This window comes from Aestuarium zhoushanense, assembly GCF_056431045.1.
In genome coordinates this window covers 1-114,923 of record NZ_JBWKMA010000001.1, presented here as the reverse complement: position 1 = coordinate 114,923, position 114,923 = coordinate 1, and the positions used below count along the sequence as shown (strand labels likewise).

111 protein-coding genes, 1 pseudogene and 1 riboswitch (1 of these 113 running past the window's edge) are annotated in these 114,923 nt (G+C 55.0%); of the genes and pseudogenes, 54 read left to right on the top strand and 58 right to left on the bottom strand.

What is annotated here, in order from left to right; genetic code table 11:
* From repB to AC07ED_RS00535, 6 genes are all read left to right on the top strand, one after another.
* Positions 1-133 carry the 3' end of a plasmid partitioning protein RepB gene (repB, locus tag AC07ED_RS00560; RefSeq protein WP_105236626.1) on the top strand. Its footprint begins 764 nt before the window's first position, so the window shows 133 of its 897 coding nt (coding positions 765-897); the start codon falls outside the window, past its left edge; it ends in the stop codon at positions 131-133.
* A 186-nt stretch (positions 134-319) separates the two neighbouring features.
* On the top strand, positions 320-1,441 hold the full coding sequence (repC, locus tag AC07ED_RS00555) for a plasmid replication protein RepC (protein WP_105236625.1): 1,122 nt from the start codon (positions 320-322) through the stop codon (positions 1,439-1,441).
* Positions 1,442-1,496: 55 nt separating this feature from the next.
* The gene (locus AC07ED_RS00550; protein WP_105236624.1) at positions 1,497-2,195 is read left to right on the top strand and encodes an energy-coupling factor ABC transporter ATP-binding protein; all 699 of its coding nucleotides are present in this window, start codon (positions 1,497-1,499) and stop codon (positions 2,193-2,195) included.
* Positions 2,176-2,790, top strand: a complete 615-nt coding sequence (locus tag AC07ED_RS00545; protein ID WP_105236623.1) for an energy-coupling factor transporter transmembrane component T family protein — start codon at positions 2,176-2,178, stop codon at positions 2,788-2,790. Before AC07ED_RS00550 ends, AC07ED_RS00545 begins: the two co-directional genes overlap by 20 nt.
* Before the next feature lie 30 nt (positions 2,791-2,820).
* Positions 2,821-3,372 (top strand): biotin transporter BioY, encoded by a 552-nt coding sequence (locus AC07ED_RS00540; RefSeq protein WP_105236622.1) that lies wholly within the window; start codon positions 2,821-2,823, stop codon positions 3,370-3,372.
* Positions 3,372-4,043 carry a nitroreductase gene (locus tag AC07ED_RS00535; protein ID WP_105236621.1) on the top strand — a complete coding sequence of 224 codons (672 nt, stop codon included), beginning with the start codon at positions 3,372-3,374 and terminating at the stop codon, positions 4,041-4,043. Before AC07ED_RS00540 ends, AC07ED_RS00535 begins: the two co-directional genes overlap by 1 nt.
* A gap of 41 nt (positions 4,044-4,084) precedes the next feature.
* Here AC07ED_RS00535 and AC07ED_RS00530 read toward each other — a convergent pair whose 3' ends face one another.
* Together AC07ED_RS00530 and AC07ED_RS00525 are read right to left on the bottom strand one after the other, a co-directional pair.
* Positions 4,085-5,158, bottom strand: a complete 1,074-nt coding sequence (locus AC07ED_RS00530; protein WP_105236620.1) for a thiolase family protein — start codon at positions 5,156-5,158, stop codon at positions 4,085-4,087.
* The gene (locus AC07ED_RS00525) at positions 5,155-6,333 is read right to left on the bottom strand and encodes an AMP-binding protein (protein ID WP_105236619.1); all 1,179 of its coding nucleotides are present in this window, start codon (positions 6,331-6,333) and stop codon (positions 5,155-5,157) included. Before AC07ED_RS00525 ends, AC07ED_RS00530 begins: the two co-directional genes overlap by 4 nt.
* 106 nt (positions 6,334-6,439) lie before the next feature.
* Between AC07ED_RS00525 and AC07ED_RS00520 the strand changes: the two genes are divergently transcribed.
* The 9 genes from AC07ED_RS00520 (at position 6,440) to AC07ED_RS00480 (ending at position 16,761) form a co-directional block, all read left to right on the top strand.
* The gene (locus AC07ED_RS00520; protein ID WP_105236618.1) at positions 6,440-6,985 is read left to right on the top strand and encodes a glutathione peroxidase; all 546 of its coding nucleotides are present in this window, start codon (positions 6,440-6,442) and stop codon (positions 6,983-6,985) included.
* A gap of 90 nt (positions 6,986-7,075) precedes the next feature.
* Positions 7,076-7,813, top strand: coding sequence for a SapC family protein (locus AC07ED_RS00515; protein WP_105236617.1), 738 nt, complete (start codon positions 7,076-7,078; stop codon positions 7,811-7,813).
* A 136-nt stretch (positions 7,814-7,949) separates the two neighbouring features.
* Positions 7,950-9,038 (top strand): polysaccharide biosynthesis/export family protein, encoded by a 1,089-nt coding sequence (locus AC07ED_RS00510; protein WP_105236616.1) that lies wholly within the window; start codon positions 7,950-7,952, stop codon positions 9,036-9,038.
* Positions 9,038-9,469, top strand: coding sequence for an arsenate reductase/protein-tyrosine-phosphatase family protein (locus tag AC07ED_RS00505; RefSeq protein WP_105236615.1), 432 nt, complete (start codon positions 9,038-9,040; stop codon positions 9,467-9,469). Before AC07ED_RS00510 ends, AC07ED_RS00505 begins: the two co-directional genes overlap by 1 nt.
* An 18-nt stretch (positions 9,470-9,487) precedes the next feature.
* Complete coding sequence (locus AC07ED_RS00500; protein ID WP_105236614.1) at positions 9,488-11,668, top strand: polysaccharide biosynthesis tyrosine autokinase; 2,181 nt, start codon at positions 9,488-9,490, stop codon at positions 11,666-11,668.
* Between the two features lie 240 nt (positions 11,669-11,908).
* Positions 11,909-12,832 carry a sulfurtransferase gene (locus AC07ED_RS00495; RefSeq protein WP_105236613.1) on the top strand — a complete coding sequence of 308 codons (924 nt, stop codon included), beginning with the start codon at positions 11,909-11,911 and terminating at the stop codon, positions 12,830-12,832.
* 1 nt (position 12,833) lies between these two features.
* A complete protein-coding gene (locus AC07ED_RS00490; RefSeq protein WP_105236612.1) occupies positions 12,834-13,964 on the top strand; it encodes a YeeE/YedE family protein in 1,131 nt (376 codons plus the stop codon).
* Positions 13,961-14,125 (top strand): hypothetical protein, encoded by a 165-nt coding sequence (locus AC07ED_RS00485; protein ID WP_167668788.1) that lies wholly within the window; start codon positions 13,961-13,963, stop codon positions 14,123-14,125. The genes AC07ED_RS00490 and AC07ED_RS00485 overlap by 4 nt, the downstream gene beginning before the upstream one ends.
* 296 nt (positions 14,126-14,421) lie before the next feature.
* Entirely contained in the window at positions 14,422-16,761 is a 2,340-nt protein-coding gene (locus AC07ED_RS00480; RefSeq protein WP_158664601.1) for an ATP-binding protein, read from the top strand.
* Here the strand turns inward: AC07ED_RS00480 and AC07ED_RS00475 are convergent, their stop codons facing one another.
* Entirely contained in the window at positions 16,762-17,301 is a 540-nt protein-coding gene (locus AC07ED_RS00475; RefSeq protein ID WP_158664600.1) for a helix-turn-helix domain-containing protein, read from the bottom strand.
* A gap of 190 nt (positions 17,302-17,491) precedes the next feature.
* On the opposite strand from AC07ED_RS00475, the gene AC07ED_RS00470 reads away from it, so the two are divergent.
* A complete protein-coding gene (locus AC07ED_RS00470) occupies positions 17,492-18,154 on the top strand; it encodes a hypothetical protein (protein WP_105236609.1) in 663 nt (220 codons plus the stop codon).
* A gap of 61 nt (positions 18,155-18,215) precedes the next feature.
* Complete coding sequence (locus tag AC07ED_RS00465; RefSeq protein ID WP_105236608.1) at positions 18,216-19,178, top strand: class 1 fructose-bisphosphatase; 963 nt, start codon at positions 18,216-18,218, stop codon at positions 19,176-19,178.
* On the opposite strand, the gene nusG is transcribed toward AC07ED_RS00465, so the two are convergent.
* On the bottom strand, positions 19,147-19,659 hold the full coding sequence (nusG, locus tag AC07ED_RS00460) for a transcription termination/antitermination protein NusG (RefSeq protein ID WP_105236607.1): 513 nt from the start codon (positions 19,657-19,659) through the stop codon (positions 19,147-19,149). The genes AC07ED_RS00465 and nusG overlap by 32 nt on opposite strands.
* Positions 19,660-19,947: 288 nt before the next feature.
* On the opposite strand from nusG, the gene AC07ED_RS00455 reads away from it, so the two are divergent.
* Complete coding sequence (locus AC07ED_RS00455) at positions 19,948-21,201, top strand: MraY family glycosyltransferase (RefSeq protein ID WP_105236606.1); 1,254 nt, start codon at positions 19,948-19,950, stop codon at positions 21,199-21,201.
* A gap of 110 nt (positions 21,202-21,311) precedes the next feature.
* Here AC07ED_RS00455 and AC07ED_RS00450 read toward each other — a convergent pair whose 3' ends face one another.
* Positions 21,312-22,649, bottom strand: coding sequence for a 3-deoxy-D-manno-octulosonic acid transferase (locus AC07ED_RS00450; RefSeq protein ID WP_105236605.1), 1,338 nt, complete (start codon positions 22,647-22,649; stop codon positions 21,312-21,314).
* 85 nt (positions 22,650-22,734) lie between these two features.
* Between AC07ED_RS00450 and kdsB the strand changes: the two genes are divergently transcribed.
* From kdsB to AC07ED_RS00435, 3 genes are all read left to right on the top strand, one after another.
* Positions 22,735-23,496: a 3-deoxy-manno-octulosonate cytidylyltransferase gene (kdsB, locus tag AC07ED_RS00445; RefSeq protein ID WP_105236604.1), complete on the top strand. Its 762-nt coding sequence runs from the start codon at positions 22,735-22,737 to the stop codon at positions 23,494-23,496.
* Positions 23,496-24,131 carry an HAD family hydrolase gene (locus AC07ED_RS00440; protein ID WP_105236603.1) on the top strand — a complete coding sequence of 212 codons (636 nt, stop codon included), beginning with the start codon at positions 23,496-23,498 and terminating at the stop codon, positions 24,129-24,131. The genes kdsB and AC07ED_RS00440 overlap by 1 nt, the downstream gene beginning before the upstream one ends.
* Positions 24,132-24,245: 114 nt before the next feature.
* Positions 24,246-26,219 carry an acyltransferase family protein gene (locus AC07ED_RS00435; protein WP_105236602.1) on the top strand — a complete coding sequence of 658 codons (1,974 nt, stop codon included), beginning with the start codon at positions 24,246-24,248 and terminating at the stop codon, positions 26,217-26,219.
* An 87-nt stretch (positions 26,220-26,306) separates the two neighbouring features.
* On the opposite strand, the gene AC07ED_RS00430 is transcribed toward AC07ED_RS00435, so the two are convergent.
* A complete protein-coding gene (locus AC07ED_RS00430; protein WP_158664599.1) occupies positions 26,307-27,095 on the bottom strand; it encodes a hypothetical protein in 789 nt (262 codons plus the stop codon).
* The gene (locus AC07ED_RS00425) at positions 27,086-27,472 is read right to left on the bottom strand and encodes a hypothetical protein (RefSeq protein ID WP_478241639.1); all 387 of its coding nucleotides are present in this window, start codon (positions 27,470-27,472) and stop codon (positions 27,086-27,088) included. The genes AC07ED_RS00430 and AC07ED_RS00425 overlap by 10 nt, the downstream gene beginning before the upstream one ends.
* Before the next feature lie 713 nt (positions 27,473-28,185).
* Between AC07ED_RS00425 and AC07ED_RS00420 the strand changes: the two genes are divergently transcribed.
* The 4 genes from AC07ED_RS00420 (at position 28,186) to AC07ED_RS00405 (ending at position 31,817) form a co-directional block, all read left to right on the top strand.
* Entirely contained in the window at positions 28,186-29,157 is a 972-nt protein-coding gene (locus AC07ED_RS00420) for a UDP-glucuronic acid decarboxylase family protein (protein ID WP_105236600.1), read from the top strand.
* A 141-nt stretch (positions 29,158-29,298) separates the two neighbouring features.
* Positions 29,299-30,180, top strand: a complete 882-nt coding sequence (locus AC07ED_RS00415; protein ID WP_158664597.1) for a hypothetical protein — start codon at positions 29,299-29,301, stop codon at positions 30,178-30,180.
* 24 nt (positions 30,181-30,204) lie between these two features.
* On the top strand, positions 30,205-31,044 hold the full coding sequence (locus AC07ED_RS00410) for a glycosyltransferase family A protein (RefSeq protein ID WP_105236598.1): 840 nt from the start codon (positions 30,205-30,207) through the stop codon (positions 31,042-31,044).
* Positions 31,045-31,238: 194 nt separating this feature from the next.
* Positions 31,239-31,817 carry a hypothetical protein gene (locus tag AC07ED_RS00405; protein WP_105236597.1) on the top strand — a complete coding sequence of 193 codons (579 nt, stop codon included), beginning with the start codon at positions 31,239-31,241 and terminating at the stop codon, positions 31,815-31,817.
* Here AC07ED_RS00405 and AC07ED_RS00400 read toward each other — a convergent pair.
* The 26 genes from AC07ED_RS00400 to AC07ED_RS00275 form a co-directional block, all read right to left on the bottom strand.
* Positions 31,786-32,601 (bottom strand): helix-turn-helix transcriptional regulator, encoded by an 816-nt coding sequence (locus AC07ED_RS00400; protein ID WP_158664596.1) that lies wholly within the window; start codon positions 32,599-32,601, stop codon positions 31,786-31,788. The genes AC07ED_RS00405 and AC07ED_RS00400 overlap by 32 nt on opposite strands.
* Positions 32,602-32,829: 228 nt before the next feature.
* Positions 32,830-33,396 (bottom strand): hypothetical protein, encoded by a 567-nt coding sequence (locus tag AC07ED_RS00395; RefSeq protein WP_105236595.1) that lies wholly within the window; start codon positions 33,394-33,396, stop codon positions 32,830-32,832.
* Between the two features lie 51 nt (positions 33,397-33,447).
* A riboswitch (SAM-I-IV-variant riboswitch) is annotated at positions 33,448-33,548 on the bottom strand.
* A 240-nt stretch (positions 33,549-33,788) separates the two neighbouring features.
* Positions 33,789-34,688, bottom strand: a complete 900-nt coding sequence (rfbA, locus tag AC07ED_RS00390) for a glucose-1-phosphate thymidylyltransferase RfbA (protein WP_105236594.1) — start codon at positions 34,686-34,688, stop codon at positions 33,789-33,791.
* Positions 34,685-35,554 carry a dTDP-4-dehydrorhamnose reductase gene (gene rfbD / locus AC07ED_RS00385; RefSeq protein ID WP_105236593.1) on the bottom strand — a complete coding sequence of 290 codons (870 nt, stop codon included), beginning with the start codon at positions 35,552-35,554 and terminating at the stop codon, positions 34,685-34,687. The genes rfbA and rfbD overlap by 4 nt, the downstream gene beginning before the upstream one ends.
* Entirely contained in the window at positions 35,551-36,603 is a 1,053-nt protein-coding gene (gene rfbB / locus AC07ED_RS00380) for a dTDP-glucose 4,6-dehydratase (RefSeq protein WP_105236592.1), read from the bottom strand. The genes rfbD and rfbB overlap by 4 nt, the downstream gene beginning before the upstream one ends.
* Before the next feature lie 3 nt (positions 36,604-36,606).
* On the bottom strand, positions 36,607-37,167 hold the full coding sequence (gene rfbC / locus AC07ED_RS00375) for a dTDP-4-dehydrorhamnose 3,5-epimerase (protein WP_105236591.1): 561 nt from the start codon (positions 37,165-37,167) through the stop codon (positions 36,607-36,609).
* Positions 37,168-37,185: 18 nt separating this feature from the next.
* A complete protein-coding gene (locus AC07ED_RS00370) occupies positions 37,186-38,631 on the bottom strand; it encodes a mannose-1-phosphate guanylyltransferase/mannose-6-phosphate isomerase (protein ID WP_105236590.1) in 1,446 nt (481 codons plus the stop codon).
* Between the two features lie 9 nt (positions 38,632-38,640).
* On the bottom strand, positions 38,641-39,600 hold the full coding sequence (gene fcl, locus AC07ED_RS00365) for a GDP-L-fucose synthase (protein WP_105236589.1): 960 nt from the start codon (positions 39,598-39,600) through the stop codon (positions 38,641-38,643).
* A 4-nt stretch (positions 39,601-39,604) separates the two neighbouring features.
* Positions 39,605-40,726: a GDP-mannose 4,6-dehydratase gene (gene gmd, locus AC07ED_RS00360; protein ID WP_105236588.1), complete on the bottom strand. Its 1,122-nt coding sequence runs from the start codon at positions 40,724-40,726 to the stop codon at positions 39,605-39,607.
* Positions 40,727-40,824: 98 nt separating this feature from the next.
* Positions 40,825-41,655 (bottom strand): glycosyltransferase, encoded by an 831-nt coding sequence (locus tag AC07ED_RS00355; protein WP_105236587.1) that lies wholly within the window; start codon positions 41,653-41,655, stop codon positions 40,825-40,827.
* A 1-nt stretch (position 41,656) separates the two neighbouring features.
* Entirely contained in the window at positions 41,657-42,526 is an 870-nt protein-coding gene (locus tag AC07ED_RS00350) for an alpha-1,2-fucosyltransferase (RefSeq protein WP_105236586.1), read from the bottom strand.
* A complete protein-coding gene (locus AC07ED_RS00345; protein ID WP_105236585.1) occupies positions 42,513-43,406 on the bottom strand; it encodes a glycosyltransferase family 2 protein in 894 nt (297 codons plus the stop codon). Before AC07ED_RS00345 ends, AC07ED_RS00350 begins: the two co-directional genes overlap by 14 nt.
* Positions 43,407-43,463: 57 nt before the next feature.
* Positions 43,464-44,774 carry a hypothetical protein gene (locus AC07ED_RS00340; protein WP_158664595.1) on the bottom strand — a complete coding sequence of 437 codons (1,311 nt, stop codon included), beginning with the start codon at positions 44,772-44,774 and terminating at the stop codon, positions 43,464-43,466.
* A 592-nt stretch (positions 44,775-45,366) separates the two neighbouring features.
* Positions 45,367-45,534: a hypothetical protein gene (locus AC07ED_RS00335; protein ID WP_158664594.1), complete on the bottom strand. Its 168-nt coding sequence runs from the start codon at positions 45,532-45,534 to the stop codon at positions 45,367-45,369.
* 123 nt (positions 45,535-45,657) lie between these two features.
* A complete protein-coding gene (locus tag AC07ED_RS00330; protein ID WP_158664593.1) occupies positions 45,658-46,851 on the bottom strand; it encodes a capsular polysaccharide synthesis protein in 1,194 nt (397 codons plus the stop codon).
* 419 nt (positions 46,852-47,270) lie between these two features.
* On the bottom strand, positions 47,271-48,086 hold the full coding sequence (locus AC07ED_RS00325) for a glycosyltransferase (protein WP_158664592.1): 816 nt from the start codon (positions 48,084-48,086) through the stop codon (positions 47,271-47,273).
* On the bottom strand, positions 48,073-49,032 hold the full coding sequence (locus AC07ED_RS00320; protein ID WP_158664591.1) for a hypothetical protein: 960 nt from the start codon (positions 49,030-49,032) through the stop codon (positions 48,073-48,075). The genes AC07ED_RS00325 and AC07ED_RS00320 overlap by 14 nt, the downstream gene beginning before the upstream one ends.
* A gap of 206 nt (positions 49,033-49,238) precedes the next feature.
* Positions 49,239-50,498, bottom strand: coding sequence for a lipopolysaccharide biosynthesis protein (locus tag AC07ED_RS00315; protein ID WP_105236580.1), 1,260 nt, complete (start codon positions 50,496-50,498; stop codon positions 49,239-49,241).
* A gap of 636 nt (positions 50,499-51,134) precedes the next feature.
* Positions 51,135-51,842, bottom strand: a complete 708-nt coding sequence (locus AC07ED_RS00310) for an acylneuraminate cytidylyltransferase family protein (RefSeq protein WP_105236579.1) — start codon at positions 51,840-51,842, stop codon at positions 51,135-51,137.
* On the bottom strand, positions 51,839-52,891 hold the full coding sequence (locus AC07ED_RS00305) for a nucleotidyltransferase family protein (protein WP_158664589.1): 1,053 nt from the start codon (positions 52,889-52,891) through the stop codon (positions 51,839-51,841). Before AC07ED_RS00305 ends, AC07ED_RS00310 begins: the two co-directional genes overlap by 4 nt.
* Before the next feature lie 29 nt (positions 52,892-52,920).
* On the bottom strand, positions 52,921-53,571 hold the full coding sequence (locus tag AC07ED_RS00300) for an acetyltransferase (RefSeq protein ID WP_158664588.1): 651 nt from the start codon (positions 53,569-53,571) through the stop codon (positions 52,921-52,923).
* Positions 53,568-54,644 carry an N-acetylneuraminate synthase gene (neuB, locus tag AC07ED_RS00295; protein ID WP_105236576.1) on the bottom strand — a complete coding sequence of 359 codons (1,077 nt, stop codon included), beginning with the start codon at positions 54,642-54,644 and terminating at the stop codon, positions 53,568-53,570. Before neuB ends, AC07ED_RS00300 begins: the two co-directional genes overlap by 4 nt.
* Complete coding sequence (gene neuC, locus AC07ED_RS00290) at positions 54,637-55,782, bottom strand: UDP-N-acetylglucosamine 2-epimerase (RefSeq protein WP_105236575.1); 1,146 nt, start codon at positions 55,780-55,782, stop codon at positions 54,637-54,639. Before neuC ends, neuB begins: the two co-directional genes overlap by 8 nt.
* Positions 55,779-56,960, bottom strand: a complete 1,182-nt coding sequence (locus AC07ED_RS00285; protein WP_105236574.1) for a LegC family aminotransferase — start codon at positions 56,958-56,960, stop codon at positions 55,779-55,781. Before AC07ED_RS00285 ends, neuC begins: the two co-directional genes overlap by 4 nt.
* A gap of 39 nt (positions 56,961-56,999) precedes the next feature.
* Positions 57,000-58,004: an NAD-dependent 4,6-dehydratase LegB gene (locus AC07ED_RS00280; protein WP_105236573.1), complete on the bottom strand. Its 1,005-nt coding sequence runs from the start codon at positions 58,002-58,004 to the stop codon at positions 57,000-57,002.
* Between the two features lie 107 nt (positions 58,005-58,111).
* Complete coding sequence (locus AC07ED_RS00275) at positions 58,112-58,459, bottom strand: MarR family EPS-associated transcriptional regulator (RefSeq protein WP_478241695.1); 348 nt, start codon at positions 58,457-58,459, stop codon at positions 58,112-58,114.
* Positions 58,460-58,671: 212 nt separating this feature from the next.
* Between AC07ED_RS00275 and AC07ED_RS00270 the strand changes: the two genes are divergently transcribed.
* From AC07ED_RS00270 to AC07ED_RS00260, 3 genes are all read left to right on the top strand, one after another.
* Positions 58,672-59,145 carry an NAD-dependent epimerase/dehydratase family protein gene (locus tag AC07ED_RS00270; RefSeq protein ID WP_245918237.1) on the top strand — a complete coding sequence of 158 codons (474 nt, stop codon included), beginning with the start codon at positions 58,672-58,674 and terminating at the stop codon, positions 59,143-59,145.
* 253 nt (positions 59,146-59,398) lie between these two features.
* Entirely contained in the window at positions 59,399-60,355 is a 957-nt protein-coding gene (locus tag AC07ED_RS00265) for a UTP--glucose-1-phosphate uridylyltransferase (RefSeq protein ID WP_245918234.1), read from the top strand.
* Positions 60,356-60,493: 138 nt separating this feature from the next.
* Positions 60,494-61,489 carry an NAD-dependent epimerase/dehydratase family protein gene (locus tag AC07ED_RS00260; RefSeq protein WP_105236760.1) on the top strand — a complete coding sequence of 332 codons (996 nt, stop codon included), beginning with the start codon at positions 60,494-60,496 and terminating at the stop codon, positions 61,487-61,489.
* Positions 61,490-61,687: 198 nt separating this feature from the next.
* Here the strand turns inward: AC07ED_RS00260 and AC07ED_RS00255 are convergent, their stop codons facing one another.
* Complete coding sequence (locus AC07ED_RS00255) at positions 61,688-62,593, bottom strand: tyrosine-type recombinase/integrase (protein WP_105236571.1); 906 nt, start codon at positions 62,591-62,593, stop codon at positions 61,688-61,690.
* Positions 62,594-62,613: 20 nt separating this feature from the next.
* Here AC07ED_RS00255 and AC07ED_RS00250 point away from each other — a divergent pair, with 20 nt between their 5' ends.
* The 4 genes from AC07ED_RS00250 (at position 62,614) to AC07ED_RS00235 (ending at position 65,729) form a co-directional block, all read left to right on the top strand.
* A complete protein-coding gene (locus AC07ED_RS00250) occupies positions 62,614-62,859 on the top strand; it encodes a helix-turn-helix domain-containing protein (RefSeq protein WP_158664587.1) in 246 nt (81 codons plus the stop codon).
* A 79-nt stretch (positions 62,860-62,938) separates the two neighbouring features.
* Entirely contained in the window at positions 62,939-63,502 is a 564-nt protein-coding gene (locus tag AC07ED_RS00245) for a hypothetical protein (RefSeq protein WP_105236570.1), read from the top strand.
* A 143-nt stretch (positions 63,503-63,645) separates the two neighbouring features.
* Positions 63,646-64,404 carry a hypothetical protein gene (locus tag AC07ED_RS00240; protein ID WP_158664586.1) on the top strand — a complete coding sequence of 253 codons (759 nt, stop codon included), beginning with the start codon at positions 63,646-63,648 and terminating at the stop codon, positions 64,402-64,404.
* A gap of 203 nt (positions 64,405-64,607) precedes the next feature.
* On the top strand, positions 64,608-65,729 hold the full coding sequence (locus AC07ED_RS00235; RefSeq protein WP_105236568.1) for an aminotransferase class V-fold PLP-dependent enzyme: 1,122 nt from the start codon (positions 64,608-64,610) through the stop codon (positions 65,727-65,729).
* 3 nt (positions 65,730-65,732) lie between these two features.
* Here AC07ED_RS00235 and AC07ED_RS00230 read toward each other — a convergent pair whose 3' ends face one another.
* Complete coding sequence (locus AC07ED_RS00230) at positions 65,733-66,365, bottom strand: DsbA family oxidoreductase (protein WP_478241630.1); 633 nt, start codon at positions 66,363-66,365, stop codon at positions 65,733-65,735.
* A 25-nt stretch (positions 66,366-66,390) separates the two neighbouring features.
* Positions 66,391-67,236, bottom strand: coding sequence for a fumarylacetoacetate hydrolase family protein (locus AC07ED_RS00225; RefSeq protein ID WP_105236566.1), 846 nt, complete (start codon positions 67,234-67,236; stop codon positions 66,391-66,393).
* Positions 67,237-67,341: 105 nt separating this feature from the next.
* Between AC07ED_RS00225 and AC07ED_RS00220 the strand changes: the two genes are divergently transcribed.
* Positions 67,342-68,340 carry a LysR family transcriptional regulator gene (locus AC07ED_RS00220; protein ID WP_105236565.1) on the top strand — a complete coding sequence of 333 codons (999 nt, stop codon included), beginning with the start codon at positions 67,342-67,344 and terminating at the stop codon, positions 68,338-68,340.
* Between the two features lie 28 nt (positions 68,341-68,368).
* Here AC07ED_RS00220 and AC07ED_RS00215 read toward each other — a convergent pair whose 3' ends face one another.
* The 6 genes from AC07ED_RS00215 to AC07ED_RS00190 form a co-directional block, all read right to left on the bottom strand.
* Positions 68,369-69,625 carry a TRAP transporter large permease gene (locus AC07ED_RS00215; RefSeq protein WP_105236564.1) on the bottom strand — a complete coding sequence of 419 codons (1,257 nt, stop codon included), beginning with the start codon at positions 69,623-69,625 and terminating at the stop codon, positions 68,369-68,371.
* A gap of 11 nt (positions 69,626-69,636) precedes the next feature.
* Positions 69,637-70,140 carry a TRAP transporter small permease subunit gene (locus AC07ED_RS00210; protein WP_158664585.1) on the bottom strand — a complete coding sequence of 168 codons (504 nt, stop codon included), beginning with the start codon at positions 70,138-70,140 and terminating at the stop codon, positions 69,637-69,639.
* Between the two features lie 56 nt (positions 70,141-70,196).
* Positions 70,197-71,168 carry a TRAP transporter substrate-binding protein gene (locus AC07ED_RS00205; RefSeq protein WP_105236562.1) on the bottom strand — a complete coding sequence of 324 codons (972 nt, stop codon included), beginning with the start codon at positions 71,166-71,168 and terminating at the stop codon, positions 70,197-70,199.
* Positions 71,169-71,300: 132 nt separating this feature from the next.
* A complete protein-coding gene (locus tag AC07ED_RS00200; RefSeq protein WP_105236561.1) occupies positions 71,301-72,056 on the bottom strand; it encodes an SDR family NAD(P)-dependent oxidoreductase in 756 nt (251 codons plus the stop codon).
* Positions 72,057-72,083: 27 nt separating this feature from the next.
* Positions 72,084-73,112, bottom strand: a complete 1,029-nt coding sequence (locus AC07ED_RS00195; RefSeq protein WP_105236560.1) for a transketolase family protein — start codon at positions 73,110-73,112, stop codon at positions 72,084-72,086.
* Complete coding sequence (locus AC07ED_RS00190; RefSeq protein ID WP_105236559.1) at positions 73,109-73,960, bottom strand: transketolase; 852 nt, start codon at positions 73,958-73,960, stop codon at positions 73,109-73,111. Before AC07ED_RS00190 ends, AC07ED_RS00195 begins: the two co-directional genes overlap by 4 nt.
* Before the next feature lie 220 nt (positions 73,961-74,180).
* On the opposite strand from AC07ED_RS00190, the gene AC07ED_RS00185 reads away from it, so the two are divergent.
* The 3 genes from AC07ED_RS00185 (at position 74,181) to AC07ED_RS00175 (ending at position 77,149) form a co-directional block, all read left to right on the top strand.
* On the top strand, positions 74,181-74,999 hold the full coding sequence (locus tag AC07ED_RS00185; protein ID WP_105236759.1) for a sugar phosphate isomerase/epimerase family protein: 819 nt from the start codon (positions 74,181-74,183) through the stop codon (positions 74,997-74,999).
* Position 75,000: 1 nt separating this feature from the next.
* A complete protein-coding gene (gene dhaL / locus AC07ED_RS00180) occupies positions 75,001-76,740 on the top strand; it encodes a dihydroxyacetone kinase subunit DhaL (protein ID WP_105236558.1) in 1,740 nt (579 codons plus the stop codon).
* A 187-nt stretch (positions 76,741-76,927) separates the two neighbouring features.
* Complete coding sequence (locus AC07ED_RS00175) at positions 76,928-77,149, top strand: hypothetical protein (RefSeq protein WP_105236557.1); 222 nt, start codon at positions 76,928-76,930, stop codon at positions 77,147-77,149.
* Positions 77,150-77,263: 114 nt separating this feature from the next.
* Here the strand turns inward: AC07ED_RS00175 and AC07ED_RS00170 are convergent, their stop codons facing one another.
* Genes AC07ED_RS00170 through AC07ED_RS00160 form a run of 3 tightly spaced genes read right to left on the bottom strand, consistent with a single transcriptional unit; the run spans position 77,264 to position 79,255 of the window.
* A complete protein-coding gene (locus tag AC07ED_RS00170; RefSeq protein ID WP_105236556.1) occupies positions 77,264-77,713 on the bottom strand; it encodes an RpiB/LacA/LacB family sugar-phosphate isomerase in 450 nt (149 codons plus the stop codon).
* Positions 77,714-77,728: 15 nt separating this feature from the next.
* Complete coding sequence (locus AC07ED_RS00165) at positions 77,729-78,490, bottom strand: triose-phosphate isomerase (protein ID WP_105236555.1); 762 nt, start codon at positions 78,488-78,490, stop codon at positions 77,729-77,731.
* Positions 78,491-78,493: 3 nt separating this feature from the next.
* Positions 78,494-79,255, bottom strand: a complete 762-nt coding sequence (locus tag AC07ED_RS00160) for a DeoR/GlpR family DNA-binding transcription regulator (protein ID WP_105236554.1) — start codon at positions 79,253-79,255, stop codon at positions 78,494-78,496.
* Positions 79,256-79,427: 172 nt separating this feature from the next.
* Between AC07ED_RS00160 and tkt the strand changes: the two genes are divergently transcribed.
* Both tkt and fsa read left to right on the top strand, forming a co-directional pair.
* On the top strand, positions 79,428-81,449 hold the full coding sequence (tkt, locus tag AC07ED_RS00155) for a transketolase (RefSeq protein WP_105236553.1): 2,022 nt from the start codon (positions 79,428-79,430) through the stop codon (positions 81,447-81,449).
* Between the two features lie 14 nt (positions 81,450-81,463).
* A complete protein-coding gene (gene fsa / locus AC07ED_RS00150; RefSeq protein WP_105236552.1) occupies positions 81,464-82,117 on the top strand; it encodes a fructose-6-phosphate aldolase in 654 nt (217 codons plus the stop codon).
* 64 nt (positions 82,118-82,181) lie between these two features.
* Here fsa and AC07ED_RS00145 read toward each other — a convergent pair whose 3' ends face one another.
* The 5 genes from AC07ED_RS00145 to AC07ED_RS00125 all read right to left on the bottom strand — a co-directional run bounded on the left by AC07ED_RS00145 (position 82,182) and on the right by AC07ED_RS00125 (position 88,421).
* Positions 82,182-83,135, bottom strand: coding sequence for a sugar-binding transcriptional regulator (locus AC07ED_RS00145; protein ID WP_105236551.1), 954 nt, complete (start codon positions 83,133-83,135; stop codon positions 82,182-82,184).
* Between the two features lie 21 nt (positions 83,136-83,156).
* Positions 83,157-84,293: an iron-containing alcohol dehydrogenase gene (locus AC07ED_RS00140; RefSeq protein WP_105236550.1), complete on the bottom strand. Its 1,137-nt coding sequence runs from the start codon at positions 84,291-84,293 to the stop codon at positions 83,157-83,159.
* Positions 84,294-84,389: 96 nt separating this feature from the next.
* Positions 84,390-85,322, bottom strand: a complete 933-nt coding sequence (locus AC07ED_RS00135; RefSeq protein WP_105236549.1) for a sugar phosphate isomerase/epimerase family protein — start codon at positions 85,320-85,322, stop codon at positions 84,390-84,392.
* Positions 85,323-86,834 (bottom strand): glycerol-3-phosphate dehydrogenase, encoded by a 1,512-nt coding sequence (locus AC07ED_RS00130; RefSeq protein WP_105236548.1) that lies wholly within the window; start codon positions 86,832-86,834, stop codon positions 85,323-85,325. It lies immediately after the preceding gene.
* A 30-nt stretch (positions 86,835-86,864) separates the two neighbouring features.
* Positions 86,865-88,421, bottom strand: a complete 1,557-nt coding sequence (locus AC07ED_RS00125; protein ID WP_105236547.1) for an FGGY-family carbohydrate kinase — start codon at positions 88,419-88,421, stop codon at positions 86,865-86,867.
* Between the two features lie 469 nt (positions 88,422-88,890).
* On the opposite strand from AC07ED_RS00125, the gene AC07ED_RS00120 reads away from it, so the two are divergent.
* From AC07ED_RS00120 to AC07ED_RS00105, 4 genes are all read left to right on the top strand, one after another.
* Positions 88,891-89,544 carry a DUF2291 domain-containing protein gene (locus AC07ED_RS00120; RefSeq protein ID WP_245918230.1) on the top strand — a complete coding sequence of 218 codons (654 nt, stop codon included), beginning with the start codon at positions 88,891-88,893 and terminating at the stop codon, positions 89,542-89,544.
* The gene (locus tag AC07ED_RS00115; RefSeq protein WP_105236545.1) at positions 89,544-91,097 is read left to right on the top strand and encodes a sugar ABC transporter ATP-binding protein; all 1,554 of its coding nucleotides are present in this window, start codon (positions 89,544-89,546) and stop codon (positions 91,095-91,097) included. Before AC07ED_RS00120 ends, AC07ED_RS00115 begins: the two co-directional genes overlap by 1 nt.
* Positions 91,098-91,119: 22 nt before the next feature.
* The gene (locus AC07ED_RS00110; RefSeq protein WP_105236544.1) at positions 91,120-92,166 is read left to right on the top strand and encodes an ABC transporter permease; all 1,047 of its coding nucleotides are present in this window, start codon (positions 91,120-91,122) and stop codon (positions 92,164-92,166) included.
* A 96-nt stretch (positions 92,167-92,262) separates the two neighbouring features.
* The gene (locus AC07ED_RS00105; protein WP_105236543.1) at positions 92,263-93,210 is read left to right on the top strand and encodes a D-ribose ABC transporter substrate-binding protein; all 948 of its coding nucleotides are present in this window, start codon (positions 92,263-92,265) and stop codon (positions 93,208-93,210) included.
* A 71-nt stretch (positions 93,211-93,281) separates the two neighbouring features.
* Here AC07ED_RS00105 and cysN read toward each other — a convergent pair whose 3' ends face one another.
* Both cysN and cysD read right to left on the bottom strand, forming a co-directional pair.
* Positions 93,282-95,186 (bottom strand): sulfate adenylyltransferase subunit CysN, encoded by a 1,905-nt coding sequence (gene cysN, locus AC07ED_RS00100; RefSeq protein WP_105236542.1) that lies wholly within the window; start codon positions 95,184-95,186, stop codon positions 93,282-93,284.
* Between the two features lie 53 nt (positions 95,187-95,239).
* A complete protein-coding gene (gene cysD / locus AC07ED_RS00095; RefSeq protein ID WP_105236541.1) occupies positions 95,240-96,145 on the bottom strand; it encodes a sulfate adenylyltransferase subunit CysD in 906 nt (301 codons plus the stop codon).
* 86 nt (positions 96,146-96,231) lie between these two features.
* Here cysD and AC07ED_RS00090 point away from each other — a divergent pair, with 86 nt between their 5' ends.
* Complete coding sequence (locus tag AC07ED_RS00090; RefSeq protein ID WP_105236540.1) at positions 96,232-97,218, top strand: helix-turn-helix transcriptional regulator; 987 nt, start codon at positions 96,232-96,234, stop codon at positions 97,216-97,218.
* Here the strand turns inward: AC07ED_RS00090 and AC07ED_RS00085 are convergent, their stop codons facing one another.
* The 4 genes from AC07ED_RS00085 to AC07ED_RS00070 are packed head-to-tail and all read right to left on the bottom strand — an operon-like array spanning position 97,219 to position 99,554.
* Positions 97,219-98,124 carry an AEC family transporter gene (locus AC07ED_RS00085; protein ID WP_105236539.1) on the bottom strand — a complete coding sequence of 302 codons (906 nt, stop codon included), beginning with the start codon at positions 98,122-98,124 and terminating at the stop codon, positions 97,219-97,221. It abuts the gene before it with no gap.
* A 37-nt stretch (positions 98,125-98,161) separates the two neighbouring features.
* On the bottom strand, positions 98,162-98,551 hold the full coding sequence (locus AC07ED_RS00080; RefSeq protein ID WP_105236538.1) for a carboxymuconolactone decarboxylase family protein: 390 nt from the start codon (positions 98,549-98,551) through the stop codon (positions 98,162-98,164).
* Between the two features lie 18 nt (positions 98,552-98,569).
* Positions 98,570-98,863, bottom strand: coding sequence for a DUF1330 domain-containing protein (locus AC07ED_RS00075; RefSeq protein WP_105236537.1), 294 nt, complete (start codon positions 98,861-98,863; stop codon positions 98,570-98,572).
* The gene (locus AC07ED_RS00070) at positions 98,856-99,554 is read right to left on the bottom strand and encodes a GntR family transcriptional regulator (RefSeq protein ID WP_105236536.1); all 699 of its coding nucleotides are present in this window, start codon (positions 99,552-99,554) and stop codon (positions 98,856-98,858) included. Before AC07ED_RS00070 ends, AC07ED_RS00075 begins: the two co-directional genes overlap by 8 nt.
* A gap of 104 nt (positions 99,555-99,658) precedes the next feature.
* On the opposite strand from AC07ED_RS00070, the gene AC07ED_RS00065 reads away from it, so the two are divergent.
* From AC07ED_RS00065 to AC07ED_RS00045, 5 genes are read left to right on the top strand one after another with little or no spacing between them, the layout of a single operon-like run.
* Positions 99,659-100,261, top strand: a complete 603-nt coding sequence (locus AC07ED_RS00065) for an amino acid synthesis family protein (RefSeq protein ID WP_105236535.1) — start codon at positions 99,659-99,661, stop codon at positions 100,259-100,261.
* The gene (locus tag AC07ED_RS00060) at positions 100,233-101,045 is read left to right on the top strand and encodes an alpha/beta fold hydrolase (RefSeq protein WP_478241623.1); all 813 of its coding nucleotides are present in this window, start codon (positions 100,233-100,235) and stop codon (positions 101,043-101,045) included. Before AC07ED_RS00065 ends, AC07ED_RS00060 begins: the two co-directional genes overlap by 29 nt.
* A complete protein-coding gene (locus tag AC07ED_RS00055) occupies positions 101,042-101,962 on the top strand; it encodes a flavin reductase family protein (protein WP_105236757.1) in 921 nt (306 codons plus the stop codon). The genes AC07ED_RS00060 and AC07ED_RS00055 overlap by 4 nt, the downstream gene beginning before the upstream one ends.
* 1 nt (position 101,963) lies before the next feature.
* Positions 101,964-103,001 carry an LLM class flavin-dependent oxidoreductase gene (locus AC07ED_RS00050; protein WP_105236756.1) on the top strand — a complete coding sequence of 346 codons (1,038 nt, stop codon included), beginning with the start codon at positions 101,964-101,966 and terminating at the stop codon, positions 102,999-103,001.
* A 10-nt stretch (positions 103,002-103,011) separates the two neighbouring features.
* Positions 103,012-104,478 (top strand): aldehyde dehydrogenase, encoded by a 1,467-nt coding sequence (locus tag AC07ED_RS00045; protein WP_105236755.1) that lies wholly within the window; start codon positions 103,012-103,014, stop codon positions 104,476-104,478.
* 150 nt (positions 104,479-104,628) lie between these two features.
* On the opposite strand, the gene AC07ED_RS00040 is transcribed toward AC07ED_RS00045, so the two are convergent.
* Complete coding sequence (locus AC07ED_RS00040; protein WP_105236754.1) at positions 104,629-105,009, bottom strand: FCD domain-containing protein; 381 nt, start codon at positions 105,007-105,009, stop codon at positions 104,629-104,631.
* Between the two features lie 331 nt (positions 105,010-105,340).
* Positions 105,341-106,543, bottom strand: a complete 1,203-nt coding sequence (locus AC07ED_RS00035) for a Fic family protein (RefSeq protein WP_105236753.1) — start codon at positions 106,541-106,543, stop codon at positions 105,341-105,343.
* A gap of 148 nt (positions 106,544-106,691) precedes the next feature.
* Here AC07ED_RS00035 and AC07ED_RS00030 point away from each other — a divergent pair.
* From AC07ED_RS00030 to AC07ED_RS00005, 6 genes and pseudogenes are all read left to right on the top strand, one after another.
* Positions 106,692-107,135 (top strand): annotated as a pseudogene (locus AC07ED_RS00030) (hypothetical protein).
* A gap of 867 nt (positions 107,136-108,002) precedes the next feature.
* Positions 108,003-108,254, top strand: a complete 252-nt coding sequence (locus AC07ED_RS00025; RefSeq protein WP_105236752.1) for a helix-turn-helix domain-containing protein — start codon at positions 108,003-108,005, stop codon at positions 108,252-108,254.
* 38 nt (positions 108,255-108,292) lie between these two features.
* On the top strand, positions 108,293-109,555 hold the full coding sequence (locus tag AC07ED_RS00020; RefSeq protein ID WP_158664611.1) for a HipA N-terminal domain-containing protein: 1,263 nt from the start codon (positions 108,293-108,295) through the stop codon (positions 109,553-109,555).
* A gap of 961 nt (positions 109,556-110,516) precedes the next feature.
* Positions 110,517-110,954, top strand: a complete 438-nt coding sequence (locus AC07ED_RS00015) for a hypothetical protein (RefSeq protein ID WP_105236750.1) — start codon at positions 110,517-110,519, stop codon at positions 110,952-110,954.
* A 103-nt stretch (positions 110,955-111,057) separates the two neighbouring features.
* Entirely contained in the window at positions 111,058-113,025 is a 1,968-nt protein-coding gene (locus AC07ED_RS00010; protein ID WP_105236749.1) for an AAA family ATPase, read from the top strand.
* Positions 113,026-113,386: 361 nt separating this feature from the next.
* On the top strand, positions 113,387-114,772 hold the full coding sequence (locus AC07ED_RS00005; RefSeq protein WP_158664610.1) for a plasmid recombination protein: 1,386 nt from the start codon (positions 113,387-113,389) through the stop codon (positions 114,770-114,772).
* The last annotated feature ends 151 nt before the right edge of the window (positions 114,773-114,923 follow it).

The window sequence follows — 114,923 nt, the reverse complement described above, 5'->3', positions numbered from 1 at the left end:
CGGTGCCGAGATCGCACAGGTTGCCCGCAAACCGAATAAAACAGTGCTCACCCTGCCCAAAGACGGCTTTGACGAATGGTTGGTGGCGCATCTGGAAGAAATTCACCGCGACTGGAAACAGTCGAACGGCTGAATAATAGAGCAGTAACAACAACTTAGGAGGCACGACCCAGCAAAACCCAAAGAAAAAGGCCCCCCAAAGCTGATACCTCAGAGAGCCCTATTCGTGTTTTAGCACTTCCGAATATCAGGCTAAAGTTGACAGCTGTCAACAGGCGTCGAATCTGGCGGGCAAAAAAGTTTTGCTCCGTGATGAACTATGGACATTTACGCAACGACGCCTTTTGGGCGGCGACCGGTAACGGCTGGTTTGATCGAACGCGCCGCCCTTCGCCAACAGGCCCCTGCCCTCCCGACCGCGAACAAATGGGAGCTTTTCCGCGAACTCTGCACCGCACGCAAAGAATTCGGTCTCTCAGACCGCGATCTCACGGTCCTGAACGCGCTGTTAACCTTTCATCGCGGCGAAGACCTCGCTGCCTCCGAGCAATTAATCGTGTTTCCATCCAACGAAACACTCTCATCCCGCGCTCACGGCATGCCAGAAAGCACGCTACGCCGTCACATCGCCGCTCTGGTCGAGGCTGGCATCATTCTGCGCAACGACAGCCCAAATGGAAAACGCTACGCCGTCAAAAGTAGAACCGGCGTTCTACGGGCCTATGGCTTTGATCTACGGCCACTTTTGGTGCGCGCCGACGAAATCATCGAAGCCGCAACAAAGATCCGCGAAGAGGACGCGCAAAAAAAAGAACTGCGCGATACAGTCGTGATCCTAAAGCGCGATGCCGACAAACTCATCAGTTTTGGCATGGAAGATCACGCTGACGATCGCTGGACCAAACCTCGCGAAGCGCTGATCGAACTCGGCAAAATGCTCCGCCGTAAACTGGACATTTCGACACTAACATCGCTCAAAACGCGGCTTAACGCGCTTGTGGAAAACCTCCATCACTTGCTAGGAATGACTGTTGGTAAATCATCAGAAATGAGCGGCACCGACAGCCAAAATGAGCGGCACCAATCTAATTCAAATAACACTCCTATTGAATCTGAACAAAGCACCGTTCCGCTTCCGATGGTTCTAACCGCTTGTCCTGATGTCACCGACTTCGCCAATCGACCTCTCCGCAGTTGGCACGATTTCATCTCTGCAATGTCGGTCATTAAAGCCATGATGGGGATCTCAGCTGAAACGTGGGACCATGCCATGAAAATCATGGGGCCGAAAAACACCTCTGTTGTCTGTGCTGGCATCCTTCAGCGCATGGGAGAGATCAAATCGCCTGGTGGTTACCTTCGTCGCCTCACCCAAAAGGCCGAACAAGGAGGGTTTTCACCAATGCCGATGATGATTGCTCTGTCTCGTCGACAAAGTTGACAGCTGTCAACTCTCACCCCTTTACATCGTTCTTCAGCTATGACCCCCTAAACCCATGATCCAGATACAGTCCCTTTCCTACCAATACGGCGACAAAACCGTGCTCGACACGATCACCCTCGAATTGACCGAGGCGCGGCTGGGTATTGTCGGTCGGAATGGCTCTGGAAAATCAACACTGGCGCGGGCGATTTCGGGTCTAATACGTCCAGAACAGGGTCGAATTTTGATCAACGGCGTCGACGTGCTGAATGATCGAAAATCCGCGCTCTCTGCGGTGGGCATTTTGTTCCAGAATCCTGATCATCAGATCATTTTTCCGACCGTCGAAGAAGAAATTTCCTTCGGATTACGCCAGCTCGGGCACTCCAAAGCTGATGCATCGACGAAAACCGCTGAAACTCTCGCCAATTTTGGCAAATCGGACTGGGCCAAGCGACCCGTTTCGACCCTAAGTCAGGGGCAACGCCACCTTGTATGCCTCATGTCCGTCCTCGCAATGGCGCCTTCGGTGATCATTCTAGACGAACCGTTCAGCGGGTTGGACATTCCCACGACGCGCGCACTGCAAAAGAGACTAAATCAGCTAGATCAGACTCTGATTCACATTACGCATGACCCTGCGGTGATAGCGGATTATGACCGCGTTCTCTGGATCGAAGGTGGAAAAATCATCGCAGATGGTGCGCCAGAGACCGTTTTGCCCGAATATCTGCGGGTGATGGAGGCGGATGATGCTGGCGCTCACCTCTAACATCCACACTCCACTCCATGATTGGCGGGCTGGGGTCAAACTCGGGCTGCTTTCCATCGCAATTGTGACCCTATTCCTGCTGAAATCGCCCATTTTGCTCGCAGGTGCTGCGGGACTTACCGCCCTGCTCTATCGGTCGTTTGGAGCGAAATTCGCGGCCCAAGGGCTCCGGATGCTGAAACCACTGCGGTTTTTCCTCGGATTTATCCTGATGTGGCAGGTCATTTTGGGTGATGCGGCCACGGGTTTCGCGATTGTCTTGCGGTTGGCAACTGCAGTGAGTTTGGCCAATTTAGTGACGCTTTCGACCCGTCTGGACGATCTGATCGACCTCGTGATCTGGCTCGCCTCCCCTGCCCGCTTCATCGGACTGTCACCCAAGCCTCTTGCGCTCTCAATTGCCCTCGTAGTGCGGTTCGTGCCTGTTCTTCTGGAACGGGCCAACCATATGGCGGACGCCTTTCGTGCTCGGTCCACGAAACGGCCCACGTTTTATATCATTCTGCCCCTGATCATCAGCGTTCTCGAAGATGCGGATCATGTGGCGCTCGCGCTGCGTGCACGCGGTGGGCTGGATGGAGCGTTTAATCCCTGATATGTCGTCCCGCAAATGAGGAGACATATTATGCAAACCAAAGAGAATGACCTTGTAATGATCGCGCTTTTCGCGGCGCTCGTTGCAGTTTTGGGCCTTTTGCCCGCGATTCCGATGCCGTGGGGCATTCCTGTGACCGCGCAGAGCCTCGGTGTGATGCTTGCGGGCGCTGTTTTGGGGGCCAAGCGCGGTGGCCTGTCGATGCTGTTGTTTATTGGCCTCGTGGCCTTGGGTCTGCCGCTTTTGGCGGGGGGACGCGGTGGTTTGGGCGTTTTCGTATCGCCGACCGCTGGTTTTGTCGTTGGTTTCCCCGTCGCGGCCTTTGTAACGGGTCTTGTGATGCAGAACCTGCGCATTGATGCGATGATTGCATCTGGCATCGCGTCGCTGATCGGCGGGATTGTCGTGCTTTATGTCATGGGTATTGGCGGGTTCTGGATGCTGACGGACAAAGGTCTGATGGCCTCGATCACTATCATGGCGACCTATATCCCTGGCGATCTGGTCAAGGTCGTACTGACTGCCATCGTGGTTGGCGCCTTGGTTAAGGCACGTCCGCAGAGCCTTCTGTCGCGTCAGTAATGGAAACGCGGCGGGCCATAGCGGATCGTCGATCGGTTCGCGCCTTCACGGATCAACCCGTGGATCGCGCTGAATTAGAGACGATTTTGACCTTGGCCCGCTGTGCGCCTTCGGGTGCAAACCTTCAGCCCGGTCGGTTCCATGTCCTGACCGGAGCACCGCTGAAATCCCTATCCGATGCCCTGCTCAATGGGATTGCAGAGGATCGGCCTCAGGTCAGCGAATACAGCTACTTCCCCCGTCCCATGCCCGCCGATCTAAAAGCCCGTCAGAGGGCGGCTGGCTTTGCGCTCTACGATGCTTTGGGCATTGAAAAACGCGACCTTGAGGCGCGGAAGGCTCAGTTTCAGCACAACTACCGTTTCTTTGGTGCGCCTGTGGGCATGATCATCACGATCCATCGCGAGATGGGTGCGGGGTGTTTTATGGACCTTGGGATGGCGATCCAGTCGATGTTGCTCGCCGTGCATGATGCGGGGTTAGCGGCCTGTGGGATCGGAGCGATGGCGAATTACGGAGATCTGATCCATGACCATATGGGGCTAGATGCCGATGAAATGGTCGTGGCTGGCGTGGCGATTGGCTATGCGGCGGACCATCCTGTGAACGATTTCAGGACAGAGCGGGACGCGCTGGATGTCTTTGCGACCTTCCGTGGGTTTGAAAGTTGACAGCTGTCAACTTTGCCAGCCGATCCCAAAGTTGACAGCTGTCAACTTTTTCCAAAACCCTGCACTTTGATCGCTGAACCGATGCCGCCCGCCGCTGCAATTGCGGCCAGTCCCGTGCGGTTTGTCCCCGCAAGGTCGTGATACAGGCGCACCATCAGGATCGCGCCAGAGGCCCCAATCGGATGCCCGCGGGCCAAGGCGCCGCCCTTGAGGTTCACAGTGCGCGGATCGATCCCTGTGCCTTCCACGCAGGCGATGGCTTGTGCGGCGTAGGCCTCCATCATTTCGACCTGATCGACGGGGGCGTCCGCGACCGCTTTGATCGCGGCAATCGGGGCGAGCGCGGGGTTCATCGGGTCGCCGCCAACGCAGGCGTAGTCAGTCAGTAGAAGCGCATTGCGGTCGGGCAAAACGTCCTCCGCCACGACGAGGCAGAACGCGGCAGCATCGGCAGAGACGGCGGTGTTGACAGCTGTCAACTCTCCGGTGACCACGGGGGCGCGGGCGACCAACCGAGGGGCGAGGCGGCGGGTGAACGGGTCGTCCAATTCGTCGCCTAAGGGCACGATTTCAAACCGCAGTGCCGTGCGGGCAGAGAGCGCCTTTTCATGGCTATCAATGGCCCAAGCGTCCTGCCGTTCACGCGGAACGTTCAGCGCATTCGCGGCCTCGGCTAGGTCAGGGTCGCGGTCGGGCCACGGGGTGAACGGAGGGCGGTCGTAGGCCACGGGACCGCCGGGCGTTTGCGCCATGCGGATAGGGCGTTGGGAATGGGACTCTGCGCCGCCTGCCAGAACGACCTTGGCCTGACCAGAGCGCACCAACGCCATCGCAATCCCAATCGCATCGAGGCCGCCGGCACATTGCCGATCAATCGATAGACCTGCGACGCGGTCGGGTAGTCCAGCGGCGAGTGCGGCGACACGTGCAGGATTGCCGCCGCCACCAATGGCATTCGATAGGATGACTTCGTCCACGTCCTCGGGGCGTAAACTAGCGTCCGCGAGGCAGGCCAGCATTACAGGTGCGGCTAGGTCGTGCAGCGCGTATCCCGACAAAGCGCCGCCCTTGGGCGCGACGATGGTGCGGCGGGCGGCGATGATGCGGGGGGTCATGCGAGGTTCCTCAGCAAGGCGGCCAGCGCGGTGAGGTTCGGTTTGCCAGAGGGCAGAGCGGGCCAGTCCGACAGACGGTAGGCGCGGCGGATCTGGATGCCATTGGCACGGGCGGCGGTCTGTAGGTCCTCGGGCGTGATCATCCCGTGATAGAGCGCGACGGGAACCGCCCCGCGCATGTCGTCCAGCATCGGCAAAACAGCGACCCCATGCACGCCGTCGATTTGGGATAGGGAGGCCTCTGCGGCTTCGGGGTGGTAGTTGCGATCCGCGACGGTGAACATGCGATCCGCGCGACCTGTGAGGAAGAGGTAGCCGTCGCGCATCTCTCCCATCTCGCCAACGGTGACCCAGCCTTTGCGAGTTTGAGTGGTGGTGCTAGAGCCCTCGACGTAGTGGTCAAAGAGGTAGGGCGAGCGCACCCAAACGAGGCCGTCGCGAATGTCGATCTCAACACCGGGGTAGGGCGCGCCAACAGAGCCCTCTGGCGTGGTCGCATCGGACAGGGTGATAAAGCTCGTCTCAGCCGCGCCATAGAATTCACACAGCCGCGCGTTCGGTGCCATTTCTGCGACGCGGGCTTTGGTCGCTGCATCTAGATGGCCGCCACCGACGAGGATCAGCCGCAATGCGGGCAGGGGGCGGAGGAGGGCGCTGCGCAACTGTGTGGGGGTCGCATAGAGGATCGTCGTCTGCTCCATCGCGGCGGTCTGACGGTCGGGGCGCAGGTCGCCGAGGACGTCGACGGTGATGCCTTGCCACAGACCTTCGCATAGCGCGTAGAGCGCGAGCGACTGATCCAAGCTGCCGAGGATCGCAGAACGGTCGTCAGGGGTGATGCCAAAGAGGTCACGGTTCACGGCGAAACTGCTCACCCAACTGGCGTAGCTACGGCGGATCCGTTTCGGTGCGCCCGTCGAACCAGAGGTGAGCGTGTGTATATACTCTGGCTCGTCATCGGCGTCGAACGGGCGGGGCGAAATGCAGAAGCTCTGACCGCTGTATAGCGCCTCCAAGAGGCGGGGTAGGGTGGTCGTCAGAGGGTTCGGCGCGATCACAGCGACAGGGCCACCCGTGGCGCGGGCCACATAGGGGCGCGGCACCTCTACCCCGTTGCAGAGCAATCGGGCAGTCGGTGATGGCGCGAGGCGCAGGGGGGCGGTGGCGACGGACATGTCCAATCCATAGCGCAACCCTCTCTATCGGACCAGAGTTGCCGACGCCGCTGGCTGCGCTACATTCACCCCCATCTTAGGTTGCACACCTCAATCGGAGGACACTATGACCCTGACGCGCCGTTCCATTCTGGGCACCCTCTGCGCTACTGCTGCGCTGCCGTCTTTTGCGGCGGGGGATAGCCCTCTTCCACGGGTAAGCTTTGTAAATGCGGATGGTGGGATGCACGACAGTGCCGATTGGGCGGGGCATCCTGTGCTGGTGATAAACTCGGCCAGCCGTTGCGGGTTCACGCCGCAGTATGACGCGATGCAGGCGGTTTATGATGCCTATGCGGATCGTGGTCTGATCGTCCTCGCCGTGCCGTCCGATGATTTCCGTCAAGAGCTGTCGTCGATTGATGAGGTCAAAGAGTTCTGCGAGCTGAACTTTAACCTGACCCTACCGATGACCGACATCACCCACGTCAAAGGGCCAGAGGCGCATCCGTTCTATCAATGGCTCGCCACGGATCATGGCTTTGTCCCGCAGTGGAATTTTAACAAGGTGCTGATTGGTGCCGATGGTCGGGTCAAAGGGACATGGGGCAGCACCACGAAACCTGATAACCGACAAATCCTCGATTTGATCGAAGCGGAACTGTCCACCTGATTTTCGGCTTTAGGCTTCTGTCGTTTCAGTTAAAACTATGCGCAACGCGGGCCACTGGGGCCTGTAACGTATTTTGAACTGAGGACGATTATGGCGACCGACACCCCCAAAGCAGAGACCGCAGCACCGCAGCTGCCCATGTTCTACAAATCGCTCGCGCTGCTGAACAAAGCGGCCCACGGCGACCTTCGTTTGCGCCCTGCAAAATCGATGAGCTTTGCGGCGAAAGCGAACTCCATCGTTCTGGCGGGTTCTGAATTTGCTTCGGCCAGCCACGACTACCCGATCGTGTTCAGCGGCAAGGGCGCAGAGCCGACCGCCTTTGCGGTGACAGGTCGTAAAACGGGCGAGAACATGTTTGTGTCGAAAGACGGCGCGTGGAAGAAGGGCGCGTATGTTCCCGCCTACGTCCGCCGCTATCCCTTTATGCTGGTGAAGTCGCCAGACGGCACCACCTACAACATGGCGATTGATCCCGAGTCCGAGATGATCCATGCGAAAATCGGCGATCCGCTGTTTGATGGCGATCAGCCGTCCAAGGCGACCGAGCGGATGCTGGAGCTGAGCAAATCCTTCATCATGGACATGGAGCGGACCGCGACCATCATCCGCCAGTTGGAGACGCTGGACCTCCTCGAAGAGCGTCAGGTTGAAGTGACCCTCGCCAACGGAACCAAGTCCCGCATCGGTGGTTTCCGCGTTGTAAACGAGTCGAAACTGTCTGCGCTGTCCGACGGTGATTTCCTCGCCATGCGCAAGACTGGCGCGCTGCCCGTGGTCTATATGCACCTCGTTTCGCAGCAACGGTGGGCGGCAATTCGCGGATAAGTGCTAAAGTGATACGGTAAAGGAGCGCAGAAGCTGTATTTCTGTGCCCCTTTGTCTAGCCATTGTTGCATTAGTGGTGCATATACCGACCATATTCTAATATTCGTTTCTGCTGCGCTAAAAATACTGGGGTGACATGACTAAGGCTCTAACTCTGACGCGGATTTTTGCGGGTGCTGCTCTATTGTCGCTGCTGAGCGCCTGTTTCCCTGGTGATAGTCAGTTGCCCGTGACGGGCGACAAATTGGATGAGGCCGTGGCAGAGGTTCTGCCGAACGCGCGTGTGGTCCAACTCGACGATCAAAACGTCCTGCAATTCACCGCTGAAGCTGCCAACGTCCCGCAGAGCGCGTCTGTCCCCGGTCGGTCGTCGTGGGTCTATCGTGTTGGGACTGGCGACGTTCTAAAGATCATCGTCTGGGGCGTCTCCGAACTGAACGACCCGTCACAATACATCGAAGGTGCGCCAGCACCGGGCACAGTGGTTCAGGCCGATGGAACGGTGTTCTTCCCCTATATTGGCACCGTGGATGTGTCGGGCAAAACTGTTCCGCAAATCCGTGAAGCCCTGACCGAAGGGTTGAGCGAGTATTTCCCTGACCCTCAGGTCGAAGTGCGCGTGATCGAATTTAACTCTCAGTCCGCTGTGGTCGCGGGTGCGGTCGAGAATCCGGCGCGCTACCCGCTGCGCACAAATCCGACGCGTCTTCTGGACCTCGTGGCGCAAGCGCGGCTTGACCCTGCGCGGGCGGATACGGAACGGGTGATCCTGCGTCGTGGCGGTCAGACCTATCCGATCAACCTCGATGCGTTTGTGAAATACGGTCGCGAAGCGTCGAACCCGCTGGTTCTGGATGGCGACACCGTGTTTGTGCCAGATCGCAAACCTCTCGAAGCGTTTGTTCTGGGTGAGATCAAAGCGGCGTCTTCGGTTGATATTTCGGATCGTGACGTGAGCCTGACCCAGATCCTGAGCGAAGCAGGCGGGTTGAATATCCGTGACGCTGATGCACGCGGTATCTTTGTGTTCCGCCGTGATAGTGACGGTTTGACCGTGTTCCAGTTGGATGTCTCGAACCCGAGCGCCTATCTGATCGGCACCCGTTTCGCGATGAAGGCGCAGGACGTTGTCTTTGTCACCACCGACCCAGTGTCGCGTTGGAACCGTGTGATCTCTGACCTGTTGCCGAGCGTGGGTCTCTATCAAACTGCGAGCGACATCTGATGTTTAAGTCGGTTCTGGTCGTTTGCACGGGGAACATATGCCGTTCGCCAGTTGGGGAACGGGCGCTCGCGGCGCTGTGCCCGCACTTAACCGTCACCTCTGCTGGGATCGGTGCGTTGGTCGGCAAGGGTGTCGATAAGGATGCAGCGGCCGTTGCGACCGCGCATAACGTCAACGTCGAGGGTCATGCGGCCCGTCAGATCACTGCCGAAATTCTTGCGGCGCATGATCTGGTTTTGGTGATGGGTCCAGAACACCGCCAATACATCCGCGAGAATTTCCCGCAGGCGAGTGGCAAAACGATGATGTTCGACAAATGGGAGCGCGATGCAGGCATCGAAGACCCCTACCGTCAGAGCGTTGAATTTCATGAATTGGTATTTGCCGAGATCGATAAATCGGCTCGGTCTTGGGCCAAACGGCTCGGGTAAAGTATTGGAGGCCGTTACGTGGCTAACGAAAAAGATTTTGACGACGAAATTGACCTAGCCGAACTGTTTCACGTGCTTTGGGCGCGGAAGCTGTTCATTGCGGCATTTGCCATTGGTTTCGCTGTTGTCGGGTTTCTCTACGCGAAATCCCAGACGCCGATTTTCCAATCGACGGCTCTCGTTCAGCTCGAAGAACGGTCGAGCGGTGGTGATCTGCCTGTCGAACTGCAGGCGCTGATGGGCAGCAGCTCGGGCGGTCGTGCGGCGACCGAGATCGAGATCCTGAAATCCCGTAGCGTGGCGAGTGACGCGGTGAATGCCTTGGGTCTGCATATCGATGCGGCCCCGCGTGAACTGCCGTATCTGGGAAATATCTTCCGCCACCTTGGTGTGCCTCATTTCGGCACCTCGTGGCTCAAAGCTTATTCGTGGCAGTCTGAGACGATCGAGGTCGGCGTGCTGCGTGTGCGGTCCCAGTGGATCGGCGAGGACATCGTTGTCATCAAAACGGGGGAGACTTCGTTTGACGTGGAACTGCCCGATGGATCGGTGATCTCGGGCGAGGTCGGCACGCCTGTTGAGGGTGGCGAAGAGTTTGCCTTGCGGGTTGATGCGCTGACCGGACCTGTGGGTCGCGAATACATCGTGTCGAGCCGTGATCCGGTGCTGATTGCGACTGGGTTGGCCAGTAGTTTGAGCGTGGCCGAAGTTGGCCGCCAATCGTCGATCCTTCGCCTGACCTATCGCCATCCTGATCGCGCGATGGCGTCGGACGTGTTGGATGCTGTGATGGCGGCCTATGTGCGTCAGAACATTCAGCGTGGTGCGGCCTCGGCCGAGAAGAGCCTCGAGTTCATTGAGGATCGTTTGCCCGACGCAGAGGCGCAGGTTCAGGCGGCGCAATTGGCGTTAAATTCGTATCAGAGGTCGGTGTCGTCCGTCGATTTGACCTTTGAAACGCAGCAAGTTCTATCCAGCGCGGCTGAGATTGAGGCGCAGTTGAATGAACTTCAGATGCAACAGGCGGAATTGGCGCTCGATGTCACGCCGAACCATCCGAGCTATAAGCGTCTCGAAGAAAATCGTGTGATCCTTGAGGAACGTTTGGCTGCCATTCGTGAGGAAACCCAAGGGTTGCCCGAGCAACAGTTGGAAGTGTTCAACCTCAATCGCGATCTGCAGGTGGCACAGGAAATCTACCAATCCCTGTTGCAGCGTCGTCAGGAATTGCAGGTCGTTCGTGCGTCGACCATCGGCAATATTCGCGTAATCGACAGCGCATTGACGGGACGGTTTGCAGTTGAACCACGGACTAAAGTGATTGTCATGCTCGCGGCGGTTTTGGGCCTGATCACTGGCGTTGCTGCGATCCTTGTTCCGCGTATGTTGCGGCGGACGGTGGATGGGGTTGAGGACCTCGAAAAGCTGGGCCTTTCGGTCTTTGCCTCTGTTGGATTCTCGAAGCTGGCAGACCAATCGTCGAACAAGAACAAAACCATGTCCATTCTGGCAATTGATCGCCCCACTGACCTCGCGGTCGAGGCATTGCGGTCGCTGCGGACCTCGCTGCACTTTGGGATGATTGATGCAAAGTCGCAGTCGCTGGCGATTACATCGCCGTCGCCCGGTGTTGGTAAGTCGTTTACTTCTGTGAACCTCGCCGCTGTGATGGCGCAGTCGGGGCAGCGGGTTGTCGTGATCGATGCCGACTTGCGGCGTGGGGTTCTGCGCAAGTATTTCGACTGTCCGCGCGATGCGAATGGTCTGTCGGACGTTCTGGCGCATGATGTAAAGCTAGAGGACGCGGTGCGAAAGGGACCGATTGAGAACCTGTTCTACGTCACCTCGGGTCACTATCCGCCGAACCCGTCGGAATTGCTGATGCGGGCCGAGTTTGAGCAAGTGATCAAGCAACTGTCGGAACAGTTTGATTTCGTAATTGTCGATGCTCCGCCGATTTTGGCTGTGACAGACCCTGTTATCCTGTCGAAATACGTTGGCGCGACGATGATTGCGGCGCGTCACAAAGAAACGGCTGTGCCCGAGCTTGAGGCGGCGATCCGTATCTTTGAATCGAGTGGTGGTAAGTTCACCGGTGCGATCCTTAACGGCTACAAGGCGGACTCGTCGGGCAAGGGTGGGTATTACTACTACTACAACAAACGCTATGCCTATGATGACAAAGGCAGCAAAGACTGATCGGATGAATGGCGGGTTTTGACCCGCCATTTTTCTTTGGGCCGTGTAAATTAAGATCAGAGTTTTGAGTCGTCTGGCGCTGCTAGGCGGCTTTTTCTGTTTTTGGGATGGGTTTTGGATTTTCGTATTCTTGCCTGCGTGTCGTGAGAATTTTGTTCTGGAATTAGGTGGAGTGCGACACTTGAAAGAGAAAATAATTCCAACTACCTGCGGTTTCGAACAAGACTTAAAGGTGTCGAAATGAAATTCCTTGCTCCTGCTTTTGTAGCCGCTCTTGGCTTTGCCTCTGCTGTTGAAGCGAACACGTATGGGCCTCTCGTGACGCCTGCTGAACTGGCGGCGTCGATTGATGATGTGCAACCAATCCTAATTGATATTCGTAACGATGGTTATGCCGAGGCCCACGTCGATGGTGCGCTTTGGGCGCCGTATCGTATGTTCCGTGGCCCTGAAGAAAATCCAGGTGCGCTGGTTGATGTGACTGCGCTCGAGGGGAACCTAGAACAGTTGGGTCTGGAGTATGACCTGCCGATCGTCATCATCACTGAAGGCAAAACAGACACTGATTTTGGTGCTGCGGCGCGGGTCTATTGGACGCTGAAGTCCACTGGCTTTACCGATTTGTCGATCCTGAACGGTGGTCAGGCCGCATGGGCGGCGGCGGGTCTGCCGATCAACGCGACAGTCGAGTCGTCGATCCCGTCGGAATTGGATCTGACCTTTAGCCACGAGTGGCTGGCGGAAACCTCGGATGTTGAGGCTGTGACCACAGGTGCGGCGCAGGCGATCCTCGTCGATGCGCGTCCCGAAGATTTCTATCTGGGCCGCAAGGGTCATGACGCGGCGGACCGTCCGGGCACGCTGCCGGGTGCGATTAACTACGTTTACACATCGTTCTTTGATGACGGTGCTGCGGCGATCCGTGGAGCGTCGAATGTGGATGAGTTGAAGGTGGCCTTGGGTGTCGAAGAGGGCAAAGACATTGTGTCCTTCTGCAACACGGGTCACTGGGCGGCGACGAACTGGTTTGCACTTTCGGAACTGGCTGAGCTAGAGAACGTGAAACTCTACGCAGGGTCGATGGTGGAATATTCCAATGCGGGTCTTCCGATGGAAAACACTCCGGGCCTGTTCCGTAACCTATTGAACCAGATTGGTTTCTAAGATGTCTGAACACGTGATTGCGGGGGCTTTGGCCCCCCGTCCGATCCTAAAGCGCGGTGGCCTGATTGTGGCTGCCGTGTTCGTCGTTTTGGCCGTGGCTGCGCTGGCGGGGGCTCGATATGGGCTGATGCTGGCGGTCGGCTTGGGCTTTGGCCTCGCCCTCGAAGGGTTGCGGTTCGGATTTGCGGGGCCGTGGCGTGCGATGATCCTGCGGCGTGAACCGTCGGGATTGTGGGCGCAGTTGCTGGCGATTGGGATCGTCACCGTCTTTGCCCTGCCGTTGATTGCGAACCACGGTGGTGAACTGAACGGCGCGCAGGCCCCGATTGGCTTTGCGATGATCGCCGGGGCCTTTGTGTTCGGCGTTGCAATGCAGGTCGTTTTGGGCTGCGGATCGGGGACATTGGTTAACGCCGGGTCTGGGAACCCCGTGTCGTTGGTCGCGCTGCCATTCTTTGCCATCGGGAGCTTTGCGGGCGCATATCACCTGTTCTGGTGGACGGGTTTGGGGGCGCTGCCGATCATGAACTTTGAAGGGTGGAGCGGTGTTCTCATCACGCTCGGCCTGTTGTTTTCGGTCGCGATGGTGGCATGGAAATTCGCAACGCCACAGACCCGCGTTTTGCCGCGTCGATTGGTGATTGCGGCGGTCGTGATCGCGGCATTGGCGCTGGCGAACCTGTTGATCGCTGGCCAGCCGTGGGGCGTGGTTTACGGTCTTGGCCTCTGGGTGGCGAAGGGCGCAGTGGCGGCGGGCGTGGACCTGTCGGGCTCTGCGTTTTGGGCGGCACCTGCGACGGCAGAACGTGTCACCAGTTCTGTGCTGACCGACTACACGTCGTTGACGGATATCGGCATCATCCTTGGCGCGTTCTTTGTCGCGAGCTGGAGGGTAGGGGGACTGTCCGCGAAACTGCCATCCTTGCCCGCGCGGGCGTGGGTCGGGACAATCGTGGCGGGGTTCCTGCTAGGGTATTCGTCGCGTTTGGCCTTTGGTTGCAATGTGGGCGCGTTCTTTTCAGGGATTTCGACAGGGAGCCTGCACGGTTGGGTGTGGTTCGGCGCTGCCTTTGTCGGGTCGATTTATGGGATCAAACTGCGTCCCATTCTGGGATTGGAGGCACGGTCATGACCAGACGTTTCACAGCAGGTATCGCCGTTCTGGCCGTCGCTGGTTTGATTGGCTGGGATCTAAAGGCCAGCCCGCCGAATCCTTATGCTGCACCTCCGATCCTCGCCATTGGGTCGGGGTTATCAGCGGCTGGCGGGTTCTGTGGGGCGCTACCAAACTAGGCCGACGGCCTATCACCTTGAACATTCGTGGTTTGTTTGTCGGGCGGGCGCGGGATCGGGTTGATTTCTGCGCCCGTCAGCATAGGCTTGGTTCCTAAGCTGGGGCGTAAATCAACGGGGTGGTCGGAATACTTAATAACTTGCGCATCAATGTTGGTGGCGGGCCGCTGGCGTCGGAGCCGTTGCACGATGGATTTGCGGTATCACGGCTATACCGTATGCGTCGGTTTGCGCGCAGAAAACCCCTTGGGTTTTTGCTGTATTTCCTGCCGGTTATCCTGTTGTGGACATATCCGATGTCCTATGGAGCCGCGATTTTCGGTCATAATGCCTTTGCAGTTCAATACTCCCCGTCGATCTCGTTCTATGTGCTCGCCCTTGGTGTTCTGATCTATCCAACCAGACTGATCTGGGTGCCTGCGCTGGTGTTTCTATTCGCCCTTTGCGCGCCGTTCCTCCTACCCTTTGTCGATATGTCGGTTTGGCACGAATTGCTGCTGCGTGCGCCGCAAGTGGTCATTGCTTTCTTTGTGGTGAACCTGATTGCGGCGTTGATCGTTGGGGTGGTCGCGAGAGAGACGATCGGGTTATTCCGAAGCAGGCTCTTACCTTACACGGCGGATCTTCTTCTCGCGCTTCTGGCGCAGGTCGTTTATTTGATTGTGAACCTGATCATGATCGCGATTTTCGTGAACGTGATGAAGTCGTTGCCCGCGGATATTCAGGGTTTGGTTGGTTACGACGAACACTACTTTGATCTTGCACTGAAACGTGTGCTGCGCGGATGTGCGGTGATTTTGGTGTTTTTGCTGCTGTTTCTGCATCGCCCGCAGAAGCTAGAGCTGCTCTACCTGCTGCCTTCAATCTTTGTGTTCTCGACGCTTGGCGTTATTCACGCGTCTGGCTTTGGGCAAAGTAACCAGATGGAAGCTGGCTTTGTGATTATGGCTTTGGCGCTCCTTATGCCGCAGTCTATCGCACCGCTGAGCCTTGTGGTTGGGGTCGGATTTTACGCTGTGCTGACGGGCACATTCCTAACCGATCTGGTGCCCGAGACCGCTCATGAAAATGCGATGGATTACTACGGCACGGTCCTATTGAACTTGGGGACCTACATTCTGGCGCTTCGCGGCTATATGGAACGTCGGTTGCAATTGGCGCGGGACAGTATTGAACGGCTCGACGCGGCGCGGGATTTCGCGGGCGTTGGGATTTTTCAGGTCAATCAGAACCTCGGCATGGTGCAGCTTGACCCGACGAGCATGCGGGTATTGGGCGTCGATACTGTATATACGCCGGTGCGGGACATCTATGCTCGGTTCGCGCCCGAGTCCCGTCAGCGGATGGCTGAGATGGGGATCGTTGAGCCGGGGCAAACGTATAAGCATGTTCTTCGGGTCATTCGCGGACCTGGTGACGAATGCATGATCCGCATCTTTATCTGGGCGCAATATGCGGAAAGCGGGGCAAAACTGGCCTACGGGTTGGTGCTGGATATTACCGACGAACAAGCGACAGAGTCCGCGTTGCGTCATGCGTTGACCGACCTTGAGGCGCGGGATGAAAAGCAGCGGCGGATGTTCTCGATCATCTCGCATGAAATCCGCACACCAGCATCGGTCATGGCGATGTTGATCGAGGATTTGGAGCCGTCCGAGACTGAAGCGATGAAGCCGAAACTGGCAGAGGCCTCGCACCAATTATTGGGCGTGCTCAGCGATATGCGGCAGGCGGTGAATCCCGAAGAGAACCTCGCTGTGGTGAAATCGCCCTATGTGCCTGCGGAATTGGCAGAGACGGTGCGCAATACCTATCAAGCGCAGGCCAAGAAAAACCACATGAACATCAAGCTCAAGCTCGGCGCGGGGGCGGATGTTTGGCGGATCGGGGATCAGTTGCGGACAAAGCAGTTGGTTGGAAACCTTGTGCGCAATGCCTTGCTGCATTCGCGGGGCCGGACGGTCGAGATTATCTTTGAGGCGCAGCCTGAGGACGACGGGCAAATGTGGTCCGTTTGGACTGTGCGCGACGATGGGATCGGGATTCCGCCCGATGAAGTCGATCGTCTGTTTGAACCTTTCGAGAGGGGCGGCAAAGATCCACGTAATCAGGCGGATGGCAGCGGGCTTGGTCTATATATTGCGAAGACGGCGGTGGAGCTGCTGGGCGGGTCGATCACATATATCGAACGGGCGCGAGGGGCGTGTTACCAGATCAGACTGCCTGAGGACCTCGCCACTGATCTGGTGATAGAGGAACCGTCGGATCACGAAGCGATTGAACTGTCGATGCTGCATGTGCTGTTGGTCGAAGATAACCCACTCGTCGCTGAGGTGACGCAATCACGGTTGGCCAAGATTTTCGCTGACGTGACCTTGGCGCGGAATGGTGAGGACGCGCTGAGGATGGCGCGGGAAAATCAACCCGACCTTCTGATAACGGACCTGTTCATGCCTAAGATGGAGGGCGACCAGTTGATCCGCGCCCTGAAAGAGTTGGACCATGATTACGTGATGATTGGCCTGACGGCGGCGGCTGTGGGCAATGATATGGAGCGGTTCAGGGACGCGGGCGCCGATCTGGTGATGTCCAAGCCGCTGGACAGTGACGCGCTGATTGCGTTTCTGGCTGGGTGATTAGCTGGTCGCGGTTGGTGCCGATTGCATGCCAACATCCATGAATTCATCCAAGAATAGCGACATGAGCTCCACGCGCGACGTGACGCCTGCCTTGCGAAAGACGTTGTGCGAGTGAACCTTGACCGTGCCGACGGTGCAATTGCGCAGTTCGGCGATGTCTTTGGATGCCAGCCCGCGCATAAGCAAAAGCGCGATGTCCGACTCGGACGGGGTGAGGGACCATTCGTTGAATTGCGCGTGAACGTGGCTGTCGAAATCGTTGCGAAGGGAATGGAGCGTTTCGCGCTGGCGGGCGTTCTTTGTCTTTAGCTCGGTGATGTAGACCGACAAGAGAACCATGCCGAATCCAAGTACGGTGACGGCGAGAATCTCGAAAATGAGGTGTGAGAGGTCACCGAATTGATAGCCGCGGCCTTCGCTGAGGTGTTCGCTCAGGTCAACGATGACATCCTGAGCGAAGAAAAGTCCTGAAATCCCCATGCCCCAAAAGATGATGGTCGCGAAGGTCGCATTTTCGAATTTGGTGGTGGAATACATTGGATCGCCCTTTTTTATATGATCTAGACTTAGGGCTAATCCTACTAAAATTGCCATAAACCATCGGTATAGAGGCAAAAAACGGCTCAAAATACACCTTTGGCATATTTGGGGGTGGGGATGCGGCGGTCATAACGGTCCCATCGAAGGCGCAGTAGACAACGTTGCGTCGAACACTTGGAGACTAGACATGAAAACACTTTCGTTTGCCGCCATCGCGCTCGCACTTTCGGTTACTGCAGCTTCTGCTCAGGACTTTGTTCAAGCGCAGATCGACAGCCTGTTTGCGCAGGGCTACACACATTTTTCGGTTCGCCGCGGCGTTCTGAACTCTTCGGTTGAGGCCTATTCGCCGACTGGTCTGGAAACGACTGTCGTCCTCGATAACTCGACCGGCGAAGTTGTGAGCCAGCGCGTTGAGACCAATGATGCAGCAGTTGTTGCGGGCACGATCCAAGAGATCGAACAGAAGCACCTTGGCGAAGTTCGTGGTTCGGACGACCTTCTGGTTGAAGTTACGACCGCAACTGGCGACGTGATTTTGGTCGAAGCTGGTGAACTTCGCAGCGCGCCAAAAGCTGGTAGCGACGATGTATATACGACCGTAACTACAGCTGCCGGCGAGACGGTTTACGTCGAAGCAGATGATCACGGTTCGAACGATGACAACGATCATGTAGGCGGGTCAGACGATCACTCTGTCGGTTATGACGACGACAGCAACGATGATGATCATGGGTCCGATCATGACTCGAATGACGACAATGACGATGACCACGGCTCCGATCATGACGATGATCACGGTGATGATGATCATGACGATGATCACGGTTCGGACCACGACGACGACTGATCGTCGCTTGTGACCAAAGCTGCAGGGCGGTACATCTGCCCTGCATTCGAAAGGTCCCGTCATGCAGAGCTTGCGTCATTTCCTAACGGCAACGGACACTGATCCGTCGCTCGTTTTCCTGATCGAAGATATAGCAGCGAGCTGTGCCCGTATTGCCAGTCATGTGCGTGACATGGCGTTTGAGGGAAACCTTGGGCAAACGGATGAGACGAACGTTCAGGGCGAGGCACAAAAGCCGCTCGACATCGTGGCGAATGATATCTTCCTTGAGACGTGTAACGGTGGCCACGTGGCCGCGTTGGTTTCTGAGGAGATGGACGAGGTTCAGTGGCTCAAGGAACCGAAGGCGGGGGATTACATCCTCTACTTTGATCCGCTGGACGGGTCGTCCAATTTGGACGTGAACATGACCGTCGGGTCGATCTTTTCGGTCATGCAGGTGCAGGCGGACGGCGATCGGACGGTTTTGCGTAAGGGGCGGGATCAGATCGTGGCGGGTTATGCGATCTACGGTCCGTCGACGATGCTGGTGCTGACGATGGGGCAGGGGGTCCACGGGTTCTCTGCGCGGCACGGGACGGGTGATTTCCGTTTGACCCACGGCGATATTCGTGTGGCCGAAGAAACGGCTGAGTTCGCGGTGAACATGTCGCGGATGCGGTTCTGGGATGCGCCTGTGCGGGAGTATGTTGAACAGTGCCTCGCCGGCAAAGACGGTCCGCGCGGCAAGGATTTCAACATGCGCTGGATTGCCTCCCTCGTGGCCGAGGTTCATCGCATCCTGATGCGGGGCGGCGTGTTCATGTATCCCGTCGATGCAAAGCTGCGGGATAAGGGTGGTCGGTTGCGGCTGATGTATGAGGCGAACCCGATGGCGATGATCATGGAGCAAGCGGGCGCTGCAGCGACGAACGGCGTGAGCGATATCCTCGACCTGCAACCCGAGGATCATCACCAGCGAGTGGGTCTGATCCTCGGAGCGAAGTCCGAGGTTAAGCGGTTAACGCAAGCTGTTCCTGAGTAACTTGTGCGCGGGTCTTTTGACCGAGGAAGTCTAGGAGGAGCCAAACACGCTTCTCCGCGTCGATCTTTTCAATGGTCGCCACGAATTCCGCAAAGGGGCCCGAGGTGATTTCGACTTCGTCACCAGCCTTGAGCGTGGGTGGGGGCATAAGTTTACCGTTCTGATCGCTACGGGCCATGATGCCGTCGATCAGATCTTGGGCAACAGGGGAGGGTTTATTGGCAAAGGTCACAAGTCGCGCTACGCCAACGGTGTTGTTCACCTTGCGCCACGGGGCTGTGTCGGGATCAAAGCCGACAAAGAAGTAACCAGGGAACAATGGTTTGACGGACTGAATGAACCGCGAGCCGTTCCGTTTGGTTGAGTCGATCATGGGGAGAAAGGTGCGAAACCCCTGACGTTCGAGGTTTTTTTGCGCCAGTTTGAACGCATTAGGTTTGTTCTGAACAACAAACCAGTGGATTTGAGAAGCAGTGGTCATAATCAATCTCGTTCAAATTTGAGCAATCTCTAACGCATCTATGTAAAAATTCATAGCGCGGATCATTTAGGGTCTATTTGTGTCGGTACCGGTTCCGTGAAAATGTGGTTAGTGGTCAAGTCAAGGTTGAAAAGCGCTGCCTAGAATGATGGCAAAAATGGTTAGTTTGCCGTATAGCGGGAATCATTGATGAAGACAGGGCCTAAATTTGGCCTAGGGTTGTATTTTGCGGTATTCCGCAGTTAGTATCAAAATGATATTTTGATAGGGTTGTAGTGGGTGACAGATATGGGAATTCGTGAGATGGCTGTAGAGCTACTAGTGAACAACTGGGTATCGCTGTTTGTCACCTTTTCGGTGGCTTTTGCGGTTGCGCGTCTGCTCGTTCTATTTGCTCGCCACTTCCCGATCCTATGTGGCCAATCTGCGAATGTGTCCGCTGTTCAGTCGGCGCATTCTAAACCCACGCCGAGAGTAGGGGGCGTTGCGATTTTCACCGCCCTCGTTCTGACGGTTTTCTATGTGCCCGAAACGATCGCGGTGAGCTATCCGTCCTTCTTGGTCGCTGCGGGGCTTTTGTTCTTTGTCGGTCTGGCAGAGGATCTCGGCTTCGGTATCAGTCCGCGCTGGAGGTTGCTCGCTGCTGTTGGTGCGAGCCTCGCTGCGGTGGTAATGTTGGGCATTTGGCTGCCGCGCCTGAATATACCTTACGTCGATGTAGCGATGGGCTATTGGATCATTGGGGTGCCCGTGACGCTGTTCATCACGGCTGGTGTCGCGAATGGTTTTAACCTGATTGACGGTGTGAACGGGCTATCGGGCTATACTGGGATCGTCGCGGCGCTGGCCTTGGCTGCTATTTCGGTTCAGGCGGGCAATGACGTGATGGCTCTTGTCTCGCTATTTCTTGCATGTGCGGTCGCTGGGTTCGTCCTTGTCAATTATCCGCGTGGAATGATCTTTTTGGGAGACGCGGGGGCCTACACGCTTGGTTTCGTTTTGGCTTGGTTTGGGATTGCACTCCTCAATGCCGCGCTGAGCGTTTCGGCATGGTCGATCCTATTGACCGTTTATTGGCCGCTCTGTGACACGCTGCTGGCCATGTATCGTCGGTCGCGGAGCAAACGAGATGCGATGGCCCCTGATCGGCTTCATGCGCACCAGCTTGTCATGCGGAGTCTTGAGATCTTGGTCCTGGGACGCGGTCGTCGTAACCTCGCGAACCCGTTGACGACACTTGTGCTCGCGCCGTTTGTCGCTGCGCCGCCCTTGGCCGGTGTTCTGCTTTGGAACAATCCGCTTTTGGCGTTTGGCTTCGCCGTGGTATTTTTGGGCTTATTCTGGGGAACGTACTTTTTTGCTGCCGACATGGCGCGGGTTTATCGTCGTCGTAGCGATCCGCGCATTTCGGTCGTGCGGGAGGGTCCTACATTTGCTGGGCCTGCGAAGCCTGTGGCGGTGTTTAAGGTGGCACCTGAGCAATCTATGGCCGCTCCACGTCGCGTTCCTCGAGAAGAGCTCACGTCTGGTTCTCAGCTTTAGATTGATTACTTGGATTAGTCTTTTGTCGGGAGTGAGCTATTCCGACCTTCAGAATATAGTTTGTTTCTATAGCGCGGGGATAGGTGTTATCGGGCATTTAGACTTGGTCGTTACCCTAAATGGGTCAGGACCTCAGTCACCTTCGCTGCTGTCCCTTGATTTGACAAATATGCCTGAACGTCATCGTTAAGCGGTCGGGACCTAAGGCGAACAATAGCGTCTCGAAGATGCGCCCTGTCCGGCGTGATTATACCGACACCCGCCGAAACTAAGTCCTCAAAGTCATCTTTGAAGAGGCGCCCAATGCCGCCAGCGACGATCGGGATCCCTTTCAAGATCGCCTCATAGGCATTGTGGCCTGCGCCTTGGTTAAAGGTGTCTCCGATAAAGGCCGCATATGAGGCCTCGTACCATGTGCCGAGCTCGCCGTAGCTGTCAGCGATAAAGACAGGGGCCTCTTGTTTTGGCAGGCCCTCAATTGAGCGTCGTGGAGCCGTTAGCCCGAACTCTTTTGCGGCAGCTAGGAAATCGTCTGACTGTTCCTTCCACCTTGGAACTAAGATCATTCGCAGGTTTGGGTCTTGAGCATGGGCCTGCAGAAATGCGTCCAAAACGATACGGACTTCGCCAGTTGCGACTGATGCGGCCGTGAAAATTTGGCGCGCCCCCCAGACTGAGTTCAATTGCTCGCGTAGATCGGGTGTTGAGGGAAGAGGTTCGCAATCCAGTTTGAGGTTTTTCCCAAGAAATTTTATCGCGTCTGGCCGCATGACGTCGTTTGCCATCTTTGCAGAAGCTTCCGTGATGAAATGGATGTAGTCGATGTGAGCCAAGAACCATTTGCCGAGGTCTTGGAGTTTTCCAAAATCTTCAAGCAGTCGTCCGTCCAGTTGTCCGTTTACGACTGCAGTTGGGACCCTGCGCTTTCGTAATTCGGTCAACATGTTTGGCCACAAATCACGTTCGCAAAAGATCGCGACCGATGGCTTCCAGTGATCGAGAAATCGGCGGCTAATGTAGAGACCATCATGCGATGCCAGCTGTCTGATCACACGTGGATTATCTTTCCAACGGGAGAATATCCCTTGGGCGGATACTGTGCGGGTCGTGACGAGAACGAGAGCTGTTGGGTCGCTGGCTAAGAGTTTAGCGAGGAGAGCCTGGTTCGCCGTTGAATCCCCAGGTCCGATGGAGTTCATCCAATAGAGCTTTCCAGCGGGGCGCTCGGGTAGGTTCAGGGCGACGCGTTCGTATGCGCGGTCATAGTTCTCTTCAGGGTTCTTTTTCGCGGCGCGCCGAACCAAGTATAAAATCAGGCTTGTCGGGAGTAGGCGCGTAATCATCAAATAGACGCCGAGCAGTATGCGATGCGCCAGAGGGACCTGTTTCAGTGTCGCTTTGACATAGTCATCCTTGGAACGTGGATCGATTGCGATTATGTCATTCATTGAGGTACCTATTTGAGAGCAGAGCCAGCGAACTGGCGATAGATCAGCTCTCAGGCAACATAATTTGGAAAAGGCATCACAATCAATGTCTACTCAGACTGTCGTACTCATTCCTGCTCGGATGGAGAGCACCCGCCTCCCCGATAAGCCGCTTAAGAAGATCGCAGGCCTGCCGATGATTGTGCACGTGGCGAAGCGTTCTCAATTGGCAGCCGGTGTCGATCGCGTTGTGGTCTGCACGGACTCGCCCGAGATTTTGATGGTATGCGAAAAGTTTGGCGTAGACGTCTGCATGACTAAGTCTACTCATCGTAATGGGACTGAGCGGATCGCCGAAGCCGCAGATGTCATGGGCCTTCAGGACTATGATATCATTATCGATGTTCAGGGGGATGAGGCGTTTGTTCTCCCTGAGTACATTCAGGAAGTTGCCGATTTTACCCGCAAAACGGACTATGAGTGTGTCGTCCCGCACCAAATGATCGACGAGTACGGAAATCTTAACCGGGTTAAGATGGTGTCTCACGGGGATCGCGTGATCTACTTCTCTCGCAGCGATATTCCCTGCTATTTCGGGGATATCCGGCAGCCGATGAAAAAGCACCTCAGCATTATTGGTTTCCGCCTGTCTGGACTCAAGAAATTCGTGGCATCTGAGCCGACACCGCTTGAAAACATCGAACGCGTAGAGTTGATGCGTCTCATTGAACTGGGCGTGGCCATCGGGACATTCAGGCAAGATGGCGTCAGTCTGTCTGTCGATACCGAAGAAGATTACACTCTCGCCTGCCGCATGATGGAGCGCGATAAGGTGTTCCTAGAACTCATTAAGCCGAATGTCCTGTGATGCGCCATATTAAACACGTTTCATTCGACCTCGATGGCACGCTCATCAACTCGTTCCCCGTGATGAAAAAGGCGTGGGAGCACGCCACGGCCGAGCTGTCCATCAAATGCGGCTTCTCAAATTACAAAAAATACGTTGGCTTACCGTTCCCAAAGATCATGGAGCAGCTCGGGTTAGAGGCATACGAGCGTGACTTGTCCGACTTTTACTTTGAGACGACAAAGGCTCTGCGACACGAAGTTTCAATGATTGAAGGGGCCATTGGTCTGCTCTCGACGCTTAAAAGCCGCGGATATTCCGTTTCGATCATCACGTCCAAGCCACGCATGAATGCCGAACTCGTGGTAGAGCAAATGGGTTTCGAATATGATCTGCTGGTTTGTGGAGATGACTACATCCGTGGCAAGCCTGATCCTATCGCCGGACGTGACATCTTTAAGAACTTCGACGTCAAACCCGCGGAAGTTCTCTACGTTGGCGACATGATCTTCGATTTTCAATTTGCATTGAATTCGGGCATGGATTTTGTGTTCTTTGGGGATCAGGGGCAGAACCGACTGCCCAGTAACCTGTGCAACTCCATAAGAGAGATAGCCGAACTGGGTATGCTCATTGATGTATTGGATGCATCATAGTGGGTCGGTAATCGATCAAGCTTTTCCAGCGTGATGATTGTTCAACTTTAAACGCCGCATTGTTGATATACGGCTTCTTGTGCATGACCTGCTAAATCTAAGGTTCTAATCTTAATGAATAATAGTCAACACATCTGTTACCGCAAAGATGTTGATGGCTTGCGGGCAATCGCATTCCTCAGTGTTTTCTTCTATCATCTGGGATTTGAGTTCTTTGGATCTGGGTATTCAGGCGTCGATGTATTCTTTGTCATTTCAGGTTACCTAATCGGCGGACAGATTGTGAATTCTGTCCAGTCCGGAAGTTTTTCGTTTAGGGAGTTCTATTCAAGGCGATTTCGACGAATTTTGCCTGCGCTTTACTTTGTGATCATAAGTTGCATGGTCGTAGGGTATTTTTGGCTGCTTCCGTATGACTATCAATATTTCTTTGGGGCGGCCTTCAGCGCAGTCATTTGGTTGTCCAACGTATGGTTTATGGAGCGGATTGACTATTTCAATCCGGAAGCCGCAAACGACCCCCTCGTCCATACTTGGAGCCTTGGGGTGGAGGAGCAGTTTTACTTGTTCGCGCCACTGCTATTGATTGTTGTCTTGCGGTTGGGTGACAGGTGGCTCAATAAGGTATTGATTTGCCTAACTTTGATCAGTTTTGCTCTCGCAGTAATTATGTTTGAGCGCTTTCCTCAAAGCAGTTTTTACCTACTCCACACGCGGGCGTGGGAGCTATTGCTCGGGATAGTGGCAAGCCAAGTGAATTGGAAAATTCGCAGCTCTACCTTCTCCAATATTGTTCAGATCTTCAGCCTTACCTTAATCGTTATGGGTGTCCTTATTGTGCCGGGTGGTGTTGCTTGGCCTGGATTTTGGACACTTCTTCCGGTTCTAGGCACATTTGGCTTGCTCGTTTGCAATCATCCGAACTTGTCCGTTCCATCCGTTCTTTCGCTGAAGCCTGTCAGATGGTTTGGTCTGATCAGTTACTCCGGATACCTGTGGCATCAGCCCATAATTAGCTTTTATGAATATAAATTGGGCAGTTTGGACACACTGTTTGAGCAGCTGGTGATCCTGTCACTTACACTTGTTTTAGCCTATTTTAGCTACTTAGCCATTGAGAACCCATTTCGTGACGGGCGCTTATCGCGTCGATCATCGAGTAGGCTCTTGTGGGCTGGTAGTTTGGCTATTTTCTTTTGCGCCTTGGGTGCCCATTTCACGCTCGGGTACCCGCATCGGATGCCTCCGGGCATATCTGAGGTACTCGATATGAAGTACTCTTACGGTCCTAATCATAAACGTTGTCTATTGGTTAGGGACCGCGTCTCGGGGCTCGATCTCGACACATCTTGTGTATTGGGCGCGACCGTCGCGCCTCGATATGTGCTTTTGGGTGACAGTCATGCAAATCGGTTGGCAGATGGATTGGGCGAAATTCTGGCCCAAAGAAATGAGTCTCTCAGAGTATTTACGCTATCGTCCTGTTTGCCTGTCCAGAATATGCGGGTTTTCGAACAGCGGATTGGGGAAAAGTGTGTCGAATACAACGACATGGTTTTGGATTATCTCGATGCTCACGACGAACTAGAGATCGCGGTGATGTTTGCTGTCTGGCAAAACTACTTCAATGCTGACGGTGGTTTTGCCTATGACGTCGACCTCGGACCAAGCTTGACAGAAGACGAACGTCTCGGCGCGTTCCGTAGAAATTTTGTGGAGACCGTCGATCGTATTACGAGTACTGGCCGAAAGCTAATAATAATCTCAGGCGTTCCTGTGCCTGGCTATGATGTTCCAAGGACGCGGGCATTGCAGATGCTGCGTGGGGATGACTTGCCATCTACGGATGGTTTTCCATATCAAGACTATTTATCTGCGTCAGAAAATAGCCGTGCAATGTTTGAGATGGCTGCTGATGAGCTAGCCAATCCAGAACGCGTTGTGTTTCTCGATCCAGCGGAAGAGTTTTGTGATCGAGAGGTTTGCCATACCATTGTCAAAAGTGATTTGCTGTATTCGGATAATAATCATCCGTCTATCTTTGGTGTCGACTTAATTATGAAGCAGATAATGACTAATTTTCACTAAAAATACTGAATGAAAATAGGATTACATTTAGTAGTCGGTGATGGTGAATTCATGAATAATATCACTTTTAACACAATAGATAAGATTTTACGTGTTCACAGTACCGCCAAATCGCTTCCAATAGTCGACTATCCAATCAATTTGTCCATGACCCATATGGGGAAACTTGTCCCAGAAATTTAATCCTGGGCGCATCAGGTCAACTGGGCGTGGGTCTCCGTGAAACGCTAAGATTTTCGCATCCTCCGGTGGACGTCGCGGCGGTACGAAAAGATCGACACCAATAGGCCGCCTCAACCAGCGTTTAAAGCTAATTACCCAACCTTCGGGCCAAAAATCCATGGAACTTGCATGGGCTCCAGCAAAGTCCTGTTCGTTTTGAAAATTAAGTTTAGCCGCCTCACGGTCAGCCAAGAAAGCGTCTAAAATCTGTGTTTCTTGGCCGATGTTAAAAGCGAATACGCATGTTCCAGGTTCTGGATTTTTACGAGTAATGCCTGGGTGCCAGCTGTTTCCCATGTCAGTGGTTATGAATGGAGCTCGATGGGATAAAAATGCATCTAGATCACGCAGTATCATCATATCAAGGTCGATGAAGAGACAGCGTCCGTCTAATCCAGCTAGATCTTTTTGGTATAGGGCTAGTTTTGGCCAGACGCCACGCTGATACCATTCTTCAGGACGCAGGCCAATTTGAGGTAGTGGCTTTACTATAATATCGGGATCCAACCCCTCCGCATCTTCAGTGAAACATATGAAACTAAAGGGAATGGTCGATGCCGACTTGCAAGCGCGGTAAAGCACATTGACATAATCAGGGCCAAACAACGTGCCCCATTTCATTGTAACGATTGATGCCGCTCTTTTCATTGCCATATTTCGTATTTTTTACGTAGGTAATTTACAGCCAATTGATCTGCCTCATTTCGTCCAACGCCATTTTCGACATGGTCCCTGAGTGATGCTGTTTTATCAATAGTTCCATCAGAGTAGACTGGTCGTGCCTCGTTACCTACCCATATCATTGTCCCTGTAGTTGCGGCCATACCTGAAAGCCAAACATCATCAACTGTCCAAACAATATCTGGTATTTTAAAAGCTTCATCAGGTATTGAGTTGACTGGAATTAAAGCCCCGAGAAATCCTTCAAATACATCGACGTGACCAGCTTTTGCATAGACCCTTCTGGGGGGGGTGGACCAACCCCATGGTAAGTAACCTTTTAAAACTATATAATGCAGTTCGTCCTCCATTTGGGCTCAAGGTCGCCCGAGGCAAGGCCGGTCTTTGTTGGCGTATGCCGAAGCGTTCGTCAATGTTCCAACCCCGTTCACAAATGATGTGGTCGGGTTTTGTCGATCGGCCTTGGGTCAGGCGCTCTATCCAGCGTTTGTCTTGGCGCCTATCATCATCGCAAACCAAGAGGTCGGTGGCAGTGCCGCGCCAGCGCTTTACTGCAGGCAAAATCTTAGTTGCCGGACCAAAATCTTCGTCGCATTCAATGACTGTTACCCATTCCGGCAGAGTAGGAAGTCTAGGGCGTTCCCCGGGGAAACGCCTATACGTACGTGGTAAGGTGAGTTCGACTTTGTCGGGCTTAATGGTTTGGTTCTCTATCGCCTTAAAGCGCCTTGGGAGGCTATCAAATCGGGGGGGGATTGCTGTCAGTGTGACGACGATTTGGCGAGGAATATTGTTTAGCATCGTGATATTTTGGCCATTGATTTTACCTTATGTACCTGATTTCTATCTAACCTTGAACGATTAACTGATATCGGATGATAGGTGTCTCTTATAGCGATCGGTGGGTCGGAAGACGTGATTAAATTTTGCGACGTTGTTCTTTTTCTTTAACTTTTTGACCATCTCATAGTACGAGGTTTTTGGTTGCTTAGGAAGCAACTGGGTCATGAAAATTCGCTGTCCACAGCGTTTTGTGATTGTTTAGAAGTAAAGGACTAACTTTATGACACGCCTCTACGACAGCCGTAAACGCATTCTGGTTACTGGCGGGGCTGGCTTTGTCGGGTCTCATCTGATTGATCGCCTGCTTGAGCAAGGTCACGAAGTGATATGCGCCGACAACCTTTTCACGGGAAGCAAACGGAACATTGACCACTTACATAACCACAATCGGTTCGAGTTCATTCGACATGATGTGACCTTCCCGCTTTATTTGGAAGTCGATGAGATTTATAACCTCGCCTGCCCTGCATCACCGGTTCACTACCAATACGATCCGGTCCAGACGACTAAGACTTCTGTTCACGGGGCCATCAATATGCTCGGCCTCGCGAAGCGCTTGAACTGTAAAATTTTCCAAGCGTCGACGAGCGAAGTCTACGGCGATCCTTCCGTGCACCCTCAACCCGAGAGCTACTGGGGGAACGTTAATCCGATCGGCATCCGGTCTTGCTATGACGAAGGCAAACGTTGCGCTGAAACCCTATTCTTTGATTACCACCGTCAGCACAACCTCAACATTAAGGTCGTCCGAATTTTCAACACCTATGGCCCGCGCATGCACCACGCAGACGGTCGCGTTGTTTCTAATTTTATCGTCCAAGCCCTGATAGGCGATCCAATTACGATTTATGGTGACGGCTCGCAGACCCGATCCTTCTGCTATGTTGATGATTTGGTGGAAGGATTCATCCGCTTTATGGAGAGCCCATCTGAGGTTACCGGACCGATTAATATGGGCAACCCAGGTGAGTTCACGATGCTCGAACTCGCCGAGAAGGTCATCGGACTGACAGGCTCTAAATCCAAGCTTACTTTCCAAGACCTACCATCTGACGACCCCAAGCAACGCCGCCCAGATATCTCCTTGGCTAAGTCAGCCCTCAATTGGGAACCCAAAGTCGATCTGGAGCAAGGCCTCATTAGGACTATCGACTACTTCCGCAGCCGCGTTGCTGAATTGAAGCACGTGTGACGTGAATTAGAGAAGTGCAATGCTGGTAGATGGTATCTACAAATTGAAATCTCCTATTTGGGGTGCTTAATGGTGAGAAAGAAATTTTCCAAGAAAATCAATTCCATCTTAGTTAAGAGGTATCTCGTTCGGGATAGCATATTGCCTAGTATTGAGTTTCCGTATTCAAAAGGATGGGCGTTTCGTGCAGAATCATACGGTGGAATTGATAATATTTACTCAGCAACTGAAAGTTTGACGTCCGAGAAAGAGTTTTCGAAAATCTATAAGAAAAACAGTTCGAGTTATTGGCTAAAAACCGGTAGTCGAAAGTTTCCAAACCTTGATCATTTTGTGAATACAGTACTGCCGTATCAAGAAGTGCCGTTCATACTGTTTTGCAGTGATGGAGATTTAACCTTTCCGGGCGATGCAAATGGCGAAAGTGTGAGTTTAATCTTAAGCCATCCTTTATGCCGAGCGATCTATGCGCAAAATTTGGATAACACTGACTATCAGAATAAAAAGCTTAGGCACATCCCAATTGGTCTTGATCTTCATACATACCGAAAAGATGGTATGGGTGGAAATTTATTTGAAAGTTATAGAAAAATCGCCGAAAAATCTTCTAAATTTAGATTCAGGAAGAATAAAATTTTTTCCGATATAAATCTGAATCATACAAATAGAGTTAGGAATGTTGCGTCGCAACTATTGAAAGGTAACGAAAACTTTTCTTTTCTCCCCGAAAGAATTTCGCAGCTTGCTCTCTGGAGTACGTATGCAGAGCATAAATATGTGCTGTCACTACCGGGAAACGGCTACGACTGTCATCGTACCTGGGAGGCTCTTGGCCTTGGTTGCGGAGTTGTTACCATCTCTTCGCCGTTGGATGATATGTTTAAGAGATATCCTGTTTTTATTGCAAATAATATTGCTGAGATCGCAGAGGATGGTTTCAATAAGAGAATTGAGTGTTTTTTTGAGCGGTGCGATTTTGCTAGAAAAAGAATTACGTTCAATGAATTTTACGAGAATAATTAAACTTGATGTATGAAGATATCAAAAATGTCTGAGATTGTCGTTTCCCTCACTACAATACCGCCAAGAGTTAAATATCTCAAATACATGATCCAATCGCTTCGTATGCAGACGTTGAAGCCAGATCGTGTTGAGTTGAACCTTCCGCGCGATTACAAACATCGAGGCTTTAGCCAAGCTGAATTGGCTGAGATACCTGAAGATTTCACGGTTGTTCAGTGTGACGACGTCGGACCTGCAACAAAAATATTACCAACACTAAAGAAGTACCATGGCAGAGATGTAACTATAGTTTACTGTGATGATGATCGGGTTTATCCAACTCATTGGCTTGAGCGACTATATAGCCTCTCATTGAAGAGGCCTGGCCACGCTATTGCGGACGAATGCATGCCAATCATGAAGGCGGTTATTTCGCATCGAGGTGTCAAGAAAGGTCTATCTTATCGGCTAAAGAGGGCACTTACTCTGGGTGGTTTTGACCCCTATCATTTTTATGATAGAGATAAGGCGAGAAATCCTGATATCGTAGAGGGATTTGGGGGAGTTCTTGTAAGGCCGTCATTTTTTAACGACCAGGTTTTTGATGTACCGGTCCAGTGTTGGCCAGTGGATGACATTTGGCTTTCCGCAAATTTGAATTTAGCTGGTACGCGAGTTCATTATTGCGACGTTAAAAGGAAATATAAGAGTTCTGCATTGGAAATAAATGGGAAGGATTTAGGGCGCAGCGAGCATTCTTTGACCACATCTAGTTTTGATGGAAAGGCGCGTAATGCATTAAATTATGAAGCAATAAAGTTTTGTATCTCTAACCTTGGTGTTTGGGAAAAATATTCATATTTGTTCGAGGATGGAGATATCTAATTCTTCTTTGATCTTTGTGTCAATTTGAGTAAACGTTATCGGGCCTTCAGGGCCATCTTCCACGTCGGTAAAGTGTGTCACCTGAGGGACTCTGGCCCTTCTTATCCGATTTTAGTCGTAGCTGCGGATTTCCGCAGGTGATCCTCGTTCCTGTCTGTCCTACTTATGGTAATGGCTTAGGCGAAAGTTAATCAATGAAGCGGCTAGAACTAACCCTTAAGGCGTTCTCCCCCGAATTTGCAGTGTTTGGCGTTTACTGCGTCGCCTTTTTGCTGGTCCAGTATGTCACTCGCCCGCTGCAGGATCTTATCGCGCCGACGCTCGTGGGGACTTTGCTCTTCCTGCCTCACGGTGTGCGGGTAATCGGCGTCTGGCTCTTTGGGATCCGCGCGATCCTGCCGCTCATTGTCGGTGAGGCGCTTTGCATACACTTCCTAGGCTTCCTAAATTTGCCACTCGTCCCACTTCTACAGGGCGCAGTGGTCGGTGGCGTATCCTGCTTCCTCGCCTTTGAGATCTTCCGTGTCGCGGGTCACGACCTCTATCTCGACGGCGGCGGCACGCGGGCCTCGTGGCGGATGTTAATCCTGCTCGCGGGTGTTGGATCCGTATTCAATTCTCTCGGTCACACGATCGCCTACCGCGATACGTTTTCCTTTGAGGATGATCTCGTGCAGCTGCTATCGTTTCTGATCGGCGACATCGGCGGGACCTTTGTCCTCCTCGTCGTCTTGGTCTTTTTTAACCGATCTCTGCGTCGGCTGAAGATTTAGTGAAGGCTGCCTTGACGCGCTCTTCGTTGTCTTGGTCGACATGGAGCTGGTTCATGAAGCTCAGCTTTGCCACGGCCTGAGCCGTGGTCAGCACGTCGAGTGCATCGCGGGCCGACTTCAGGTGTTTCTCGACCGTCGAGAGGGTAACACCGAGGATGATGGCGATTTCCTGTCCCGTTTTGCCGCGTGCAATCCAGCCCAAAATCTCGCGCTGTTTGGCGGATAGTCGACCTTCATTCGAGGGGAAGGGCAGGGACCGCGCCTTGAGGTCGAAGGTGTTCCAGATCGCCTCAAGATCTTGTTGGTAAGAATTCCAGATGAAATCGACGTCGTGTTGCGTCATCCCTCGGGCGGCACATATGGAGGCCACAGATTTTTGCCCAGGAAGGGCATTGGGGAAACTTGCGGTGTAGCCCGCGGTGACGCCGAAGCGCGCGTTTGCCTCGAGTAAATCTCCGGCCGAGGCAAGCGCCTCCTTTGGGAGGTTTGCGACCTTTGACCAACTCACGAAGCCTGTATTGTAAAACGACCATATGAAAAACGGGGATCTCTTAAACTTGCCACTCCGGATGAAGAAATCGGAGTACTCGGGGTCGTGGTTGCTGAGCACCATGTAGTCGGCCTCGTCGCCGAGGTTCCTACCGGAAGTGAAGTGGCTCCGCCCATACATCAGCCGCGTGAACCGGTAGCTGGCCATTGCCTCACACAGCTTCTGCCACGCGCTATCGAGGGTCTCTGCGGTCATGATGGCATTTAAGATGCCGACGGTATTGGTATTATTCACGGGTGCTATTGGGTCCAGGTCTCATCGCTGGACTCAGCTTATCGGCAAAGCAGACCGCTCCGGCCAGACTATATTGCGTAAGAAATTTGTTCTATTCGTATAGCGCGATAGGCAAACTGAATTGCGTGGAGCACTTGATCGCTGGCGGGGGGTGACGTGATAGCAAAAACTGGGCTTGCATGGCGAGGAAACGCCACGCCGATTTGCTTCGGATGAGGCCGCGTCTCGCTAACTCAACGCCAGTGACACCTGATCCGTGCGACGCGCGATTTCCTCCGCCAATTTCCCCAGAAATCTGGCTGCGCTGACTGTCGCCGTTGCGTGCTTCGGGCTTGAGGGGTGTTCGCGCATTTCCAGCCCCAGCTCAGGCAGGTCGCCGCCGCCGAAGATGAAGTGGCTCGAAATCCCGAAGAGAGTGGCGAGGAGGTCATGAGCCTCACATTCGGTGTGGTGCAGGCTGCGCCAAGTGACCCACTCGGGCGTCTCGCTCTCAAATGGCTCCCACAGCTCCGCCCCCGAAAACCAACCCGCGTCGATCATCTGCCAGTGCAGCGGCTGGGGGATCACCTCGTGGGCGCCCGCGCCCCAGAGGCTGTCTAAGACCTCGGGTCGTATGAGTGGCCGGGGAGTGTAGGGCGCGTCGGTGCGCAGCAGGATTTTTCCAGACGGCTGGCTGACGGGCAGGAGCCTGCGGTGTGGTCGCAATAATTCTGGCGGCTCGGCCAAGGTCTCGGGCGAGGTCGCAAAGAGGCTTGGTGCCACGAGGACTGATTTTAAGAGGGTGCGTCGATCCATGGTAGTTACTCCGGATGGTTGCTCCATCCGGTGGGCATGGCTTCGCATTTGGAGGTACTCTTTCGTTGCACGTGGCCACATCCCCTTGCGGAAACCACCTTGCCAAGCGGGGCAGGTTGGTGCGGGCATCGGCCCGGCTCTTGATGAATGACGTGAAGGTGACGTGTGAGTCGGTCGGTGTCAATCGGAGTAGGGCAAAAAAACCGGCCACTGGGGCCGGTTCGACTGTGTATAAAAGCGGTGAGAATGCCTGATAACGAACTCTATTGGGGTGTCGGCTTTAATCGACAGTGAACTGCCTTAGTTCAGCGCGCGAGACGGTTTAGCCGTTGTTTTCGTCCAAATCGATGCGAAGGCGGCCACGGAGGTAGTAGGCTGTAAAACAAGCGTTATTACTCATCAATCGACACCACTTTTTTTGCTTGAGCCAGATTGCCCAAGTAATCACCATAGGCATTCTTACCGAATTTCTTGGCGCGAGTGTCAAGCTGGGATGCATCAATCCAGCCCATCTCGAATGCCACCTCGTCGGGGCTGCCCACTTGCTGGCCTTGGCGTTCGGTCAGCGTGCGCACGAAGTTGCCGGCGTCAAGCAGGCTGGCGTGGGTTCCGGTATCGAGCCATGCGTATCCGCGCCCCATTTTTTGTACGTTAAGAATGCCGTCGTACAGGTAGCTTTCTAAGAGCGACGTGATTTCCAGTTCCCCGCGAGCGGAGGGGCGCACGGCGCGGGCGCGGGCGGGCGCTGTACCATCAACGAAGTAGAGCCCCGTGACGGCATAGTTCGAGGGCGGCACGGGCGGCTTTTCGATGATGTTTTTGACCGTGCCATCTGCGTCAAAATCCACCACTCCATAACGTTCGGGATCTGACACGCGGTAGCCAAACACCGTGGCGCCATCGGTGGATTGATCTGCCTCTTGCAGAAGGTTTGGCAGGCCGTGGCCAAAGAAAATGTTATCGCCCAATACCATGGCCGCGGGGCTGCCAGCCAAAAACTCTTCAGCCAAAATAAAGGCCTGAGCCAACCCATCGGGGCTGGGCTGCACCTTATACTGCAGCGTGACGCCCCATTGGCTGCCATCGCCTAGCGTGCGGATGAACTGCTCCTGGTCATGCGGTGTCGTGATGATCATGATTTCGCGAATGCCCGCCAACATGAGCACAGTTAGCGGATAGTAAATCATCGGCTTGTCATAAATTGGCAGCAACTGCTTCGAGACGCCCATGGTAATGGGATAAAGCCGGGTGCCGGAGCCGCCAGCCAGAATTATGCCTTTGCGCTGCTTCATTTTAAAACCTCTAAATCAATTAAACAGTCCTTCAGTCCAGCCTGCCAATTTGGGCGGGGCAAACCAAATACGGACATGGTCGTGTTACAATCCAGACGACCATTCAGCGGGCGAGCGGCCGGCGTGGGATATGCGCTGGATGGGATCCCATTGACGCGTGTGGATCTGCCCGACATCTCAAAAATGGTGCGGGCAAAGGTATACCAGCTGACATTGGGCTCGCCGCTGAAATGGTAGGTGCCACTCTTGCTGGGTGCATCTTGCAGCTGCTGTGCGATAGCAAGGCAAGCCGCCGCAATGGCCCGTGCCGGTGTCGGTCCGCCAATTTGGTCATCCACTACGCTGATCTCGTCGCGTGTGCCTGACAGGCGCAGCATGGTTTTTACGAAGTTCGCGCCATGGGCGGAAAAGACCCACGAGGTGCGCAAGATGGCATACGTTGCACCGCTTGCGCGAATGCCTTCCTCGCCCGCCAATTTGCTGCGGCCATAGGCGTTGGTAGGGGCGGTGGCATCATTGGGTTTCCACGGAATATGGCCAAGGCCAGGAAATACATAGTCGGTGGAGATATGTACCATGGGGATATTCAGCGCGGCACACGCTTCAGCCATTTCTGAAGGTGCCCTGCCATTGAGGGCAGTGGTCAGTGCTTCTTCCTCTTCTGCGCGGTCAACGGCCGTGTAGGCGGCGGCATTTATCACAGCACGAGGACGATGGGCGAGGATAGCGGCAGCGCAGGCGCCTGGCTGCGTCAGATCGGCTGTTTCGTGCCCGAGGGCCAGCAGATCCAGCGTCTGAGCTTCTGCCAAATACTGCAGCTCGCGCGCCACTTGGCCAGTCCGGCCAAAAACCAGCAGACTGCTCATGGCGCGGCTGTTCCAAGCCGATGACCTACACCGTTGCGGTCTAGCAACGGGCGCCACCATGCCTCGTTGTCGAGATACCAGCGCACGGTACGCTCTAATCCTTCTTCTACCGTCACGCTGGGACGCCAACCCAGCTCGTCGCGAATGCGCGTTGGGTCGATGGCGTAGCGCGCGTCATGGCCAGGGCGATCGGTGACGAAGGTAATCAAATCGGAATAAACCCCCGCCGCTCGTGGATGCAACCGATCAAGGATTTGGCAAATTGTTTGCACCAGCTGCAGGTTTGTGCGCTCGTTCTCGCCACCGATGTTATAACTGCGCCCCACCGCGCCCTTTGTGGCCACCAACAAGAGCGCGTCGGCATGATCTTCAACGTACAGCCAATCGCGGATATTGCTGCCATCGCCGTAAATCGGCAGGGCCCGCCCCGCTAGCGCATTCAGAATAACCACCGGGATCAGCTTTTCTGGAAAGTGATATGGTCCGTAATTGTTGGAACAATTGCTAAGAACGACGGGCAAGCCATAGGTCTCATGCCAGGCGCGCACCAGATGGTCTGACGCGGCTTTCGAGGCGGAGTAGGGACTGCGCGGATCGTATGCCGTGGTCTCAGTGAACTGCACGGCCGGATCTGCGGGTAGCGAGCCAAATACTTCGTCTGTCGATACGTGATGAAAGCGAAAGCCATCAGGTCGTCCTGCAGCCTGCCAATATCTGCGGGCGGCCTCAAGCATGTTGAATGTGCCAGTGATATTGGTGTCGATAAAATCGGCGGGCCCATCGATAGAGCGGTCGACATGGGATTCCGCAGCCAGATGCAGCACTATATTGGGTTGGTGCGTTGAAAAGGCCTCATCTAGTGCTGCGCGATCGCGGATATCGGCCTGCTGAAAGGCGTAAAGCGGGCTATCTGCTACAGACGCCAAGTTGGCCAGATTAGCGGCATAGGTCAACGCATCCAAGTTGACCACCTGATGCCCGCGTGCCACCGCCAGCCGCACCACGGCCGAGCCGATAAACCCCGCTCCTCCTGTGACCAGTAGCTTCATCTTTTATCCCTCAAAGGTGAATGGGCTGTCAAAGTCAGCCAGCAGCGGGGCCGCGGCGTCTTTTTCACTGAGTACTGGCGAGCTGGTTATGGGCCAATCGATGCCGATATCTGGGTCATCCCAACGCAGAGAGCCCTCGGTTTCGGGAGCGTAATAATCGCTACATTTGTAGATAATCTCGCTCTCAGGCTCGAGTGTGGCAAAGCCATGGGCGAAACCCACCGGGATATAAAGCTGTGCGCCGTTTTCCGCGCTGAGCGTATAGCCCGCCCAGCGGCCATACGTGGGGCTGCCGCGCCGAATATCGATCGCGACGTCGAAAATCGCGCCTCGTCCACAGCGCACGAGCTTGGCCTGAGCATGTGGTGGTGCCTGAAAATGCAAGCCCCGCACCGTGCCCACAGCCGCGGAAACCGAGTGGTTGTCTTGGACGAAAACGGCATCGATACCCAAGGCAACGTAGCTTCGCTTGCTATAGGTTTCGGCAAAGAACCCCCTGTTGTCGCCATGGCGGCGAGGAGTAACCAGCCGCACATCATGAAGCGCTATTTTTGCAATGCTCATTTCTAACATGTTCCTCTATTACCCTTTCGCCCCTTGCCCACGGAAATAAATATCTTCGTATCGGATAATGTCGTCCTCGCCGAGGTAGCTGCCGGTTTGTACCTCGATCAGGGTGAGAGGCACCTTGCCGGGATTTTTCATGCGGTGGACGGCGCCGAGGGGGATGTAGACGGATTGGTTTTCCGCAACGAGTTTCACGTTGTTGTCGACGGTCACTTCGGCGGTGCCTTCGACGACAATCCAGTGCTCTGCGCGGTGGTGGTGGCTTTGGAGTGAGAGCGCCGCACCGGGGTAGACGACGATGCGTTTCACCTGGAAGCGCTGGCCAACGACAAGGCTTTCGTACCAGCCCCAGGGGCGGTAGTCGCGCGGGAGCGTTTCGGCCTGCGGGGCGGCTTTGGCTTTAAGGGCGGCAACGGCCTTTTTGACCTCTTGCGCACGGTCCTTGTGGGCGACCAGCACCGCGTCGGGCATGGCCACCGCGATGATGTCTTTTAGACCAATGCCGACAAGCTGCTGCGCTTCGCTTGTCGCCTGCAAAAGCGTCTCATGGCAATCAAGCGCGGTCGCGGGGCCAGTGGTCACCGTACCAAGGGTGTCTGCCTCGGCCTCGCGCCAGACCGCCTGCCAGTCGCCAAGGTCGGACCAAGCGCCCGCATAGGGGACAACAGTTAGGTTCGGCGCGCGCTCCATCACGGCGTAGTCGATGGAAATATCGGGCAATTCTGCCCATGGCTCGGGAGCAAGGCGAGTGAAGGATAGATCCTTCTCGGCAGCATCAAATGCAGCGCGGGTGGCATCAAGAACCTCGGGTGCGTGGTCGGCAAATGCTGCGAGGATCACGGATGTCGAGAAGATGAATATCCCCGCGTTCCACAGGTGCATGCCGCCCGCAAGGAGCGCCTCGGCCTTGGCTAGGTCAGGCTTTTCGACAAAGCTGCGAAGTGGCTGTGGAAGGGGGGAAAAGTCCGACGTGGGCGTCGAAAGCTCAAGCCAGCCATAGCCTGTCTCGGGGCGGTCGGGGCGGATGCCGAAGGTGACAAGCTGCCCGGCGGACGCGGCAGGTGCGGCTGCCTGAACGGCATCGCGGAAGCGGGCAGCGTCGGGGATCACATGGTCCGAAGGCGCCACCATCATCAATGCGCTTGGCGCACGGGCATCCAGCGCCAAAGCGGCGGCGCAGATCGCTGCGGCGGTGTTCTTGGCGGAAGGCTCGATCAGGATGTCGGCGGGAGAAATTTCAAGCGCGGCTAGTTGCTCGATCACGATGAAACGGAAGTCAGCAGCGGTGACGATAGTGGGCGCGGCAAAGCCATCCCCTGACAAACGACGCGCGGAGGCCTGATAGAGGCTCTCCTCTCCGGTCAGCTTGACAAACTGCTTGGGGTAGGACTTGCGCGACAAGGGCCAAAGCCGTGTGCCGGAGCCGCCACAGAGGAGAACGGGGTGAATTTGGCTTTCCATAATAACCTCTTAACGCCTGAAAGTTTTGGAATTGGCCAGAAACCATTGGTATGTTTCCTCGAGCCCTTGAGCCAATCCGATCTGTGCCGACCAGCCCATCTGGGTCAGTCGCGAGACATCCATCAGCTTTCGCAATGTGCCGTCGGGTTTACTCGGGTCGGTGACGATGCGACCCCTAAAGCCGGTGATAGCCGCAACCTTCTGTGCCAGTTCAAGGATTGAAATATCGGTGCCGGAGCCGACGTTGATGTGGCTGAGCATCGGCTGGGTGTTCGCCTCATAGTCGGCCTTCGGCAGATCAAGCACGAAGAGCGAGGCAGCGGCCATGTCGTCAACATGCAGAAACTCGCGGCGTGGGGTGCCGGTGCCCCAGATTGTCACCTCTTTGGTCCCCGATTGCGCGGCCTCGTGGAAACGTCTGATCAGGGCGGGGAGCACATGACTATTCTCAGGGTGAAAGTTATCGCCGGGGCCATAGAGGTTGGTCGGCATGACCGAGCGATAGTCGACGCCATGCTGGCGGTTGTAGCTCTCGCAAAGCTTGATCCCCGCGATTTTGGCAATGGCATAAGGCTCGTTCGTGGGTTCTAGCACCCCGGTCAGCAGCGCATCCTCGCGCATCGGCTGTGGCACAGCACGAGGGTAAATGCAGGACGAGCCAAGCTGCAAGAGCCGAGTGACGCCTGCGGAAAAGGCCTGATGGATGACATTTGCCTCGATCATCAGGTTGTCATAGATGAAGTCGGCGGGGTAGCCGTTGTTGGCGAGGATCCCACCCACTTTGGCAGCGGCAAGGATTACCACATCGGGGCGCTCCGCCTGTATGAATGACCGCACAGCGGACTGATCGGTGAGGTCAAGCTCGGCATGGGTGCGGGTGACGATGTTGGTTTCGCCGCGCGCCTGCAGTTGCCGCAGGATCGCCCCTCCGACCATGCCACGGTGGCCTGCGAGGTATATCTTGCGCATCGCCTCAACCCTCGATCGAAATGGGTAGGTCTAGCCCGTGTTCGCGCAAGAGCCGCGTGCGGCGCGCGTTTAGCAGGTCATGGGCGACCATCTCAGCGCACATCTCTTGCGTGGTAATTTCGGGTGTCCAGCCAAGTTTGGCTTTGGCTTTAGATGGGTCACCGAGTAGCGTTTCGACCTCGGCAGGGCGGAAATAGCGCGGGTCGATGCGTACGATCACATCCCCGACCGAAAGTGCGGGCGCCGCATCTCCTTCGATCGCAGTGACAATGCCGATCTCTTCTAAGCCTTTGCCTTCGAATCGCAACGTGACGCCCAGTTCGGCGGCGGACCATTCGATGAACTGACGCACAGAGTATTGCACGCCGGTGGCGATGACAAAATCGTCGGGGGTGTCTTGTTGAAGCATCATCCACTGCATCCGGACGTAATCCTTGGCATGGCCCCAATCGCGCAGCGCGTCGATATTACCCATGTAAAGGCAGGGCTCCAAACCTTGCGCGATATTGGCGAGACCGCGGGTGATTTTGCGGGTCACAAAGGTCTCACCGCGACGGGGGCTTTCGTGGTTAAAGAGGATGCCGTTGCAGGCATACATTCCATAGGCCTCCCGGTAGTTTACCGTGATCCAATAGGCATACATCTTGGCCACCGCATAGGGGCTGCGCGGGTGGAACGGCGTAGTCTCGTTCTGGGGGATTTCCTGCACGAGGCCGTAAAGTTCCGAGGTCGAGGCCTGATAGAAGCGGGTCTTCTTCTCCAGCCCGAGAAAGCGAATTGCCTCAAGCAGGCGAAGCGTGCCTGTCGCGTCGACATCGGCCGTGTATTCTGGCGCCTCAAAGCTGACAGCAACATGGCTTTGTGCCCCAAGATTATACACCTCGTCGGGCTGCACCTCTGACAGAATTCGTGTCAGATTGGAGCTATCGGTGAGATCGCCGTAATGCAGCTTAAACTTGGGGTTGAGATTGTGCGGATCCTCGTAAATGTGATCGATCCGCTGCGTATTAAATAATGATGCGCGGCGCTTGATGCCGTGGACCTCATAGCTCTTTCCGAGCAGAAATTCTGCAAGGTAGGACCCGTCCTGCCCGGTGATGCCAGTAATGAGAGCGCGCTTGGTCATAAAATCACTTTATCCTTTCGATTGAAACGTGCCACTCCGTAGAAACTCACATGCGTCATTGTGACTCGATCCACGAAGCGGATGTTGGATTCCGATCGTTATCTTCGCAAAAATCGTGTGTAAACGAAGGCTCGCAGGCTCGAGGGAATAAGAAACACTGCCGAGCGCATCAGGCCATCTACGAGTGCGGCGGAATACCCCTTCAAATTGCAGCGTACCAAATGCCGCTGAAGGCGAATTTCCGACAGTGCATATTTTAAGCCTCCCCGACGGCCATACATCGCGCGACCTGTCGTAGCGCGGACCAGCACATCCGGTAGATTGGCTGTGCGAGCGTTCAGCTTTAGGAGCGACGCCCATAAGGCATAATCCTCTTTCAGGAAGATATCTGGATATCCGCCCGCGCTACGTGCAAGCGCCGCTCGCATTGCCACAGTCATATGATTGAAAGGGTTTCGCTTGGATGCGAACTTGCGAATATCTTTGTGATTTTCGACGGTACGCCGGGTCGCAAGTTTCGTACCATCATGGTCGACTTCCACAATGGCGCTCCCGAACAGATCAAGTCTATCGGCTGACGCTGCCAGAGCTTTGGCCATAGCCGAGAAGCGATGTTGCAGGTTGTAATCGTCTGCGTCGGCGCGGAGGATCCATTCTGTTGCAACCAGTGCCAGTCCTTCGTTCAGCGCTCCAGCGAGGCCAATATTTTCGTCAAGGCAATGTACGGTGATCGCAAAGCTACCTTTTAAAGACTCAATCTCTTGCTCAAGCGCGCCGGAAACTGGACCATCGACCACGAGAATGAACGCATCGGGTTGTAATGTGTTAGAGAAAACGCTTTCTACTGCCATACGAAAGAGAGCGGGGGAATCGCGATGGTAGACCGCCATCAAAACGGTAAAACCACCAGGGAAGGTTGCTTCATTCATATCACATGCGCTCCCAGCTCTGCGGTAAGAAATCACTGTCGTCCATTGACGGATCTGTAAACCACCGCTTAGGGGCAATGACACGTTTCTGGGATGACGGATTAAGCCAAGCGCCCCACCAGCTGTACGAACTGTTGGCGATGATGTGATGATCACATTGCGACATTAGATACATATCTTTGTAGCTGTCAGCGCCTATATTTCCCTCGATAAAATTGGTATTAGGGTGCAGCTTGTGAAGCGCTTCGCGTGCCCACACCGGATCGTCAGAAAAAACGTGGACGCGAGTGTCACAGGTTTCCAGGTCGAGGCTGGCCAGCGCTCGGAAGTAGTAATCTGCATTGCAGGAGGCGTGGATTGATCCCGCAAGCAGATAATCTCCACGGCGCACGTGAACACTAACGTTGATCCGTTCCTTATTGGACAGGGCAACATTTTTGACGCCCTTAAAGGTGAACGCGGCACGAATCTGGTCGATGATAGGAGCAAAGTAGCGTTCGGATTGCCAATAGCCGTGGATGTAGCCTCCTGCATCGAGGCTTTTGGCCAGATTTATATCAAATGTAGTCCCGCGCTCTATTCTAAAATGTTTTCCAAGCAAGCTTTGTGGAACTTGGTATTTCATCATTGCTCGACGACACGTGGGGTGGGCGCGAAGTTTTCCGATCATCTCTCGGAGCTCAGAGGTGGTTGCCATCGGCACAGTCAAACCGAATACGCGGTCAAGTTCATAACCGTTATGCGTGTTTTGCTGTGCGAATATATCCGTTGTGTATCGCACCTCCTGAGTTGTCGCTGCCGCAATTGCTTGCCCACATGCGTATTGAAACATTTGGTTGCCAAGGCCACCCACAATGTTAACGATAATCAATGCGAAAGCTCCTTCTGCGTGTCTTTTGAAGCAAAGCGGTACTCCAAATTCCCATCTTCAAAACGGCCCATGCCAAGGTTTCTATCCAAAGTAGTCGGGCGCCTAGCGATGCCTGCAGCCAAAGTTTCGCTTTAGGGTACCTCTCCGCTAATACCTTTCGCTCTGCGGTGTCTATCTCAGTTAGGTGGTCGGACAAATGCGCAGTGATAGTACCTACGTTGCGTTGTACAGAGGCGATACGGATGTCAGTGGCGACCGCCCATTTGCTTGTCCTATCAATAAGCCGCCTGTAAAAGTCTACATCGATCAGCCAGCGAAGATCTGGATCGAACCGGGGTGCGCAATCACGACGGATTATAAGGGTCCCCGTGGGACCTATGACATTGCGCCTGAACAGGTAGTTCGGCGCACGCCGTGGAACCCAGCATCGAACCCACGAGGGCACATGACGACGAATAGGGTCCAAGTTTTCATTAACCAGTACCAGATCCAGCATGTAGACATCTGCACGAGATCTGATTGTTAAACGATTGCGCAACATATTCGTAAATCCTCGATCGAGCGGCACCTCATCATGATGTAACAAAAGGACATACTCACCCGAGGCCGCATCAAGCAATGCATTCCAATTCGCTCCAGCGCCTAATGCTGCACCAACATGTGTAGGATTATGGCGGTAAGTCAAAAGTGGTATTGTGTCTGCAAAGCCCATGATCGTTGATTGTATTCCTGAATCAGGAGTATCATCAAAAACAATAACCTCGATGTCTTCGCATGTAGGTGAAAGCACTTCTAAAATACGCTCTATTCCAGCTCTATAATTGTATGTTGGTATCAAAATGCTCAAAAGTATGGGGGGCTTCGATGTTATATGTGTCATGGAAAAGTTTATTTTGCGCCAATTATAGAATGTGTTGATCGAAGTGCCAATCAGCCCTCAAATCGCATTTTTTGCGACAATGTCCCGCTTCGGTATAAAAAAGGAAGAAGTGGCGATAATGATAAAGAAATAACCATAATTGAACACCTTTTCAAAGCCACTATTGACAAGAATTGTAAAGGCCAGTGCTAAAAAAGAAATTAATTTGTAAATTCCATCCTTATAAAATAAAGTCAGGAATTTATACATCATTAACGCAAGCAAGATGAGCCCAAAAACGCCATATTCAGCAATATAAGTAACTGCAAATCCATCACCAGAAACCTTGCCGCCTATGGATCCAAATCCGGAATTTACACCTACAGCCACTCCAAACAAAATTTCGACTACAGATACCTCATTTAAGGCAGCACTCCACCCATTAAGTCGACTTACGTCACTTTGGCCGGACAGCTCTGCACTTAATTCCTGAATTAAGTTTAAATAATGCAGTATTATGTCAAGCTTGATAATAATTAATATTGCAAAAAGTAGTATCGTTAGAATCGCAATTCTCCTGCCATAAGTAAATGTCAGCATGGAAATAACGAAAACAGAAATTACAAAAAGAGATCGAGAAAAAGCGAAATAGACTCCAAACCCAAAAGCTATTATATATGCCATCGAGAGAATTTTCTTTTTTTGATGGCGAAAAATAAAAAATAAAAGAGAGCAGAAGGACAGATATACTGCATAATCGATTACAGTGCCTCCCACACCGCCAGTTGAGCGAAAGTAGCCCAGGTGGTTGCCACTTGTTATATCATTTAGTCGCGAAATCAATATTTCGGATAGTGGGCTTAATGGGGTTTGGAGAGCTGAAACCGTAGAGGTAAGTGCCAAATAAAAGATTAATATTTTCAACACGGCTTCACCATTAAAATTACTCACTCGATGTTTAAAAATTATATAGAGAAAGTATAAAGATAGCACCCTTGACGCAGACAGAGATATGGCAACAGACGAGATACTCGCATTCGCCCCAGCAGTGAATAATAGATATTGTTTCATAATCATAACGGCATGATATAAGAAAAATGCGCTTGAGAATAAATCGCCAACTTTGCCGTTCTCATTAATCAATATTGCGATGCCAAAAGATAATATCAATGAAAGCTGCAAAAATGAAGCCAATGAATGGTGAAATCCCAAGAAGGCCAAGGGGATCTTCGCTGCGTTCAATAATACAAAATACATCACAAATTTAGTCAAATTAAATGTCATGACGCGCTTTCTTTTATGATGCTTTCGCGATGACCATAACGCCCCGACCTTACTGAGGCCAGATTGTGGGCAATGGGTACGCCGCTCGTTTTCATGATCGCCCATAGCACCATCAGGGTTTCAGACCAAGTGCCCCGACGATGTGCCAGCATTATGTTGAGGCTATGCCCGCAGCTGCAGAATACACCATTGAGCGTGTCGCCTATCGTGCCCTTGAGCGCGCCGCTGCTGAGGCGAGCATAGTTCTGCCGCAAGGAACGGCCTGCTATCTGCGCGAGCGACATCAGAGGCTGCTCCGCACTCTGGTAGAGTGGCGGATCCGTCAAATGGGTTTTCGCCTTCTTAATCATGAGGGTGTCTTCGATTACCGCTTCGATACTACACTTCGAGATCCGGCAGTCTTGCGGCACGTCTGGTTCTTATTGGTCAGCAGCCACCCGACTCCCGCTTCGGCAATCCGCTGCCGAAAACGCATTTGCGAGGAGAAACCGAGCGAGGGGCGGTGCCGGAAGAACGTCATGCAACGGAAGTGCAGGTAGTAGGGAGTCTCCACCGACATTCGTCAACAGCCACGTCTTATAACCGGTATGTGTGCTGTAAGACGAGTAAGCCCGAGATCCGCGCGCAGACGTCGCCGAGTGTCCGTCGTTCGAGGGAAAAAACCTGGTCCATTCCGTCTCGAAGAATTCCCAGTCAATCACCGCCGCCAACTACTCCGGCTCATGTCGATCGTATCGAGCAAGCACGGTCGCAAGAGAACGCTCTGTTCGCGGACCTGGGATTTGGACTTCATCATCCGATCCGAAATACGCAAGGTTTTCATCCATGACCCATCTAGCAAGTCCTGCAATTTCAGAAATTTCAAAATCACACTTGGGAAACCTGTTCAACGCATTGGCAATCTTTCAGATTGGACTAACTCTGGGAAATTATATATTTTACCGAAAAAAACACTATCGCAAATCAACTAAAAAGTGACCGAACTCGCTCAGGTCTCCCCGTCCGATGATACATAGTGCCGTAAGAGACGCAGCAAAGCGGCGTGCCTTTCTGTATTATTATCTTTATATGTGAGTTTATGAACAAATGACTTCGAAAAATTCAAAGACTTCATGGATGTCCAATCGCTTTTCAGAAACTCCTCATAACAATAGTGATTGTTCTCGGAGTAGTGCATTGATTCAATGCCATCTTTCTGAAGTCCCCCTTGGGACGCGAAGACAGAGAAAATATAGTGGTAAAAAAAATACGATTCAGGGCGTTTCGCACTCGTCCAATAGTACTCGAGAAAAGAAACCATTTTCCTAAGAATTTCATTTCCGCTAGAAACTGCATATATCAACTGATTTGATGAGTGCTGGGATGTATTCTTGCGAAAGCGAAATAAGAACAATTCATGCTCAAAAATATCAGGCGAAATCAGATCCGAAAAGAATAAGGTTGAGTCAACCCACATTCCTCCATACATTAGAATGAGTTTGGTTCTAACATAATCAGAATAATGCGCCAAGCTGATCGTTCCATCACGTAACCGTTTTTCAATGACCCAAGGGATATCAATATAAGACTTCAAATTTTCATAATTTAATTCAATTAGGTTTAACCCCTGCTTTTTTGTTATATAACCAATTTGCAGCCTGCAGGTCTTGACTACTTCCGGTGCAACGTCAAAACCTTGATGCCAGTAAACAAATATATTTTTTGACGGAGACCGCTCCTGCAGTCGACCAACCGATTCATTCTCTGAGCGCAAATGATTCCCTTCAACATCTCTATTTTTGCCAGAAGCAACAAAGTAATTGTAACGCGTAACGATCATTTTGAAGTAGAAATAAGAGAAATTGTCCCAAAATTCTCTGAGGCCGATTATTTTGGCGATTTCTCTGCCAAAATCAATCCAACCGAGATTCTTCGCAGTCTGAAACTTAGAAATCAAAGTCGTTAACATTAGGGTACCTCGATTTTTCCTATTTTCCGCCGTTATGGGCCAGTTCTGGCGGCCTGAACCCTGCGGGAAGTGACTTTCCGGCTTTTTCAGGACCATAGTCTGGGCGATCCCGCCCAGTTGGCCTAGCGCCTTGCGTAACGACTTTAACGACCGAGCATGGAAATAAAGCCAGACCCAGCCCGAAAGGCGCGGTACGGGGATGTAGTAGTTCGTACGGAGCAGCAGATCTGCCATCTGCCCCCACGCCATCAGTCGCCTATGCGCCGTCTCATACGGCCGCGCACCTAAAGTTGTTCGTGTTCTTCATCACCATGGTACCCAGAAACAAAACTATGACGCTCCGAGATCAAATTGTCCGTCGGTCCCGCTTCGACCATCTTGGTATGGTTCTGCCGGTCAGGCTCGGGCGCAAGAGACAGTCTCGTTCGCGACCGCAGGATCGGGGCCTCATAACTTATTCCCAAATTGTAGTGTTTTGAGCCAAGACCTACCAATGTTGTAGTTTTGGGAAATCTAAAAACACACTCCAGAACCCATCTCAACGCGAGGTAATAGTTCGGGTTTGAACTGAAAAGAAAAAAGTGCATCTATAAGTCACTTAGCTATATTTTCGAAAGTCATCAGTCTCTTAATCAATACACCAAATATGCCGCTCAACGAAAATTGGAATAAATTATTTTTCTTATTTTGTGAAATATATAGAAAATATAATACGTTCTCGCATGGGCTGCGCCAAGCTTTTGCATCGAAACTTTAACGCTCTTCATGTTAGTTAAAAAATTAACAATGTCAAAGTTTGGCATTGCGCGTTGATTGTATCCAATCGTGTTGCAATCATGCTGGCGGTACTGTGTCAAAGGAAGAGGGATCCTTATGAATTTTCCTTCTGCTACATAATTTAAAATTACGGCATTCCAGTCATGCATTAAGCCAGTGCAGCCAACTTTGACCATCTTATTTGCAAGATCGGTTGTAAGGCCCATGCAGCAACCCGGAATATAATTCTCATATTTGAGTTGGCTTAGCGGGAGTTCCAGTTCGATAACCTTTCTAAAGCCATTTAGGTTTCCAAAAACTAGATAGTCATTAAAAAGGATGGCGCTTTTATCTTTAAGATTTTCCTTAAAATATTGTTCTCGAAACTTTTCCACCTTATCAATTGCCCAAAGATCGTCTTGGTCGCAAAAAAGTATCAGCTCTCCGCGTGCTTGTCTTACGGTCTCCAAAAAATTCGCCTCTGGACCCAATTTACCTTTTTTATCCTCAATTATTCGAATAGTGTGACGCGATTCCTTCTTGAACTTCTTCAATATCTTCAATGTATTGTCTCTGGAGCAATCATCTCTGACTATAATCTCAAAATTTGGTCCTTGCTGACTTTCTAAAGTCTTCAAGAGAGAAGATATGTACAGTTCGCCATTATAGGTTGCCATGCAAATCGAGATTGTTACACCTTTAGAAGTCGTCATCCACCTCCACCCCCAATTTTCGAAAAATTTCCGCTTGTTGTAAAAATGCATTTTCCCCAATTCCATAGAAATTTATTGGAGCTGCTACGCACTTTGAACTTGGACTAATGAGTTTCATTGTGATCAAAGCGCTACTGCTGATTGATACATAACGAGAAAAAGCTGTGTCATTGAGCTCAAGCGGTTTTAGGTTTTCCTGCATCGCCACATTATTTGTTTTAAGAAAATTGTTCAATTCAACAGTTATCTTTTCATTGGGGTGAGCCCGGTATTCAATGGTCTTACCATTGGCTATTTCTCTTAGTATAATACGCTTAACTTGCGATTCATAAATTTCGACACGGTTTGGCTCGGTATATTGGCCTAAAAATAGGGTCGTGTCTTTAATTTTTTGTTTTGAGCTAAGCTGGATTTGTGTGAGGTTCAGACAGTTGGGCGGAATAAGTGCGTTTTTCGTCAAGTAGTAACATGTGTTGTATGGTCTTACTCCGCTGGAATATATATCGTCCACAGGATATATATATCGCTTTCCGCAAATGATGCGGGATGCAATTTGAGTATTCAATTTTTGCGATGCATTCTGCGGGTAAGCTCCTTTGGTATCAATATAGTTAAGGATACCATCCGGAATAATGTTAATTTTGCACTTGGTGTAGTGGACAATCCAATTGGTTATCGGGTGTGCTGCGTGATTCAAGTAAATCTGGATATTGTTCTCGCCGCAGGAGTTCATTAGCTTTGATAGGTAGCGCTTCGCTTGGCGTAGCTTTAATATCCGTTCTATGGTTGAATTGTAAGTGTATGATCTACTTACTTGGCTTCGTTCGTAAACTACAGGCCATGCTTGAATTTCAATTATTTTCCAATTCTGCTCGTGATTCACTAGCGAATTTAAGTAGGCATTAACGATTGGGGTTGTTGCTATTAATATATGCAGTTTGCTCATTGATTTACACCATCAAGTAACGACAGATAAGGCAAATGATCGGGCCCTGAGTTGCGTGGATCTGTGGCGGCTCCTTCTTCATTATCCATTTAGCGATTTCAAATGGTCGGCGGGCGTCGGCCACAATAAGTGGGAAGGAGTTTATTTTCTGTAAAGCAAATTCGTCGAACTAGTTGGCTTCCAATAATCTCGCCTGGCATCCTCAATCAGAAATAATTTCTATATTTTGGCATCGCGTTAAGATGGAGCGCAATTAGCCAGGTTATAAAAAAGCGTACTGCCATTGTGGCGAAAAAGGTTACGGATGCTCCAACGGCACCCCATATCGGCACGAGCAAAATAATTAGTAGAACATGAATAACTCCAGTCGCTATGGTTATTAGAGATATAGTTCGTGTTAGTCTGTGAAATAATAAATAATTTGATACCATCTGATACATGCCGTTTATCATTTGCCCTGACACTAGAAATTTAGCCGATTCTCCAGCGCCTCTGAATTCTTCGCCAACGATCCATTTGGTAATGTGCGGCACAGTAAGAAATGCAACTAATGCCATAACAAAAATCACCGCAAAGACTTTATAGGTGTTTTGTGATGAGGACAGTCTTTGCTCCTGCTCATCATTAGATAGATTGGCGTATAGCCATGGAGCATAAGCTTTATTTATTCCATCGAATATCAGAGTCACAACCATAGACAGCTGTACAGCAACCATATACTTTCCGGTCTCCGCCAATCCCATCTCTTTTGTTACAATTAGTCTGTCGAAACTGAAAATCAAAAACGTTCCCAGAACATGAGGAATTAATGGCACTCCAAACTTCAAAATTTCTCTTATGTAGTTGGGGCGCCAGATAGGTCGCCATGACAGTCCACTTTTGGAGAGAGAGTGTGCGGCAAGCAAGGCTATAGCTGAGGCGGACGCAATTTGTGCTTCAATACGACCAGCTGCACCTCTTAACCATATAATAACCATTATGATTGACAAAGCGAAGTTTAGAAAACTCAAAATTGCCTGGAGACTAATGTAAGGCACCGGCATATTTCTAATTTGCCATTGATTGAGCCGAACTCTTATCATAATTGTCGCAAACGCAGTTAATGCTGCCATGTAAAGCCATTTTTTCTGGAGTTCAAATAATTTTTCGATCAAATCACCTAAAGTAAAAGTTAGGATGAGTAAAATTATTGTAAATAGTCCAACTAATTGAATAGCTGAAACTATGAACTCGTTCATTTCCAGTTCGTTAACTCCTTTATCAAAATATTTTCGACCAGTGGCGCCGTCGATACTAAGTCCCGTTAATGCAATAATCACAGTTAAATACATTTGAAATAATGCTACCTCTCCGAATTCGGAGGGTGTGAGTTCTCTTGTCATTATTGGTAGTAATAAAAATGGTACTCCTGCGACAATAATGTTCCCAGCTAAGTATGTGAATGCTGACCCCAATAGATTTCTCATATTTTTACCGTTTGTACTCTATAATACTAAGGTTGCTAGCGTTCAGAGTCGCATATGTGGTGTCGATCGACCGGTTTTGTCGAGCACATCGAGTGCGCCGCTCGCGCGGGGGAGAATGTCATTTGCGGTCTTTCTCCAGTCGAATTGCTTTGACTGGGCGTTGTTGTTCAGGAGGTAATGGCGATTGAGTTTTCGAGATTATCGACGATGGCGTAGTTTCCGAAGCGGATGTGCTTTGTGTTCACTTTGGTAAATAAGCCACCAAAAGGATTATCTAGGAAGCGCTGTTGGGCGTGAAATGCAGCTCGAAGCTGTTGTTTTTCTCCAGTCAAGCCTGCACTTTGGGCGTCGTGATGGGGGAGTATTTTTCGAGAACCGGATGGATGCTGCAGGGCCTTCTTAACGGCTCCATCGATACGGTTTAGGAAATCGGAAACTCTAGAGCGCGGTCACGCTGACTGCATTTCCCGATGACAAGGCCCAACTTGACTTCCGCTGCGACGTAGAGCTTTGTTGTTCTAAGACGCTTATATTCAGAGGGTCCGTGGCAGCACGTCTCGTCTTGAACGTGAAAGCGCTAGATTTCTTTTAGGGCTCGCGTTGCGGTGTTCATAGCAGTCGCGGGCTTATAAAAATTCATTTGACCGCTGTTGGGATATGCCCATTCCACGTTGCGAGTTGCCGCTCGGCTGCGTTGAAGTCATCTGGCGTATCGATGTCGATCGAGCGGTCCTGCGGCATTTGGAAGCCTAGACTGTCCTCGAAGACTAGTCTCTCCTCGGTTCGGAAACGAGCCACATTTATAAAGTAGAACGCGCCGTTCAGCATCATCGCTTTGGGTAGGTTTTGACGGTTCAGCCCAGATGGCGGCTCCGGTAAAAGACGCTTAAGCTTCCCGTTGCCGTCGTCCCCGTACATAAGCCAGGGCGACTCGACGGCCTCGCAAACAGAGACACATCCGCCTGCATCCGGCGTGCTCCGCCATAATGCAAACCCAGCATCCAGATCGGCCGCCGTGCGGAACGGTGAGGTAGGTTGCAACAGCACTGCAAGGTCGAATCCGTGTATTGTTTTCAACGTGTGTTTCATCACATCGACCGATGTGGACGTATCCGAAGCCAAATAGGAGGGACGCATGAACGGCACCTCGGCGCCCGCGTTTCGTGCTGCCTCCGCGATCTCGGCATTGTCTGTAGAGACCACTACGCGGGATACACATTGTGCCTCCAGCGCTGCGCGCACCGTCCATGCGATGAGCGGCATTCCACCCAGCAGACGCACATTTTTGCGCGGAATCCCCTTGGACCCACCGCGTGCAGTTATCACAGCCAGAACGCCGCTCATTTTTCAAACACCGTTTCGTATTCGGCGCGTGCACGGTTCAGATCTTCGATGCGACCGATGTCCAACCAGTATTCCCGCACAGGGAACACCGAGACCTGGTGCCCAGCACCCTTCACCCGGGCGATCAGGTCGGGCATGTCTAGGGGCTCATCGTTCTTAATATACTCGAACACCAGCGGCGAGAGCGCGTATATGCCTGCATTTACAAGGTGCCGATGCATCGGCTTTTCCTGCATTGACACCAGCGTGGTGCCCTCGGTGTTCAGCACGCCGTAAGGCACCTGCATGTTGAACTCGCGGGCGCAGATAGTCACTGCCGAGCCGGTTTCGGTATGAAAATCCATCATCGCGCCAAAGGAGGTCGTTGTTAGGATGTCGCCGTTCATCACCACGAAGGGGTCGTCCGGTCGCTGGCCGAGTAACGACAGTGCGCCGCCGGTGCCCATACGCTTTGTCTCTTCTACATAGTCGATCTTGACGCCTAGGGCGGACCCGTCGCCGAAATGGTCTCGGATGGCGTGGCCGAGGTAGTTTAGCGACAGGGTGAAGCGGCTAAAGCCCTGGTCCTGGAACTGCGTCACGATGCGTTCCAGCAGGGGCTTGTCACCCACCGGGATCATCGGCTTTGGCACCGTTTCGGTCAGCGGGCGGAGGCGCTTGCCCAGGCCACCGGCCATCAGGATGACGTGGGTAGGGCGCGGCTCAACTCTAGTCATGCCCTCGCGCAGCGCCAGCGCCACCAACCGTCCGTCAGGGTCTACCACGGGGATGTGGTTCAGTCCGCGTTCCCGCATCAGCCGCTGCGCCGAGGCGGCAGAGGCCCCCTTCAGCAGCGTCGTGGGATTGCGGTGCATGATCTCGGAGACGGGCGCGTCCATCCCTAGTCCCTTTAGCAGCCCGCGTCGCACGTCGCCGTCGGTGACGGTGGCGACCAGCACGCCGCTGTCGTCGGTGACCAGTGCTATCTGCCGAGCGGAGCTGTCGATGACTTCCATGACGCGGCGCAGCGAGGCGTCCCCCTGCAAGGTCATCGTCTTCAGGTTTGTCATCATCTCGAATTTACCTCGTCTTCAAATGATCAGGTCACCATGCGGGCCGGATTGCCGACGACCGTCGCGCCCGGTGCCACGTCCCGCAGCACCACAGCCCCGGCACCGACGATGGCGCCCTCTCCTATTGAAACGCCCTGGATCACTACGGCCCCGGTGCCGACATGTGCATTCCGGCCGATACGCACGCCACCGGACAGGGTCACCCCTGGGGCAAGATGTGCATGGGCCCCGATGGCGCAGTCGTGATCGACGATGCAGCCAGTGTTCAGCAGTGCGTTTTCCTCGACCGTGACCCCGGCCTGCAGGATCGCCCCGGCCAGCACCTGAGCTCCGTCGGTCAGCGTTACGTCCTCTGCCCGGATGACCGACGGGTGGACCATCGCTGGAAAGACAAACCCGCGCGCGCGCGCCGCGTCGAAGACCTTGCGCCGCAGCGCGGTCGAGCCTGTCGACCCCAGCCCGTTGACCAGCGCTACTCGCGCCGGGTCCAGCCCGTCCAGCGCCGCGTCATCGCCCAGCCAGAAACAGCCCTCCGGCCAGACCCCGGACGGAGCGGCGGGCGCGATGCAGCCGGTCGCCCGCAGGCCGAGGGCCGCAAGCAGTCCCAGCAGGGACCGCGCATGTCCGCCCGCGCCCATAAGCACCAGCCCGCCGGCCTCTGTGGTGGGCTGGCTCACAGCGCCTCGCCGTCCATCAGGGCGCGGGTCGTGACAGAGCCGATCGTATCCCACAGCGCCATGGGAGAAATCCCGTCGCCGGGGCGCTTGACCGCGATGTCATCTTGCGTCAGTACGTGACCCTCGGGAAGGTCGCGCGCCGCGAGAAGGCTCTTTCGGGCCACGGCGCGGTTAGCCACCTCGGCGGCGCCCGGCTGCTTGATACCCGTTCCCAGCGCGCGTTCCACCGCCCGCACGCCACGCACCAGCGAGGCCAACTCATCTGGTTCCATCGAAGCAGCATGGTCCGGCCCGGGCAGGGTGCGGTCGAGAGTGAAATGCTTCTCCAGCACGCAGGCCCCCAGCGCCACGGCGGCCAGGCTTACGGCCTCGCCCACGGTGTGATCGGAATAGCCAACCTGCACGCCAAAGGCGCGGCGCAGCGTCTCCATCGCGCGCAAGTTAGTATCTTCGACCGCCGCCGGGTATTCCGTGGTGCAATGCAGTAGTGTCACGCGCTCTGCCAGCACTGGCCAGACGGCGGGGTCCAGCAGCGCTTCGGCGAAATCGGCGCGGCCCCTGGGCTGCCCATCGCGGCACATGGCAAAGGCCAGAACGCCAAGTGCCTCCTCGACCTCAGCCAGGCTGCCCATGCCGGTGGACAGAATGATCTTCACTCTGGACCGCCCAGCGGCCAGCAGGAGCGGCGCATTGGTCAGTTCGCCCGAGCCGAGCTTGATCTCCGGCAGGGCAAAGGTGTCCGTAAGCAGCGAGAGGCTGTCGAGGTCGAAGGGCGTCGACAGGAAGCGCACGCCCTTTTCGGCACAGCGCGCCATGATTGTGTGATAACCCTCCAGCGACAGTTCCAGCCGCTGCAGCATGGCCAACTGGCTTTCGGCGCCGTCTGTGGTGCGGGTCTGATAGCTGGCCTTCTTCGCGCTGGGAGAGGCCAGTTTCGTGGCTTTGAAGGTCTGGAACTTGACGTAATCGGCCCCAGCCTCGGCGGCCTTATCCACCAGTGCCAGCGCGATGTCCATGTCGCCGTTATGGTTTACACCCGCCTCGGCGATGATGATGGTTCTAGGATCAGCCATTGGTTAGGTCCTCGAAGGATTTGCGGATCAGCGCCGCCGGATCGTTCACGGCGGCGAGATGCGACAGAATCCGCGGCGCGGCGTGGCCGTCGCCATAGGGATTTACCGTGCCGGACCAGTCACCGGCCAGCGCCATGTCGATGGCTGCGCGGATGGCCCCGGCCTTGGGCGCGCAGTCGATTACAGAGGTCGCGCGCACCCGCCGCGCCTGCCGGTCCCCGATGTTGATGGTCGGGATACCGAAACTCGGAGCCTCGTAAAGCCCGCTCGACGAATTCCCCAATACCAGGTCGCAGTGTTCCAGCGCCGAGAAATAGCGCGCCGAGCCGAGCGAGGCATGGAAGACGGCATGGTCACGCCCGGCCACCCAGGCACGGATAATCCCGTCCAGCTCCGCCGCACCCGGATCGGCATTCGACCCGGTGAAGATCAGTCCGGCCTGCGGATAGGCTTCCAGCGCGTCGAGCATGGCTCTCGCCATGGCGGCATTGTCGGCGGACAGGGTCGCCGGGTGGAGCGTGATGACGAAATTGCGTGCCTGGGGCTTCAGTACAACGCTGTCGAAGAACGTGGTGCGGCCCATGCGCGGCACCGCCAGAGCCAAATCGATCCCTGGGCTTCCGGTGACAAAGACACGCGCCGAGGGCTCGCCCATCTGGCGGACGCGGGTCGCGGCCTCTTCGGTGGTGGTGAAATGCAGAGCCGACATCTTGGTCACGGCGTGGCGGATGGAGTCGTCGAAGGCGCCCTCGGTAACGTCGCCGCCTGCGATATGTGCCACGGGGACCTTGGACAGCAGCGCCGCCGTCACCGCGCCGAGAATTTCATAGCGGTCGCCAAGCACCAGCATGAGGTCGGGCCGCGCCGTGGCAAGCACCGCGCCGACCCCGGCCACGGCACGCCCTGTCGCGGCACAAAGCGATGCGTCACTGTCCTGGCCCGAAAGCCCCATGTCGACGCGATGGCTGACGGTGAACCCCGCCGCTTCGATCGCCGCGACCGAGGTGCTGCCCGCCATCAGGTGCTGCCCCGTCACCAGGATCTCCAGCACGAACCGCGCATCGTCCCTGAGCAGCGCCAGCACGGGCATCAGCAGCCCCCAGTCGGCGCGCGTGCCCGAGACGGCCAGCACCTTCATGCCGCCGCTCCCCCGCGCGCGCCCAGGTAGGCCGACGACGGGATGTTCAGCACCCGCGCCTCCAGGTCCTCGGCCTGGGACAGGTCGGCGCGCGGATTGCCCGCATACATCGGCAGGCGATGCATCAGGGTCCAGATCGGCCGGGTCATGATCCCGGCATCGTTGAGCACCTGCAACAGGCGGTCGCGGTCCTGCGCATGGCCCGGGTCCAGCACCAGCGTCACCAGCCAGTTGTTCGACACCGACTCCTTCGGCGCGGTAAACAGCGTCGCGCCGTTCAGCCCGCGAAACGCCTCGGCATAGGCCTCGAACAGGCTCTGTTTCTGCGTAAGGCGCGTCTCCAGCTGTTCCAGCTGCGCCACCCCCAGCGCCGCGTTGAGGTTCGGCATGCGGTAGTTGTAGCCCACCTCGTCATGCAGGAACGCCCACTTGTGCGGCAGCTTCGCCGTGGTGGTCAGGTGCTTTGCGCGTTTCGCCAGCGCGGCGTCATTGGTCACAATCGCGCCGCCGCCGCCGGTGGTGACGATCTTGTTCCCGTTGAAGCTGACTGCGGCCACGGTGCCGAGGCTGCCACAGAGCCGCCCCTTGTAGGTGCTGCTAAGACTCTCGGCCGCATCCTCTACCACGATCATCGGCCAGTCAGCTATCACCGCGTCCAGCCCGTTCATATCAACCGGGCAGCCAAAGACATGCACTGGCACTACGGCGGCGATGCGCCGGCCGGTCTTGCAGTTCCAGGTCACGCCATCGCGGACCTCGGCCGTCTGTTCTAGATGCGCACGGAGCCGCACAGGGCATATGCCCAGCGTGTCATAGGCGCTGTCGACGAAGTGCGACACCGCACCGAGATGGCTGGCGGCATTCGCCGTGGCGACAAATGTCAGCGCGGGTACCAGCACCTCGTCGCCGGTTTGCACCCCCGCTACGATCAGCGCGATCTGCAACGCTGCCGTACCATTGGCCACCACCACACCGTATGAACAACCCGACAGCCGCGCCACCTCCGCCTCGAAGGCATCGACATAGGACCCTACGGAGGAGACCCAACCTGTATTGATACAGTCGAGCAGCAATTCCCGCTCGCGGCCATGGAATTCCGGCACATGCAGCGGCACGAACGCCTCCTCTGTGCCGATCACGCTCCTGATACGTCGCACTATGTCTTCTGCGAAATCCAAGTCATCCCCCACTCCCGGACCGTGCGCTCGGGATTTGCGTCACATGTTGTATTGGCCGGTCTTATATGCTGACAGGTTGGTAGGGTTCTGAAACCATTCAGCGGTCTTGGCAATGCCCTTAGCGAACCCGTCGCGGCCACCGTGCTCAGGCGCCCAGCCAAACAGGCGACGTGCCTTGTCAACTCCGGCGTAGAGACGTTCCACCTCGCTTTCGGCGGGGCGAAAACGTTCCTCGTCGGACACGATCTCGATCTCGACGCCCATGACCTCTGCTATTAGCGCCACAGTATCCTTGATGGAAATCTCGAAATCGGATCCGATATTAGTGGCCTCGCCAACGCAAGCGTCGCATTCCATCGCCTTAATGAAACCTTGCGCTGTGTCATGCACGAATGTGAAGTCGCGTGTTGGGCTGAGCGCGCCGAGTTTGATCTTGCGCTCTCCGGCGGCGATCTGGCTGATGATCGTCGGGATTACCGCGCGGGCGGATTGGCGGGGCCCATAGGTGTTGAACGGGCGGAGCACCGCCACCGGCGTGCCGAAACTCTTCTGGAAGGACAGCGCCAGCTGGTCAGCGGCCACCTTTGTGGCGGCGTAGGGCGACTGCCCATTGACCGGGTGTTCCTCGGTGATTGGCACGAATTGTGCCGTGCCATAGGTTTCCGACGTCGAGGTGGAGATCACCCGCTCGGTGCCCATACGCCGCGCCGCCTGCAAGACGTTCAGCGTGCCAGTGACGTTGGTCGCCACGTAGCTGTCAGGCGAATGGTAGCTGAAGGGAATGGCGATCAGCGCCGCCAGGTGTAGTACCGCGTCGCAGCCTTCCATTGCGTTGGCTACGCCGTGCGGATCGCGGATGTCTCCTGCCACCACTTCAAAATGGCCTTTCACATCCTCGGCGGGGCGATCCAGCCAGCCCCAAGAGTTCAAAGAGTTGTACATAACAAATGCGCGTGTCTCGTATCCCGCTCGAACCAGAGCCTCTGTCAGATGGGATCCGATGAAGCCATCAGCTCCGGTCACGAGAATTTTTTTGGAACTCATCTTTTAAAACCTCTTCCTCGGGTTTTCGGGATAGTTTGAGTTATCAAACAACACATAGACTTTCGTTCACCGAGAGGGGGCATCCAGCGCCCCCAAATATTGCGTGACTATTCAGGGCAATTTGAAGCGACACATTCCTGGATCTCTACTTCGTGTTGAAGCTTTTCGATTTCAGACTTAAGAGCCTCAAATTCTTCGATTTTCTTTTTCAAAAATCGTTTTGTAACATGAGCTTTGTGCACCAAACCTTTCGGCGTCAAAATATAGGCATATCGACGCTTATCTTCCGCTGCCGTGAAATTCCCTAATTTCACCAGTCCTTTTTCAATGAGCGCATTTAGAACGTAGTGCATGCCACCAACGCTCACGCCCACAGCCGCCGCGAGTTCTCGCTGCGACATTTCAGGGTTCTCTTGCAGAAGGCGAAGCACTCGAAAATGCGTGTCTTCCTGCAGCTTGGTGCGCTTGCTGGTTATTTTGTGATTTTCTCAGGCTACCGCACAAGGGCTGCCCGCTGGACGCCTTGTTGGATGCAAAGGTGATGACGAGAATAGGTTCCTCATCGTTCAGTTTTGAGCGATAACAAATGCCGCGTGCGCAAACAAGAGAAAAATTTAGAGGTACAAGAGGTTGTCGTCCTATCGCGCGCGGTAGTCGATCTGCGAGTTTGGCGCTCATATCTGGGCGGAGCCTTGCGTGGGAAGAGGCTACACTAGAACTGGGTCGCTACTGGCGCAACAACGTGCTGGGCTCGCTGAACGAGGTCGAAGCCATGGTGGGAGCGGGCTGCAAGCACAAGATATTTTACTCAACCTGTGCCACCTATGGCGACCAAGATGACATTGTGCTCGATGGGCAGAGCGCCCAGATTCCATTCAATGACTATGGCGCCTCAAAACGCTCGGTCGAGGAAATCTTGCGCGATTTTGGCGTGAGCCACGGCCTTGAGGCGGTGGTGTTTCGGTATTTCAATGTTGCAGGTGCCGACGTTGAAGTCGAAGTTGGTGACTGGCACCAACCAGAAACCCATCTGATCCTGGTGATGATCGAGGCCTCCGTTGACAGGCGGGTCGCCTTGTCCATACATGGTATGGACTATCCAATCCCAGAGGGACCTGCGCGCTCGACTATGTCCATGTGATGAATCTGGTCGACGTCCACATCAAGGGCCTGCAGTGGCTGCTCGAAGGCGAAGGCAGCCGGGTGTTTAACTTGGGAACAGGCACCAGTTTCTAGTTCAAAGAGATGATTGCCTAATGCAAGGCTGCCTCAGGTCATGACGTCCCGAACAGCTTTGGACCGCGCCGGGCAGGGATGCCGCGGCACTGGTTTCCGGCAGTCGGCGCGCGGCCTAGGAATTGGGTTGGTCGCCTGAGCGCCAGACGCTGCAGCATATGATTGCGGATGACTTGCGCCGGTATCAGAGGTGGCCACTCTGGGTAGCCACCAAATATCCCCAGAAAGTCACCAAAATCATCGACCTCGAACTTCCAACACCAAACGACGTTCAGAAAGCTCGCTTAAATATGAAACCCGTTAGCAAAGCCGTAATTCCTGTCGCCGGTTTCGGCACCCGTTTCTTGCCGGAAACCAAGGCCATACCGAAAGAGCTGTTGCCGATTGTGGACAAGCCGTTCATCCAGTATGCGGCCGAGGAAGCGATCGCGGCTGGGATTGACACGCTGATCTTTGTGACGGGACGCAAAAAGCGGCCGATCGAGGGCCATTTCGACAGCAATCAGGAACTTGAAGTTGCGCTCCGAGCCAAGGTCAAGACGGACCAGGCCGATATGGTGCGCAACATTTTACCGCAGGGTGTCGAATGCATCTTCGTTCGTCAGTCCGAACAGCTTGAACTGGTGCACGCCGTTTTATGTGCCGAGCGCGTTGTTGGAGATGATCCCATTGCTGTGTTGCTGGCCAATGACTTCCTGACCTACGAGGGTGCGGGCGTGACCGCCGATCTGGTAAAGGGTTTCGAGGCCTCAGGTCGCACGCAACTGTCGGTCATGGAAGTCAACGGCCCCGACATCTCGAAATACGGTGTGGTACAGCCCGGTGCCGCCGCTGGCAGTGTTGCGGGCCTTGTTGAAAAGCCAGTCTACGAGCAGGCGCCGTCCAACCTGGCCTCGATCGGCCGCTATGTCCTGAATCCTGACATCTTCAAGACCCTGTGTTGCCAAGCGCCTGGCGCAGGCGGTGAAATCCAATTGGCCGACGCGATCAACACCAAAGCAGCAGCCGGTCAGGTGGAAACCGTCACGCTGAACGGCCAACGCTTCGATTGCGGGTCCGTGAAAGGGTTCCTTGGGGCCATCATGCATGTGGCGCAGCGCTACGGGTTGGCATAGCCAGAACCTCGAGCCTCACAACGATTGTGCCGCGGGCTACCTCTTTGACCACATCTGATTGTGATGCTAGTCCGATAAAGACGCGACGGCGAAGTGACGCTAAACCGTCTGAACGTTAATTTTGGTGGGGTTTGCTATATGAAAGTATCCAAGAAAATTACTGTTATTGGGGGCTCAGGCTTTGTGGGCACTAATCTATGCCAAACGTTATCGGATCGCCAAATTCCGTTCGAAATAATTGATCTCAAACAAAGCCAACGGTTCCCTGAAAAGTGCAAAACCGGTGATGTGCGTGACCTCCAAAGTTTGCGTGAAGCAATCACCGGTGATGTTGTGATAAACCTTGCGGCCGTTCACCGTGACGACATTCGCGATAAGTCAGAATATGTGCGCACAAATGTAAACGGCGCAGAAAACGTCGCGAAGGTTTGCTCTGAGAAGAATATTAGAAAAATCGTGTTTACGAGCTCAGTGGCGGTTTACGGCTTCGCAGAGCCGGGCACCGATGAATCCGGTGCAATCAACCCGTTCAACGAGTATGGTAAAACCAAATATCAAGCTGAAGAAAAACTTCGTGAATGGCACTCATCTGGGGAAAATGAACTGATCATTGTCCGACCCACCGTAATTTTCGGTGAAGGGAACAGGGGTAATGTCTATAACCTGTTGAAGCAGATTGCCTCAGGAAATTTTGTAATGGTTGGTGGAGGAAAAAACCGCAAATCCATGGCATACATAGGAAACATTGTGGCTTTCCTTGAGAAGTGCATTGAAACAGATCGAAAATATGCGGTTTTCAATTATGTCGACACGCCAGACTTGGATATGAACACGCTTGTTCGCCAGGTTCGTAAAGTACTAAAAGGTAAGGACAGCGTCGGGTTACGACTTCCGTACTGGATTGGTATGATATTGGGCTATGCCGCAGATGGCTTTACGAGCATCACCGGGAAAAAACTTCCGCTGAGCTCCATACGTGTGAAGAAGTTTTGTTCATCGACCGCATTTGGATCAGCAAAAGAAGAGTTGGATGGTTTTACACCGCCTTTCGCACTCCAAGAAGGGATCGAACGAACTCTGAAGAGTGAATTTATCTCGCCAGATCCGAAGCGCGAGATATTTTTCACCGAGTAACCCTCCAAATTGAAAGTTACTTGGGGCTCAGGGGCGCTTGGAATGCCAGTCAAGCTATTTTTTCGAACTTGTTTGCCGAGAGACCCACTTGAGCCGAATGACTTTCGAACTCATTACCGAGTCAATTTTTACAATGACTTAAGGGGTAGAGAGGGTGCGATCCTAGACCCATCCCCTCCATCATAATTCTAATAAAAACTAACTCCAAACATTATGCTCCGCCTTCTCCAGGTACCGAGCCAAGACCTGCACCGACTTCCACCCACCGGCACGCATAATGGCAGCCGTATCATGTCCACGCTTGAGTAACTCCTGAGCCGCGCCCACTCGCAGAGAGTGGCCGCTGAACTCCTGGGCATCGAAGTCAGTATATCCGCTTCGCAAGGCCGCCGCCTTAATCATACGCCGCACCGTGGTTGTTTCTAATTCTCTGTTGATCGGCTTGTTTTTGTAGATCGGGCAGAAGAGCCATGAGATTTCGGAACCACGCCAAGCTTGCCATTCGTCGATCAACTCAGCGGTCCGTCTCGATGTGAAGGCGATGCGGCCTTGACCAAACGGGTCTGCTTTGCTCCGGCGGACGATCACCTGCAGGGTCCGGTCCTGACGAACAGTGAGGTCTTCGTCACGCAGGACCACGAGTTCGGATCGACGTGTTAGCAGTTCAAAGCCGAGTGCCATCATTGCCCTGTTACGAAGGCCTGTTGGCGTATCCGGTTCGGACGCTAGGAATAGGTCTAGATCATCGGCGGTAATTCCTCGTGCCTGCTTTGGCCGCGTCAGCTTTGATCGCCTCACGCGCCGGAGGGAAAGGTTGATATCCTCGTCATAGGTGGGATCTTCGAGACGTAACAGGCGATGGATTTTTCGGATGGCGTAGAGGCGGCGGCGCACGGTCGAGGCTGATTTCTCGCGTCCCTGATCCTCGATAAAGGCGCATACGATGTCGACCTCTGCGGGGAAGGGGAGGTGACCATGTTTTTGGCACCAGTCGACAAAGGCTTGAACGTCAGAGTAATATGCACGCATCGTTGAGGGGGCGTATGCGCCCTCAAGTCGATCAAACTCAGACCGCCAGTCGAAAGGTGTGACATGCATATTCATGTGTCACAATTTATGCCACTATGACAAAAGATGCAACAGGTTCTCAGCTAAGGGCGGCCCGAAATGCTCTTGCTTGGTCTTTGGAGCATTTGGCTGACATATCTGGTGTTTCGATACGTACACTTATCCGATATGAAGCTGTCGACGGTATTCCAGCCAGTCGTGGTGGAAACATGGCTATAATAATCTCGACGCTTGAATCCGCCGGCATCGAGTTCATCGGCACGCCCGACGACGCGCCGGGGATCCGCATTCATCGCAAATAAAATGCATTTTCCACGGGGACTGGACGCAACCCCGGTATCGCTCGGATAATGGAACCCAACTACCACGGAGGGTTTCCACATGTCCGAGACGCACATCATCCCGTCGACTGATCTCTACGCAGCCCAACTACCGAGCGACCCCGAGAAGGTCTTTGAGTTTCTCAGTGAGGCTGTCTCGGATGCACTAAGACCCGCGAATGCCTATGAGGCATACCTCGCGGGGCAAATTGCAGTGCTCGACGCGGAAATCCACCGACACCGGCAGATGTCCAACGCGCTCATCCAGAACGAGCTTGGCAATGAGGTAATCGTAGCTCTCACTGGTCATCGGTTGGCGGGGTCTCGCACCCCTGATGGCTTGGACTTAAGGGCCATTCATGATCCAAAGCGCGCCGAGGCCAAGTCGATTGCCGGCGACTTAAACTCAGACGATCCCGCCCGCGTGACACAGGCTAAGGCCCAACTGGCCGAGCGTGGCGTCGACCTCGCCCTCCTGACGGCGCGGGCCTATCAGGCCGCTACGGGGATTGCCGCGCACAATGACGCAATTGAGAGGCTTGAGGTGAGGCGCCGCCGCCTGCACCAAGATTTCGACCGGCTGGTGAGTGCCCGCGCGCAAGCCGCGACGCCCGTCCGCCAATGACAACCACGGCCCAACTCCACTCCAACCGAGCAAACGCGATCCAGTACACGGGCCCAGCTTCGGCGGATGGGCTGCGTAGGTCATCCCAAAATGCGCGGCGCCACGGCTTGTCGGGTGAGCCCAATGCGGAAGACATCTCTGCCATGGCCGAGGTGATTTTCGACGGCGCCTTGCCGGAATTGGGTACGGATCATTACGCCGTCGGCATGGCGCTCGCCACGGCAGAGGTAAGGCGTAGCCATGCCGCACAGCACCTGAGAGACGTCGAAGAAGAGCTGGCAAACCCAGATCCCGACGTTGATGACGTGAGCCGCCGCGTGGAGGCCATCATGGCCGACGTCGGCGCGGACAAGAAACGTGAAGGTCGGCGCCTCCTCGTGGGCCTGAAGCGCACCACGTCACAGGCCCGCGCCGAGAGACATCGCCTCGCCCTCCGGTACCTGTCAGAGGCCGAGGCGCAGGCCTCAAAAGCCCGACACCGATACGCGAAATACCTCATATCCCGAAACGAACCCAATTTCTACCATGAGGCGAGTTCATTTCCAGCTCGAGCGGGCCTCTTTCCTGCGTTTCCTGCGGCGCGCGATGAATTCGAGGTGCTTGACGAGGAGAAACACGAGCCCGAGGTGGTAGGGGACGGTCCCGAGGAAGATTGGCCAGGCATAGTCCCAGCCGCCAAAAATCCAGGCGAGGACGGCCACGGGGAAGGACCCCACAAACGAGATCATCGAGAGCACAAAAATCGGCAGCCCCGCGGCCCCGTCGACGCCGCCGATGACCGCGCCGAGGTCCATGAGGTATCCGCCAAAGATGAGGAGGAGCGAGAGCCCGAGGGCGATGCCGAGGAAGAGGGTCAATTTCAGATCCGAGATAAATGTCTGGCGACGCTAGACCCGCCATAGAATTCTTGGAAGCGGCGCAATCGGATAGAGCCGAGACGCGCAGCACAACCCCAAGTAGCTCACGCATGTACTGTACTCGAAACTCGGGCCAAATGCCCGATAACATGAGCTCCCGCCGCCCGCCAAATGAGGCAAAAGTGCCGCACCCCCTTGCCGCGCGCCCGCAACCTCCCATACCTTTCGGGGCAACTTAGGAGGCACTCATGGCACATTCACACGTCGATCCCGATGGCTTGATGGAATTTTCGGTGGTCTTTACGGATCGGTCGCTCAATCACATGTCGGCGGTGTTTCAGCAGGCGATGCGCGACATCTCGGGCATGCTTAAGGATGTCTACAAGGCGGATCACGTGGCTATCGTTCCAGGTGGCGGCACCTATGGGATGGAGGCCGTGGCGCGGCAGTTTGGGGCCGGTGCCCACGCTCTGATCGTGCGGAACGGCTGGTTTTCCTATCGCTGGACGCAGATATTCGACGCGGGTCAGTTCACGGCTCAGACGACCGTGTTCAAGGCGCGGCAGGCGGGCAATGACACCCGCGCGCCCTTCGCGCCTGCGCCGATTGAGGACGTGACCCAAGCGATCCGCGAGGCGCGGCCTGATGTGGTCTTTGCACCCCATGTTGAGACGAGCGCGGGAATTATCCTGCCCGACGATTACATCACGCAACTGGCGGCGGCCGCGCATGAGGTCGGGGCGCTGATGGTGCTCGACTGCATTGCGTCGGGTTGTGTTTGGGTCGACATGGCGGCGACGGGCGTAGACGTGCTGATTTCGGCGCCGCAAAAGGGCTGGTCGGCTTCGCCCTCGGCTGGCTTGGTCATGATGTCGAACCGTGCCAAGGAACGTCTGGATGCGACCACGTCTAACTCCTTTGCCATCGATCTCAAGAAATGGTCGTCGATCATGGAGGCCTATGAAAACGGCGGCCATGCTTATCACGCGACCATGCCGACGGATGCGCTGCGGGCGTTCCGTGACACGATGGTTGAGACGCGGGACTATGGTTTTGATAAACTCCGCGACGCCCAATGGGAGTTGGGCAATGCCGTGCGGGATATGCTGCGCTCAAAGGGGATCAAGTCGGTCGCGGCGGACGGCTATGGCGCACCCGGTGTGGTGGTGAGCTACACGGACGATCCGGACATCCAGAACGGCAAGAAGTTCGCGGCGCTTGGCATGCAGATCGCGGCAGGTGTCCCGCTGCAATGCGACGAGCCGTCGGATTTCCGAACCTTCCGTCTGGGTCTCTTTGGCCTCGACAAACTCTATGATGTGGCAGGCACGGTGGAGCGCCTGCGCGGTGTCGTTGATCAGGTGCTTTGACGCCTAAGTTTGCGCCGCGATCTGGTCGATGATTGAGACCCACGTTTCGGGCGGTTGCGCGCCCGAAACGACGTGCTGGTTCAGGACCACAAAGGTCGGAACTGAACTCACGCCCATCTTTCGAATTTGACTATCGCGGGCGCGGGTCGCGGTAAGGTCGTGATCGCTGTCGAGGCGGGACGCGACCTCGGGGCGGTCCATTCCGCAGGCCTCTGCAATATCGGCCAAGACATCGTGGTCGCCGATGTTCTGGCCGTTGACGAAGTATGCCTCGAACAGCTTTGCCACGACTTCGGTCTGGCATCCCTGCTGACCTGCCCAGTGGATTAGCCGATGCGCGTCGATCGTGTTGGGCGTGGTCTTGATGCCGTCAAAATTGATCGAAAGTCCCGCGTTGGCCGCCGCCTGAACCACGGGGGCGTAGGCGCGGGTAGCTCCTTCTGGGCCGCCGAATTTGGTTTCGAGATAGGCACGACGATCCATGCCTTCGGGTGGCATTGTCGGATTGAGCTGGAACGGGTGCCATTCGATGACGAACCCATGGTCAGGACGTTCCGCTAAGGCGCGGTCAAGGTGGGTTTTGCCGATATAGCACCATGGGCAAATCGGGTCAGAAATAACGTCCAGTTTGATCATGTGGCTCATTCCTATTGCTCTGACGTCACTTAGCGTTGACTGCTTGTTGCCGCTGACGGCCCAGACCTTGGACTTCCAATTCCATTACGTCCCCTTCGATGAGGAACCGTTGGGGTTTCATGCCCATGCCAACGCCCGAAGGGGTGCCCGTGGCAATGATATCACCGGGTAAGAGGGTCATGAATTGGCTCATATATGACACGATCTCAGCAACGCCAAAGATCATGTCGGATGTGTTTGAATTCTGCACCGTCTCGCCATTGAGTGACAGCGAGAGGGAAAGGTTATGTGGATCAGGCACCTCGTCTGCAGTCACCAGATATGGGCCGATCGGACCAAAGCTCGGCGCAGATTTGCCCTTGATCCACTGGCCGCCTTTTTCGATCTGAAACTCGCGCTCAGAGACATCGTTCACGGTGCAATAGCCCGCCACATAGGACAACGCCTCGGCCTCGGAGACATAAGAGGCGACCTTGCCAATCACCACGCCCAACTCGACCTCCCAATCGGTCTTGGTGGATTGGCGCGGGATGATGACGGGGTCAAACGGGCCAGAGAGAGCCGAGGAGGCCTTGCTGAAAATGATCGGTTCCTTGGGCGCATCCATGCCCGCCTCGGCCGCGTGTTTCGCGTAGTTGAGGCCGATGCAATAGAAGTTCGGAACCGAGGCGAGGCAGGCACCGATCCGCTCTGGATTTTCGATGACGGGCAGCGTGCTGAGGTCGATGGAACGGATCGCATTCAACGCGTCAAACCCCAACGATGGTCCCGCGAAATCCGTCACATGCCCAATCAGATCGCGGATCGCTCCGCTCTCGTCCAGAATGGCAGGTTTTTCATGTCCAACTGGACCAACACGCAGAAGTTTCATGGGCCTCTCCTCTTCCTTTGCGGGCACCATAGCAGTTTGATTTTGAATTCAAACTACGAAGCACGAGGCTATTCAGGGTAGTGAAATTCGATTAGATCAATGTCTATGGCACATGATCTGAACCTCAATGCGATGAACTATTTCGAAGCCGTGGCGCGTCTAGGGGGCGTGTCCAAAGCGGCCGAAGAATTGGGTGTCTCGCCTTCTGCTGTGAGCCAGCAGATCAGGCAGATCGAACAGCAATTTGGGGTGCGCTTGTTTCGTCGGGAAAAGCGGCGGTTGTTACTGACGCTCGACGGAGAACGCCTGTTCCAGACGACGACCCAAGCCTTTCGGATGATGCGTGATGTGCGATCCGCGATCCAGCGGCAGCGGGAAAATCGCCACTGCATTATGCGGGTATCTCCGTCCTTTGCGGTGCGCTGGCTTGGCCCTCGGATCAAACAGTTTATGGACGTGGCGCCGAACTGGGATTTGCGGATCGACGCGGCGCCTGATTTCTCGGACTTTGAGAGTGAGGTTGTCGACCTTGACCTGCGCTATGGCGAGGGCGGCTGGACGGGGTTGCACGAGGAGTGCGTGCTCCATGACTGTGTCCTGCCGATGTGTTCTCCCGACTACCTCGAAGAGCTGCGTGCGCAGTCTGATGATCCTATCGGTCAGCTTTTAAAGGCGCGGTTGATCGACTCTGTTAAGACCCATTACCGCTGGGATTTCTGGCTCGCACGCCAAGGTGTGATGGGTGAACGGATGGTCTATCCGTTGCGGTTCGACCGATCCTCAATGGCGATCCAAGTGGCGCGTGATGGGGGCGGGGTCGTGTTGGAAAGCACGACGCTGGCCCTCAACGAATTGGAGAGCGGTGCATTGGTCCCGCTATCGCCCGCGTTCGAGGTCATCCGTTTCCCTGCCTATTGGATCGTTTGCCCTGCGCGGCACATGAATCGCCGCATTGTGCGTCTGTTCTCTGACTGGATGCGGTCTGAGGGCAAAGCCCATGATGCGCGTGTGTCTGATGTGATTGGGTCGCTCGGATGTCGTGTGCGGGATGTAACAGGTCCCCAGGTTCCAGGTGTGGAGTTTGTGCCCCCTGAAACGAACTAACCCCCGATCTCTCGGGGGTTAGGGAGGATTAGTAGACCGTTAGGAACGGTAGATACGAGATCAGTAGCAAGACTAGGATGGACACCGCATAGAACGGGACCAAGGCCTTGACCACCGAGCCAATACTCGTCTGCGCAATGGCGGCCGAGATGAACAAGGTCGTGCCAACGGGCGGCGTGTATAGCCCAACCGCGAGGTTCACCACCATCATCAGGCCCAGCTGGACGAGGTCCAGACCGATGGCTTGCGCGATTGTCACGAACAACGGGCCGAGCAACAGAACCGCTGCAGGCAGGTCGAGGAAGGTGCCAACAATCAACATGATGACGTTGAGCGCGAGGATGACCATCCACGGTTCATGCAGCGCACCCGTCACCCACATGGCGAGCATTTGCGGTGTGCGTTCGGCAGTCAGCATCCACTGGATCGCGCTTGATGCCATGATGATGACCATCACCGCGCCCGTCATAACGCCCGTGTCGATCATCGCTTTCCAGATCTCTTTGGCGCTGAGGTCGCGGTAAATCACGCCCGAAACGAAGAGGGCGTAGGCCACGGCCATCACCGAAACTTCGGTCGGAGTTGCGATGCCAAAACGCAGGGTGCCGATGACGAACACAGGCATAAGAAGCGCAGGAATGGCGTGCACCAGTTGCGATTTGTAGGCGCGGAAGCCCCCCGGAAGCTTCGCAGTTGGCAGGTCCAAACGTTTGGACACAAAGTAGACGGCAGCGAACATGCCAACGCCCAACATGACGCCCGGGATGATGCCAGCGACGAAGAGGTCGATGATCGAGGTGTTGGAGACCAAACCATAAAGGATCAGCGGGATCGACGGTGGGATAAGGACCGAAACGGTCGACGACGACGCGTTCACAGCCGCGGCAAATCCAGCGGGGTATCCTTCTTTACGCTGCACAGGGATCAGCGCGTTACCGAGAGCCGAGGCATCCGCAACCGCAGAGCCAGAGACGCCACCGAACATCACCGAACCGATGATCGATACTTGGGCCAAACCGCCCTTCATGTGACCGACAAAGAGCTTTGCAATGTTGACGAGGTATTCGCCAAATTTGCCCGACATCATCAGGTTCCCCGCAAGGATAAAGAACGGGATCGCAAGCATCGGGAAGCTCTGCGTCGGCGAATACAGTCGCTGCGCAATCACTGCCATCGGCTTGCTGTTCGCCCAAAGAGCGATGCCAGTTGCGCCGATCATCGCTTGGGCCACGGGCACCGCGAGGATGAGAAGGAAGGGGAAAACCCAGATCAGGAGTTTGACCATTGTTTCCTCACTTAACTGTAGCTGACTTGCGATGCGTCATCCTGATCGCCGTTCACACCCAAGATGTTACGGATCGCGTTCAGGGCAGCATTCACAGCCATGCAGAAGAAAGCATAATAAAGGCTAATGTATCCCCAGTATTGTGAGACTGGGATTTCAGAGAGCCGTTGAAATTTCGAAGCGTTGATGATCGGCTGGCTCGTCACCAAGACCGAGATTGCGATCGCGCAGACAAGACAATTGACCAAAAGGGCGGCCCAGCGACGGATCGGATCGGGCAAGATGCCCATCAGCAGATCAACGGAAATATGGCGCGATTTGACAGAGGCGATAGCGATACCGCCAGCAACGAGCCACGGAAATAGGATGGAGTGGATTTCATAGGCCCACGCGATGCCTTCGCCCATGACGTAGCGCAAAAACACGTTCACCAAGAGCGCCAAAAAAGTAGCCAAGAGAGTGGCAAAGATAACCAAAGAGCCCGACCATTCAATCAGTCGGTCGATCCACCGCATTGCGGCGATCAGGGGGCGAACGACGCCGCCCCCGTTATTTTTATGTCGGCTCGACATTACTGAGCAGCCGCGCGCAGAGCGGCGATCAGGTCGCCGAACTGTGCTTCGTAAGTTGCGTAGACCGAAGCGGTTGCGTCGATGAATGCCTGACGATCTTCGACTTCAGCAAAGATAGCGCCTTCAGCTTCCATGGTTGCGCGCAGTTCGTTCGATTGGGTCAGCGACAGACCACGTTGGTACCAGCCAGCTTCTTTTGCAGCGGATTCGATGCAGTTCTGGGTGTCTGCGTCGAGGCCCGACCACCATGCCAGCGATGCAACAACCGGAGTCGATTCATACTTGTGGCCCGTCAGAGTGACGTAAGGGGTGATCTCGTGCAGTTTTGCCGAGTAGATGTTGGTCAGCGGGTTTTCCTGACCTTCGAATACGCCAGACTGCAGAGCGGTCGGCAGTTCGGACCATGCGAGCGGAGCAGGCGATGCGCCGAGTGCTTCGAAGGTTGCGATGGTGACTTCGTCCGACGGGGTGCGGATCTGCATGCCAGCGAGGTCAGCAGGGGTCGGAACGTTTTTGCCAGTGTGGGTTACGTGGCGGATGCCGTTGTCCCAGAAAGTCAGGATTTTCAGGCCAGCGTTTTGTGCTTTTGCGTCGAGCATTTCGCCCACTTCGCCGTCAACAACAGACCATACGGTCGGCAGGTCGGAGAAGAGGAACGGCAGGCCGAGCATGCCAGCTTCGGGAACGATTTGCGAGAGCGGACCTTGGGAGTTTGCAGAGATCTGGATGATGCCCGCAGCGGTCGAGGTCAGCATCTCAACGTCGTTGCCCATGGTTGCCGAAGGAGCAACGTTCACAGTGGTTGCGCCGCCAGTACATGCCGGAACGAGAGCTGCGAACATTTCAGCTGCTGCGTAACGCGGGTTACCTGGGTTTGCGCCGTGAGCAAAGATGATCTCGTCAGCGAATGCTGGTGCAGCAGAAGCGAGAATGGTTGCGCCCAGAATGGCCGTCTTGAGGGTGGATTTCATAGGTAGTCTCCCTTGTTGAACGAACGGTCTCCTCACCGTTCAGCCGGATGCCCGGCATGAAGTCGGCCAATCTGTTGACGGGCCGGAAGATAACGCGAACGGCCCAAGAAGTCAGGCCGTTCGCGCGAATAATCAGTGGATAAGTGACCCACCGTTCACATCGACCTCGGTGCCAGTGCAGTAGGCGGAGAGATCGGAGGCGAGGAACAAAGCGCAGCCAGCTACGTCGTCTGCAGTGCCGGCGCGGCCCATCGGGATGCCTTCGAGAACCGAAGCGCGCATCTCGTCGGTCAGTTTGCCGGCGGTGATGTCGGTTGCGATAAAGCCCGGGCAGATCGCGTTGAAGCGAACGTTGTCGGGTGCACATTCACGAGCCATTGCTTTGGTCAGGCCGAGGATACCTGCTTTAGCAGCAGAGTAGTGCGGGCCACCAAAAATGCCGCCGCCGCGCTGTGCGGATACCGACGACAGGTTCACAACGGAACCAGTTTTGCGGGCGCGGAAGTGCGGGATCAGAGCTTGGCTCATGTAGAGAGTGCCGCGCAGGTTCACGTCGAGAACTGCGTCGTAGTTGTCTGGCATGATGTCCATGATCTTAAGCGGCTGGGTGATGCCTGCGTTGTTCACGAGGATATCAACTGCGCCCCACTGTGCGATCAGTGCGTCTGCTGCTACTTGGCACGCGTCTTTGTCGACAACGTTGCAGGCCAGACCAACGTGGCCCGAACCCGGCAGGTCGGCTGCCGCTGCTTTGGCCTGATCTTCGTTCAGGTCGAGGATCGCAACAGTTGCACCATGCTCTGCAAAGAGTTTTGCGGTGGCTTTACCCAGACCGCGCGGCGAAGCAGCGCCGGTGACGATTGCAAATTTACCGTCTAGAAGTCCCATTTTCTTACCTTTCTTGAGACCGAGCCGTTACAGCCAGCTACGGATTTGTTCGGCGACCTTTGCTGTGCTCAGGCCGTACATGTCGTGCAGAGTGGGCAGTGCGCCCGCCTCTAGGAATTGGTCGGGGAGGCCGATTTGTCGGAACTTGGGAGTCACGCCATTCCGCAAGAGAGAGGTTGCGACGGCCTCGCCCAAACCGCCGATCACCGTGTGGTTCTCAGCAGTCACGAGAAGCCGGCCTTTGCCCGCCTCTGCGAGGATGGTTTCTGTGTCGAGCGGCTTGATCGTGGGGCAGTGCAATACCGCTACATCCACGCCGTCCTTCGCGAGAATTTCTGCCGCGTCGAGCGCGCGCATGGTCATGATGCCAGAGGTCACGACCAAAACGTCTTTGCCCTCGCGGATCATCTGAGCCTTGCCCAGTTTGAACTGGTAGTCAGGCTTGTAACGGGTCAGTACCGACGGCACCTGTCCGCGCAAGAGGCGGGCATAGACGGGGCCGTTGTGGTCGATCATCGCTGGAACCATGCCTGCAACGTCAGTCGCATCAGCAGGGTCAATGATGGTCAGGTTCGGCAAGCCGCGGAAAATCGCGAGGTCTTCGGTCGCTTGGTGGCTTGGGCCGTAGCCTGTGGTCAGACCGGGCAGACCACATACAATTTTCACCGGAAGGTTCTCTTCGGCGATCGCCATGCAAATAAAGTCATAAGCGCGACGTGATGCGAAAACAGCATAAGTCGTGGCGAACGGAATGAACCCTTCGTGTGCCATACCTGCGGCAGCGGATATAAGGAGCTGTTCCGCCATGCCCATTTGATAAAACCGATCAGGGAAGGCTTTCGCAAACACATGCAGGTCGGTGTATTTCGCGAGGTCTGCGGTCAGGCCGACGATCTTATCGTTCGTCTTGGCTGCTTCGACCAAGGCGTGGCCAAACGGCGCTGAAACGGTGTCATACCCTTCAGCAGCGAGCGAAGCGATCATCGCGCTGGTCGCAACCTTAGTCTCAGGTGCGATACGAGGCTCGTATTTACGGGCGCGGGCTGCGGCGGTCATGCGGGCATTCCTTCGTCCAGAATTTCAATCGCTTTCGCCCATTCGTCTGCCTCAACGCGGACAAAGTGGGTGATGTCGCGGTCCTCAAGGAACGGCACGCCTTTGCACATCTTGGTATTGCAGATGATTACGCGAGGGCAGTCGCCAGTGTGATTGCGTGCCGCGTCAAATGCAGCGACGAGAGCGTCGATATCGTTGCCGTCCACCTCTTGGGCGTGCCAGCCAAAGGCGGCCCATTTTGGGGCCTCGGGACCAACAGCCAATGCGTCACGGGACGGGCCGTCAGCCTGCTGGTTGTTGAAGTCAACGATGCAGATCAGGTTGCTCAGCTTCCATTGGGTCGCGGACATGACCGCTTCCCAAGTCGAACCTTCACCCAATTCGCCATCGGACATCAGGTTGTAGACAAACTGATCACCGCCTTTGCGTTTCAGACCCAACGCCATACCTACTGCGATGCCCAGACCATGGCCGAGCGAACCGCCCGTGATCTCCATCCCAGGTGTGTAGGACGCCATGCCCGACATCGGCATACGGCTGTCATCCATGCCGTAAGTGTCAATTTCGTTTTCAGGCAGAATGTTTGCTTCGATCAACGCAGCGTAGAGCGCGATTGCGTAGTGACCGATGGACAGAAGGAACCGATCACGGCCTTCCCATTCGGGATCTTCTGCGCGGTATGTCATCGCATGGAAATACGAGGTTGCCAGAACATCCGCCACGCCGAGCGCCTGCCCAACATAGCCTTGTCCCTGAACTTCGCCCATCAAGAGCGCTTTGCGGCGGATGCCCCAAGCGCGACGTGCAAGCGACACGTTCGACAGCGATTTCGCTGAAGTGTTTGTCATGTAACCTCCCAGAGCGGCGATGGTCTGCCGCGATTGGGGCGCAACATGGACTTGAACGGGGGAGACGCACAAGGAACGATTCTTAAAGAGATGTTTAGAATTTCTAAACAAACTTGATGCGGGTTTTGATTTCCCAGACGGCTGGGATTGGCTACGACTCCTGCCCAATCATTCGAGGCTGTTATCGTTAACAGTCTTCGGGAGGACTATGGAGGACATCATGAAGCTTGGTCTGGGCAGTTACGCCTATCGTTGGTCAATTGGCATTAAGGATCAGGTTCCAGCCAAGCCTTTGAATGCATTTGATCTTTTGGATCGCGCAGAGGCTCTTGGTCTTGAAATGGTGCAGTATGCGGACAACATGCCGTTGCACAAATATTCCGAGGCCGATCATCATCGCCTGTACGAAGTTGCGCAGGAAAAAGGTCTGATCCTTGAACTGGGCACGCAGTGTTTCGACCCCAATGAGGTAGATACCTACATCGAAATCGGTAAGCGCATTCACTCCAAGATCATGCGAGTCGCGCTTGATGAAGCCGACGGTCATATCCCTGTCGCTGAACTGGCAGAGCAGCTTCGCCCACGGGTCGATAAGGCACGTGCCGCGGGCATGAAGATCGCGATCGAGAACCACTTTAACTATCCGTCGCCGCGTATGGTCGAACTACTCGATACAGTGAACGACGATCACCTCGGTGTGTGTCTCGACGTTGCAAACTCGATCTGCGCGAACGAATGGCCCGAAGAGACCATCGCGATGCTCGCGCCGTACACAATTAACCTGCACCTTAAAGATTACGAAATCACACCCGATAAATACGGTGTTGGCTTCCGAATTCACGGCGTCCCACTCGGCCAAGGCCGCGCTCCGATTGAATGGACGCTGGATCAATTGAAACACTGCCCCGCTGACATGAGCGTCATTCTCGAACATTGGCTGATGATCGATCACGAGGGGCTCGACGCGGCAATTGCCAAAGAACAGCCATGGATCGAACAGACCGTTGCTGCCGCTAAAGACTTTGTAAAGGGACGCTAAGATGACCGAAGACATTCGCACTAAGAAACTCATTAACGCGCCCGAAGACATCATTTCTCACGCTCTCGAAGGGATGCTGTCCGCTCACCCTGATATGCTGACGGTCGAAGGCGCGACAGGTCGTGCTGTCGTTGCCAAAGATGGTCCGCGTGATGGCAAAGTCGGTGTCGTGATCGGCGGCGGTTCGGGCCACGAGCCCGCGTTTGCGGGCTACGTTGGTCGCGGACTTGCTGACGCGGCGGCTGTTGGGAACGTGTTTGCGTCCCCCTCGCCAGAGCAGATTATGGACGCTGCGCGCGCTGCTGATGGCGGCGCTGGCGTTATTTTCCTCTACGGGAACTACACAGGCGACGTTCTGAACTTTGATATGGCTGCCGAAGAATGCGAAAGCATTGGCGTACCCGCGCGCTCTGTTCAGGTGACTGACGACGTTGCCTCTGCGCCGAAAGGCCGTGAAGGTGAACGCCGTGGTATTGCCGGCGACTTCTTTGTTTTCAAAATCGCTGGTGCTGCCGCTGAACAAGGTCGCGACCTCGATGCCTGTTATGCTGCTGCGAAACATGCGAACGACAACTGTCGGTCGATGGGTGTCGCGCTAACTGCCTGTTCGATGCCGCAAACGGGCAAGCTGAACTTTGAGATCGGCCATGACGAAATGGAAATCGGCATGGGTGTTCACGGTGAGCCAGGGATGCGCCGTGGCAAACTCGAAACCGCTGATGAAGTGACCGACGAACTGATGGAAACCATCCTCAACGACATGCCTTTGGGGCAGGGAGATGAGGTGGCTGTTTTGGTCAACGGCCTCGGCGCAACGGGTCCGCTTGAACTCTACATCATGCATCGTCGGGTCGCGCAGATCCTCGGGGAACGCGGTGTGAAAATTCACTACTCTTGGGTTGGTGAATATTGCACTTCTCTCGAAATGGCGGGCGCGTCTGTTACCTTGCTGAAACTTGACGACGATCTGAAAGCGCTCCTCGACACGCCGTGCCGCACTCCTGCACTGACCGTCGCTGGTCAGCTAGAGCCGAAAGGCACCCGCACCAAACGTCACCACGAAGGTGCTGCTGAGGCTGCCGCCGTCGACATGAGCACCTTGGCCCAAGATGGTTCGGTCACACCTGAGATATTTCGCTCCATGATGCTCAAAGTTGCTGATGCGATCCGTGAAAACCGCGATTGGCTGTCCGAGTTGGACGGCGTGATTGGTGACGGCGACCACGGCATCACGATGGACATCGGTTGGACTGCTGTTCGCAAAAACATCGGTGAACCGCGAAACGAAACGATCACTGCAATCTCTGATCGTATGGCTAAATCGTTCCTTGATGCGGTTGGTGCGTCTTCGGGGCCGCTCTACGCGTCGGCATTCCGTAAGGCGGGTGAGGCCGTTGCGGATCGTTTGAACCTCGACGCATCTGCGATGGTGGCGTGGATCGAAGGCATCTGCGCTGGTATCCAGTCCCGCGGTGGTGCGCAGGTCGGTGATAAAACCATGATCGACGCATGGGTGCCTGCCGTTGCAAAAGCCAAAGAAGCCCTGCAATCGGGTGCTGATCTGGTTGGCTGCCTCGATGCTGCTTGTGCTGGTGCCCGCAATGGTCGCGACTACACGGCAACCATCGAAAGCCGTCGTGGTCGTTCGGCTAAACTCGGCGAACGGTCCTTGGGCCACATGGACCCGGGTGCTGCTTCGGCGGTCGTCGTGCTCGAAGCAATACGTTCGGTCGCGGCTTAATCGACCCACATGAACAAACAAAAACGCCCGCTGAAAAGCGGGCGTTTTGCGTTTAGTACCGAGCTTCATAAGGACAAATACCAGCTCTAGCCCGAGCGTTCTTCATTTAGTTAAACTTCTAGTTGACGGAATCTAGGGCCAAAACTTAACCTTGAGTAGCCATAATGGCTGATTTTAGGGGGAACCAATGAAGAAACTTCTACTTGCTACGGCTTTTGTATCGTTCGGAACCGCAGGTTTTTCTGAAACCATGCAGCCCAAGATGTCTCCGGAAGAGTTTGTAAGTATCTCGACGCAAGCTGCACCTGACGTTTCACCAAGCGCTCAAGGCGCGTTAGTTATTGCTATTATCATTGGTGCGTTTGCGATTGTCGCTGGAGGTGGGTCTGCAGCTCCGCTACCAAACTAATTGTTTGCCAAGGATTACTAAGACGTATGAGCGGTTAAACTTAACAAAATACACATACGTCTTAGTTTAGACTTTGCTCGGCTTAACAAAGTCACAATAAACGTCTGCTGCAAATCAGCCCTTATTGTATTTCGCGTCAACAGCGTTGATCGCATCGACGTTGCTTGCCGACTTGCCTTCTGGATCAAAAGACGCCGATAGGAATGCCTCAGCGATGTCTTTCGCCAGTTCCGCACCGATGACGCGCGCGCCCATGGTGATGATTTGCGCGTTGTTCGATGTTGCGGCCTTACCAGCGGAGTAGGTGTCGTGGGTTTGTGCTGCGCGGATGCCTGGAACTTTGTTCGCTGCGAGGCAAACGCCGATGCCTGTGCCGCAGCACAGGATGGCGCGGTCGAATTCGCCAGCGACAACCTTGGACGCGACGTGGTCGGACAGGTTGGCGTAGAATTCACCAGCTGCCGACATCGGCACCAAGGTCACGTCGTATTTTGCTGCCAAGTGGTCAGCGAGGGTTTTTGCGAGGCCTTCACCAGCGCTGTCGCCTGCGAGTGCTACTTTCATGGTTTTCTCCTAGTGTCAGATTTTAGCGGCGCATTTCGCGAGAATGTCGAGGTAGCCCTCAACTCTCCAAGCGGAACGGCCAATAAAGAGGCCGTCGATATGCGGGCATTGGATAAGTTCTTCACAGTTCTCGGGATTGACCGAGCCACCGTATAGACATGGAACTTTGCGGCCTAGAACGTCTTCGGCCACAGCAATGATTTCTGCCTGACGCGCGTCTGCATAGTCCGACGTCGCAGGGATGCCGTTCACGCCAATCGCCCAAACGGGTTCGTAGGCCAAAAGGATCGGTGCGGATTTCTGGTCGTCGGTCAGGTGACCGAGTGCGCCGCGCACTTGCGCTTCGAGGACTTCTTGAGCGCGACCTGCCTCGCGTTCGGCAAGGGTTTCGCCGATGCAGATCAACGGGATCAGACCATGACGAACAGCGGCTTCGGTCTTGCGACCTACGGTCTCGTCGGTTTCGCCGAAGTGCTCACGACGTTCCGAGTGACCGAGCTCAACAATATCAAGGTTGCAGTCTTTGAGCATAAGAGGCGACACTTCGCCCGTCCACGCGCCACCGTCTGCCCAGTGCATATTCTGTGCGCCGACCTTGACCGAGGTATCTTCGAGGATCTGTTTGACCTCGCGCACGTTGGTGAAAGACGGGATAACAAAACGCTGGATGCGATCATCGCGATCCGCGTCTGCTTCGACGAGAGCCTTTGCGAAGACCTTGGCCTCGGCCAAGGTTTTGTTCATTTTCCAGCTGGTTCCAATCCAGAATTGAGCCATAGGTCAGTCCTTTGCGTTCAGAATTTCGATGCCTGCCTCACGAAGCGGAGCTGCATGTTGAAGGTCTAGATCCAGCGTCACGACAGTATCGAACGCGGTCATGTCAGAGAGTTGGTGCAGCGCGGTGCGGCCAAATTTTTTCCCGTCGGCCAGCAGCACGACCTTGGCTCCTGCGTCGATCATCGCGCGTTTACAGCGGGTAACGCTTTCATCCATGTGATAACAGGTCAGTCCGTTCACGGCGGGGGTCGAAAGGAAAGCGAGGTCGACCTGCAGGCGGGAGAGGCTCTCTTCGGTCATCATGCCAAAGAAGCCGTTGAATTTACGACTGTATGTGCCGCCGAGCGCGATGAGGTTTACCCCTTGCACATCGGTTAATGTGTTAATCGCAGCCAAATTGTTAGTTATCACAGTCAATGGACGAATATTAACAATCGCGTCTGCCATGAGACCCGCTGTCGTTCCGTCATTGATCAGGACCGTCATGCCCGGTTCAATCAGGCTTGCCGCCTTATTCGCAACCGCCCGTTTCACGTCGACGTTTTGCAGGGCGCGGTAACGGTAGTCCGCTTCGAACTGGGTGCCCGATTCAATGGTGGCACCGCCCCGAATTTTCCGCAGAAGCCCTAATTTTTCAAGGTCATCAAGGTCACGGTGGATCGTCATTTTTGACACATCAAACCGCTGCGCGAGATCGTCTAGATCAACCGCGCCCATCTGGACCAATAGGTCCATGATTGCTTGTCTGCGTTCTTCGCGTTTCAAACGAAACTCCTCCGGTTCACACGTCTACTACCCGTTTAAAGCAGATGCGCGCGTTGTGATAGTTCTAACAATCGCGATACTTTTTACAACATTAATTTTGTGATTTTGTGATTTTGTATTGTGATTTTTGTGAGGCATCGTTACGACACGCTCCAACAGGAGGACCATTTCGATGCCCAAAGATTCGAACCACGTTGATTTCGTTGCTGCCAAAGCTGCACTTGATCCCGAACATTTCGCTCTCGCCAATTGCATTCGCGCTCTGTCGATTGACGCTGTGAATGCTGCAAACTCGGGCCACCCAGGTGCGCCGATGGGTATGGCGGATGCCGCGACGGTTCTGTTTCGCAATCACCTGAAGTTCGACGCGAAAAACCCTGATTGGGCGGATCGCGATCGTCTGGTTCTCTCGAACGGCCACGCCTCGATGCTGCTCTATTCCGTGCTGCACCTAAGCGGTTATGAGGACATGACCATCGATCAAATCCGCAACTTCCGTCAGATGGACGCGAAGACGGCGGGTCACCCAGAATTTGGTCACGCCAAAGGGATTGAAACCACGACGGGTCCGTTGGGGCAGGGCATTGCAGCGGCTGTTGGAATGGCGATCGCTGAAAAGGCATTGGCCGAAGAGTTCGGCTCTGACCTTGTTGATCACAATACCTATGTTCTGCTGGGTGACGGTTGCCTTCAGGAAGGCATCGGTCAGGAAGCAATCAGCCTCGCAGGTCACCTCGGCCTCGGCAAACTCGTTGTCCTATATGATGACAACGAGATCACCATTGATGGCGCGACCTCCGTATCGTTCTCCGAAGACGTTCCGGCCCGCCTCGCGGCTTGCGGTTGGCACGTTCAATCCTGTGATGGCCACAATGCGGCCGAACTGGATGCTGCGATCACTGCGGCGAAAGCCGTCACAGACAAACCTTCTCTGATCGCGATGAAAACCGTGATCGGGTTTGGCTCTCCGAATAAAGCGGGAACCTCCTCCTCCCATGGTTCCCCGCTTGGAGCGGACGAAGGCCAGCTGGCGAAAGATACGCTTGGCTGGTCTTCGGCCCCGTTCGAAATTCCCGCCGATCTGTCGGCCCAATGGGCAGCCATCGGCACCCGTGGCGCGGCTACACGTGAAGCATGGGAAGCCCGTGTTTCCGCATCCGAACATGCCGCAGAGTTCACTCGTCGCATGTCGGGCGAAATGCCTGCGGCCCTCGATGCTGCTATCGCTGACGCCCGCGCAGTGCTCTTTGCTGACCCTAAAAAGGTTGCGACCCGCAAGGCGAGCCAGATGGCGCTGGAAGTTCTGACCCCAGTTCTGCCTGAAATGATCGGTGGCTCGGCTGACTTGACTGGCTCTAACCTGACCCGCGTTCCTGCCGTCGATAGCCAATTTACCCGCGAAAAAGCAGGCCGTTACATTGGTTACGGCGTTCGTGAATTCGCTATGGGCGCTGCGATGAACGGGATGAACAACCACGGCGGGCTGATGCCTTATGGCGGCACGTTCATGGTGTTCTCGGACTATGTGCGCAACGCGATCCGCCTGTCCGCTTTGATGGAAATCGGCACGATTTACGTGATGACCCACGACTCCATCGGTCTGGGTGAAGACGGTCCGACCCACCAACCCGTCGAACATCTCGCTTCGCTTCGCGCTATGCCAAACCTCTTTGTCTTCCGCCCTGCAGACGTCATCGAAACGCTCGAGTGCTGGGAAATTGCTGCGAAGTCGCGCAAGACGCCGTCGCTCCTCGCTCTGTCGCGTCAGAACGTGCCTCAACTGCGTCTCTCGGAGACGGGTGAGAACCTGTCGGCCAAGGGTGCCTATGTCATTCGTCAGTTCGGCGAAGGCCGCGACCTGACGATCCTCGCCACCGGCACCGAAGTAGAGATCGCGGTGGCTGCTGCAGAGCGTCTGCACGCCGATGGCAAATCGGTTGCTGTCGTATCAATGCCCAGCTGGGAATTGTTCGACGCGCAATCCGCTGACTATCGCGCCGAGGTTCTGGGAACTGCACCCCGCATCGCGATTGAGGCCGCCGCAAAGTTCGGTTGGACCCGCTATGTCGCCTCCGAGGATGACGTGATGGGCATGACCACCTTTGGTGCCTCGGCCCCGATCGAGGACCTCTATGAGAAATTCGGCATCACCGCTGATGCCATCGTCGCCCGCGCAAATGTTCTGTTGGGCTAATTAGGGAGAGCAAAATGAAATTCTTCGTCGATACCGCTGTTGTTGCCGACATCAAAGAACTCAACGATTACGGCCTGCTGGATGGTGTAACCACCAACCCGTCGCTGATCGCTAAATCTGGCCGTGACTTCAAAGAAGTGATCGCAGAAATCTGTTCCTTCGTGGACGGCCCTGTTTCGGCAGAAGTCGCTGCGATGGACTACGATGGTATGGTTGCCGAAGGCGACCACCTCGCTCGGATCGCCGACAACGTCGTTATCAAACTTCCGTTGACGCTCGATGGTCTGAAGGCTTGCCGTTACTTCAGCAATAAAGGCATCAAAACCAACGTGACCCTGTGCTTTACAGCGAATCAGGCTCTCTTGGCTGCCAAAGCGGGCGCAACTTATATCTCGCCTTTCGTTGGCCGTTTGGACGACATTAACATCGATGGCATGGATCTGATCCGTGACATCCGCGAAATCTATGACAACTACGGGTTCGAGACGGAAATCCTCGCGGCATCAATCCGCACCGCGAACCATGTGAAGGATGCTGCATTGGCTGGCGCCGATGTGTCGACCATTCCGCCGTCTGTTATCAAATCGCTCGCGAACCACGTTCTGACTGACAAAGGTCTGGAACAGTTCGCAAAGGATTGGGCCGCAACTGGCCAGAAAATCCTCTAAGGAACACCCGACACGACTCTCTCTCTTCGTGTGTTGGGTTACGGCGGCCTTCGGGCCGCCGTCACTATTTCAAGAGCTCGCGTGCTGTTCGTTCGTCGGTAATAAGGCCAGACAAGCGACCAGACCGCAGAACTGCGCGTAGGGCTTTGACCTTATTCGGTCCGCCTGCCAAGGCGACGATACGGTCTGTCCGACCTTTCTCCATCGAAACGGCTAGAGTGCGCGACGTAAGTGGTGTTTCTAGAACCGACCCATCGTCCGCAAAGAAGTGGCCGAGCATTTCGCCCGCAGCGCCTGCCTCTTTGATCTGTGCGATTTCGGACGGTTCAATCATGCCAGAGTTCACAAGCTGCGTATCAACCTCAGCCGTGCCGATCCCGACGATCTTGAGCGTTGAATTTTCGGCCAATTCAAAGACCTCTTTCACACCGTTTTGGGACAACAGAACCTGACGATCCTCTTCGGTGTTGGCAAAGAACGGCACGGGCATCACATAGGCCTGCGCGTTCGTTTTCTCGGCCAAAAGGTGCATAACGTCGTGCGGGTTGGCCGAGAAGTTACGGGTCAAACCGCCCAAGAGGGACACAAACCGCAACCCTTGAGTTTCAAAGTGCGGCATCGCGCGGACAGAAGCGGCCAGCGTTCGACCGTGGCCGATACCGATCGTGGTGTGTTTGCCAGCCTCCAGCCAACGGCGCAAACGACCCGCGCCCGCCATAGCTAGTGCTCTAAACGGAACGCCGTCTTCGCTGAGGTCAGGGGCAATCTCACAGCTTTGCAGACCGTATTTTTCGATCAATTGCTCTTCGAGTTCGATGCATTCGACAATGTCACCGTCAATGCTGACTTTGACCGCGCCCTCTGCGACCGCTTTCGCGATCAGGCGGTGCGCCTTTACAGATGGAACGCCGAGTTTCTTTGCAACAGCGGATTGGGTTAACCCGCCGACGTAGTGGAGCCATGCTGCACGAATAGCGAGACTGTGTTCGCCGTCTTGTCCTTGCCGCTCACGCGCCATGTTATCCTCCCCAGTTGACGCTTAGCGCGCCTTTTCCATTATTTCCGCCAGTTGCGCGGTCGTCAGCGCAACGGGATTGGCCTTCATTGATGACGACGTTGCGGCGTCTTCTGCGGCTTGATGGCGGTCCTCCTCCGACACGCCAAGTGCATCCAACCCAAGAAGTCCGTTCGACTTAGACCATTGTTCTAGTTTTTCAAAAGCTATTTCAGTGTCGCAGTTTAACGCGGCGGCGATCCACTGTCTGACTTCGGTGATCCGCGGGTGACCGCCGCTCTGCGCCTCATTCATGGTTAATCCGTGCGGCAAGAGCGCCCCGCAGATCGCGCCGTGTGCGCCGTTCGATAGACCACCCAAAGGCCCTGCCAGTCCGTGCACCACGCCGAGCCCCGCATTGGCGAGGGCGATCCCTCCGTAAAGGCTCGTTAGGGCCAGATCATCCCGCGCTACGGGGTCTTCACCTTCCATTAAACTAACGAGCGCCTTCATCCCGCGAGGAATGGCATCACGGCAAAGGGCATCCGTCATGGGGTTCGCGCGGCTGCAAATGTAGGGCTCAATCACCTGTGTCACGGCATCAAGACCAGAGGCCAAAGTGATCGGCTTGGGACAATTATCGGTGAGTGCGGGGTCAACAATTGCGAGCCGAGGCAGCATTCGAATATCGCGGAGCGAGACCTTCCTCCGATGTGAGGGCACATTAATAACGGCATTCCGCGTCGCCTCTGCACCCGTTCCCGCAGTCGTTGGTATCGTGACAAAGGGTAGGGGGTTTGTCTCTAAAGGCAGACCTTTGCCCACGACCTCGAGGTAGTCCATCATGTCGCCTTGGGCTGGAACCAGCGCGGCAATCGCCTTGCCCGCATCAATCGCGGCACCGCCGCCGATGGCGATGACAACGTCACAACCCTCTGCCGCTGCGATCCCAGCGGAGATCAGATTAACGTCAGGCTCTTTGGGAACAGAGAACACCGTTGTCGCAACATCCTCTGCCTTTAGCCCATCGATCAACCATCCCGCACGATCGGACGTAGCACCCATCACAATCAACGCATGGCGACCAAAGGTTGCGATCCGCGCAATCGATCCATGCGCGGTTCCCCTGCCAAAACTGATCTCGGTTGCCGTGGCAAAGCCGAAAGTCGGAAGTGTTGTCATAAGAATGTCTCGCCCCGCGGATTGTTTGCAGGACTAATGGCGGCATCACGCCATGCGAGCAAGTCGCGCGCTATCGTCGAGGTGCCGCCAGTGCTCTTAGACATTCAAATCCTTTTCGCCAGTATCGATGTGAGACGCCCAAAATGCGATGCTTTCGGCAATCTGGGGAATGACCTGACGGTCGTTCGGTTCGCGCTCTTTGAACGAAAGTTCGAGGCAGATTTCGTTATCAACCGCGCCACCCTCAGACAGAGCCTTCAGGAGCGGTTCAGGCTGGATCGCACCCTTCGCATTGAACTCCGCCGTAAAGGGACGGTGCCCTGATTTATCCATCATCGACTGTTTGATGTGAATGATCGGGCTGACCTTTGGCACGGCACGTGCCCAAGCATAAGGGTCCGTGTCGTCAGGGTTCAGCGATGTGACATCGCCGTGGTCAATGTCGGCCATCATCCACATCGGGATCGCCATATCTGCCGCCGTCAAACGGTCTTGAAGTTTCATGCACTCGGCAATCGTTTCGCCAAATTCGCGACCCACGGACATGGGTTCCCAATAAACGTAATCGAGGCCCGCGCCTTTGGCATGTTCAGCGACTTCAGCCCAGCAATCGATCGCGATCTGGATCAGGTCCTCGCGGCGTTGGGCATCGTCGTAGTCTTTGAAGGTAAAGATCGCGAACTGAGTGCCGACCGATTTGCCACCCAGATCACCGATAATGTCGGCAAAGATCTTGAACCAGTCGACGTAGTAACGGCGCACGTCCGCATCGGGGTGGCCAAAGTGGTTCAGCCGACCATAGGGACCCGTCATGCCCGACGTGCAGCGAACACCCGTGCGTTGGCAGGCGCGGTCCATCTCTCGGGTCAGGCGGCGAATGATGGGCGCGGGCCAGCTCGGGTTAATGAACTCATGAGTCAACTGAAGGTCACGGATGCGCAAGTCCCGCGCCGTCGTTTCGATAAGGTCTGTCGGTTCAGCGAAACGGTTTACCAACGGATTGGTATTGAGAGAGAGTGAGAGAGCCATTTACGCTGCCTCGACAGATTCAGTGGTGAACCATTCAGCAAAAGCAGCTTCCTCTGCTTCGCTCAGGTCCAGACGATGTTTGGTGCGGCGCCATGTTACGTCTTCGGCCGTCAGTGCCCATTCGTGCGCAACGAGATAACGGGCCTCGGCCTCAAAAAGCGTTCCGCCAAAGTGACGCCCCAGACCATCCAAAGATGTCGCAGAGCCAACAATCATTGCTGTCCGCGTGCCATAACGGCGACCGTAGTATTCCCGCAGGTTACGCGGCATCCAAGGGTAGTCGACCTTTAGTTTCTGGCGGAACTTATCGTAGTCCGCGTCTTCCATATCCCCACCAGGGAGCGTGGCGTTGGCGGTCCAGTCACCTTTGATGTTCGGAAAAAACTTGGCAATTTGATGCATGCCGCGCTCAGCCAACTCACGGAATGTGGTGATTTTGCCTCCAAAGATATTCAGCAGCGGCGCGCCACCGGTAGTGTCGAGGTCGAACACATAGTCACGTGTGACGGCCGACGGGTTGCCTTTGCCATCGTCAAAGAGCGGGCGGACGCCAGAGAAGGTCTCGATCACGTCGTCTTTGGTCAGCTTTTCTTTGAAGTAACGGTTCACCGCGTTCAGCAGATATTCGACCTCACCATCATCACAGGTTACATCTTCAGCGCGGCCTTCGTAGGAAATGTCGGTGGTGCCGATCAGTGCTTTGTCACCCTCATAGGGGTTGATAAAGATCACACGTTTATCGTGATTCTGGACGAGGTAGCAGTTCGGACCGTCCCAGAATTTCTTGGTGATAATGTGGGATCCCTTCACCAAACGCACATTGCGGGTGGAGTTCGATCCCGCAACACGGGTCAGCACGTCGGTCACCCAAGGGCCAGCCGCGTTGACAAGAACCTTCGCGCGATATTCTCGTGTTTCGCCTGTGATAGTGTTTTGTGTCGTGACAATCCACTGACCGTTATCACGACGCGCTGAGACAGCGGGCGAACGGGTAAGAACAGTTGCGCCACGTTCGGCGGCATCGACGGCGTTCAGCACGACGAGGCGCGCATCGTCGACCCAACAGTCTGAGTATTCGAAACCACGTTTGTATTGATCGAGCAGAGGCGCACCTTCAGGATCGCGACGCAAGTTCAGCGTGCGGGTGCCTGGCAGTTTCTTACGACCACCGAGGTGATCGTAGAGGAACAGACCAAGGCGGACCAACCAGGCAGGGCGGTCTTGCGGAGAGTGCGGCAGAACAAAGCGCAGCGGCCAGATGATGTGCGGCGCAGCGTTCATCAGAACTTCGCGTTCAATCAAAGCTTCGCGGACCAAACGGAATTCATAGTATTCAAGGTAGCGCAGACCACCATGCACCAGCTTGCCCGAACGGGACGAAGTGCCTTCGGCGAGATCGTCTTTTTCGCAAAGGACAACGCTCAGTCCGCGTCCCGCTGCATCACGAGCGATACCAGCACCGTTAATGCCGCCACCGATCACGAAGAGATCTACATCTTGAATTGCCGTCATTGTCTTGCCTTTCGTGTGTCAGCGCAGGCCCTATTGGGCGGGCTGCGCAAACCGTCCCCAAACAGGCGCGAGCGCGACCCGTGTCTGGCGATAGGTTTCAAATAAAATGTCGTATGCTTGGACCAGTTTCGGGTCCGGTTGTTCTGCTGCCCCAAGAAGAGGCGTTGTCCATTCTGCGATGCAGTCTTCCATCGTGTCGTAAGCACCGATCGCGACCGCAGCCATCATCGCGCAGCCCGCGGCGCCTGCCTCTTCGCGGTTCGATACGCGCACAGGAGTATTCAGCGCCCCCGCCAAAACAGCGCGAAGTGCAGCAGAGCGGGCAGCGCCGCCCGTCAACCGCAGTTCGGTCGGCATTTCGCCCATCGCCGAATAGCAATCGCGCGCTGCCATGCCCAATCCTTCGATCACGGCACGAACGATGTCTGCGAAACGGTGGTTTGTGTTCAGGCCAATGAGACTTGCGCGCGCATTGGCATCCACGAACGGCCCGCGTTCGCCAGCCTCCGAAATGTAAGGGTGATAAACCAGCGCACCGATGTCGGACTTCTCCATCCAGCCATCGATTTTGGCGACGAGTTCTGCATGCGTCGGGCGATTGCCCATTTCCGCTATGAGGTCTTCGGCAACTTGCAGCGCCCAATCGAGGTTGAGCGTCGCTGCCATGTTGGTTTGAACTTGGGTCACGCGATCAGGCACAGGTAGGCAAATCACATAGCCTGTGCGTTCTTTGTTCAGGTGCACGTCAGATTTATCGACTGACCGCATGTGAACGCCCGTTGATCCGACTGTCGAACAGGCTGGCCCCGTTTCACCCGTATGAACCCCCGCACCCAGAGCGGTCATCACCATATCAACATAGCCGAGCGAAATTGGTGTGCCTTCCAGCAGTCCTGTCGCGGCGGCGGCCTCAGTCGTCAGTGGGTGCGTCACCATCGTGCCGTCGATGATCTGCGGGAGGAGGTGACGACGATGCGTCAGTCCCAGCGCGTCGATCACCGTATCGCTAAACGCGCGAGTGCGGAAATCACCAAAGGTAAAGCTCGCCTCGGATGGATCGGTTGCGCGCACGCCTGTGAGATTGAAGTAGAGCCAATCTTTGCAGTGCAGCGCGGTCGCTGCCTTATCCAAAATCTCAGGATGGTGACGATCCATGTGCGCGAGTTGCGCGCCCTGCTGGCAGGTGTTCAGACCTGTACCAGTTGCAGCAAAACGTGCCTGATCAGTGTCTTTCGCGGATAATTCCGCCACCGTTGGCGCGGCGCGGGCATCGAGCCACAGCCAGGCGTCACACACGGGTTTGCCGTGCGAATCAATTAACCAAGTTCCATCGCCCTGCGCTGTCACACCGACAGCACCGACACGGTCAGCGAAGTTATCAATCTTATCGGTGAGGCCACGCAACGCGGCCGCGCAGTCGTCCCAAGTTTGGGGCAGAGACTGGGTCGCGGCACCGTCGGCGCCCATTGTGTATTTATTACGGACAGAAGACGCGGCCAGCTGAACACCCTTGCGATCAAAAGCCACCGCTTTGATCACAGAAGTCCCAGCATCGATCCCGACAATAATGTCTTTGGTTACAGTCACGTCTTTTCCTCCCAGAGCACGTTTCGCGGTTTGATTCGTGTCCCGCGCTCCCCTTGTCTTTTGCCAGCGTTAGAGCCCTTTCCAGACACAATCTGGAGGCCGTTTCACGCAAAGGGTCACCGCGAATTCACGTCGCTTTGGCATATGATCCTCTGCAGTCTGAATAGCACAGGAATTTTTCATTGTGTGATTTTTTTTGCAGACAACGTAATTTTTTTCACTTATGGTCAATTCAACTTCGAGACGGCAATGACGCTCGAACGCCAAGTTTTGCTGGGGGAATCGACGGAGGATCGACCCAGTGGGCGAAAAGGGGAGGAGCGGCTCGCGACGCTAGATCGCGATCATCTCCTAAATTGAGAATGTCAGGTCGCCGACCGTGGATGGCCTGAATGCTGCACCTCTTTGGTGCAGACAGACTGAGACTACGCGGCAGGATTTCCTGTCCGATATACGAGGGCATTGAAGAATGGCGAACGCCGGTACAACACGTCAGACGAAGAACCGCACCAACCGCATGAAGTGGGTGCTGCCGCTGTGTGTTGTGGCTGTTGTTGGCGCAATAGCATGGGACACAACGGTCGTTCGGATTGGCTCGGATCAAGACTCTCGTCAGGCCGCATTCAATCCCGATGCATATGGTGTTGAAAACTTCCCGCGCATTCGTGACCTCATTGTTGACCGCGCACCCGAGGCTGTTGCCCTCGCTGACGCGCTGGCCGCTGATAAGGCGGCCGCAATCGCTGAATTCGGCACGCCGACGGCTATCGGCGGCATCGTTGCAGTGAAACTCACTGGCGTTGTTGGTGAAGGTCGCAACGGCGTTTACGAAGTTTCCGTTGAGGGCATGCCCGAAGGCACAAAAATCCGCGTTCAGAGTGGCCCCGCAATCAACGGCACCGATCTGCGTGACTTCCCTGGTGACATCAACTTTGGTCAGTTCACCAATCAGATCGAATTTCAGGATGCAGGCTCTGGTCTGAACCGTGCGATGTCGTCAGCGACCCTCGCTGATTTGGATCGTGACACGCTGACGGGCAAGACCATCGAGGTCACAGGCGTCTTTACCCTCATCAACCCGAAAAACTGGCTGATCACGCCCGTTTCGTTCGAGGTGAAGTAATGCAGCACCCGAGCCCAGTAGATATCCCGCAGTCAAAGCCGGACACTGTTGAAGTCGTTCTTGCGGCCCGCAATGTGGCAAAATCCTTTGGTGCGGTTCAGGCACTGAAAGGCGTGAACTTTGACGTGCACCGTGGACAGGTGACCACGCTGTTCGGTGAAAACGGCGCGGGTAAATCGACCCTGATGAAGATCCTGTCGGGCGTTCAAAAGCCGACGACGGGCGAGATCATCCTTGATGGTAAGGCGGTCGAGCTGAACTCGACCACCGAAGCGCAGGAAATGGGGATTTGCATCATCCACCAAGAGCTGTCGCTCGCCCCGAACATGACCGTGCGCGACAACATCTTTATGGGCCGCGAAATCATGGGGTCCTTTGGCGTCGATTACGCCGAAGAGGAACGCCAGACACGTATCCTGATGGAGGAGCTGGAAGAGGATATTGATCCTCTGGCAAAGGTCGAAGACCTACGTCTCGGCCAACAGCAGATCGTTGAGATTGCACGTGCCCTATCCGTCGACGCCCGTATTCTGATCATGGATGAACCAACCTCTGCGCTGTCAGCGTCCGAAGTTGAGGTTCTGTTCAAGGTCATCCACGACCTAAAAGCTCGTGGCGTTTCAATCGTTTACATCTCTCACCACCTCGAAGAGGCGCTGACTATCACTGACCACGCTGTCGTTCTGCGTGATGGCAATATGACGGCATATGCGCCACGGGCTGAGATCGATCTGGAGTGGATCGTGGTGAACATGGTCGGTGAGAACTTCGACCTTGGAAACCCGCCAGAGGGCTACGACTTTGGCGCGCCAGCCCTGACCATCGAAAACTTGACCGTGCCGACATCGAGCGGCAAAGGCGTCGCTGTCGACAACCTCAATATCGAGGTCAAAGCAGGTGAGATCGTTTGTATCTATGGTCTGATGGGCGCTGGCCGCACTGAACTGTTGGAGTGTGCAGCGGGCCGTTTGAAAAATACCGCTGGTCGCGTGCTCTTGCATGGTGACGATGTGTCTGGCCTGACGATTGCGGAACGCATCGACGAAGGTCTGGTGCTTGTGCCCGAAGATCGCCAGCGCGATGGTCTGGTTCAAACCATGACCGTTGGTCGGAACCTGTCACTCGCCTCAATCGCGAATTTCACAAAGCGTTTATTCACCTCGGTGTCGGACGAGAGCCAGATCATCACTGACTCTATTCGTGATGTGACAGTAAAAACCGATGGTCCGAATGCTGCGATTGGATCGCTTTCGGGCGGGAACCAACAAAAGGTTGTCATCGGCAAGATGCTCGTCACCAACCCGTCGGTGATCATGCTCGATGAGCCGAGCCGCGGTATCGATATCGGCGCAAAGGCAGAGGTTTTCAAACTTCTCGCTGAACGCGCCAAAGAGGGCCTCGCCGTTCTCTACACCACGTCTGAAGTCAGCGAATGTCTGTCCATCGCACACCGCATCATCGTGATGCGCCGCGGTCAGATTTCGGCTGAGTTCACCCACGACACAACAAAAGAAGCAATCATGGCCGCCTCTGGCGAGTCATTGGTCGCCTGATAGACTGCAAGGAGTTCACACGATGTCGGATTCGACAGCCTCCGCTAAGAACAACGCTGGCAAAGCGAAACGCGGATTCAATCTCGGTCATATTCTGCTCGAGGGTCGTGCATTCTTTGCGCTGATCGCGATCATTATCACCTTCTCATCTCTGTCGCCGAACTACGCGTCGGTTGGCAACTTCCTGATCATGGCAAACCACGTCGCGATCTTTGGCCTTTTGGCTATTGGGATGCTTTTGGTTATCCTGAACGGCGGGATCGACTTGTCGGTTGGTTCGGTTCTTGGCCTCTCTGGGGTTTTTGCAGGCTACTTGATGCAAGGCGTGGAAATTCCGTCCCTCGGCATCATCCTGTTCCCACCAGTTTGGGCCGTTGTAGTGCTGACAATGGCGTTGGGTGCCTTCGTTGGTCTGGTAAACGGCATTCTCATTGCGCGTTTCAAAGTGCCTGCCTTCGTTGCGACCCTCGGTTCCCTATATGTGGCACGTGGTGCGGCGCTCTTGATGACCAATGGCCTGACCTACAATAACCTCTCGGGTGAAGATGGTCTCGGTAACACGGGCTTTGATTGGCTAGGCTTCAACCGCCTCTTTAACGTTCCGATTGGCGTTATCGTTCTGGCGATCGTCGCAATCGCTGCGGCCCTTCTTCTGGCACGCACCGCGTTCGGTCGTTGGCTCTATGCATCGGGTGGCAACGAACGTGCGGCGGAACTTTCGGGTGTTCCTGTTAAACGCGTCCAGATCACCGTGTACATGCTGTCGGGCGTTTGTGCCGCCATCGCTGGCCTCGTTCTGAGCTCGCAGCTGACCTCTGCTGGTCCGACCGCAGGCACCACCTACGAACTGACTGCCATTGCTGCGGTTGTGATCGGTGGCGCAGCCCTGACGGGTGGTCGCGGCAACATTCTTGGCACCATGCTCGGTGCTTTCGTAATCGGCTTCTTGTCGGATGGCCTCGTTATCATTGGCGTGTCCTCCTACTGGCAGACCGTGTTCACAGGCGCAGTGATTGTCCTCGCTGTTCTGCTGAACTCCATCCAATACGGCGGGGCAAAGCGTCACTAACCCAACCGTAAAATTTCGTCGGCGCGGGGACGAGGAGAACCCGCCCGCGGAGAAACGCCGGACCTCCGGCACCACCAACCCCAAAGGGAGACCAAAATGACAAAAATCACCAAACGCGCTCTGCTCGCTGCTGTTGCTACCCTGCCGCTGATGGCTGGTTCGGCTTGGGCTGAAGGCCTGATCTCGATCATCGTCAACGACCCTGCAAACCCGTACTGGTTCACCGAAGGTGAAGTTGCAAAAGCAACCGCAGAAGGCCTCGGCTACGAAGCGACCGTCGCTGCGCATAAAGGTGACACCAACACCGAAAGCACCCTGATCGACACCGCGATCACCAACCAAGCAGCTGCAATCATCCTTGACCCTGCAAACGCTGACGGTTCCATCGGTGCTGTTCGCAAAGCGGTCGACGCGGGCATTCCGGTCTTCCTCGTCAACGCTGAAATCAACGAATCCGGTCTGGCAATCGCTCAGCTGGTTTCCAACAACGCACAGGGTGCAGCACTCGGCGCGATGCAGTGGATTGACCTGACTGGCGGTGAAGGCAACTACGTTGAGTTCTTCGGCCACCCAGCTGACAACAACGCAGCAACCCGTTCGAACGGCTACGAAACTGTGATTTCACAGTACCCGGACATGGTTAAGCTGGCTGAAGAAGTCGCTAACTGGGACCGCACCATGGGCTACACCAAGATGCAGTCGCTCATTCAAGCAAACGACACCATCAACGCTGTTATCGCTGGTAACGACGAAATGGCTCTCGGTGCGATCGCTGCCCTCAAAGAAGCAGGCCGTATGGACGGCGTGATTGTTGGTGGCTTCGACGGTTCGCCGGACGCAGTAGACGCAATCCGTTCGGGCGAGCTGGCATACTCGGTTCTTCAGCCGGTTGCTGTCTTCTCGGCAGAAGCAGTTCGTCAGGCTGACCACTTCATCAAAACTGGCGAGCGTCTGGTTGCTGATGAAAAACAACTGTTCGACTGCCTCATGATCACTCCGGAAAACGTAGCAAACTACTCTGCTCCGTTCACTCTGTCGGAATAATTAGACTACCCTCCCAAAAACAAAGGGCGGCCCGTTCGGGCCGCCCGTTTTCGTTTGCCGTGTTGAGCCTCTTACGGGATCAAACGTGCGATGATCAGATCAGCGGCCTCTTCAGGCGTCATCTGGGTCGTGTCGATCCGCATTTCAGCGTTTTCAGGCGCCTCATAGGGGCTGTCGATACCTGTGAAGTTCTTCAGCTGACCAGAGCGCGCCTTGGCATAGAGGCCTTTGACGTCGCGGGCTTCAGCAACTTCGAGCGGGGTATCCACAAACACTTCAACGAATTCACCCGGCTGCATCATGCCCCGCACCATGTCCCGCTCAGATCGGAACGGAGAGATGAATGCGGTGATCACAATCAGACCCGCGTCGGTCATCAACTTCGCCACTTCACCCACGCGGCGGATGTTTTCAATCCGGTCCGCTTCGGTAAAGCCGAGGTCTTTGTTCAACCCATGGCGCACATTGTCACCATCCAAGAGGAAGGTGTGGCGGTTCATCCGCGCGAGTTTCTTTTCAACAATGTTTGCGATCGTTGATTTGCCCGAACCCGACAGACCCGTCAGCCAGAGAACCGCTGGTTTCTGGTGCTTCATCGACGCGTGGTGGTCACGGCCAATGTCGGTTGCCTGCCAGTGGATGTTCTGCGCACGGCGCAGCGCAAAATGGATCATGCCAGCCGCAACAGTGTGGTTCGTGATCTTGTCGATCAGAATGAACCCGCCGAGGTCGCGGTTGTCTGCATAGGCCGAGAACGGGATTTCACGGTCAGTGGTAATGTTCGCCACGCCAATCGCATTGAGGTCCAACGTTTTGGTCGCGAGATGCTCTTGGGTGTTGATGTTCACTTCGTATTTCGGCTGGTGAATGGTGGCCGAAACGGTCTGCGTGCCGATCTTGAGCCAGTAGGCGCGACCGGGAACCATTTCGGTCTCATCCATCCAAACGAGGGTGGATTCAAACTGGTCTGCGACCTCCAATGGGGCCTGTGCCGCAACGATCACCTGACCGCGCGAGCAATCGATTTCATCCGCCAGCGTGATGGTCACGGATTCACCCGCCACAGCCAGATCTCGATCACCCTCAAGGCTCACGATCCGCGAAACGGTGGATGTCTTGCCCGACGGCAGAACGCGCACTTGATCCCCTGGGCGGACCGAGCCGCTCGCGATCATGCCAGCAAAGCCACGGAAGTCGAGGTTCGGACGGTTCACCCACTGAACGGGCAGACGGAAAGGTTGTTCCTGATCGGCGGTGACGTCGACCTCAACGGATTCAAGGAACGGCAACAGGGCAGGGCCCGTATACCACGGGGTAAATTCGCTCGGCCCTGTGATGTTGTCGCCTTTGAAGCCCGAGATCGGGATAGCGGTGAACTCTTCAATGCCGATGGAGCGGGCGAATTCGCCATATTCCGCGACGATGTTGTCAAAGGTCGCTTTGTCGTAGCCGATCAGGTCCATCTTGTTCACGGCGAGGACGACGTGACGGATGCCGATCAGGTTCACCAGATAGCTGTGACGGCGGGTCTGGGTCAGCACGCCTTTGCGCGCGTCGATCAGAATAACGGCGAGGTCGGCGGTCGATGCGCCAGTGACCATGTTGCGCGTGTATTGTTCGTGGCCGGGGGTGTCTGCGACGATGAACTTGCGCTTTTCGGTGGCAAAGAAACGGTAGGCAACATCGATGGTGATACCCTGTTCGCGTTCCGCGGCGAGGCCGTCCACGAGAAGGGCAAAGTCGATCTCGCCGCCTTGGGTGCCGACGCGTTTGCTGTCTGCCTCAAGCGTTGCGAGCTGATCTTCAAAGATCATCTTGCTGTCATAGAGCAGGCGGCCAATCAGCGTGGATTTACCATCGTCAACAGAGCCACAAGTGATGAAGCGCAGCATGGTTTTGTGCTGGTGCGCCCCAAGATAGGCATCAATGTTCTCGGCAATAAGCGCGTCTGTTTTGTAAATAGGTTCGGTCGTCATAGCGGGCACCTTTGGGGTGTGAAATGTGTTGAAACGGACTGACGGGCAGGGGCTTAAAAGTAGCCTTCCTGTTTTTTCTTCTCCATCGAGGCAGCCTGATCGTGGTCGATCGCGCGGCCCTGACGCTCAGAGGTCGTTGTCAGCAGCATTTCTTGAATAACTTCGGGCAGGGTGGTTGCCGTGCTCTCGACCGCGCCAGTCAGCGGGTAACAGCCCAGCGTACGGAACCTTATGGATTTCATCACAGGGGTCTCGCCATCACGCAGCGGGAAACGATCATCGTCCACCATGATGGTCAGGCCATCGCGCTCGACGGTCGGTCGCGGGGCCGAGAAGTAGAGCGGCACAATCTCGATCCCTTCGAGGTGGATGTACTGCCAGATGTCCAACTCGGTCCAGTTCGAGATCGGGAACACGCGGACGCTTTCGCCCTTAGCTTTGCGGGCGTTGTAGAGGCGCCAAAGTTCTGGGCGCTGGCTTTTCGGGTCCCAGCGGTGGTTGGCCGAACGGAAAGAGAAGACGCGTTCTTTGGCGCGGGATTTCTCTTCGTCACGGCGCGCGCCACCAAAGGCAACGTCAAAACCGTATTTGTCCAAAGCCTGTTTCAGACCTTCGGTCTTCCACATATCGGTATGCAGCCCGCCGTGATCGAACGGGTTGATGCCGCGTTCTGCCGCTTCGGGGTTTTGGTAAACCAGCAGTTCCATACCTGCGTCTTTCGCCGCTTTGTCGCGCAGCGCATACATGTCACGGAATTTCCAAGTGGTGTCGACGTGCAAGAGCGGGAATGGCGGCGGGGCAGGGTAAAATGCCTTCTTTGCCAGATGCAGCATGACGGCAGAGTCCTTGCCGACGGAATAGAGCATTACTGGATTTTCGGCTTCCGCGACAACTTCGCGAAGGATGTGAATGCTTTCAGCTTCAAGGCGCTGCAGGTGGGTCAAAGTCTTTTGGGTCATACTCGAATCGCTTTGGTGCAAGTTTTGCCCAGCGATAAACGTTAGATTGCAGTAGCGAACGCCCCAAATGGGGGGTAAGTAGAACTATGGCCCGCTTTGATGACCAGACAGAGCTCACACGGACACTCTTTGCCGAAGCTGCGGCAAGGGCTGATGCGCCGTGGGCATCGTTTCTGGATCTGCTGCGCGAGGTCACACAGGCCGACGGCGCGGGCCTTTGTGTGGATGCTGAGGGGGCCGATCTTTGTACACGCGGTGACTGCCCCGTTGTTGATGCGCCGCTCCGTGGTCGCCTGCGAATTGATCGCGTTTATGCCCAAGACGGCTTGCCGCTCGCAGATTGGACTAAGGGGTTTTTGCGTGTCGTGAAGGCACGGATCGATGCGACCTCGCACGTCACGGTCTGGCTGCATCGTGGTTTTCACCGCAAGGATTTCCGCAGTTCTGACGGGCAAATCCTCTCTGCTCTGACACCATTCTTCGGGCAGGCGGCACAGATGTCATTAACCTTGCGTGCCGAGCGGACAGAGGCGGCCTTGTCGGAAACCCTCGCCGCGCGGCTTGGTGCGGGCTGGATTGTGTTCGATCGGTCTGGCGTCGTGCAATCATTGTCTGGTGCCGCGCAAGAGTGGAGCGAACGCGAGGGTCTGCGGATAGAGGATCGGCGGCGGCTCGAATTTTCTGATGCGGATGTTGCGCAGGACTATCGAATGGGATTTGCTGCTGTTTTGGCAGGAGAGGGTCCCGTTACGGTTCCGATGCTTGGCGCCGAACTTGTGCTGTCGCTGAATGATGACTTTGGAGACGGTGCGATTGTTGGATCCCTTCGAACAATGCCGATGGCGTCAGAGATTTCGCACGAACGGATTGCAGCGCATTTCGCTCTTAGCCGCAGCGAGGCGCGACTGCTGGCGCAGCTATGTGACGGTCACACGTTGCGCAGCGCCGCTGAGGTTCTTGGCTGGACCGAAGAGACTGCGCGGAGCACGTCTAAGGTGATCTTTGCGCGGCTCGGCGTATCGGGTCAGCCCGCGATGATCAGGCGGATCATGGGCAGCGGTGTTTGGTTCTAGCTACGGTGCGCCAAAGAGGTGCAACACCACGGGAATGGTGAGCAGCGCGCCGACAGTCTGGAGCGTTACGATCCCCGCCATGAACGTCCCGTCGCCACCCATTTGTCGGGTTAACACGTAGGACGATGGGGCCGTCGGCACTGCGGAAAAGACAACGAGGACGAGGGCCTCTGCGCTCGACAAATCGAACACATAGGCGACACCCACAGCCAAACACGGCATCAACGCGAGGCGGGATACAGCGTTGCCTAGCAACGGGATTAGGTCTTGACCGAGTGCCGATGGGCGAAGCGCTGCGCCGACGCACAGTAGGCCAAGGGGAAGGCTACCTTGGGCCAGTAGTTTCAACACTTGGCCCGTTCCGAACGGCAACCCGACATTGGTGATTGCGAGAATGGCACCAAAGACACAGGCCATAACCAATGGGTTCATCCCAACCTTTTTCAGAAGCATTACAGGCGATCGCCAGACCGCCCCATCGCTCAGCGCGATGATCGCGAGGATGTTCACCAGTGGCACGGCGATTGCGAGGTAAACTGCCGCCCGTTCAAGGCTTTGCGCACCAGCCACCATCGCGAGGACGGAAAGGGCGAGGTAGGTGTTGAACCGCAGCACGCCTTGAAGCGCCGGACCGAACCGTTCCGATGGCGTGGGGCGAATTGCGCGGAGCATATAGAGCACGACCGCCCCGATCATGATCGTCGCAACTGCCGACGCGCCGAGGCGCAATATCTGTGGGTCACGGATCGGCGCATTGGCGAGGTTCGACACCAATAGAGCAGGGAATAGAACGTAGTAATTCAGCCGTTCCGCTGCGGGCCAAAAGGCGTCAGACGGAAACCCTTTGCGGGCCAAAACAAAGCCACAGCAAATCAAGGCAAAGATCGTCCAGATCGCCGTCAGCATGTCTGTTCTTCCTGGATGCGCACCGCGAAATCAGGCTCTATTCCGCCTCAAAGCTTTCAAAAACCTTGCGCGCCGCACGGAAGCACTCAAGCCCCTGAGGGACGCCGCAGTAGATCGCGATCACATGGATAATGGCGCGGATTTCTTCTTTGGAAACGCCATTATTGATCGCGCCCCGACAGTGCAATTCCCATTCGTGCATCTTGCCCAAGGCACCGATCATCGAGAGGTTCATCATTGACCGCGTCTTGACGTCGATCACATCGTCACCCCAGCCAAAACCCCAGCACCACGCGGTCATGGCCTCTTGGAACGGGCGGGTAAAGTCATCGGCGGCGGCGAGGTTCTTTTCGACATAGTCCGCGCCGAGCGTCGCTTTGCGCTGCTCTAATCCTTTGAGGAACAGGTCTTCGTCGAATGCGGTCATGGTGGTGTCCTTTTCGGATTAGCTGGGCAAGCCTTCGACGATCACGATGGATGCGGTCGCAGCGGCGTCACGATGGGCGCGGGCCTCTTGGTATTCGGGGGAGTTGTAGCAGGCGGTCGCGAGTTCCATGCTGTCAAACTCGATCACCACATGGCGTTGCCATTCAGCCCCTTCGACGGTCACAGAAGGCCCGCCGCGCACAATGAACTGCCCGCCGTATTTGTTGAACGCAGCGGGCGCGATGGCTTGATACCCTTTGTAGGCCTCGGGATCGGTAACGGTGACGAGGGCGATCCAATAGGCCTTAGGCATGGTCGGGTCCTGTTTCTGCTTTCAGGTAGCGTTGCGCTGTTTGTGACGCGTCATCGATGTGACGATGGACAGCTGTGCGGGCTGCATCCGGATTTCGGCTTAGGATCGCGTCATAGATTGCGGTCATATGGGTGAGGCCCGACACAGGCCTATCAGTGGCTGACAGCGTCAATGCCCGCAGTCGACTGATCCGACCGTTGAGCCGCTGAACAATGTCCCATGCAACGCTATGACCCGCCGCCTCGAAAATGATCTCGTAAAACCGTGTGGTGGTTTTGCGTAGCTCTGACCATTCGCCCGTTTGAGTGGTTTCACCAATGCGTTTGAGCGCCTCGCCCAATGACTTTGCGCAGGCGACATCATGCATTTCAGCGCAAGCGGCAGCTGCCGATCCTTCGAGTTGGCGGCGGATGTCGTAGATCTGACGCGCTTGATCCCAATCGAGCGATGCCACCGTCGGCCCACGATTGGGCACCAGTTCCACCAGCCCTTCGGCCTCAAGAAAACGGATCGTCTCGCGGATCACGGTGCGGCTCACGCCCAACTGTTCGCACAAGGGTCTTTCGACGAGTCGTTCCCCTGGCGCAAAGTGGCCCGAAATAATCGCCTCTCGCATCCGTTCCTGCACGATATCGCGCAGGGTTTGCGGGGCTTTGGCAATTTTCAGAAGGGCGGTTTTCGGTTCGGTCATGGGGATGAGGTTAGCAATCGTGCGTGGTTCTCACAAGATATGATTGACATATTGTCTGATGGTATACCATAAATTCTCCAACACCCTCGAATAAGGAATCTGCCGTGCCTGCCGAAATCAGAAAAACGCTCCTCCACGTCGAAAATACGCTGATCGAAGGCGGTAAGGCGGCAGAGCGTCCTTTGACCCTCATCGCGGCGATGGCCGTCATTCGGAACCCTTGGGCGGGGCAGGGCTTTGTTGAAGATCTCGCGCCTGCGATCCGCGATTGCGCACCGGGTTTGGGTGAACTGCTGACCAAGATGATCATCGACGCGGCAGGTGGCGGCGATAAAGTCGAAGGCTACGGTAAAGCCGCCATCGTTGGTCTGAACGGTGAGGTCGAACATGCCTCGGCGCTGATCCACACGCTGCACTTTGGGAACCACTACCGCAACGCGGTTGGCGCGAAATCCTACCTGTCGTTCTGCAACACCCGCGGTCCGGCCAATGCGCCGTTGCTGATCCCCCTGATGGACAAAAACGATGGCGGGCGTCGGTCGCATTATCTGACGATCCAAACTTCGGTTTGCGATGCCCCTGCGGCGGATGAAATCCTGATCGCATTGGGGGCCTCTATCGGTGGTCGTCCGCATCACCGCATTGGTGACCGTTACCAAGACCTCAAGGAGTTGGGCCATGACGTCGACAACCCTGCGGCTGTCTAAGTCAGGCCGCACGGTTGCCCTGCGCGATCATGGCGCGGGCGATCCTGTGGTTCTGATCCATGGCGTCGGGATGCAGTCCGCGTCTTGGGGTCCGCAGATTGATGCGCTCGCCAAAGGCCATCGTGTGCTTGCGGTCGATATGCCGGGTCACGGCGGAAGCGATCCGTTGCCCGAGGGCAGCACCTTGGCCGATTATGTGGCGTGGTGCGCCGAGGTGGTGCAGGCATTGGGACTGGGTCCCGTTGCGATTGCAGGGCATTCGATGGGGGCATTGATCGCAGTTGGGTTTGCGATTGAACACCCAGAGCATGTGACCCGCGTTGCACTGCTGAACGGCGTTTTTAAACGCGATGCCGCAGCGCGAGATGCCGTTATCGCACGGGCGGAGAGCCTTCGGGATGGAGCAATCGACCTACAGACGCCGCTTGATCGTTGGTTTGGCGATAGTGCTGCCGATCAAGCTGCGCGAGCGCAGGTCAAAGGGTGGCTCTCCGCTGTGGGCCTTGATGGATATGCAACTGCATATACAGCCTTCGCGCATGGCGATGCGACCTATGCCGACCGCATTTCACAGATCGAATGCCCTTTCCTTGCATTGACGGGCGATGGCGACCCCAATTCAACACCCGCGATGTCTCAGGCCATGGCTGATCTGGCCCAAAACGGTCGGGCCGTGATCATTCAAGGGCATCGCCACATGGTTAATCTGACCGCCGCTGATGAGGTGAGCGCCCATCTGCTAGATTGGCTCCGCGCCGCTGTCAGCCAAAAGGAGCTGCAATGACCGACATAGATCCTCGTGCCCTGCGCAATGCCTTTGGCACCTTTATGACCGGCGTGACCGTGGTCACGTCGAAGGACGGCAACGGCACGCCCTTAGGCTTTACCGCGAACTCCTTCACCTCTGTGTCGCTGGACCCGCCACTGGTGCTGGTCTGCCTCGCGAATTCGTCGAAGAACTACGATGCTTTTATCGGCGCACAAGGCTTTGCCGTGAACATTCTGGCAGAAACGCAGATCGCGCTGTCGAACACCTTTGCCAGCCGCGTTGAGGACCGCTTTGCCGAGGTGGAATGGCGCGATGGTCCGAACGGCAGCCCAATCTTGGCCAATGTCAGCGCGTGGTTCGATTGCACAATGCACAAAACCGTCGAAGCTGGCGACCACGTCATTCTGATCGGTGAGGTCAAAGCCTTTGACGCCAATACCACCTCTGGCCTTGGCTATGCGCGGGGTGCCTATGTCACACCGTCCACTGCCGCCGAGGCGCTCGAGCATAGCGGTAACCTGATCGTTTCTGCGCTGATTGAACGGGACGGTACGGTCCTTTTGATCGACGACGGTAAGGGGGGGCTGACACTGCCTGAACGCGCCGCCAAAGATCATGGTGCCTCCGCCACCCTGCGTGGATTGTTCGACACTGTCGGCGTCGATGCTCAGCCATCGTTCCTTTACTCCGTGTTCGACGACAGCGACCGCAAACGTCAGCACATCTGTTTTCTCTGCCAAACAGGTGATGAGACCCCGCAGCAGGGCCAGTTTATCCCTTTGACCGAGGACACATTGGCCAAGGTCAGCGACCCAGCGATTGTCACCATGCTCCGCCGTTTTGGGGCAGAGGCGCAGCTGGGCACCTACGGCATTTATTACGGCGACACAAAGAGCGGCGAGGTCCGCCCTATTTCCCACGGGAGACAATAAAATGCGGTTTTCGTTATTCGTTCATATGGAGCGCGTTTCGTCTGATCAGGACCAGAAAGAGCTTTATGATCAGTTCGTTGAGCTGGCGAAAATGGCCGACGAAGGCGGTATGCACGCAGTCTGGACGGGTGAACACCACGGCATGGATTTCACCATTTCGCCGAACCCGTTTCTAAACCTGATCGATCTCGCGCGGCAGACCAAGAATGTACGCCTTGGCACGGGCACCGTGATTGCCCCGTTTTGGCATCCGATCCGCCTCGCTGGCGAAGCGGCGATGACCGACATGATCGTCGATGGGCGGCTGGAACTCGGTATTGCGCGCGGGGCCTACAGTTACGAATACGAACGCATGATGCCAGGCATGGACGCGTGGGAAGCAGGCCTACGGATGCGCGAGTTGGTGCCCGCGATTAAGGGCCTGTGGAAAGGCGACTATGCCCAAGAGGGGCAGTTCCATTCCTTCCCCGCAACGACATCCTCGCCCAAACCCGTTCAAAAGGACGGCCCGCCGATCTGGATCGCGGCCCGTGACCCGAACAGCCATGAATTCGCCGTATCGAACGGCTGCCACGTGCAGGTTACACCGCTCTGGCAGGGTGAGGCAGAGATCATCAAACTGATGGATACCTTCAACGCGGCGTGCGAGAAATTCCCAGAGATGCCGCGCCCAAACATCATGCTGTTGAACCACACCTACATCGCATCTGACGCCGCCGACGCGCAGCAAGCGGCAGAAGAAATCAATAGGTTCTACTGCTATTTCGGGGCATGGTTCAAAAACGAACGCCCTGTATCGCAGGGCCTAATTGAAACCCTGTCGGACGAGGATATCGCCGCCCATCCGTTCTACACACCCGAAGCCATGCTGCGTGACAACGTCATCGCCACGGCTGACGACGCCATTGCGCGGATCAAAGGCTACGAGGACATGGGCTATGATGAATACTCGCTCTGGATTGACAGCGGGATGAGCTTTGAACGGAAGAAGGCCTCACTCCAGCGGTTCATTCAGGACGTAATGCCCGCATTTGCCTAAAGGACGACACATGCAGCAGTTTCAGCAATATATAGGCGGTGCGTTTGATGATGGGTCCGCGCGGTTCGACAGTCTTGATCCGTCGACAAACGCGGTTTGGGCCACCATGCCAGAGGCCCGCACAGCCGATGTGAACCGCGCTGTCGAGGCTGCTCATGCTGCATTCCTATCGCCCGAGTGGTCGCTGATGACCGCAACGGCACGGGGTAAACTTCTGTATCGACTGGCCGATTTGATTGCTGAAAACGCGCCGAAGTTGGCGGAACTAGAGACCAAAGACACAGGTAAGATCATCCGCGAAACATCGGCGCAGATCGCTTATGTGGCTGATTATTATCGGTATTATGCGGGCCTTGCCGATAAGATCGAAGGCGCGCACCTCCCCATCGACAAACCCGATATGGAGGTCTGGCTCCGCCGCGAACCCATCGGCGTTGTCGCTGCAATTGTCCCTTGGAACTCGCAACTCTTCCTGTCTGCGGTCAAGATCGGCCCTGCCTTGGCGGCTGGCTGTACAGTGGTGCTCAAAGCGTCCGAGGAAGGCCCCGCCCCCTTGCTCGAATTCGCGCGGATCTTTGATCAGGCAGGGTTCCCCAAAGGCGTTTTGAACGTCATCACGGGTTTTGGCGCTGAATGCGGCGCAGTGCTGACCGGGCATCCTAAGGTCGCCCACGTTGCCTTTACGGGCGGTCCGTCCACGGCACGCCAGATCGTGCGAAATTCGGCGGAAAATCTCGCTTCTACCTCTCTCGAACTTGGTGGAAAATCGCCGTTCATTGTGTTCGACGATGCGGATATCGAAAGCGCGGTGAATGCGCAGGTATCGGGAATTTTCGCAGCCACGGGGCAAAGCTGCGTCGCAGGTTCGCGCCTCATCGTGCACAACGCGATCAAAGACACTTTCCTCGCCCGCCTCAAGCAAAAGGCTGAGGCTGTCGTTATCGGCGCGCCTGACAAAATGGAAACGGAAGTCGGCCCGCTTTGTTCCGCGTGCCAAATCGAAACGGCAGTCGACTTGATCAAACTGTCTGTTGACTGTGGGGCGACGGTACTGACGGGCGGTGCTCCGCTCAACCGCGAAGGAAACTATTTCCCGCCCACGATCATCGACTGTTCAGACGCCAAAGACGCGCCCTGCCTTAGCAACGAATTCTTTGGGCCTGTCCTCTCCGTCATTGGGTTCGACACCGAAGCCGAAGCGCTCGCCATCGCGAATGACACTAAATTCGGCCTCGGGGCAGGGGTGTTTACTCAGAACCTCACCCGCGCCCACCGCATGATCCGCGGCATTCGGTCAGGTATCGTCTGGGTCAACACCTACCGCGCCGTTAGCCCGATGGCCCCTTTCGGTGGGCATGGGCTCAGCGGGCATGGTCGAGAAGGCGGGATCGAAGCGGCATTGGACTACACAACAACCAAGGCAGTCTGGCTCCGCACCAGCGACGACTCAATTCCTGATCCGTTCGTGATGCGGTGATGGTTGATTTTGATTTGTCGTCCATGGCGCTTCTTGATGAAGACCTCTTGCCTTTGTCTTATACTAACTCACGACGTTAGTACCTACGGTGGCACATTCGATATCCTTGCATTGAAGATATATTGATCGTTTTTAGAGTTCTTTTTTAGCTTAACGTCGATCTGATTGCTTGAGATGCATCTGTGAGATCGGCATGCAGCGAGGCGACGGTTTGGTCGACCAGTTATGGTTTGCGCCCGTTCTTGATAGAATGTCGCTACGCACCGTGTTCATCAATGGACCATACCAAATCCAAAGAAAGTCAATCATATTGAGCAGTTCAGGATTGTTGGTCACAGCATAGAGGGTGACGTGAGACCGCTGGTTGGCATTTAGATACCCCTTCAGGTCCTGTCTTTTTGCCATCTGTGGCTTTTCGGCATTGATCCCGCTGAGCGTGTTCGCGACCTCAGACCTTGCGTCTGAATTTGCCGCCAACATTGCGGCTTCTCCTTCTATCAGCAATCGTAGAGGCAATAGGTTATCCAACATTTCAGTTGTGCCCTCCGGTATCTGCAACGATCTCCGTGGCGAGGCCTCCCTTGTCGCCGCAGAACGACGAATTGTTGCTCGGATTATGGATCGATTGGACGCTGGAATGCGCGATCTATTGGAAGCCTTGCGGTATATCTTGGGTGATCGGCGCCTCGTAATTCTTGCAGTGGTATTGCCAAATTATCTGTCCCTCCGGAAGCCAGTACAGATCTGTCAGGCGGATCCCATCATCCATGCCCGTATCTCCCAACGGTTATCCGTACTCTGTGATCTATTGGTTTTTCACCGAACCGCTTGAGAGGCGATCAAGGCAAACTTTTGACCATTGTCATTCCGGCAAATCTCCATCGGCGAACAGGTTGGGGAACAGCCGTTCGCGGTAATCCAAAGGAAACGCCAGTCTTACAGGGGTTTTCGGAGACGCGGAGGTGAGATACCCGGCGGAAGCCAATTTGCTAAGCGTATTTCGCGCGGTGCGCTCAGACGCCTTGAGAACGATCTGCGCATCGCCACGCCCAAGCCTGCCATGTCGAAGCACGGCAGAGATCAGATCCGGCGCGCGTGTGTCATCGATGGTGTCCTCGACAAGGCGCCGGTAGCGCTTTTCCAGCCCAGAAAGGTCAAACAGCTTTGCGGAAAACGTAATTTGATCCAGCGAGACCTTCAGGAACCATTCGCAGAACGTCTTCAAGGCGGCTTCGGACAGGTTGCCGACCCCGCCGCGGTCTCCACGTCGCGGGCTGTCCGCGAGATCCATCATGCGTTTGTACTCCCCGCGATCTGCCAATCCGCGCGCAAGCCCACGGGAAACCGACCACAGGCCTTGGCCTCCAATCCCTGCCGTGAGAGCCATGGCGTGTGACATCAGGCGGCTGACGCGCCCGTTACCGTCCGGGAATGGGTGGATGTAATTCAGTCGATGATGCGCTGAAGCGATCGCAAAGATCCGCCCGCTTGAGGAGCGCGCGGCGATCTGAAACCGCTTATCGAAGTGATCCATGAAGGCCGCGACACGCGACGAAGAAGGGGGAAAATGGCGCCCCACTGCGACTTCCTTGTCGCCCTCTTGACGCATGTGCCCTGGAATAATCGGTTCCTTGGATCCATCGGGATGCTCGATCACCCGAAATTCGTCAGGCATTTCGTCGTAGAACGCTTTATGCACCCATGTGAGAAATTCAACCGATGTGGGCCGAGGTAGAGTTCCAGCCCGATGCATCTCGTCGATTGCTCTTTGGACGATGACATGGGCTCGCGCTTCCAAAGCAAGCGGGCGGGTCTCCTCTTCGAGCTCGGCTCCGGCGAGCGCGCGCTCTATATCTCGTGGGCGTGTGTTGTGGCCTTCGATCAGATTCGAGTAATAGCAGTTCATCACGCGGACGAGGTCCGCGAGTTCCGCCGCGCTGTCCGGGTGCAACCCTTGTCCCAACTGGGACGCTTCCCTCTGGATGTCGACCGATAGGTCCGCCAATTCGGCGGGGATGTGTTCCTCGAAGAAACACGGTTCGATTCTGCCGGGTGTTTGCAACATTTTGCCGATCTTCTCTGTGTGAAATGCCCTTGTATTACAAGGATTGCCATACGAAAATTGAAAGAATTTGCCGATATGGATTGCCGATCATAGGTGCCGGTGGCATTGCCAACTTGTTAGCGCATTTTGTGCTGGTTCCCGCTCACGCCTGAAGATACCGCCCAAAATGCCCCGCCTGAAGGGTTTTCGTTTTCCGCGCGACGGCATCGCCTATGCCGACCAGTCTACCATGCTTTGCGGCCAGCACCGCTGGCGTTGAAGTTATGCTCGCTGAACGAGGTTTGAGAGCTAGCCCGGAAACGATCCTACAATGGATCAACCGCTTTTGTGGCCTTTTCGCAATTTGGTGAACCACGTGTAGTGATCACGGATAAGCTGAGGAGCTATTTCAAACTGACCTGCCCGAAAGCGTGAAAAGATCATGGGAGGCTTCAAATCGCCAAAGCAAGCACAAAGGACCCTTGCCACTCACGATCAAGTCAACACTGCTTTTCGACGTCGTCGCTACCAACTCTCCACCGTTTCATATTGCCACGCCAGAATCGATGTTTTCGGCGTCTGGGACGGTTACGCTCTCGAAATGCCTGCCTGACAGACGCATGCCCGGCCAAGGTCGGTCGCTTGTTAATTAAGTTGGCAATGCCTCTGCGGGGGTCAACTAGTTCGAAATGGGTTTATGTCGGAGAACGAAGATTGTTCCCCACATCCGCGGGGATTTGCGCTGAAAAATCTAGGATCGACGTAGAGGCCGATTTTAGCCCTTCTCATGCGTATAATGATTTTTGGCACTACTTAGTGGAATTGGCTTGACTTGGCGCTGTAGGGCGCCTCTCCGTGCCTCTGTGGGTGCGCCTGATATGTATCCCTTGGGTTGAGTGAGGTTTTCTCAGAGCGCTCGCGTTATCGTCCTTGGTCGCGCCGAGGGCTCAAAAAGCGTTACAGCTTTGAAATAAATAAAGAAATTTAACTTCTTGGTCGATTTTGAGACGTTCACGCATAATGCCGGCTCTTAAAAATCCTTTTAAAATCAATTGTGTAACGCTTGTTACGCTCTGTTACAGCTCCGCGTTACATCGTAACATATTGAAATTAAAGCCTAAAAAAGAGAATTTATCTATGTGTAACGGAAAATTATAAATTAAAATACTTATGCACGTATGCCTGCGCACACGCGCACGCATACGCGTAGGCGCACACACGCAGGCATGCGGGCACGCACACATAAACACACTTACCCCCGTTACAGCGTTACAAGCGTTACACTCGACCTAATATTATTTAGTTTCAGTTACTTATCTTGTTACAGGGGGTTTTGGGGGAGCGTTACAAGATGCTGCGGCGTTACAAAAAACCTCTCAAAATCGGTATTTTGATTATTTTTATACGTCTTACCGAATAAATTAAATTATCTGGTATTTCAGATATTTTATTCTTATTCTGACCGTGTTATCATCCCATCATGAATGAAATGGCGCGTAACACGAGACAACTTGGGGCCCTGATTCAGCGCGCGCGCAAACAGCGGGGCTGGTCGCAGGGGCAATTGGCGGAGCTGGCAGGGATCCGACAGTCGACGGTTTCGCTGATTGAGACGGATGATACGTCAGCAAGAGCTGAGACGATTTTTGCGATCTTAGCGGCCCTCGATCTCGAGATGAGGGTGACGCCCCGATCGAAGGGCGCGGCGACTGATCTCGCGGATATTTTCTGATGGGTCGGCGGCCGACGTATGAGCCAATCTGCGTCTTGATGAACGGCCGAGAGGTGGGTGCTCTAGGTCGCTCTTCTGATGGGCTCTTTTGGTTTCAGTACGGGGCAGGATGGTTGAGCTGGGAGCATGCCATCCCTGTTTCGCTGTCCTTGCCGCTGAGGGAGGCTGTATATCGGGGTGCAAAGGTTCAGGCAGTGTTCGATGGGCTGTTGCCGAGTTCGGAGACGAAGCGAGATGCAATTGCGAGAGAGCTGTGCCTTGCGGATGCCGATACACTCGATCTGCTCCGTGAGATCGGGGCGGATTGCTCCGGGGCTCTGCAATTTTCGGCTATCAGTGATGCGAAAATTAAGGATGTGGGAGCGGGGAAAGGGGCCAGCTTTGGGCCCGGTGAGTTGAAGGGCATTCTAAGCGATCTGGATCATTGTCCGCTCGGTGCGCGAACGGAGGGTGGGATTAGAGCGTCGCTGCCTGGCACGCCTTCGAAGATTGCTCTGACATGGCTCGATGGTAAGAGTTCGAAGCCAAGTCGTGCGATCCCGTCGACCCACATTGTAAAGGTGCCAGATCAGACACAAACCTACGGAGCGAAAGGCGATCATAGCCTTGAAAATAAGTTGATTTGTGGGGCCGTGATGGAAGCCTGCGGGCTGTCCGTGAATAAGAGCCGCTTGATGACATTTGATCAGTTAAAAGTTCTGATGATTGAGCGATTTGATCGCCAAAAAACACCCGATGGCCGAGTCATCCGCTTGCCGATGGAGCACGTCGGGCAGGCCTTGGGAGTGGGTGATGCCGATGGGGTAGGGGTGTCGGACATCCTGAAGTTTTTGGGGGGCAGTGATTTCCCTATCGAGGATCAAGAAAATTTCTTCAAGGCGGCGCTTCTGTTTTACCTTCTCGGTGTGACACGTAAAACTGTGCGAAAAATCAACGTTTTTCTCTATCCCGGTGGTGGTTTTCGGCTCGCTCCGTTTTGCGGCGTAAGGTCTGATCAGCCGCTCTTTGATGCGGGCGCTATCACAGCAGAACATGTGACGTTCGCGATGCCGGTCGGTCGAGTGGGCGAAGTTCGATTTAATCACATCGAGGGTCGCCATTTTGTGGAGTCCGCCGTCATCGGTGGGATGTCCAAAGTGCGGGCGATGGCACTGATGAAGATGGTCCTCAATGATCTTGATCGGGCTTTTATGAGAGCCGCTCAGCGTATTCCCTCGGCGCCTGCGATGAATGCTCTTGAGAAAGTGAAAAATGCGGCTTTGAAGCGAAGGGAAGCGCTGTGGAAACAGTCATGGTTATGAGTATATAAGGGTGATGATTTAGTCTGAGGATCGGGATTTTTAGAGCCCGAATTGGGGTTAAGCTCGCTACCCCGACGGAACGTTAAATAACGAAAAAGGCCCCCCGAAGGGAGCCAATCTTCATGCGAGTGCGCCTTACCGTGATATCCCGACCTTAAAGGGTGCGCTTGTAGCAGCGACCTAACGGAAGCCTCGCTGTCTGCTACCGAAGGTAGAGCTAAAGGGGCCGAAGGGTTGACGCAATGCGAGTGTGCGAAAATTTAGCCTAAAACAGTTCGATAGAAAAACCAATCAACCGCGATAGACTGTGCAAACTTGGCTTATGAGAACAAAAAACCATTGCGCGATTGGTTCTTCAGACCTTTACGGATCCTGTATCGGCGACACTGTCGGCCCATGGTGGTTCAGAGAAGGGCACGAGATAGATTCCCCTAGACCGGACATAGCTCCTTCTGACGGCTGCGGCTAAGACAACCGATATGCCAGCATTGTTCGGCGGTATTCCACTGCCGTGGTCGTCGGTTCGGATTATAGCTCTTCGCCTTTGCCGATTGGCGAATCAAGGTCAGCTCGTCCGTAAGTGAAGTGTGGGAGACTCTACTTGAAGTATTAAGTTTACGTCAAAAGACTGTAGTTAAGGAATTTGATCAAATTATCAAAAATTTGCGAAAAAATGATTAAATTTTCTATAAGTGTTTGAAAATTCTCCCAGAATGCGGATCGCATCCGATGCGAAAAAATTTCTATAAGTTATTGAAATTAAACAAATAATATCTAAAATGTGCTTTGAAATTTTCCGTGTGTCATTTATGATGAGACAGTCCTCCCTGACTTAATGCCACGGAGGCTACATGGACGCAGTATTTCTGAATCTTTGGAGATTTGGCGTCGTAGTTGACCCACCAAAGAGTCGCACCTCTTCGGTGGGTCGTGCCAGAAACGATCTATCGAGGAGATCATCATGACGCCAAAAAGTCATATCAGTTCCCGATCGGGGAACCAAGCGTGTACGTCCGCGCTTCATATCGGCATCCTGCGCCATTTGCCGGTTCGGTTGCAGGAGTTGATCGACCTTCAGCGGTGTCTAGTCGCTGTAAAATCACCATCCTTGATCGAAGAATTTCAGTACCGCGTTATGGATATCCGCGAGCACCATGTGGACCTTGCGCCAAAATTTTCGCATCGGTCTGAGGAGCAGCCGCAGTCAGTTGAACTGAAGGCGCTTGCGGCACTTTATGGCAATCTCGCTGAGGCGTGGCTGGGTACATCCGAGGCCTCATCCCAAACCTTCGCCGAGAAGGCAGAGATGCTGATCGAGGATAGTGTTTCAGATGATCTGGAGAAGATCATTACCGACGCATTCGAGGCAGCAGAGACCTGTATTGAAGCCTGCGCATAGCGGGCGTCTCTGACGGCTTGATCCGTCTTTTTCCTTTCAAAGATTTGACTTCTTCGCGGCACTGGTCGCGGGGACCCAATTCCACTGTCTTTCAGGTGCTTTCATGACCTCCATTTCTCCCACGTGGCGACCTCTATTTGAAGAACTCTGTGGTTTCTTTTTTGCTGAAGACCCCCTCGGTCTGGAACTCGACCGCACCAGCATTTTGAAGCGGCCCGATCGTCCTCTCCTAGCGCTGGCCTGTCTTGCGAAAGGCTTGCAGTCGATGGACGTTCTGCGTCCCGCTTTTCAATCTGGCGCGGTGACGGTGCTCGAAGTTGAGAAGGAATATTTGATCAGCGATTACTGCGGTATTTTTCGCAAGGTTCTGACGTCAATGGCGCACCCCGAGCCGCTCAGTGTTGTCAGTCTAGAGCGGAGTGTGAATGCCTACCGCCCCGCAGAACGCATTGTTAGAGACCACTATTTCGAAGCTCTGGATCGCCAGTGCGGCTTTATTTTGGTGGGCTTCCCAAAGATGGTCTTTCCAGAGCAGTTCCGAGGGCTGATGCCTGCGTCAATCAAAGTGCCGCCCTTTGATCGGGAGATCCTGATGGTGGTGCTTGATACCCTCAAAGAATGGAACATTCACTATGATCTAGAGCGCGTTCAAAAGGTGCTGCCAGCGGATGACCATCTACGAGCAGCAGACCCAACAGCGATGGTTCTGGCGCTGCGCAGTGAGAATATCGAGACGCTGGAGCGTTACCTGACCTCACTCGGGACAATGATCCCCGACGTGACGAATGGGGCGGCCAACAACGATGCAAAACAACACAAAGGCATCGCAGGCGTTGGGCAGGCTCAGACCTATGCGCGGCGCCTGGTCAGCAGTCTAAAACAGTTCAAAGAGGGACACGGCGATTGGAAGCGGGTGCCATCGTCGCTTCTGCTCTATGGACCGCCAGGGACGGGTAAGACCCACCTTGCGAGACAAGTGGCGGTCGATGCAGGGGTGCCGCTGCACGCTTTCAGCGTCGCTGACTTTGAAGGGGTAGGTGCCTTCAATCTCATTTTGCAGCGTATGAAAGAGAGCGTCGATGAAGCCATCGAGGCGGCTCCGTGTGTTTTTTTCATCGATGAGATCGACAGCTTCGGCACGCGCCTGATCGACAATGGTCGAGGAACTGCCTACGTCACAGGTCTCATCAACGGCTTCCTGACTTCCGTCGATCGTCTGAAGCGCACGCCGGGCGTAGTGATTATGGGAGCGACGAACTTCCTTACGCAGCTTGATCCGGCGATCATTCGACCTGGTCGCTTTGATCTCAAAGCAGAGATGTCGAATACAGATGCAGAGCTTCTGAAAGCAGTCGTTCATGATGCTTTCGGAGACATCGATGCCGTCGATGAGGTCGTCGATTTGATGTACGGTCAGACCGCGGCAGAGGCGGGGGCGTTCATCCGACTGGCTTTTGCATCCATCGAAAGTGACGACCTCTCCGTCATCGTCAAAGAGCTGAAAGCGGTCCTGACCAAACAGCGGTCGATCCGCACGGCTGCGGATCGTCGGGTGGCCTATCACGAAGCCGGTCATGCTGTGGCTTCGACCGCGATTGAGTGGCAGCCTGTCGCCCTCTGTGAAGTTCAATTCAACGGGGAAGGGCGGACAGATTACGACCTTCTGCCCTCTGAATATCGCCTGAAAGACATCCATCGAGAGGTCGCCGTTTTGTTGGCGGGGCGCGCATCGGAAGAGCTGTTTCTCGGTGAAATCTCGAGCGGCTCAGGCGGCGGGCCGCAATCCGATCTGGCTATTGCGACGAAGCTACTCACTGCCATCGACAACCAAAGTGGCCTTGGTGCAAGTGGCTTGGTTTGGCGGCATGAAGCGGTCATTGACGATGCGGCAGAGCACCGAATGCGGGGACTGCTGAACGACCTCTACGATGGGATCAAACGGGTTCTGGAGGCCAATGAAGAGGTTGTTCATCTGCTGGCTGAGGTCCTGATCGCGAACCGCAAAATCGAAGGCGCGCCGCTCAATGAGATACTACAGAAGGTAAAGGGTCAGGACTATGATCTTCCGTAATTCGTATTGGTGGGAGAGGGCGATCTGGCGGGCACTTAGGTCCGTCAGATCGTTCGCGGGCAACTCATAAAATGCCATTCGATTTTCACTGCGATTACCGTGAAAAAGGGGTTTCAAAAGGGGCGCGTTAGCCCATTTTGGCTGGGGGTTTCGAAAGGGGGATGCGTGGCTTCACCCTTCGCCTAATAGCCATAAATCGAGCGCCGCGAAAAAATTTTATGGCTAGTAGGTTAAGCGATGCCCCCCCCTGATCCGACCTTTTTGGGGGGCTGAGGGCTCTGATCTGTAGGCAGTGTTCGAATTTTGTGGACAGCGTGATGACGAAGCTTTGGATTTTCGCAAATCCGAGGATCATCTGCGCATGAAAGACACATATGATCCCCCCGCAGAAACCAACGATGCAAACCCGCGAGCGATCTCCGTCCGTCTCAAGGGCAAGAGTCAGGCGCAGGCTTATGGACAGCGTCATCACGACTATCGTCAAGGCCCTCAGCCTCAATATGTTGATATGGGGCGTGTGCATCTAAACCGCGTCCTGATCTCGCCGCGCCCCGTCAAAGCGATCAAAGAAGAGGTCGAGGGTTTGCGCAGGGATCGCAAGCGCAAGATGAAGTCCAACGCATGTATCGTGACTGCGGGGATCATTACCTTCGGTCACCAAGCGGCACAATGGTTCGAGGAACTGTCCGTCGAGGATCAGGACGCAACCTTCTTGGCTGTGGCGTCCGGTATTGCGGAACGTCTCAACACAAGGCTCGAAGGACTGGTGGTCCATCGAGATGAAGCGACGATCCATGCGCACTTCGAACTGAGGGGATACGGCAACTCGGGGGAACCGTTGTCCAAAGTGATGACGCCCACAATCATGTCTGAATTACAAGACATCGCTGCTACGACTGCGCAGCAGTATTGCTCGCTCATCGAACGCGGAAACAAAAAATATGACCGTCTCGCGGCAGGGGCTGCTTACGCTAAGACGGTCAACAAGAGCGTGAAGCAGCTCCATCGGGAGCTGCCTGAGGATCTTGAGAAACTGCAGAAAGAGATCGCTGCGTCGGCAGCGAAGAAGCAAGATATCGAGGTTTCTGTCGCGAAGGCGCGGCGGTTGCTGACAAAGCTGGAAGGAGAGCGTGCGCTCTCAGAAAAGGAAATCAAAAGGGCCGCGATCTATAAGACGCGGCTGGAAAAGAAAGAAGCGGAATTAACTGCGCTGGACGCACAGATGGCCCTGCGAAAGCAGGCATTGGGTGCCGCTGAAAAGGCGATCCTCACCCGCGAGCAAAGCCTCGCTCAAGAGAGGATCGCTCAATCCGAAAAAGAAGAAAACCTCAGGCGTGGGGCCGAAATGATCGACAGCAAAGCGCGGGCGCTGAAGGCTGAGGCCGAAGAGGTTCAGAAGAGAAAAGAAAAAGTGGAGAAGAGGGAAGAAGCGGCAGACCAAATGGTCGGTGCGATGGAAGCTGCAGTTGATGGTCTGACAGCAGGGTCGATCCGTTTCGACCTTGATGAACAGAGATTGGAAATCGACGACTTGGCCCCGTTTAAGAACCTACCCGATGGCTTCAGGCAACGCTTCTCACGGGCTGTGTCGTCTCTGGCAGAGGCCATCGCAGTGACCCGCAAAAAGGCTCTCTGGGTCGATCAGATGATCGGGAGAGTGCGTGGGTTCTTCGGACGCGACGATGTGAAGGAAGAAGTGAGGAAAGGGGCGAAGCGGCTAGGTGAGGACTGGGAAAAGGGGAGGTAGGTGGGGTTGCCTTCCCTTGGTGACAATGGGCGGATTTTGTTGAAAAAGTCGGCCTGAGAACGCGTTTTGAGCTGCGCTTAGACTTGTGTCTCGACGCTTGGTTCGGACAATCGTCCGTCGCGCCGCCTCGCGGCGACTATCTGGCCACTTA

Coding starts and splice junctions, on each gene's coding strand:
- AC07ED_RS00080 (WP_105236538.1), bottom strand. CDS start 98,551: ATGACCGCATTCGACGAAGACCTGTTCCTCAAAGGATTAGAGCAGCGC.
- AC07ED_RS00170 (WP_105236556.1), bottom strand. CDS start 77,713: ATGAAAGTAGCACTCGCAGGCGACAGCGCTGGTGAAGGCCTCGCAAAA.
- AC07ED_RS00060 (WP_478241623.1), top strand. CDS start 100,233: ATGACGTCGACAACCCTGCGGCTGTCTAAGTCAGGCCGCACGGTTGCC.
- AC07ED_RS00535 (WP_105236621.1), top strand. CDS start 3,372: ATGGAAACGCGGCGGGCCATAGCGGATCGTCGATCGGTTCGCGCCTTC.
- AC07ED_RS00090 (WP_105236540.1), top strand. CDS start 96,232: ATGGCCCGCTTTGATGACCAGACAGAGCTCACACGGACACTCTTTGCC.
- AC07ED_RS00120 (WP_245918230.1), top strand. CDS start 88,891: ATGGCGAACGCCGGTACAACACGTCAGACGAAGAACCGCACCAACCGC.
- AC07ED_RS00195 (WP_105236560.1), bottom strand. CDS start 73,112: ATGACCGCCGCAGCCCGCGCCCGTAAATACGAGCCTCGTATCGCACCT.
- AC07ED_RS00470 (WP_105236609.1), top strand. CDS start 17,492: ATGAAAACACTTTCGTTTGCCGCCATCGCGCTCGCACTTTCGGTTACT.
- AC07ED_RS00165 (WP_105236555.1), bottom strand. CDS start 78,490: ATGGCTCAATTCTGGATTGGAACCAGCTGGAAAATGAACAAAACCTTG.
- AC07ED_RS00115 (WP_105236545.1), top strand. CDS start 89,544: ATGCAGCACCCGAGCCCAGTAGATATCCCGCAGTCAAAGCCGGACACT.
- kdsB (WP_105236604.1), top strand. CDS start 22,735: ATGTCTACTCAGACTGTCGTACTCATTCCTGCTCGGATGGAGAGCACC.
- rfbC (WP_105236591.1), bottom strand. CDS start 37,167: ATGAGCATTGCAAAAATAGCGCTTCATGATGTGCGGCTGGTTACTCCT.
- AC07ED_RS00240 (WP_158664586.1), top strand. CDS start 63,646: ATGGCCGAGGTGATTTTCGACGGCGCCTTGCCGGAATTGGGTACGGAT.
- AC07ED_RS00210 (WP_158664585.1), bottom strand. CDS start 70,140: ATGCGGTGGATCGACCGACTGATTGAATGGTCGGGCTCTTTGGTTATC.
- AC07ED_RS00045 (WP_105236755.1), top strand. CDS start 103,012: ATGCAGCAGTTTCAGCAATATATAGGCGGTGCGTTTGATGATGGGTCC.
- cysN (WP_105236542.1), bottom strand. CDS start 95,186: ATGACGACCGAACCTATTTACAAAACAGACGCGCTTATTGCCGAGAAC.
- AC07ED_RS00105 (WP_105236543.1), top strand. CDS start 92,263: ATGACAAAAATCACCAAACGCGCTCTGCTCGCTGCTGTTGCTACCCTG.
- AC07ED_RS00395 (WP_105236595.1), bottom strand. CDS start 33,396: ATGGATCGACGCACCCTCTTAAAATCAGTCCTCGTGGCACCAAGCCTC.
- AC07ED_RS00305 (WP_158664589.1), bottom strand. CDS start 52,891: ATGACAAACCTGAAGACGATGACCTTGCAGGGGGACGCCTCGCTGCGC.
- AC07ED_RS00490 (WP_105236612.1), top strand. CDS start 12,834: ATGTCTGAACACGTGATTGCGGGGGCTTTGGCCCCCCGTCCGATCCTA.
- AC07ED_RS00480 (WP_158664601.1), top strand. CDS start 14,422: ATGTCCTATGGAGCCGCGATTTTCGGTCATAATGCCTTTGCAGTTCAA.
- AC07ED_RS00205 (WP_105236562.1), bottom strand. CDS start 71,168: ATGAAATCCACCCTCAAGACGGCCATTCTGGGCGCAACCATTCTCGCT.
- AC07ED_RS00515 (WP_105236617.1), top strand. CDS start 7,076: ATGGCGACCGACACCCCCAAAGCAGAGACCGCAGCACCGCAGCTGCCC.
- AC07ED_RS00545 (WP_105236623.1), top strand. CDS start 2,176: ATGCTGGCGCTCACCTCTAACATCCACACTCCACTCCATGATTGGCGG.
- AC07ED_RS00520 (WP_105236618.1), top strand. CDS start 6,440: ATGACCCTGACGCGCCGTTCCATTCTGGGCACCCTCTGCGCTACTGCT.
- AC07ED_RS00245 (WP_105236570.1), top strand. CDS start 62,939: ATGTCCGAGACGCACATCATCCCGTCGACTGATCTCTACGCAGCCCAA.
- AC07ED_RS00025 (WP_105236752.1), top strand. CDS start 108,003: ATGAATGAAATGGCGCGTAACACGAGACAACTTGGGGCCCTGATTCAG.
- cysD (WP_105236541.1), bottom strand. CDS start 96,145: ATGACCCAAAAGACTTTGACCCACCTGCAGCGCCTTGAAGCTGAAAGC.
- AC07ED_RS00540 (WP_105236622.1), top strand. CDS start 2,821: ATGCAAACCAAAGAGAATGACCTTGTAATGATCGCGCTTTTCGCGGCG.
- AC07ED_RS00425 (WP_478241639.1), bottom strand. CDS start 27,472: ATGGAGGACGAACTGCATTATATAGTTTTAAAAGGTTACTTACCATGG.
- AC07ED_RS00485 (WP_167668788.1), top strand. CDS start 13,961: ATGACCAGACGTTTCACAGCAGGTATCGCCGTTCTGGCCGTCGCTGGT.
- AC07ED_RS00550 (WP_105236624.1), top strand. CDS start 1,497: ATGATCCAGATACAGTCCCTTTCCTACCAATACGGCGACAAAACCGTG.
- AC07ED_RS00495 (WP_105236613.1), top strand. CDS start 11,909: ATGAAATTCCTTGCTCCTGCTTTTGTAGCCGCTCTTGGCTTTGCCTCT.
- AC07ED_RS00355 (WP_105236587.1), bottom strand. CDS start 41,655: ATGAATGAAGCAACCTTCCCTGGTGGTTTTACCGTTTTGATGGCGGTC.
- AC07ED_RS00040 (WP_105236754.1), bottom strand. CDS start 105,009: ATGTTGGATAACCTATTGCCTCTACGATTGCTGATAGAAGGAGAAGCC.
- AC07ED_RS00110 (WP_105236544.1), top strand. CDS start 91,120: ATGTCGGATTCGACAGCCTCCGCTAAGAACAACGCTGGCAAAGCGAAA.
- rfbD (WP_105236593.1), bottom strand. CDS start 35,554: ATGAGCAGTCTGCTGGTTTTTGGCCGGACTGGCCAAGTGGCGCGCGAG.
- AC07ED_RS00325 (WP_158664592.1), bottom strand. CDS start 48,086: ATGACGACTTCTAAAGGTGTAACAATCTCGATTTGCATGGCAACCTAT.
- neuB (WP_105236576.1), bottom strand. CDS start 54,644: ATGGCTGATCCTAGAACCATCATCATCGCCGAGGCGGGTGTAAACCAT.
- AC07ED_RS00145 (WP_105236551.1), bottom strand. CDS start 83,135: ATGGCGCGTGAGCGGCAAGGACAAGACGGCGAACACAGTCTCGCTATT.
- AC07ED_RS00250 (WP_158664587.1), top strand. CDS start 62,614: ATGACAAAAGATGCAACAGGTTCTCAGCTAAGGGCGGCCCGAAATGCT.
- AC07ED_RS00200 (WP_105236561.1), bottom strand. CDS start 72,056: ATGGGACTTCTAGACGGTAAATTTGCAATCGTCACCGGCGCTGCTTCG.
- AC07ED_RS00055 (WP_105236757.1), top strand. CDS start 101,042: ATGACCGACATAGATCCTCGTGCCCTGCGCAATGCCTTTGGCACCTTT.
- AC07ED_RS00005 (WP_158664610.1), top strand. CDS start 113,387: ATGAAAGACACATATGATCCCCCCGCAGAAACCAACGATGCAAACCCG.
- AC07ED_RS00340 (WP_158664595.1), bottom strand. CDS start 44,774: ATGGGCGATCATGAAAACGAGCGGCGTACCCATTGCCCACAATCTGGC.
- AC07ED_RS00320 (WP_158664591.1), bottom strand. CDS start 49,032: ATGAGCAAACTGCATATATTAATAGCAACAACCCCAATCGTTAATGCC.
- AC07ED_RS00140 (WP_105236550.1), bottom strand. CDS start 84,293: ATGACAACACTTCCGACTTTCGGCTTTGCCACGGCAACCGAGATCAGT.
- rfbA (WP_105236594.1), bottom strand. CDS start 34,688: ATGAAGCAGCGCAAAGGCATAATTCTGGCTGGCGGCTCCGGCACCCGG.
- AC07ED_RS00525 (WP_105236619.1), bottom strand. CDS start 6,333: ATGTCCGTCGCCACCGCCCCCCTGCGCCTCGCGCCATCACCGACTGCC.
- AC07ED_RS00070 (WP_105236536.1), bottom strand. CDS start 99,554: ATGACCGAACCGAAAACCGCCCTTCTGAAAATTGCCAAAGCCCCGCAA.
- AC07ED_RS00440 (WP_105236603.1), top strand. CDS start 23,496: ATGCGCCATATTAAACACGTTTCATTCGACCTCGATGGCACGCTCATC.
- fcl (WP_105236589.1), bottom strand. CDS start 39,600: ATGCGCAAGATATACCTCGCAGGCCACCGTGGCATGGTCGGAGGGGCG.
- AC07ED_RS00190 (WP_105236559.1), bottom strand. CDS start 73,960: ATGACAAACACTTCAGCGAAATCGCTGTCGAACGTGTCGCTTGCACGT.
- AC07ED_RS00455 (WP_105236606.1), top strand. CDS start 19,948: ATGGGAATTCGTGAGATGGCTGTAGAGCTACTAGTGAACAACTGGGTA.
- AC07ED_RS00050 (WP_105236756.1), top strand. CDS start 101,964: ATGCGGTTTTCGTTATTCGTTCATATGGAGCGCGTTTCGTCTGATCAG.
- AC07ED_RS00310 (WP_105236579.1), bottom strand. CDS start 51,842: ATGAGCGGCGTTCTGGCTGTGATAACTGCACGCGGTGGGTCCAAGGGG.
- repC (WP_105236625.1), top strand. CDS start 320: ATGGACATTTACGCAACGACGCCTTTTGGGCGGCGACCGGTAACGGCT.
- AC07ED_RS00260 (WP_105236760.1), top strand. CDS start 60,494: ATGAAAGTATCCAAGAAAATTACTGTTATTGGGGGCTCAGGCTTTGTG.
- AC07ED_RS00175 (WP_105236557.1), top strand. CDS start 76,928: ATGAAGAAACTTCTACTTGCTACGGCTTTTGTATCGTTCGGAACCGCA.
- AC07ED_RS00405 (WP_105236597.1), top strand. CDS start 31,239: ATGAAGCGGCTAGAACTAACCCTTAAGGCGTTCTCCCCCGAATTTGCA.
- nusG (WP_105236607.1), bottom strand. CDS start 19,659: ATGACCACTGCTTCTCAAATCCACTGGTTTGTTGTTCAGAACAAACCT.
- AC07ED_RS00370 (WP_105236590.1), bottom strand. CDS start 38,631: ATGGAAAGCCAAATTCACCCCGTTCTCCTCTGTGGCGGCTCCGGCACA.
- AC07ED_RS00265 (WP_245918234.1), top strand. CDS start 59,399: ATGATTGCGGATGACTTGCGCCGGTATCAGAGGTGGCCACTCTGGGTA.
- AC07ED_RS00085 (WP_105236539.1), bottom strand. CDS start 98,124: ATGCTGACGGCGATCTGGACGATCTTTGCCTTGATTTGCTGTGGCTTT.
- gmd (WP_105236588.1), bottom strand. CDS start 40,726: ATGACCAAGCGCGCTCTCATTACTGGCATCACCGGGCAGGACGGGTCC.
- AC07ED_RS00465 (WP_105236608.1), top strand. CDS start 18,216: ATGCAGAGCTTGCGTCATTTCCTAACGGCAACGGACACTGATCCGTCG.
- AC07ED_RS00420 (WP_105236600.1), top strand. CDS start 28,186: ATGACACGCCTCTACGACAGCCGTAAACGCATTCTGGTTACTGGCGGG.
- AC07ED_RS00020 (WP_158664611.1), top strand. CDS start 108,293: ATGAACGGCCGAGAGGTGGGTGCTCTAGGTCGCTCTTCTGATGGGCTC.
- AC07ED_RS00450 (WP_105236605.1), bottom strand. CDS start 22,649: ATGAATGACATAATCGCAATCGATCCACGTTCCAAGGATGACTATGTC.
- AC07ED_RS00530 (WP_105236620.1), bottom strand. CDS start 5,158: ATGACCCCCCGCATCATCGCCGCCCGCCGCACCATCGTCGCGCCCAAG.
- AC07ED_RS00510 (WP_105236616.1), top strand. CDS start 7,950: ATGACTAAGGCTCTAACTCTGACGCGGATTTTTGCGGGTGCTGCTCTA.
- AC07ED_RS00130 (WP_105236548.1), bottom strand. CDS start 86,834: ATGACGGCAATTCAAGATGTAGATCTCTTCGTGATCGGTGGCGGCATT.
- AC07ED_RS00505 (WP_105236615.1), top strand. CDS start 9,038: ATGTTTAAGTCGGTTCTGGTCGTTTGCACGGGGAACATATGCCGTTCG.
- AC07ED_RS00475 (WP_158664600.1), bottom strand. CDS start 17,301: ATGTATTCCACCACCAAATTCGAAAATGCGACCTTCGCGACCATCATC.
- neuC (WP_105236575.1), bottom strand. CDS start 55,782: ATGAAGGTGCTGGCCGTCTCGGGCACGCGCGCCGACTGGGGGCTGCTG.
- tkt (WP_105236553.1), top strand. CDS start 79,428: ATGCCCAAAGATTCGAACCACGTTGATTTCGTTGCTGCCAAAGCTGCA.
- AC07ED_RS00280 (WP_105236573.1), bottom strand. CDS start 58,004: ATGAGTTCCAAAAAAATTCTCGTGACCGGAGCTGATGGCTTCATCGGA.
- AC07ED_RS00255 (WP_105236571.1), bottom strand. CDS start 62,593: ATGAATATGCATGTCACACCTTTCGACTGGCGGTCTGAGTTTGATCGA.
- AC07ED_RS00035 (WP_105236753.1), bottom strand. CDS start 106,543: ATGTTGCAAACACCCGGCAGAATCGAACCGTGTTTCTTCGAGGAACAC.
- AC07ED_RS00075 (WP_105236537.1), bottom strand. CDS start 98,863: ATGCCTAAGGCCTATTGGATCGCCCTCGTCACCGTTACCGATCCCGAG.
- AC07ED_RS00230 (WP_478241630.1), bottom strand. CDS start 66,365: ATGATCAAACTGGACGTTATTTCTGACCCGATTTGCCCATGGTGCTAT.
- AC07ED_RS00345 (WP_105236585.1), bottom strand. CDS start 43,406: ATGACACATATAACATCGAAGCCCCCCATACTTTTGAGCATTTTGATA.
- AC07ED_RS00330 (WP_158664593.1), bottom strand. CDS start 46,851: ATGGCAGATCTGCTGCTCCGTACGAACTACTACATCCCCGTACCGCGC.
- rfbB (WP_105236592.1), bottom strand. CDS start 36,603: ATGAAGCTACTGGTCACAGGAGGAGCGGGGTTTATCGGCTCGGCCGTG.
- AC07ED_RS00220 (WP_105236565.1), top strand. CDS start 67,342: ATGGCACATGATCTGAACCTCAATGCGATGAACTATTTCGAAGCCGTG.
- AC07ED_RS00430 (WP_158664599.1), bottom strand. CDS start 27,095: ATGGCAATGAAAAGAGCGGCATCAATCGTTACAATGAAATGGGGCACG.
- AC07ED_RS00215 (WP_105236564.1), bottom strand. CDS start 69,625: ATGGTCAAACTCCTGATCTGGGTTTTCCCCTTCCTTCTCATCCTCGCG.
- AC07ED_RS00010 (WP_105236749.1), top strand. CDS start 111,058: ATGACCTCCATTTCTCCCACGTGGCGACCTCTATTTGAAGAACTCTGT.
- AC07ED_RS00435 (WP_105236602.1), top strand. CDS start 24,246: ATGAATAATAGTCAACACATCTGTTACCGCAAAGATGTTGATGGCTTG.
- AC07ED_RS00015 (WP_105236750.1), top strand. CDS start 110,517: ATGACGCCAAAAAGTCATATCAGTTCCCGATCGGGGAACCAAGCGTGT.
- AC07ED_RS00315 (WP_105236580.1), bottom strand. CDS start 50,498: ATGAGAAATCTATTGGGGTCAGCATTCACATACTTAGCTGGGAACATT.
- AC07ED_RS00135 (WP_105236549.1), bottom strand. CDS start 85,322: ATGGCTCTCTCACTCTCTCTCAATACCAATCCGTTGGTAAACCGTTTC.
- fsa (WP_105236552.1), top strand. CDS start 81,464: ATGAAATTCTTCGTCGATACCGCTGTTGTTGCCGACATCAAAGAACTC.
- AC07ED_RS00410 (WP_105236598.1), top strand. CDS start 30,205: ATGTCTGAGATTGTCGTTTCCCTCACTACAATACCGCCAAGAGTTAAA.
- AC07ED_RS00235 (WP_105236568.1), top strand. CDS start 64,608: ATGGCACATTCACACGTCGATCCCGATGGCTTGATGGAATTTTCGGTG.
- dhaL (WP_105236558.1), top strand. CDS start 75,001: ATGACCGAAGACATTCGCACTAAGAAACTCATTAACGCGCCCGAAGAC.
- AC07ED_RS00185 (WP_105236759.1), top strand. CDS start 74,181: ATGAAGCTTGGTCTGGGCAGTTACGCCTATCGTTGGTCAATTGGCATT.
- AC07ED_RS00225 (WP_105236566.1), bottom strand. CDS start 67,236: ATGAAACTTCTGCGTGTTGGTCCAGTTGGACATGAAAAACCTGCCATT.